Genomic DNA, 110,190 nt, shown 5'->3' on the forward strand with positions numbered 1-110,190 from the left:
GAATTGCGCTGGGTCTGGTACTTGCAGTCAGCGGCATCGTCGCGCAGGGCGCGGCGTCAGCCCAAGAATATCGCGAATATCGCGGCACAATGGAACAGCAGATGGCGTGCACGCCGGATGTCTGGCGCCTTTGCAGCGACCAGATTCCGGATACGAACCGCATCGTGGCCTGCCTGCAGCAGAACACGCCGCAGCTTTCGAGCGCATGCCGGGCGGTGTTCCAGTCGAACAACCAGGCTCAGCCGCAGCAGCCGGTCCCGCGCGGCCGGGCTGTTCCGGCGCCGCGCTACAACAATGCGCCGCCTGTCGCCGCGCCACCACGTCCCTATGATGATGACAACGACTAGAGCATGATCCGGAAAAGTGTGATGCGATTTTCCGAAACGATCATGCTCAAGTCATAACCTGAAGCGACCGTCTCACTCCCGACTCGTTTGGCGCTCCCGCTTGCTGTTCGGCTCGGGTCGTTGCCGGAGCGCTGTCCGCAAGAGGGCACCGAAGAGTATTGCTGCGACCGGCCAATGGAACCAGATCTTGTGCATGCCGGTGAAAACGTTGATCAGAATCAGAAAGCCCGAAACCGTGAGGGCCGCTGCAACCGGGCGGGGCAGCTTCGCCAGCCAATCCGAGACGAAGCCCATCCAATTGGATGGCTCGTGCCTGCTGTCAATCCATCGAGCGCCAGTTTCCGATTCTGCAACTGCTCGCCCCTGGGGATTGACGCTGTCGTCAACCGGGAAGCTCCGTCGCCCAGCGCTTTGGCCGCTCATGGCCACGCGATAGCTGGTCATGGGAGCAACGTTCTTCATTGGTCGCTGGCCGAGACAGTCGAAGCCAACGGACAATTTGTTGTGGACCTGATCGTAGACGGAACTTGAGATCACGACGCCGCCGGGTTCGGCGAGCTCTTGCAGCCGCGACGCGATATTGACCCCGTCGCCATAGATGTCGGACCCGTCCACCATCACGTCGCCGAGGTTGATGCCGATGCGAAACCGCATCGGGTGGGCGTGCGGTGCGTCCGAATCCTGGTTGGAAATTTCCTGCTGAATTTCGACCGCGCATTGCACGGCCTCGACGACGCTGGCGAACTCGGCGATCACGGCATCGCCCCAGGTATTCACGATCCGGCCGTCATGGCGCTCCACCAGTCCCGCAAAGGCAGCGCGGTGGCGGCGCAGCGTCTCCAACGTTCCGGTCTCGTCTGCTCCCATGAGGCGAGAATAGCCCTGCACGTCAGCGCACAGGACGGTGGTCAATCGTCGTTTCACCTTGTCGTCGGCCATGGTCCATATGCTAGCCTTCCTGACCGGCAATTGCATCAGGCATCGCATCTGGCCCCATCGCCGCTCAACGACCGGTTGTCCAGTCCCGAAACCGTCATAACCGTGCAACGAATTGCAGCCAGCCACGTGCCAAAACCGACCTGGCGTGAGGTCGCCCTCCGTGCCGCGGTTTATGAGTGCAGGCCGGAGCCGCCTTAGGGCCTGTGCTCGCAGACGTCGACCCATTCGGCCGCGGTCAGTTCGGCCATCCGCTCGGGCGTGATGCGCACGGCGCTGTGGGTCGAGCCTGCGGCCGGCACCACGACGTCGAACGCCTTCAGCGATACGTCGCAATAGATCGGCAGCGGCGATTTCAGCCCGAACGGGCAGACGCCGCCGACCTCGTGGCCGGTGATCTCGGCGACCTCCTCCAGCCCCAGCATCTTCGGCTTGCCGCCGAACGCAGCCTTGACCTTCTTGTTGTCCATGCGCGAGGTGCCGGCGGCGACGATCAGGATCACGCGCTCCCCGATGCGCAACGACAGGGTCTTGGCGATCCGGCCGGGCTCGACGCCATAGGCTTCGGCGGCCAGCGGCACCGTGGCCGAACTGATCGGGGATTCGATGACGGAGATGTCGGGGGCTTTCTCGGCAAAGAAGGCACGAACGGATTGCAGGCTCATTCCAGTCAGCTCATTCCAGACTCATGGGCGGGCGGCAATGCTTAGGCGATCGTTGGCAGTTCCGAGAGCGCGCGGACACGATGATCCGGCGCGAACCCAAGCTCGTCCATCTGGGTCCGGATCGCCTTGAACATCGTCAGCGGTGCCACGAGTTCGTTCTCGACGCAAGCCAGCGCCATCGCCTCGGGCGTCACGCGTTCGATCCAGGCGACGTTCAGCCCGAACGACTTTGCGCCCGCGACGTCCCAGGGGTTGGACGAGACGAACAGAACCTCATCCGGCCTGGTGCCGAACGCCTCGCCGATCAGCATGTAGGCCTCTGGAGATGGCTTGAAGACCTTCTTCGCATCCACGCTGATGGTGGCATCGAGCAGACGGTCGAGCCCGGAATTGCGCACGAGCGCATTCAGCATGTCCGGACTGCCATTCGAGAGGATGGCGAGTTTTCGCGGCTTCAGCGCCGCAAGCGCGGCGGCTGCATCGGGATAGAGATCGAGATGCAGATATTTCTCGATCACCCGCTCGAACGCTTCGCCTTCATAGGCGAGGCCGAGCAGGCGCAGCGTATAGGCGAGCGAGTCGCGCGTGACGCCTGCAAAATCCTGGTAGCGCCGCATCAGCGAGCGCAGCCAGGAATATTCGAGCTGCTTGATCCGCCAGACCTGCGTGATGATCTCGCCGTAGCCTGGAAAGGCATCCTCGGTGATATCAGCGACCGACTGGACGTCGTAGAGCGTTCCGTATGCGTCGAAGACAACGGCTTTGAGGCTCAATTGACCGGTCCTCCGGGATCGTTGTGGAAGCTAAGGATTATACAAGGCGGCGCGATATCGATCCAAGCAGGAAACTCGAATTGACGCTATTCCGCTGGCCCGCGTCGCGACAAGGTCGGAACCTGCTTCAACAAATCGTCATCCCGTCGACCCTCGCGCAGCGGATTGACACTGCCGCCGGCAAGGCGTTCTATTTGGCGTACGGGGATGTGCGATCTCCCCGCGAGGCGACATGCCCAAGTATCGCGTCCTGGTCACCAAGGACGCTGCATGTCTTCCTACAGCTCGATCCCATCAGAGAAATTATCCCGTCTTATCGGTGTCGCCCACGCGCCGGCCCGCGTCGATGTTCGTATCGACGTGGACCGCGGGGCCGATCCGCGCGCTCAGCAAGACGGCGAGCACCAGGAGCGAGTGAGCACACGGGGCACATTGGGGACGACGATCAAGCGGAGGACTCCATGACTGCGAATACCGACCGCCGAGACTTCATCAGGGGCGTGGGGGCCGCCGCGGCATCGACCGCAATGCTCGCAGGGACGCAAGCCCTTGCGCAAGCCAATCAGCCAACAGGAGCCAAGCCAATGACATACCAGTCCAAGCCGATGCCGTTCGATCCGAAATCCATTGCCGGCATCTCGGAGAAGGTGCTCGTCAGCCATTACGAGAACAACTATGTCGGCGCGGTGAAACGGCTCAACGCGATCGGAACGCAGCTCGCCGAGCTCGACTTCGCCAAAGCTCCGAACTTCGTCATCAACGGTCTGAAGCGCGAGGAGCTCATCGCGTCAAATTCGATGATCCTCCATGAGATCTATTTCGACGGGCTCGGCGGCGCCGGCAAGCCGAGCGCAGCGCTCGCCGACGCGATCGCGCGCGATTTCGGCAGCATGGAGCGGTGGCGTGCGGAGTTCTCCGCCATGGGCAAGGCCGAAGGCGGCGGCTCCGGCTGGGTGATTCTTTCCTACTCGCCGCGCGACAAGCGGCTCGTCAACCAGTGGGCCGCCGACCACACGACGACTCTGGCCGGCGGACGCCCCGTGCTGGTGCTCGACATGTATGAGCACGCCTATCACATGGATTATGGCGCTGCGGCTGCGAAGTATGTCGACATCTACATGGAAGCGATCAAATGGGACAACGCCGCAACACTGTACGATCAATACAGGCGGGAAGCTTAGACGTTGTGCAAAAAATGAGCGTAGCGCTCCTGCGGGCGGCGTTGCTCCTATTGTCGGTGGAGGGAAACGCGATGGCAGAAACCGTAAATTTTGACAACGCAGCAACTGGCGCAGCGCCCGAAGGCTGGACGCTGACGATGACGGGTCGTGGCCAGCCCAAATGGACGGTCGAGGCGGAGCCCACGGCGCCAAGCAAGCCGAACGTCCTGAAACAATCCGGCCAGGCGACGTTTCCGGTGGCGCTCAGGAACGGCACCAGCATCCAGGATGGGTTCATCGAGGTGAAGTTCAAGGCGATCGCGGGCTCCGAGGATCGTGCGGCCGGTCTTGTCTGGCGCGCAAAGGATGCCGACAACTACTATGTCGTGCGGGCCAACGCGCTTGAAGACAATGTCGTGCTCTACAAGACGATCAAGGGTGTTCGCCGCGTGCTCGATATCATCGGCCGGAAAGGCGGCTACGGCGTCAAGGTCGCGGTGCCATCAGGTCAATGGCATACGCTGCGTTGCGAATTCGCGGGAGCGCGATTCAAGGTGACGTATGACGGAAAGCCGATGTTCGAGGTCGAGGACGCATCGATCAGGGACGCCGGCATGATCGGCTTGTGGACCAAGGCCGACAGTGTCACCGTGTTCGACGACCTGACATATGGCGCATTGAACTAGGTTGCCGTCGGCGTCGACCTGCTCGCGTCGGAGAAAATCATGCTCGCTCGAAACCTGCTCGGTGCGGCCGCCATCCTGGTTGCTCTCGCGCATCCCGTAATCGCGGAAGAGCCGCTCACGACCTACAAATCCCTGAGTCCCGAGCTGGCGCTCGATCTGGCCCGGGCATCGCTTGGCGATTGCCGATCCCGCGGGTATCAGGTCGCCGTCGCGGTCGTCGATCGATTCGGGGTGATACAGGTGGTCCTTCGTGACCGGTTCGCCGGCGCTCACACCGTTTCAACGGCCTCGGGCAAGGCATGGACCGCAGCAACATTCCGGACCAGCACCACTGAACTCAACGCCGTCAGCCAACCTGGCATGATGCAGGCCGGTATCCGCAATCTCCCCGGCACGGTCATCATAGGCGGCGGATTGATTGTCGAAGCGGGCGGCTCGCTGGTCGGAGCCGTCGGTGTATCCGGGGCGCCTGGCGGGGACGCTGACGAAGCCTGCGCCAGGGCCGGTATCGACGCCATACGCGACAAGCTGGAGTTTTAATGCATGATCCGGAAAAGTGCGCAGCGGTTTTCCGAAAAGATCATGCTCAAACAACAACCTAAAGCGCGATGACGATTCATCCTAATCTCAATCGCGGCTTAGGGGCGCGTTGCCCGCTTCATTGACTCCAGCCGCACGCAACCAGTGCGTCCAGTCCGCCCGGCTGTCGAGGTAGACGAGCGCAAACTCGAGGATATCGCTGGTCTGCCTAGATCCCCAAAAGCTTCCTTGCGTTCGCCTTCAGCACCTTCGGCCGGATCTCGTCGCGGATCTCGATCTTGGCGAAGTCCGACAGCCAGCGGTCCGGCGTGATCACCGGCCAGTCCGAGCCGAACAGCATCTTGTCCTGAAGGATCGAGTTGATGTAGCGCACCAGGATCGGCGGGAAATACTTTGGCGACCAGCCCGAGAGGTCGATGTAGACGTTCGGCTTGTGGGTCGCGACCGACAGCGCTTCCTCCTGCCAGGGGAAGGAGGGATGGGCGAGGATGATCTTGAGGTCGGGGAAATCCGCGGCCACGTCGTCCATGTACATCGGGTTGGAATATTTCAGCCGCATGCCCATGCCGCCGGGCATGCCCGAGCCGACGCCGGTCTGGCCGGTGTGGAACAGCGCGATCGCGCCGCCATTGTTGATCTCTTCGTAGAGCGGATAGGCCATACGGTCGTTGGCGTAGAAGCCCTGCATGGTCGGATGGAATTTGAAGCCGCGCACGCCGTATTCCTCGATCAGCTTGCGCGCCTCGCGCGCGCCGAGCTTGCCCTTGTGCGGGTCGATCGAGACGAAGGGGATGAGGACGTCGAGATGGTCGGAGGCGGCCTCGATCATCTCGTAATTGTTGTAGCGGCGGAAGCCGGTCTCGCGCTCGGCGTCGACCGGGAAGATCACCGCGGCGATGTTCTTGGAGCGGTAGTAGGCCGCGGTCTCCGGCACGGTCGGCGGATGCTTGTTCGGCGACTTGAAATATTCGGCCATCTGAGCCTGGAAGTCGTCATAGCCGTCGTCGGCATGGCAGCCGCAGGGCTCCTCGGCATGGGTGTGGATGTCGATCGCGACGACATCGTCGATGTTGGGCAGCTTCAGCTTCGGCATTGGTTTCCTCCCGACGGGTTGCCGAATTGATTATATGATATAACGAATTTGGCAAGGCGCGTTGTCGGAAGCGAAGTCCCAAGTCGACAAACGCGTAGATCGGGCCGATCCGGCCGTTTCTACCTTGCTTTCTACTTTGCATGGGGTTGTTTTCCAGAATTTGCTGGTCCGGAACCGGGCAGTTAACATTGACATCCGGTCCTCCCATGCCTTAAGAACCGCCCCGTCCCGGGCGGCCGGTCCGCCAGCGGGAAAGATCTCATTTTGCCACATTCGCGCGTGCCGAAACGGTAGTGCCGAACACGGCCTTTCGAACGTTCAGGATTCTGCCATGAAGGTCCGTAACTCGCTGAAATCGCTGCGCGGTCGCCATCGCGCCAACCGCCTGGTCCGCCGCAAGGGCCGGGTCTATGTGATCAACAAGGTGCAGCGCCGCTTCAAGGCTCGCCAGGGCTGATATTGCCCTCGCGGTCGCCTCACGCGCGCCTCACACGACCTCGCCTCACACGAGTTTGACGCCGCCTTTGCTTTGCAAGGGCGGCTTTGCGCGTCTAGACTTTGGCCATGGCAGTGAGATTCCCTTTCGCACGCACCCTGTGTCTGGCTCTCGTTCTGGGAGCCGCAGGTCTCGCTTTGGTCACTCCTGCCTTGGCGCAGGCTGATCCGCCGGCTCCACCCGGCAAGCAGAAGAAGCTTCCCGAGGCGCCGGCCAAGCTGCCGAAGGTCGACCGCAGCAAGAATCTCGATTTCCTGTTCGGCGCGCTGAAGGCCGCGCCCGACGAGGCCAGCGCCAAGCATGTCGAGGCGCGGATCTGGGCGATCTGGATCCAGACCCCGAGCGACACCGCATCGCTGTTGATGGCGCGGGCCAAGACCGCGGTCGACGCGCAGAAGATCGACATCGCGATCAAGCTGCTGGATTCGGTGATCAAGCTCAGGCCCGACTACATCGAGGCCTGGAACCGGCGCGCCACGCTCTACTACATGCAGAATGACTACGGCCGCTCGCTTGCCGACATCCGCGAGGTGCTGATCCGGGAGCCGCGCCATTTCGGCGCGCTCGCAGGCCTCGGCATGATCATGCAGGAGGTCGGTGACGAGAAACGTGCGCTCGAGGCCTACCGCAAGGCGCTGGCCGTCAATCCGCACCTCGAGAAGATCCCCGAACAGGTCAAGGCGCTGACCGAGAAGGTCGAAGGCCGCGACATCTAGCAGACAAGTTGATCATTTCCCGAGTGATTGCGGCGTGCGCGGATTAACCACGATCACACGTGCGGCGTTCTCGGGGGTATTGTTGAAGCGCGCGCAGGCCTACCTGCATGGCAGGAGCACGGCCATGAAGCGTTTGATCTTTGCAGGTGTATTGCTGCTCGCGTCGGGCTCGGTGAGCCTCGCCGACGGCTTGTTCTGGGTGGTCGGCAATCGCGCCACGGGCAGATGCAACATCGTAACCAGCAATCCCGTGATCATCGGCGACATCTGGTTCGGCGACGGTCCCTACAAGTCCAGGGCCGATGCCAAGCTTGCCCGTTCGACGATTCGCGCCTGCCCCGCGGTCACGCCGGACGAGGAAAAGGACGAGGACGGAACGAACTAGCCTGCACCTAGTGCAGGATGCTACCGGCGCGCTCGACAAGGCCGTGATCGGCGGCTGCGGCGTAGGCCTTTGCAAGCTCCGTCTCGAGATGCTCATTGATCAGAAGCAGTGCCCGCACGGCACCGCGCAGGTCACCGTTGCAGCTCGCCACGATCTCGTCGATCGCAGTGTCGTTGGATCTGAAGCTCATCGACATTCTCCGGTTCAAATCAGGACAAATCCTGCCGGTCTTTCCCGCATCTCCTGGAGTTGCGAGGAGGATCGGCGCCCACCCGCGCCTAGATGGCGGAACCGACCGTGGCGATTATATGGAGGCCGCGATGACGACTGCATGAAGCTGGCCTGAGGCTTGCGCGCTGCGGAGAATACGATTGATTTTGCTACGTTTTTTCTGCTCGAATTATGCACATATCCACAGCCCCGGCATTTCAAGTGGAGCGCGGGGCCCCACGGAGCGAAACTGCCGTCCGCTAGTCTCGTAACTGCCAGGTGCCCTGGATCGCCCGGATTCTCCCCATGATCGTGATGTCAGTCGTGACCGCGCTGGTTCTGCTGGCGCTGGCGACGCAGGCCGGCGTCCTTGCGGTGCAGCGCGCCTTTCCGCCTCAGGGCCGGATGGTCGCGGTCGACGGCGCTGTGCTTCACGTCGTCGATATCGGTCCGCGCGGTTCAGGCGTGCCGATCGTGATGCTGCACGGCGCGAGCTCCAATCTCGAAGCGATGCGGCGTCCGCTCGGCGACCTCCTCGCCAAAGACCATCGCGTCATTTTGATCGACCGTCCCGGTCACGGCTGGAGCACGCGGATGCGGCGGCAGGATTCGACGCCGCAGATCCAGGCCCGGATGATCGACGAGGCGCTTCGTAAGCTCGGGATCGATCGCGCGGTCTTCGTCGTGCATTCCTGGAGCGGTGCGCTCGGCGCGCGGATCGCGCTCGATCATCCCGGCCGCGTCGCCGGTCTCGTCATGCTGGCGCCGGTGACCCATCCCTGGCGCGGCGGCGTCGGCCGCTACAACGAGATGATCGCAACGCCGGTGATCGGCCCGCTGCTCGCCTACACCATCACGCTGCCGATGGGGTATTTCGTCGCCGAGGCCGGTGCGCGCAACGTCTTCCTGCCGCAAATCATGCCGGACGGCTTCGTGCAGGACTCCGCGACGCCGCTATTGCTGCGTCCGCGCGAGTTCATCGCCAATGCCTATGACCTGGTGACGCTGAAGGAAGCGGTGACGGCGCAGGCTGCGCGTTATGGCGAGATCAAGGTGCCGGTCACGATCATCGCCGGCGAGCCCGACAAGACGGTGAAGACCGACATCCACGCGCGTCCCTTCGCCGCGATGCTGCCGGGTGCGAAGCTGATCGTGCTGCCCGATCTCGGCCACATCGTGCAGAACGCTGTGCCGGATCTGGTGAAGACGGAGATCGAGACGATGATCGGGAAAATCGTCCCGGCGCAGGCGGCCGCCGATTAAAGCGTTTTCGAGCGACGTGGATACCGCTTCGCGTGAAGAAAACGCGTCAAAACAACAAGCCTGAGCTTCGGTTCTAACTCAATCAGAACCGAAGCCCGGGCGGCCGCCGCTCACGCTTACTGCTTGATTTTCCCGTCCTTGTCGAACTGCGCGACGAAGGCCCAGAGATTGTTGATCTCGTTCTCGTTCTTGATGCCGGCGAACGCCATCTTGGTGCCGGGGATCTTGGCCTTGGGGTCCTTGATGTATTCCTTGAACGTGGCTTCGTCCCAGGTGATGCCGGAATTCTTGTTCGCATCCGAGTAATTGTAGTCCGGCGCGGTGCCGGACTTGCGGCCGTTGAGGCCGTTGAGCTCGGGGCCGACCTTGTTCTTGGCGCCTTCGCCGATCGCGTGGCAGGCCAGGCATTTGTTGAACGACGATTTGCCGGCCGCAACATCCTGCGCCATCGCGGCGGGTGCGGTGGCAGTCACGGTGAGGATCATCAGTGCGCCAAAAGTCAGTTTTGTCATCGGGTGCTCTTCGTCTCTTCCCTGGTGGGTCTAGGCTGGTCGGTCTTGCCTGGTCGGCAAACGACGGCCCCGCCGGTTTTGGCAGGCCCGCCCGGCTTGGACAAGCCGCGAAACCATGACAGGTTTCATGCTGCCCTACTTGTCCCAGAGCGAACTCGCCGAAGATCGCCGTTCCGACTTTCGGATGGCCTACCCAAACAGGCGCGGACGTGGTTGATTTGGCGCGACAATTTGATCGTGGGCTGCGACTCGGAAGGATATGTTATGGCCATCATGATGCCCGCGAGCGACCAGACCGTGCTGGCGCGCCGCGCTGAGATCGTGGCTGCATTGCGCGCAATCGTGCCCGGCGAGGGCGTGATCGACAGCGCCTCCGAGATGCGGGCCTACGAATCCGACGGGCTGACGGCCTATCGGCAACCGCCGATGGTCGTGGTGCTGCCCGACACCACCGAGCAGGTCTCGCTCGTCCTGAAATATTGTGCCGCGCAGGGGATCAAGGTGGTTCCGCGCGGCTCCGGCACCTCGCTGTCCGGGGGCGCGCTGCCGCTCGAAGATGGCGTGCTGCTCGGGCTCGGCAAGTTCAAGCGGATCCGCGAGATCGATTTCGACAACCGCGTCGTCGTCACCGAGCCGGGCGTCACCAATCTCGCCATCAGCCAGGCGGTCGCGCATGCCGGCTTCTACTACGCCCCCGATCCGTCCTCGCAGATCGCCTGCTCGATCGGCGGCAATGTCGCGGAGAATTCCGGCGGCGTGCACTGCCTGAAATACGGCATGACCACCAACAACGTGCTCGGTTGCGAGATTGTCCTGATGAGCGGCGAGATCCTGCGCATCGGCGGCAAGTCGGCGGAGAACGCCGGCTACGACCTCATGGGCGTCATCACCGGCTCGGAAGGGCTGCTCGGGGTCATCACCGAGATCACGGTGCGCATCCTGCAAAAGCCGGAGACGGCGCGGGCTCTGATGGTCGGCTTCGCGCAGGTCGAGGCGGCCGGCGAATGCGTGGCGCGCATCATCGGCGCCGGCATCATTCCAGGCGGCATGGAGATGATGGACAAGCCGGCGATCCACGCCGCCGAGGCCTTCGTTCATGCCGGCTATCCGCTCGACGTCGAAGCGCTGCTCATCATCGAGCTCGACGGTCCCAAGATCGAGGTCGACGAGCTGATCACCCGCGTCGAGACCATTGCGAATGCTTGCGGCTCGACCACCTGCCAGATCTCGACCTCGGAGGCCGAGCGCAATTTGTTCTGGGCCGGCCGCAAAGCGGCGTTTCCGGCCGTTGGCCGCATCTCGCCCGACTATCTCTGCATGGACGGCACGATTCCCCGCGGCGCGCTGCCGAAGGCGCTGGCGCGCATCCGCGAGCTGTCGGAAAAATACCAGCTCGGCTGCGCCAACGTGTTCCACGCCGGCGACGGCAATCTGCACCCGCTGATCCTCTACGATGCCAACAAGCCCGGCGAGATCGAGCGCGCCGAGGCCTTCGGCGCCGACATCCTGCGCGCCTGCGTCGAGTTCGGCGGCGTGCTCACCGGCGAGCACGGCGTCGGCATCGAGAAGCGCGACCTGATGCCCGACATGTTCACCGAGATCGACCTCAACCAGCAGCAGCGGCTGAAATGCGCCTTCGACGCGCAGGGCCTGCTCAACCCCGGAAAAGTGTTTCCGACCCTGCACCGCTGCGCCGAGCTTGGCCGCATGCATGTGCATGCCGGGAAGGTGGCGTTTCCGGACATTCCGCGGTTCTGACGGTCGGATACCCGGCATGGCGGCGACATGGCGGACGTTCGGATCAGTGTGAGGAAAGAAGCGCCGGGCAGGCCGCTGGCGAAGTCGCGCCTGCTGTTCATCGACAACATCCGCTGGTCGATGATCATCCTCGTGCTGAGCATGCACGCAGCCGACACCTACAGTCCGTTCGGCAATTGGTACTATGTCGACCGGCGGGAGACCGGCTTCGGCACGGCCCTCTTCTTCGGCATCTATCAGAGCTTCCTCCAGGCCTTCTTCATGGCCGCGCTATTCTTCATCGCCGGCTATTTCGCCGTCGGCGCCTTCGATCGGAAAGGACTTTCGAAATTTGCGCGTGATCGGCTGATCAGGCTCGGCTTGCCGACTTTGCTCTACATGTTGGTGATCGGCCCGCTCACGCAGTATTTTCTGTCATGGACTTGGGGCAAGGGCGGTTTCGGCCATCAATGGCTGACCCATCTGATGGACGGCGAATGGCTTTCCGAGACGGGACCGATGTGGTTTTGCGCAGTGCTGCTGCTGGTCTCGCTCCTCTATGGCTTGATCCGCCAGACCGGATGGCGGGAGCCCGAGGTTGCGCCGTGCGGCACGGGGATTGTTCTGTTCGTTGCGGCCATGGCGGCACTCACCTTCGCCGTTCGCATCGCCGTCCACGCCGATACATCCGTGCTCAACGTTCACCCCGGCGATCTGCCGCAATACGCTCTCATGTTCGCAGCCGGCGCCGTCGGCTATCGTGGCAATTGGATGCTTGGGCTTGCCGAGCGCTCCTGTATCCGCTGGGGACTGCTCGCGCTGTCGCTCTCTGCGCCGCTGTTTGCAGCGCTCGTGCTGTTCGGGGAGGCCTGCAGGGCGACACCGCGCTCTATGCAGGCGGCTTCAACGTCGTCAGTGCCGGGAAGTGCCTGTGGGAGGCGCTGGTCTGCGTCGGCATGGGTCTCTTGATGCTGGCCGTCTACCGCCGCCATTTCGACGCGCAAGGGCCGGTCGCCAAATGGCTGTCGGACAACGCCTTCGGCGTCTACCTGATCCATCCGCCGATCCTGGTCGGCTTTGCCCTGCTTCTGCACGCACTGCCGCTCTTCGCACTCACGAAGGCGCTCCTGCTGACCATGTTGGCTACGATCGGCAGCTTGGCCGTCTCGGCACTGATCCTGCGCAGATCGCCGCTGCGCGAGATCATATAGTCGTATGCCGCGGTCCGGATCGAACCGCGGCATACGAGCCGGTGTTTACAAGAGTGCGTATTGAGCCCGTTCGCGCTTCGCCAGCAGCGGCAGGGCTTCGCCGGCGATCCAGGTCTTGAAATGTGCGCTCTCCTGATGCGCCTTGAAAGCCGCCTCGTCGCGGAACAGCTCGTAGAACAGGAACTGGGCCGGATTGTCCTTGGCGCGCGAGATCAGGAACAGCTTGACGCCGTCCTCGCGCTGCGCCTCCGGCAGGAAGCGGTCGAGGATCGCGGCGACCTTGTCGGCCTCGCCGGGCTTGGCCTCCCATTGCGCGACGACGAGCAGGCCGCCGCCGTCGACGGCGTCGCTGAGGGATTTCTGCGTGGCATAGTGGTTCATGGTCCTTGCTCCTTGCTGCTGAGCTTGAGATGACGCCGCCGCCCATGGCGAGAGATAGATCGCCAGGACGGCTCCGAAGGCCCGGATCACCGACCTGCGGCTGAACGCTTCGTGGACGCGCGGCACCAGCCGCTGATGTGTCGATCGCATGCTTGTCTCCATCGGTTGGCCTCGATCGCGATCGGCGCAAGCTTGTAGCGAGGGGCTGCCGGCTTTGGTTCGCCGCTGATCGAAGTGTCGATGTCGTGAACGCTTCGATCATGATCGAAGCGTTGTGGTCGCCCGTGCAGGATCCCGACTGCACCGGCGATGATCGCCGGCATCACGCCGCATTTGATTTTGGCGGCGAATTTCGCTACCGCCTTTTCCCGTGGATACGCTCAGGGTCAGAGACGCCAAAGACGTCGAAGAGGTGGTGCGCGCGGCGATTGCCAACGAGCAGCCGCTCGAGATCATCGGTCATGGCAGCAAGCGCAGCATTGGCCACACGATGGCGACCAACGCCGTGCTCGACCTCTCCGCGCTGAATGCCGTCACCTCCTACGAACCCAACGAGCTGATCGTCACGCTCCAGGCCGGCGCGCCGCTGGCCGACGTGCTGTCGCTGATCGATGCCAAGAACCAGCAATTCGCCTTCGAGCCGATGAATACGGCGCCGCTGCTCGGCACGCCCGCGTTGGGGACCATCGGCGGCATGATCGCGGCCGGCCTCGCCGGTCCGCGGCGGATCAAGGCGGGCGGAGCGCGCGACCACCTCTTGGGGGCGCACGCCGTCTCCGGCTTCGGCGACAGCTTCAAGACCGGCGGCAAGGTGGTGAAGAACGTCACCGGCTACGACCTCTGCAAGCTGCTGGCGGGGTCCTGGGGCACGCTGGCGGTGATGACCGAAGTCACGCTCAAGGTGATGCCGAAGCCTGAAGCGGAGCGGACACTGCTGCTGCGCGGGCTCGACGATGCCGCCGCCAACAAGGCGATGACCGCGGCGCTCGGCTCGCCCTACGACGTCTCCGCCGCCGCGCATCTGCCGAAATCGGCGTTCCGGGCGAAGACCGACGGGCTTGGCGACATCGCCAGCCAGGGCGAAGCGCTGACCGTGCTGCGGCTCGAGGGCATCACGGCGTCCGCCGCGCACCGCGCCGGCTCGCTGCGCGAATTGCTGGCGCCGTTCGGGACCGCGACGCTGGTCGAGGATGCGGCGTCCGCCGCATTGTGGGCCACGATCCGCGACGTCCTGCCGTTCGCGGCCGGCGGTGCAGTTGGGGCCTGGCCGGTGTGGCGGATCGTTTGTCCGCCGGCTTCCGGCGCGGCGCTCGGGACCCAGCTGGCGCGCGAGACCGGCGGCGACATCATCTACGATTGGGGCGGCGGCCTGATCTGGGCCGCGCTGCCGCCGAAGGCCGACGCGGATGCCCCGGCTGTGCGCCAGCGAGCAGATGCAGTCGGCGGGCACGCCACGCTGATCCGGGCGGCCGAGGACGTCAGGCGCGGTGTCGACGTGTTCCATCCGCAGGCATCAGGCATTGCCGCGCTGAGCGATCGGGTCCGCGCCAGTTTCGATCCGAAAACCATTCTCAACCGGGGGCGGCTGACGCGGGGCGCTGCGGCATGAAGACCGAATTCTCACTGGCGCAGCTCGCCGACCCCGACATCGCGGAAGCCGACAAGATTCTGCGCGCCTGCGTCCATTGCGGCTTCTGCACTGCAACCTGTCCGACCTATGTGCTGCTCGGCGACGAGCTCGATAGCCCGCGCGGCCGCATCTACCTGATCAAGGAGATGCTGGAGAAGGACCAGACCCCGACGGCCGAGGTGGTCAAGCATGTCGACCGCTGCCTGTCGTGTCTGTCCTGCATGACGACCTGCCCCTCAGGGGTGAACTACATGCATCTCGTCGACCAGGCCCGGGTCAGGATCGAGCAGCGCTATCAGCGGCCGCTGACCGAGCGGCTGTTGCGTCAGGTGCTGGCCTTTGTCCTGCCGAATCCGCAGCTCTTCCGCACCAGCATGCGGCTGGCGCGCCTCGCCCGTCCGCTTGCCGTATTCCTGCCGACGCCGCGGCCGTCGGCGACGCCCGGCCTGATCCAGCGCCTCAAGGCGATGCTGGCGCTGGCGCCGAACCGTCTGCCGTCGCCCGGCCCGCTCCCGGGCAGCGTGTTCGCGGCACTCGGCAAGAAGCGCGGCCGGGTCGCGCTGTTGCAAGGCTGTGCCCAGCAGGTGCTGGCGCCGCGCATCAACCAGGCCGCCATCAGCCTCCTCACCCGCCACGGCATCGAGGTTGTCCTGGTCCGGGACGAGCAGTGCTGCGGCGCGCTGACCCATCATCTGGGTAACGACCAGGATGCGTTGGCGCGGGCCCGCGCCAACGTCGCGGCGTGGCGAAAGGAAGCGGCCGGCGAGGGGCTCGACGCCATCCTGGTGACGGCCTCCGGTTGCGGCACGGTGATCAAGGACTACGGCTATCTGCTGCGCGAGGACACGGCGTTCGCCGCCGATGCAGCGCAGGTGTCCGCGCTGGCCAAGGACATCACCGAATATGTTGCCGGCCTCGGGCTCGCGACCACTACGCGACAGGACAACATCGTCGTCGCCTATCACTCCGCGTGTTCGTTGCAGCACGGCCAGAAAATCACGGGCCTTCCGAAAGAATTGCTTTCCAAGAATGGATTCGTGGTGAAAGATGTGCCGGAGAGCCATTTGTGTTGCGGCTCGGCGGGGACCTACAACATTCTCCAGCCCGAGCTTGCGGGCCGGTTGCGCGACCGCAAGGTGGCCAACATCGCAAGCGTCAAGCCGGACATGATTGCCGCGGGCAATATCGGCTGCATGGTGCAGATTGCCAGTGGCACGTCAGTTCCGGTCGTACACACGATTGAGCTTCTCGATTGGGCTACGGGCGGGTCGCGGCCGGCACTGAACGCGTCGAGCTGAACTTTCCTCCCGAGGTGACGGCTGAAGGCGCCCGATCGACCATTGTTCGGCGGCAACAGGAGGACCACGATGGCGAAAGCGAAGAAGAAGAAAAGCAAGAAGGCCAAAAAGGCCAAGAAGGCTGTAGCGGCGAAGAAGACCGCGAAGAGGGCAGCCAAGAAGTCCGCGAAAAAGTCTGCCAAGAAGGCTGTGAAGAAATCTGCCAAGAAGGCCGCCCCGAAGAAGGCCGCCAAGAAGGCTGCGAAGAAGGCTGCCAAGCCGGCTGCACCGAAGAAGGCCGCAAAGAGAGCGGCACCGAAGAAGGCGAAGGCAGCTCCTGCGCCGATGCCGTCAGCGCCGGTGGCAGCTCCGGCTCCGGAGCCCGCCGCCGAGACAAGCTGGGCGATGCCTTCGTCTTCTGCGGAGCCGACGCCGGCCGAGGAGCAAGGTTAGGCCCCGAGGGGCCTCCACGGTTAGGGTCCAAGTCAGGTCCAAGGTGTGGGCAAAGGCTGGATCCGTCCCGACGACAACGACCGACAACAGGAAGGCCGCGGCGGTGACGCTGCGGCCTTTTTGCATCGTCACGATGGTCGTGGTCGGGTTGTCGTTTCTCGCGTCAGCCTGATTCGTGGCGCAGGCACCACTGCACCGGCGGCTCCCGTACTAATCGGACGGCTCTGTGCACTTTGGAATGCAAATAATGTGATCGAGAAGCAACACAGGCGGACAACCTTCTTTGGAATCGTCATAACGCCTAAAAAGTCGGCAGATGCTCGTGATTTTTGCTTCACGGTTCGCATCCTCCCAGCCAGATTGTCGCGGTAACGAAATTTTGCAGTCAGGTCGTACGGCCCGGGGGCTTCCGGGAAACCGACTGTGTGGAACTGGTGATGGGGATCGAAATGAAAAAAGTGGCTTTGTTGGCAACGGCGCTGGCAATGGTGACGGGTTCGGCTTTCGCGGCAGACATGCCGGTCAAGGCTCTGAAGGCCCCGCCGCCGCCCGCCTTTGACCCCTGGGATGTCGCCTTCGGCGCCGGCATCATGAGCGATTACATCTTCCGCGGTGTTACTCAGTCGAACCACAATCCGTCGGTCACCGCCTATTTCGAGCCGCGCTACAACGTCAACAAGGACCTCCAGCTTTACGTCGGTACGTCCGCGGAGAGCATCTCGTTCCCGAACCGCGCCGCGGCTGAAGTCGACATCTACGGCGGTATCCGCCCGACCTTCGGCATGTTCGCCTTCGACTTCGGTATCTGGGGCTACCTCTATCCGGGCGGAAGCTGCTTCGGTTCGCAGGGCACCCTCGCCCAGGGCAATTGCGGCACCAGCCTCGACAATTCGCAGGGTGCGATCGGCCTTCCGATCAACGGCAACTTCGCCAAGAAGGACGCAAGCTTCTACGAAGTCTATGCCAAGCTGAACCTCAACATCAACGATCAGTGGGTCGTTGGTTTCAACGAATACTATTCGCCGAACTTCCTGAACCTCGGTGCCTGGGGCAACTACGCCTCGATCACCGCCAAGTGGACCGCCCCGAGCACCACGTTCGGTGCCAGCGGCGTCGGCATGTATGTGTCGGGTGAATTCGGCCGTCAGTGGCTCGGCACCTCGGACATCTTCTACGGTATTGCCGGCGACCCGCTGTATTCCAACGGCATCAAGGAGCCGAGCTACAACACCTGGAACGTCGGCGTCGGCTTCACCTACAAGGTGTTCACGCTCGATCTGCGCTACTACGACACCGACCTCTCGAAGGGTAACTGCAACGCCTTCACCAGCGACTTCTCGGCCACCAACTCCAGCCCTGGTTTCGTGACGCCGATCAATGGCGGCGCAAACGCGGCCACGGCGTTCGGCTCCAACTGGTGCAGCGCGGCCGGCGTCGCCAAGCTCTCGGTCGACCTGACGGCGATGACCAACCTGAAGTAAGTTTCTTCCCGAGACGACCTAACGAGGGCGGCAGAGCAATCTGCCGCCCTTTTGCTTTGGACTTGGGCTCGTCAGTGAGAGCGCTAGGGCTGCATGGTCCGAGACGCGCCGCAAGGCGGCGCGCCTCACCGTGAGGGTCGGATCTTGCCGCGAGGACAGACCTCATCCTGAGAAGCTCACCGGAGGCCGGCGTCTCGAAGGGGCCGCGACGAAGGTCCTGTCGAGGCTCGCCTCAGGCTTGGTTGTGCCGCCTCAGCTCGCCGCGGTCGACTCCGCCTGGGCCGGCTCGCCGTCCTTGCCGAGAACATGGATCTCGCCGTCCTTCACCAACGCCACCTTGCGGGTGTGGAAGGCGTCGAGCGTCGAGCGGTGGCCGATCGAGACGATGGTGGCCTGCGGCAGCTTCTCCGCCAGCAGCCGGTACAGCCGGGCCTCGGATGGCTCGTCGAGCGACGCCGTGGCCTCGTCGAGGAACAGGTAATCCGGCACGTGCAGCAGCGCGCGCGCGAGCCCCAGGCGCTGCTGCTCGCCGAGCGACAGCATCCGGTTCCAGTGGCCGTCCTCGTCGAGCCGCTCGGCGAGGACGGGCAGCCCGACCGCGATCAGCGCGTCCCTGATCCGCGCGGTCTCGAACGCGCCGGGCGCGGCGGGGTAGATGACGGCATCGCGCAGCACGCCGACCGGGAAGTAGGGGCGCTGCGGCAGCATCATCAGCTTCGCCCTCTCGGGGATGAAGATGGTGCCGGCGCCGAATGGCCAGATGCCGGCGATGGCCCTGAACAGCGTCGACTTGCCGGAGCCGGACGGTCCGGTCACCAGCACCCGCTCCGGCGTCTGGATGGCGAAGGCGTCGGCGGCGACCAGCGGCGTGCCGTTGGGCAGGTTCACGCAGAGCTGTTCGAGGGCGATGTTGCGGCCGCCGCTGGCGGCCTTCAGCGCGATCACGGGCTCATGGGCCGGCGGGTTTGTGGCTGAAGCGACCGACATCTCGAAGCCGTCGAGACGTGCGACGATCGAGCGCCATTCCGCAAGCGACCGGTAGGCCACCACGAAGAACGACAGCGCCCCCTGGACGCTCGAGAACGCCGACGCCGTCTGCATCATGTCGCCGAGCTGGATCTTCTTGGCAAAGAAGGCCGGCGCCACCAGCACGTAGGGGAAGATCACGGCGGCCTGCTGATAGCTCGCGGTGAACGCGGTGAGGCGCTTGGTACGGCTCATGATGGCGTACCAGTTGCCGATCACGTAGCCGAACCGGCCCAGCAGGCGGCCGCGTTCGGCGCCTTCGCCCTTGAGCAGTGCGATCTGCTCGGAATTCTCGCGGACGCGGACGAGGTTGAAGCGGAAGTCGGCTTCATAGCGCTGCTGCTCGAAATTGAGATTGACCAGCGGGGCGCCGATCCAGTGCGTCAACGCGGTGCCGAAGATCGCGTAGATCAGCGCGCCCCAGCACAGATAGCCGGGGATCATGAGATCGGTGCCGAACAGGTGCAGCGGCGCGGCATTGGACAGGCCCCAGAGGATGATCACGAACGAGAACAGCGTCACGATCGCCGACAGCAGGCCGAGCCCGATCGTCAGCGTCTGCTCGACGAAGTTCTTGACGTCCTCGGTGATGCGCTGGTCCGGGTTGTCGGCCGCGTCGCCCTTGAGCTGCATGCGGTAATGCTTGGAGCCGTCGAGCCATTCGCCGAGATAATGCGTCGTCAGCCATTGCCGCCAGCGGATCTGGAGCCACTGATTGAGGTAGAGCTTGTAGACGGCCAGCGCGATCGCGGTGAAGGCGAGGGCGATGAAGATCCAGATCTGCGTGACGAAGGCGTCCCAGTCGCTGTTCTGGAGTGCGCTGTAGAACCGGTTCTGCCACTGGTTCACCAGCACGTCGATTGCGACCAGCGCCAGCTCGATCGCGATCACGGCGGCGAGCAGGCCGCGGCCGGCCCACTTGTCCTCCGAGCGGAAATAGGGGACGGCGATTCGCCAGACGATCGCGAGCGTGGCGCTGATGTTCTTCACAGAGCTCTGTCTCCTGAGGGGATGTGCACAACGGCCATAGGCCAAATGGTTGTGGCAATGGCAGAAACGGGCGCGCTTAGACTAAAGTCGCAAGTTCAGCAATTTGCGTTGGATTGTCGCAGCCTGCAATCCTAGCATGAGCACGACGGCGCGGGGTGGGGGCCTCCAGGACTTCGCGGGCTTGTGAGCGGACGGGAACCGCCGCACTCGCGAGGAATTCGCGTCCAGTCCGGGGGTATCGCTTCCAGCGTCAAGCAGGTCCGGCTGTCCACGCGGGCCGCCTGCCGCAACAGGCGTGGGGGAGGAAGCCATGTGGAATCAAATCTATAATCCGCTGAACAACGCGGGGCTGTCGACCATCGCGGCCGCCATACCGGTTGTCTCGCTCTTGGTCATGATCGCGAGCGGGCGCGTGAAAGCGCACATTGCGGCCGTGATCGCCGTGATCATCACCAACCTGATCACGATCTTCGTCTTCACGATGCCGGCAGGCATGTCGATCCGCGCCTCGATCCTCGGCGTCGTGACGGGCTTCTTTCCGATCGGCTGGATCGTCCTCAACGTCATCTTCCTCTATCAGGTGACGGTGTCCACCGGGCGCTTCGAATTGCTCAAGCGCGCCATCGGCGGTGTCACCGAGGACCGGCGCTTGCAGCTCCTGCTGGTCGCGTTCTCGTTCGGCGCGTTCTTCGAGGGTGCTTCGGGCTTCGGCACGCCGGTCGCTATCACCGGTGCCGTGCTGATCGGCCTCGGCTTCTCGCCGCTCGCGGCATCAGGCTTGTCACTCATCGCCAACACCGCGCCGGTCGCTTATGGCGCGCTCGGCACGCCGATCCAGGGCCTTGCGTCCGTCACCGGGCTCGATCCCTACATCCTCGGCGCGATGGTCGGACGGCAGTTGCCGTTCTTCTCGATGATCGTGCCGTTCTGGGTGGTGTGGGCGTTCGCGGGTTGGCGCGGCATGAAGGACGTCTGGCCGGCGATCCTCGTGACCGCCGTTTCCTTTGCCATCCCGCAATTCGTGATCTCGAACTTCATCAACCCCTGGATCGTCGACATCGGGGCGTCGCTGATCTCGATGGGGGCGCTGATCCTGTTCCTGAAGGTGTGGCAGCCGAGGCAGCTCTGGACATCGCCGGAACTGCGCGGTCACGACGAGTCGGCCGCGCAGATGGAAAAAGCAACGCCGCTCGACAAGACGCCGCTCACCCAGTCCGAACTGTGGAGCGCGCTGCTGCCGTGGATCATCGTCTGTATCGTGATGCTGATCTGGGGCAACGGTGCCTTCAAGACCTGGGCGAACGGGATTTTCACCTGGAACTATGCCGTTCCCGATCTGCACCAGATGATCAACAAGGTGCCGCCGGTGGCGGCCAAGCCGACGCCGGAAGGCGCGGTGTTCGCGTTCACCTATCTGTCCTTCACCGGCACCGGTATGCTGATCGCCGCGATCGTCTCGGGCTTCCTGATGGGCGTCGGCCCGGGACGGCTGCTGGTCGAGTATGGCCGTACCATCCGGCTGTGCGCGATCTCGCTGATCACGATCTCGGCGATGCTCGCGATCGGTACGTTGACGCGGCTGTCCGGCGTCGATGCGACGCTCGGCCTCGCCTTCGCCGCAACCGGCGTGCTCTATCCCTTCTTCGGCACGCTGCTCGGCTGGCTGGGTGTGGCGCTGACGGGATCGGATACGGCGTCGAACATCCTGTTCGGTAATTTGCAGAAGATCACCTCCGAGCAGCTCGGCCTGTCGCCGGTTCTGATGGCGGCCGCGAACTCGTCCGGCGGCGTGATGGGCAAGATGATCGATGCGCAATCGATCGTCGTCGCCTCCACGGCCACGCGGTGGTACGGGCACGAGGGCACGATCCTGCGCTTCGTGTTCTGGCATTCGATCGTGCTCGCCTGCCTCGTCGGCGTGCTCGTGACGTTGCAGGCCTATGTCTGGCCGTTCACGGCGATGGTCCTGAAGTAGCAGGCCACGCCTCGCTTCAACGCAAATCCCCGCAGGGCTTCGCCGCCTTGCGGGGATTTTTGCATCTGAAGCATGATCCGGAAAAGTGCGAAGCGGTTTTCCGAAAGGATCATGCTCAAACAACAACCTGAAGCGCGATGACGATTCGTCCCAATCTCATCGTGCTTTAGCCTCCGCGAACCTTCTCAACGGCGCCGCCGTCTTATAGAAGGTGCCGCAAATCAGGTCGGTCGAGAGGTCTCATGGTTTCGCTCAAGCAGATGGCGTGTTTGGCGGTTGCAATGCTCGCGATGTCCACGCTCGCGCGTGCAGAGGACGGTTTTCCGTTCGGTACCGAGATGACGCTGGAGGCCCTGCCGCAGCCGGGCTCGAAGCGGATTCCGAACATCGAGATCGGCGACAATGGCGAAGTCGTGCTGGAGCTCTGGTGCAAGGGCGGCAAGGGCCAGTTCTCGGTCGCCGGCAACACGGTGATCTTCGTCCCCGGCCAGATCCAGGACCGTTCCTGTCCGCCGGCCAGGGCGCAGGCCGACGACGAACTTATCGCGGCGCTGGGCAGCGTCGAGACCTGGAAGCGCCAGGGCGACGTGCTGACGCTGATCGGCCCCAAGCCGCTGCGCTTCAGGACGACGGGGAATTGAGGCGCGCTCGCTGTCGTGCCCCGGCTTGCCGCCTTCGCTGAAGCTTCGGCGGCAAGCCGGGCGATGACGGCGAGAGTGGGTGTCTGCGCCTACTTCCACACCGACTTGTCGGCGTCCCAGCGCTGGCCCTTCAGCTCCTTGGCGAGCGCTTCGATCGAGCCGTTGTCGTCGGGCTGATCGCCTTCCTCGTCGGCCGAAGCGTCATCCGAGAGATTGAGCTTGGCGCCGCTGCCCTCATCGGCGGTCGTGGTCGAGGGGCTGCCGATCCAGAGCATCAGTTTGTCGGTCGTGCCGGGCTTGTCGGGCGAGATCAGGCCAGCAACCTCGATCGTGTCGGTGAGCTCGAGTGCCGGATAATCCTGGTTCGGCCGCTTGAAGACGAGCTTGAGCTTGCCGGTGGCCGGGTTGAAGCTGTGCGAGACCTGCTTCGCCGCAAGCGTCTTGCTGAGCACGCCCGCGACGGCAGCCGCGAGCTTGTCGCGGTCGAGCTTGTCGCCGGCACGCCAGTCGGCTGCGGGAAAGCGGATGGTGCGGTCCATCTCGGTCATGCCCGCGGTCCAGCCCGCCGCGGTGACGCCGGGCATCGCCTTCAACTTCGCCAGCAGCGCGCCGGCACGTTCCGGATCGACCGACATGTTGATGGTCTGCTCGCCGGCACGCAGCGCGTCGCAGCCGACGGTCAGGCTCGCCAGCGTCACCTCGACATCCTGGCCCTTCAGGCTCTTCAGGAACTCGGTCGCCGCATCCAGCTTGACCTTGACCGCGATCGCTTCCGGCGAGACGTCGGTGAAATCCTTCGGCTGCGGCGTGATGCCGTCGTCGGAGGTCTGGTTGTCCTGAAATTCCTTCTCGCTGAGATCGGAATTGTCGGGCGATGTGACCTCGGTCACGGTCTGGCCGATCGCGATCTGGCCGCGGAACTCGAACGTGTCGCCGGCCTGTTTGCGCAGCAGCTTCACGGTGACGGGCGCCTTCTCGCCGAGGCTCTGCGTCGTGCCCGTCAGGTTCTGGCCCGCGACCTGGAGATTGACGACGAAGCGGTCCTTGCGGTCGGAATTTTTTGCGACTGGATAGCAGACGTCGAGCACGGCTGCCGTCACCGTCTTGCCCTGCCGCGTCTCCTTCAGGATCACGTCGGCATTGCCGTCCATCAGGCCGTCGATCGAGGTGAAATAGCGGGTCTCCGTCCCTCCCGGCGCCGTGGCCTTCGGCGACAGCTTCATCTGGGCCGATGCAACATCGGGCGAGACGGCAAGCAGGGCCGCCAAAAGGGCTGTCGAACAAACCAGAAGCGCACGCATCGATGAATCCTCGCGCAGTGGAGCATGATCCGGAAAAGTGTGAAGCGGTTTTCCGAAAAGATCATGCTCAAACAAAAGAATCGGCGCCACCGTAGTGGGTTTTGGCCGCCGGTTGAATTGGAAAGCAGAAGGGGCAGGGTCGGCAAAAAAGAAGGCCGCCCGGAGGCGGCCTTCGCAACATTGTAGCGGAACGCAGGCTTAGAAGCCGCCCATGCCGCCGCCGCCCGGCATGGCGGGGGGAGCTTCCTTCTTCGGCGTTTCGGCGACCATGGCCTCGGTGGTCACCAGCAGGCCGGCCACGGACGAGGCGTCCTGCAGCGCGGTGCGGACCACCTTGGCGGGATCGATGATGCCCTTCTCGACCATGTCGACATAGTCCTCGTTCTGGGCGTCGAAGCCGAAGGTCTCGGACTTGTTCTCCAGGATCTTGCCGACCACGATCGAGCCTTCCACGCCCGCGTTCTCGGAGATCTGGCGGATCGGGGCTTCCAGCGCCTTCAGCACGATGTTGATGCCGGCCTGGACGTCGGCATTGGCGTTGGTGAGACGGCCCACGGCCTTCTTGGCCCGCAGCAGCGCGACGCCGCCGCCGGGGACGATGCCTTCCTGCACCGCGGCGCGGGTGGCGTTGAGCGCGTCCTCGACGCGGTCCTTCTTCTCCTTGACCTCGATCTCGGTTGCGCCGCCGACGCGGATCACCGCGACGCCGCCGGCGAGCTTGGCGAGGCGCTCCTGGAGCTTCTCACGGTCGTAGTCCGAGGTGGTCTCCTCGATCTGGGCCTTGATCTGGCCGACGCGGGCCTCGATCTCCGGCTTCTTGCCGGCGCCCTTGACGATCGTGGTGTTCTCCTTGTCGATCACGACCTTGCCGGCACGACCGAGCATCTTCACCGTGACGTTCTCGAGCTTGATGCCGAGGTCTTCGGAGATGAGCTGGCCGCCGGTGAGGATCGCGAGGTCCTCGAGCATGGCCTTGCGGCGGTCGCCGAAGCCCGGCGCCTTGACGGCGGCGACCTTCAGGCCGCCACGCAGCCGGTTGACGACCAGGGTGGCCAGCGCCTCGCCCTCGACGTCCTCGGCGACGATGACCAGCGGCTTGCCGGACTGCACCACGGCTTCCAGCACCGGCAGCATGGCCTGCAGGCCGGACAGCTTCTTCTCGTGCAGGAGGATGTAGGCGTCCTCGAGCTCGGCGGTCATCTTCTCGGCGTTGGTGACGAAGTAGGGCGACAGATAGCCGCGGTCGAACTTCATGCCCTCGACGATGTCGACCTCGGTGTCGAGCGACTTGTTCTCCTCGACGGTAATGACGCCCTCGTTGCCGACTTTCTGCATCGCCTGGGCGATCATCTTGCCGATGGCGGCATCGCCGTTGGCCGAGATGGTGCCGACCTGGGCGACCTCGGAGGAGGCGGCGACCGGCTTGGCGCGTTTCTCGATGTCCTTGATCACCGCCGTAACCGCGGTGTCGATGCCGCGCTTGAGGTCCATCGGGTTCATGCCGGCGGCAACCGCCTTGGCGCCTTCGCGCACGATGGCCTGGGCCAGCACGGTCGCCGTGGTGGTGCCGTCGCCAGCGGTGTCGTTGGTCTTGGAGGCGACTTCGCGCAGCATCTGCGCGCCCATGTTCTCGAACTTGTCCTCGAGCTCGATCTCCTTGGCGACGGTGACGCCGTCCTTGGTGATGCGGGGTGCGCCGAAGCTCTTCTCGATGACGACGTTGCGGCCCTTCGGACCGAGCGTCACCTTGACGGCGTTGGCGAGAATGTCGACGCCGCGCAGCATGCGTTCGCGCGCGTCTCCGGAAAACTTGACGTCTTTGGCAGCCATTTCTTCAATCCCTCGTGTTTCGTGACGTGTCTGCCGCTTGCGGAATGACCGAATGCCCGGATCGCGCGATCCGGGCATGACATTCAGCGGCTGTTCAGGCTGACGGCCTTAGGCCATGACACCCATGATGTCCGACTCCTTCATGATCAGGAGCTCTTCGTTGTCGATCTTGACCTCGGTGCCCGACCACTTGCCGAACAGCACGCGGTCGCCGACCTTGAGGTCGATCGGGATCAGCTTGCCGGCCTCGTCGCGGCCGCCGGGGCCGACGGCGACGACCTCGCCCTGGGACGGCTTTTCCTTGGCGGTGTCCGGAATGATGATGCCGCCCTTGGTCTTTTCCTCGGCGTCGATACGTTTGACCACGACACGGTCATGCAGCGGACGAAATTTGGATTTAGCCATGACGTTTCCCTTTGGAGGCTCGCTTCGGAAGGAATGGAAGTGGGTAGGGGCGGCGTCCGTCCACCCTCTTGCCGAGGATCGAACGGCGCGCTTAGCAATCGGGCTTTCCGAGTGCTAATAGTGCGCCCGGAAATATGGCTTGGCCGCGATCCTGTCAAGCAAGGGTGGTTAAGCGATTGGTGAGGCGGATATAGGATCGTGTCTAGAGAAACTTATTGGTCGCGCTGGCGTATAAAGGACGTCATTGCTCCGACAGCGGTTTTGCGCTTGGCTGCGGCAGGGATGCGGTCGGGGTCTTGTTTGGGGGACGGTTTGCTCGGGGGAATGTCATGATCAGTTCAGCTCACGCACGCACGGTTGCCAATCTGGTGGCCGCCTCCTGCCTGGCGCTGCTGCTTGGCGCCTGCGGCGGCGGTATGAGCCTGCCGTCCTTCTCGTCGTCGCCGCCGCCCGAGGCCGAGCCCGGCGCGGGTCCGGAAATGCCGGCGAGCATCCGCGCCGACGAGATCGTCGGCCGCTGGGGTCTCGCCTCGTTCCAGAACCCGGCCGACCGCGCCCGCACCGAGGCCGCGGCCCGGGCGCAGTGCAAGAACCCCTACGTGATCACCGCCGGTTCCTCCGGCGGCGTGATCATGCATCTCGCCGACCAGGCGACGCCGCAGGAGCTGCGGCTGAAGGGCTCGCCCAGCGGCAAGAATTACATCGGCCCGGCGGGTCCCACCCCCGGCGAGCAGGACCGCGAGATCGTCTCCTTCGACGGCCGCGTCCTGATCACCCGCTTCATCGACAAGGACGCCGCCACCCGCTACGGCAACATGGTCTACGTCCGCTGCGCGCCGAGGGCGTGATGATCTGACTTCCCCTCTCCCCTTGCGGGAGAGGGTGGCTCGCCGCGAAGCGGCGAGACGGGTGAGGGGTCTCTCTCCCCGAGTCCAACTCTCATTTGAATTCGCGGAAGCAACCCCTCATCCGGCGCTTCGCGCCACCTTCTCCCGCACGGGGAGAAGGAAGAAAGATCGCAGCAGCAACTCCAAAAACAAAAACGCCGGCTCCAGGGCCGGCGTTTTGTTTTTCTCTCTGCCGCGCCCGATCAGTCGAACAGCGCGTCGATGTCGTCCTGCGAGGCGTGGCCGACGTCGCCGGCGAGCTTGGGGCCGTTGAGGAGCTTTTCGTCCTCGCTGCGGGTGTCGGCCGGCGCGGGCACATGGGCCTTGATCGCGTCGACGCCGCCCCAGATCTCCATCATCGCATTGATGTGCTGCTCGATGAACTTCATCGTGGTCATGACCTTGCTGATGCGCTGGCCGGTCAGGTCCTGGAAGTTGCAGGCTTCGAAGATAGAGATGACGCGTTCCTGGATGTCGTCGGCGAGCCGCTTCTGCTGGTCGGCCGATTGCACCTTGGACATCGCGCTGGCCGCCTGGTCGATCGACTCGGCGGCTTCGAGGATCTGCTGGGTCGCCTGCTCGGTGCCGCCGACGACCGCGCCGAGCTCGCCATTGACCTTGGCCATCTCGCCGCCGTCAAAGCTCTTGCCGTGCAGCGTCGCGATCTCGCGCTTGGTGCGATCGATGGCGTCGTGGATGAGGTCCAGCTCGACCTTCAGCTTCTCGCACTGCTCGATCTGCGCCCGGTAGGTATCGAGCATGGTACGAGCCTCGGAGAGCTCGTGGGCAGTGGAGGCATCGATCGCCGCCATGGCCGCGCTGCCGGACAAGGGCACAGTGCCCTTCGCCATCTGTGCGCGGATCGCACGCAGCTCCGCCATGATCTCGTTGTGCATCGGCGCAGCCTCCTCAATCATTTCGGGGCTGGGCATCTCGCCGACAATAGCCTCTTCGACACGAAAACGTTTGCGGTGAATAGCCATCAGGAACTCCCCCCACCTCACTCACGCGTCTTTGTAGGCAGAAGCGATTTAACACGAGGTTCACAGCGGGAACTGTTGAGCGGCCGCACGCGACGCCACGAAAAGAAGCGATTAACCATGGAGCTGCGGCGTTCATCGAAAATAAACGCTGATCGCCAAATTGCACCCTCGCTCGCGACGTGGTGAATCGAAACGGCTGATACGTTTACCAAACAAAACGGCTTTTGCTCTTTATTGACCACGTCGCGGTCGCCGATCAGCCATCGGCTCTGCACGACGCGTGTGATCTAGACGAAACAGTACAGAGTACGTCGATGTTCAAGAAAATGTCTGTCGCGCTGCTCGGCAGCGCTTGCACCTTCATTGCCGGCGCGAGCAGCGCCAGCGCCTTCGACAACAGTGTGCCGAATGATCCGCCTGCGGTGCTCTACCAGCCGCGGGTGCCGCCGGCGCCGGTGCGCGTCGCCTCCAATGCGAACATGGGCGGCGGCTTCATCGAGTTCCTGTTCGGTGACGGTCCCGGCCGCGGCCCGGCCTACGCGCCGCAGCAGCCGGTCTATCAGCAGCAGCCCGGCTATTACGACCAGCGCCGCTTGCCGCCAATGGGCGAGCCGCAGATGCAGGGTGGATATCAGCAAGGCGCAGGGCTCCAGCAGGAGGCGGTCGATCCGCGCCAGCGTCCGTTCGATCCGAGATTCGAGAAGCAATCCGTCGACTATAGCGGCAAGGAAGCTGCCGGCACCATCGTGGTCGATACGCCGAACAAGTTCCTCTATCTGGTCGAGGGCAACGGCCGGGCGGTGCGCTACGGCATCGGCGTCGGCCGTCCCGGCTTCACCTGGTCCGGCGTGAAGTCGATCACGGCCAAGCGCGAATGGCCGGACTGGACGCCGCCGGCGGAAATGATCGCGCGCCGGCCCGACCTGCCGCGGCACATGGAAGGCGGCCCGGAAAACCCGCTCGGCGCGCGCGCAATGTATCTGGGCTCGACGCTCTACCGCATCCACGGCTCCAACGAGCCCTGGACCATCGGCACCAACGTCTCCTCAGGCTGCATCCGCATGCGCAACGAGGACGTCATCGACCTCTACGGCCGCGTCAATGTCGGCACCAAGGTCGTGGTGATGTGATCGCCTGACGCTCGACATGAAAACGGCCGCCTTCCGGGCGGCCGTTTTTGTTTGTCGCGCTGATCGGGCAGCCTCACGCGTAGTCGCTGCCGCCATCGTCTCCGCCGCCGAAATCGCTGTCGTCGTCGGCCATGTCCATATTGCCGTTGTCGTCGTCGTTGTCGTCGTAGTTCTGATCGTTGTTGTTGTCCCGGTCGTTCGACGCCTGGTCGGTGAAGCCCTGGCGGGAGTCCCGGTTCGAGCCGATGTCGTTGACGCCGGCGTCGCGGGCGAGCGAACCGCCGGACTGGTCGCTGCCGCCCCACGGACTGCTGCCACCGCGCTCCTCGATGATCGTGGTGTCGCCAAAAGCCTGCTGGTGCGATCCGCCCATCATGCCGCGGATGCTGGAGAGCAGCAGCGAGCCGCCGACGACACCGGCCGCGGCGGCCGCCGCGGTGCCGAGGAACGAGCCGCCGCCACCGCCCATCGGCGGGGCGCCATAGCCCTGACCCGGAGCTTGACCCGGACCTTGGCCGTAGGCCTGTCCATAAGGAGGCGGCGCGCCGTAGCCCGGCTGCGTCTGCGGCATCGCCTGACCGGTGTTCCAGACCGGCCGCTGCTCACGCGGCGGCACGTTCGGAACCGAGCCGCGCGAGGGGCCTCCGCCGAACAAGCTATCGCGCATGGTATCGAGGAAGCCGCCGGACTGCGCCTGCTCGGGCGCATGGGCCGCTTCCAGCTCCTGGATACGGTTATGAGCACGCTTCAGCGCTTCGTCCTGCAATAGCGTGGTCTGCACCAGTGCGTAGACCGCGCCGGGCGCCTTGCGCAGCCCGTCGGAAATCGCGGCGATCGCGTCGGGATCGCGCGGTGCATTTTCCAGTTTCGAAAGCCGGTCGAAAAGCTCGTCAACGAGCTGGCGTTCCTGCGGCGTCATGATCCGTCTCCCTCGCGCGAAACAATCGCAATCGGGATGTAGGGTTCCATTGTGGCCCCAACAGTGCCGGCCGGATTAAATTTCGGTATGCGACAAGCTGCCCAGCGGCTTGCTTTCCGCCGGGTTCACCCCAGCGTGACGCCGCTGTCGGCCAGCAGGCGCGCAAACCCATCGCCCGAGAGATAAGCGTGCTCGCGTTCGCGGACGTCGGTCATCGGATCGAGCCCGGCGAGGATGTCGTCGACGAAGCCGGGGTGGCACATCACGAGGCCGCCATCGGGGAGGCCTTCCAGAAACTGCCGCATCAACGCGCCGAAATCGGCCTCGCGGGTGAAATCATAGGCGCCGGCGAAGCCGGGATTGAAGCTGAGGCCGGCGCTGGCGGCGCGGCGGCGGAATTGTGCGCTCAGGATATCGAGCACCATGGCTTTTGGTGAGGCCAGCCGCTGCGCGAGCGGCAGGTCGCGCCCGCCCTGGCGGACCCAGGCTTTCGGCGCGGCTTCGCTGACCGCATCGACAAAGCCGTCGCGCACCTGCGGATAGAGCTGCACATGCTGGTGGCCGTCGACGAAGTCAGGCGCGCGTCCGAACGCCTCCGCGAACGCTGCCAGCTGCGCCTTGACCTCATTGCGAAAGAATTCGCGGTCGAGCCGGCGTGCAAGGCCGGCGCGCAGCAGCTTCGGGAACGGCATGAACATGTCGCCGTCCAGCGGTCGGAAATGCATGGTGAGCGGCCGGAACGGCGCCGACAATGTCACGTGCAAGCCGATCGCGCAGCGCGGGCTCGCTTTCGCGGCCGTCTGGAGCGCCTCGATCTCGCCGCGCTCGATCGCCGGTCCCACCATCATCACCGAGGTGGCATTGAGACGGCCGCGTTCGATCAGGTCGCGGATGGCGCGATTGACGCCCGGGCTGATGCCGTAATCGTCGGCGCAGAGCCAGATCCGCCGCAGGCCCGCGGCCGCGCTCATTCGGCGGCCGTCCTCTTCGAGGCGTCGTCGGCCTTCCCGGTCTCGAAATGCTTTTCGCTGTGCTCGGCGACGAAGTAGATCGGGCGCGCCTTCAGCTCGGACAGGATCTTGCCGATATATTCGCCGACGATGCCGATCATGATGAGCTGCACGCCGCCGATGGTCATCAGGCCGATCACGAGCGAGGGATAGCCGGGCACCTGCTTGCCCGTGGTCCAGACCTCCCAGAGGATCGAGAGGCCGAACAGGAAGGCGCCGCCGGCGAGGATCACGCCGAGCAGGCTGGCGAAGCGCAGCGGTGCCACCGAGAACGAGGTCACCCCTTCGATCGAAAGACCGAGCAGGCGCGCGGCGCTGAAGGTGGTCACGCCATGGGTGCGCGGCGCGGGCTCGTAATCGACCCGGATCTGGCGGAAGCCGATCCAGCTCGCAAGGCCCTTGAAGAAGCGGTTGCGCTCCGGCAGCTGCCTGAGTGCTGCGACCGCGCGCGGCGACAGCAGGCGGAAGTCGCCGGCGTCTTCAGGGATCTTCTGGCGCGCGCCCCAATTGATCAGCGAATAGAACCCGCGCACGGCGACGCGGCGCAGGAAGGGCTCGTTGTCGCGATGGGCCTTGGCGGTATAGACGACGTCATAGCCGTCCTCGATCCAGTGCCGCACCAGCTGTTCGACCAGGGCCGGCGGATGCTGGCCGTCGCCGTCCATGAACATGACGGCGCCGAGCCGGGCATGGTCGAGGCCGGCCATCAGCGCGGCTTCCTTGCCGAAATTGCGCGACAGCGACACCACCTGAACGTCGACCGCGTCGGCCGGTAGCGACCGGGCGATCGAGAGCGTCGCGTCCGCGCTGCCGTCGTCGACATAGACGACCTCGCAGCCGAGGCGATAGCGCTGCCGCAGCGTCTTGGCGAGATCGCAGATGCGCTGGTGCAGGACGGCGAGGCCCGCCGCCTCGTTGTAGACGGGGACGACAATCGACAACCCCTTCGCGGCGGCACTGGCCGCGGTGGTCGTCATGCCGGAAACGTCAGAGCCCAGCGTCATTGATCAAGGTTCCAGAGGCGTCCATGGTTCTCAACAGCATATGGTAGCTGCCGTTTGCTGTCGCTACGCTGAACGAACCTGAGGCTCACCGCCGCAGGAATGCCTCGAGCTTGGCGAACAGCGGGTTCTCCCGGTCGAACACATAGTCGAGCGAAACCACCGAGACGGTCTCGGCGCCATGCTCGCGCAGGAAGCTCGCCAGCGCATAGAGTTGACCCGGCGGACAGTGCAGCGTCAGCATGCCCGACGAGGTCGGTCCGCCGAACGGGGCCTCGACGCCGAAGCGCTCATGGGCTTCGCCGAGCAGGGCGGCGTCGCATTGCTGGAAGCGGGTGCGCACCTCGCGGTATTTGTTGGCCCGCGCCCGTGCTGCGATGTGATCGAGGATGACGCGCGCGGTCTCCCGCGCCTGCGGCGACCAGTCGGCATCCTTCGAGGCGACCAGATTGGCCTGGCTGCGCAGGATCACGCCGTCGTCGAGCACCCGCAAGCCGTTGGCGGCGAGCGTCGCGCCGGTCGTGGTGATGTCGACGATCAGCTCGGCGCTGCCGGCCGCCGGCGCGCCTTCGGTCGCGCCCGCGCTTTCGACGATGCGGTAATCGGTGATGCCGTGGCTCTGGAAGAAGGTGCGGGTGAGGTTGATGAACTTGGTCGCGACCCGCATCCGCATGTGATGCTGCTCGCGGAAGCCGGTGGTGACGTCGTCGAGGTCGGCCATGGTGCGGACGTCGATCCACGCCTGCGGCACCGCGACGACGACATCGGCATTGCCGAAGCCGAGCCCGTCGATCAGGGACACGCGCTTGTCGGCATCCGCGATGTTCTCGCGCACCAGGTCTTCGCCGGTGACGCCGAGATGCGCGAAGCCGCGCGACAGTTGAGAGGCGATCTCGCTCGCCGAGAGATAGGCGACCTCGACATTGTCGAGGCCATCGAGCGTGCCGCGATAGTCGCGCGCGCCGCCGGCCTTCGACAGCTTGAGCCCGGCGCGGGCGAAGAACGCCTCGGTGTTTTCCTGCAGGCGGCCCTTGGAGGGAACGGCCAGGACGAATGGCGCGCTCATGACTTAAGCTCCCACCTTGCGACCGATCCGGGTCAGCGCGTCGACCCAGACCGAGAAGCCGACCGCGGGGATCGGCTCGGCCGATCCGAGCTGGGTCATCAGCCCGTCATAGCGGCCGCCGGCAACCAGCGGCTCGGCGCCGTTGCCCCTGTGATGCAGCTCGAATTCGAAGCCGGTGTAATAGTCGAGGCCGCGTCCGAACGCGGTCGAAAAGCGCGTCTGCTTCACGTCGATGCCGCGCGCGGCCATGAAGCCGACCCGGCTTTCGAACTGGTCGACGGCAGCGCTGAGGTCGAGCTTCGCGTCCGTGGTGAGCGCGCGGAGCTCGGCGACGGCATCGTCGGGATTGCCTGCGATCGACAGGAAACGCTTGAGCACGGCGATCGCCTCGCGCGGCAGCGCGCCGCCCTTCAGCGTCGACTGCTCGAGGAAACGGTCGGCGATCTCGGCCGTGGTGCGGCCCCCGACATTGGTGGTGCCGGCGATCGACATCAGATCGGTGACGAAGGCGAGCGCCGCCTTGCGGTCGGAGCCGGCGAGCGCGGCGAGCACACCCTCATATTCGCTGCGGGTCGCGGTCGTCGCGGCCGCCAGCTTCTCCAGATCTTTTTCCAGGCTGATCTTGCGGTTGAAATCCTTGACCAGGCGGCGGCGCCACACCGGATAGAGGTCGAGCGCATCGAGCAGGGCGTTGAACAGCGCCACGTCGCCGGTGCGGATCTCGACATCGCGGACACCGAAGGCGGCGGTCGCTTCCAGCGCCAGCGCCAGCATCTCGGCGTCGGCCGCGGCGCGGTCCTGGCGGCCGAACGATTCGATGCCGGCCTGAAGAAACTCGCTGGCCTGGCCGCTGCGGTAGCGGAACACCGGGCCGAGATAGCTGAACCCGGCCGGCTGGCCGGCGCGGCTGGAGGCGAGGTAGTCGCGGGCGACGGGAATGGTCAGGTCCGGGCGCAGGCAGAGCTCCTCGCCGGACAGGTCCGTCGTCAGATACAGGCTCTTGCGGATGTCCTCGCCGGAGAGGTCCAGGAACGGCTCGGCCGGTTGCAGGATCGCGGGCTCGGCCCTGACATAGCCGGCCTGCGCGAACGACAAGAGCAGCGTATCCGCCCAAGCGGCGGAGCCGGCAGCATTTGAGGTGGCAGTCGCGGTCATAACAGGGGTCCATCGTCCCGGCGGAACCGGGCAGGGCTAAGGGGAGGCGAATTGGCGCAGGCCTTAGCATGGCGCGAAAGCGGTTTCGACCTCCAAAGGATCAATCGCTTAACGGCTTTGGAGGTCGGACGCAGCCATCTGTCAGAAAGTATTCTAGGTATTTTAATACCTGGAGCGGGAGGGGCTTGGCTTTCATTCAGTCCGGCCAGGGCGATCCCTGGGCGCATCGCCAAGCGATGCATCGGTCGAGGCGAAGGCAAGCCCTGCGGTTTCGGAGGCGGCGTGATCTGCGAGCTCCTCGGCAAGCTCGAGAATTCTCTGCCTCCTGCTCGGGTCCCTTATGCCGAGAAATGCCTTGATGAGCCCGAACTCCTCGCGTCGCCACCTGTCCGATGCAATATCGTCGTCCATGGCCATGTCGTCCCGCGCGACAGCCTCATTGCCCGTCGCTGATTTTGTCCGCGCATGCGACTCAATGCAGCAACCGCAAGCTCGACGTCACATTGAGAAATTGAGGAGGACAGGCAAGTCGTCGCATACTCATATTGGGTATGGCGGATGATCCGTTTGCTGCTGCCTTCGTTTACAATGTGAATATTGGTTTCGATTCATGCGCAATGCATCAGATGTTATCCGGACGGTCTCGCGGCACACTCTGGCCTATATGCTGTTTTCGATCAGCGAGCTGTTCCGGCACTACGACGAATTCGATCCGCTGGACCTGCTGATCGTTCATGCGATTCTCAACGCGAACGTCATCAATGTGATGAACGATCCATCTCTGGACGAGAGATTCTCCAGCATTCACGCGGTCGAGCCGGATGCGATCAAGCAAGGGGTGTCCCGCGCGGCGCTCTCTCGCTTCCTCAGCCTGCCGCTCGAGACGGTTCGCCGTCGCGTGACGGGACTTAAAAGACGAAAGATTCTCGCCGAAACCAAGGCCGGGCTCATCGTGACCGAGCAGAACGCATTCAGGTTTGGAAACAATCACGAACTGCAGAAGACTAACATGCTGCTGCTCACAAAACTGCTTCGCGATCTCAAGCGCGCCGGCATCAATGGTCCGGATGATCTGCGTGCCCCCAATGGCACTGCATCGACAAGGAAGGCGAAGTAAGCGGCAGGATATGGATCAAGGCCTTTTCGATACTGCTGGCGATGGAGCGCAAAGAACAGCATTAGACGGCTTGCTGTCGTTCCAGGGTCTCAAGCCATCCGCGGCTCTCGAGCTCCAATCGTACGACATCGATCATTTCGGAGAGAGTGAGAGATATGCCGGCGCATCCAGCATGCCGCTGTCGGCCGGGGCGACTGCAATCAAGCGCGCCCGGCTCAGCCTGCCGGTCCTGACGCTGTCTTTGGTGAAGACCTTCCCGCGGATCATCCGCGGTTATGATCTGGCGCACGCCATCGCGGTGGCGGTGCCGATGGACCATGTAACCTCCACCCGCATCAACGGGCAATCAATTGGCAGCTCGATACTCGTTCTCAAGGGGAGATCCGATTGCCTGGTCTATGAGCCGGCAGGGCGTTTGTGGGCTGTCGCCTATTTCAGCCTGCCCGAGCGCGAGCCCTGGTCTCAGCTGGATGACGGCTATCATTTGCTGAGCCCGGCATCGGACGTACTTGCCTCCCTGCATCGCTCGATTTCCACGACGCTTGAAACCGCTGCACATGATCCAGACTTCCTGAACGAGCCGACGTCGCGAACGGCGGTCGAACAATCCCTGTTCGTCACAATGGATGCTGCGATTCGGTCCAACGCGAATCGCGGGCCCATGCACTCCACGACGGACAGCTATCAGCGGATCGTCGCAGAGATGGAACGATTGATCCGCCACGACCTCGCGATCTGGCACAAGACGACCGAACTGGCGGAGCGGGTGGGCGTGTCCGTTCGGACCCTCCAGAGTGCGACGCAGGCCATCTGCGGCATGAGCCCTCATCGCTACAGCCGGGTCTTGCGCCTCTGGTCGGTGCGAAAGCAGCTGCGCACCGGCCCGGCTCGCCGCAGTGTGAAGGCCTGCGCAATCGGCCATGGCTTCTGGCATCTGAGCGAGTTCGCAGCGAGCTACAGGGCGGCTTTCGGAGAGCTCCCGTCCGAGACCCTGCATCGGTCGAAGCGAGAGGTTATCTAGAGCGCGAACCTGTAGAGCCGCCGCGCGCGAATCGACGTTAGGTTTGCTTGGCTAGGTTTGGTTAGGCGCGGTCCCAATCGCCCAGCACTGCCTGCACCAGCGCCAGGGCCGCCACCGCGGCCGTGTCGGCCCGCATGATCCGGGGTCCCAGCGCCAGCCGCAGGATTTTCGGCTGCCGCAGCAGCAGGGCGCGCTCCTCCTCGGCAAAGCCGCCTTCGGGGCCGATCAGCACGTCGATGCCAATTCTGCCTTGGTCAAGTCCGGCCGCGCGGGCCTTCTCCAGGCTCCGAATGGGGCTTTGGACCTCCGCCGCCTCATCGCAGAAGATGAGCAGCCGGTCGGGAGGGCGCTGACTGAGATACCGGTCCAGCGGCACCGGCTCGGCCACCGTCGCGATGCTCAGGATGCCGCATTGCTCGGCAGCCTCGACGACATTGGCACGCATCCGCTCGGTGTTGACCCGGGAGGCCTGGGTGAAGCGGGTCAGGACCGGCTGAAGCGTGGCGGCGCCCATTTCGATGGCCTTCTGGACCATGTAATCGAGCCGGGCATGCTTGAGCGGCGCGAAGACGTAAGCGAGCTCGGCCAGCCGGTCCTGGGGCCGGGTCTGCTGGAGGATGACGAGGCCGTCCGGCCGCTTGCGGCCTTCGATCGCGGCCTGCCACTCGCCGTCGCGGCCGTTGAACGCCAAAACCTCGGCCCCGGCGGCAAGCCGCAGCACATTGCCGAGATAATTGCTCTGGTCGCGGTCGAGCGGAACCCTGGCGTCCTGGGCAAGGGGGACGTCGACAAACAGGCGGGGGGCACGAAAATCGTGGGAGGGCATCGTTCAAAGGTCCAATTTGTCGCCGTTATTAACCGAAAGCCGCCATTTCGGGGGTAAATATTGCCGAATCGGTGCGTCGGCGCGCCGCGCTCTTGCCCTATTCGGCGGGTTGTTAAGGGCCGGCGGGAATCGTAAAATCGCGAGCACGCTGGTTGCGCTTCAATTGAGAAGACGCCGAGCCCCGTAAGCTCCTGCCGGAGAGACTGCCTTGATGATCCGTCATTTGATGGTTCCGATCACTGCCGCCATGGTCACCTTGGGCGCCGCGGGCGCCCACGCGCAGGGCTTCCCTGCGCCGCTGCCTGGCCAAGCCCCAACCAGTTCCGCGTTTCCGCCCGTGAATGGCTCGGCACCGACTGCTTCGGTCGGTGCAGCGCCCCAAGGATCGTTTCCCGTCAACGGCGCCGCGCCCGTCGGTGGCGCGGGTGCCTTCAGCGCCGCCCCGCCGACGCAAGGCGGTCCCGGCGAGGACTGCATGAAGGCGTTCATGCCTCTGCGCGAGGAAGCCGAGAAGCGCGGCAAGCTGATCAAGGCGGCAAGCGACCGTCACGCCCCGCCGGACGAGGCCTGCAAGCTGATCCGCAATTTCAGCCAGGCTGAGTCCAAGATGATCAAGTACATCGAGGCCAACGCGGCGAAGTGCGGGATTCCGGCGCAGGTCAGCGCGCAGATGAAGGACGGCCACAAGAACACCGAGGCCATGTCGACGAAGGTCTGCAACGTCGCGCAGCAGATGCAGAACCAGCCGCGCGGTCCGGCCGGTCCGTCGCTGAGCGAGGTGCTGGGCTCGGGCTCTGCGCCTGAAGCCAATGCCGGCAAGAAGGGCGGCAGCACCTTCGATACGCTCAACGGCAACGTCCTCACCCGATGAGTGATACATCCGCCCGCGTTGCCGATTCCACCGGCAACTGGGTCGATACGCTCGCGCCGCAATGGGCGCGGCCCTATTTGCGCCTGTCCCGCTTCGATCGTCCGATCGGCTCCTGGCTTCTGTTGATGCCGTGCTGGTGGTCGGCGGCACTCGCCGCCGGCATGGCGCATGATGTCCGCGGCCTGCCGCTCACCATCGCGCTGTTCTTCATCGGCGCCTTCGTGATGCGCGGAGCAGGCTGCACCTGGAACGACATCACCGACCGCGATCTCGACGACAAGGTCGAGCGCACCCGCTCGCGGCCGTTGCCGTCGGGCCAGGTGACCACGAAGCAGGCGCTGGCCTTCATGGTCGCGCAGGCGCTGACCGGTCTCGTGGTGCTGCTGCAATTCAACCGCTTCGCGGTCCTGACCGGCATCGCCTCGCTTTTGATCGTCGCGATCTATCCCTTCATGAAGCGCATCACCTGGTGGCCGCAGATCGTGCTCGGCCTCGCCTTCTCCTGGGGCGCGCTGATGGGATTTGCCGTCACCTTCGGCCGCATCGAATTGACCGCGCTGGTGCTCTATGCCGGATCGATTTCGTGGGTGATCGGCTATGACACGATCTATGCGCATCAGGACGCCGAGGACGACGCGCTGATCGGCATCAAGTCCACCGCGCGGCTGTTCGGCGCGCACACGCACCAGGCGCTGATCCTGTTCTACGGGCTTGCGGTGATGTTGATCGGCGTCGCGCTGGCCTCAGGCGATGCGCGCTGGCCGGCCTGGCTCGGGCTTGCCGCGTTCGCGGTGCATCTGGCGTCGCAGATCGTGCGGCTGGATATCAGCGACCCCTTGCTCTGCAAGCGCCTGTTCTACTCGAACAAGTATGCCGGCTTCCTGCTGTTTGCGGGATTGCTGGTCGACGCTGTGATGCGGGCGGCGTAGCTGTCGTAGGGTGGGCAAAGGCGCTCTTGCGCCGTGCCCACCATCTTTCCGAGATTGAGATAAAAAAGGTGGGCACGCTTTCGCTTTGCCCACCCTGCGGCACCGTGCTTGCCGTTCAATCCCGCGCGATGATCTCGCGCTCTTCGCGATGAACCGACAGTTCGCGCGTCATGGCGGTGCGCCGGCGCATCAAAAATTTCGGACGGCGGGCGCGGATCGCGTTGGCGCGGCGACGGCGCGGCGTGGGGTTGCGGGCGCCTTCGTCGAGTTGTGGAAGCGCGAACAGTTCGCTCCAAATCGCCCATGCCTCGGCGAGCTCGTCGCCATCGCTGCTGACCAGCAGCGGAACGGACAGCGAGGGATCGCGATGCACGAGGACGAGGGTCTGCGCCTCGTCATTGCCGCGCAACGCAACGCCGGTGAAGTCGCTGACGCGGACGTTGATCGCCATCTGCATGCCGCGAACGGCACGGCGCAGCACGACACGCTCGCGATGAAGCTCGATCTGCCTGGTGTACCCGTCGGCGCGCGGATCGTGCGCATCGAAGCGGACCGGAAGGGAAAGAGGGTCGAGCCGCAAGCTGCGGCCCGACCCGGCGGGAGCGATCCCGCTTGTTGCTGTTTGACGCCTCACGGCTTTAGTTCTCCCCGCCGGGATTATGTTCCCGGTCGATGCGAGGACCTTAGCGCGCGCCGTTCCGAAACCACTTAAGAAGGCTGGTTAATCCAGCGTCACCACGGCTCATGATTGACAAGACCTTGGCACGCATGATTGACGAGACGTTGCGCTGGACTTGCGAATCTGAGCTTTTTGCGGGCTGAAAACGCTTGAAGTCCGTACCAATTGGGCACATCTGGTGTTCAGGGCCGGTATCGCCCCGAAACCTCCCGCCGCAACAGGATTTCGTTTGTGAACCCTTCACCAAGCTCGACGCTTTCGCCCCAGGATTCGTCCAAAGCCAATCGCGACCTGTTCGATCAGTCCGCGCTCTCCGATCTCGCGCAGCGGCTGGTCGAGGCGGCCAAGCGCGCCGGTGCGGATGCGGCCGATGCGGTCGCCGTGCGCGGCGTCTCGCAGGGCGTCGAGGTGCGTGACGGGCGCGTCGAGGAATCCGAACGCTCCGAGGGCGATGATGTCGGCCTGCGCGTGCTGGTCGGCCAGCGCCAGGCGGTGGTCTCGACCAACGACGTCAGCGGCGATGCCGTGACCAAGCTTGCCGAGCGCGCGGTTGCGATGGCGCGCGTCGCACCCGACGACAAATATGTCGGCCTCGCCGATCCCGCGCTGCTCGCGCGCGACTTCCCCGATCTCGATCTGCTCGATCCCGACGTGCCCGCGACCTCCGAGCTCGAGCGCCGCGCGCTCGAAGCCGAGGCTGCCGCGCTCGCCGTCAAGGGCGTGACCAAGTCCGGCGGCGCCTCCGCCTCCGCCGGCATGGGCGGCATGGTGCTCGTCACCAGCACCGGCTTCCATGGTTCTTATTTGCGTTCCAGCCAGGGCATTTCGGCGACCGCGATATCGGGCGAAGGCACCGGCATGGAGCGTGATTACGACTTCACCTCGGCGCCGCACGGCGCCGATCTCCTGTCGCCGGAAGTCGTCGGCCGTTCCGCCGGCGAGCGCACCGTGGCGCGTTCCAATCCGCGCAAGGTCGAGACCTGCAAGGTGCCGGTCGTGTTCGATCCGCGCGTCGCGGGCTCGCTGGTCGGCCACGTCGTCGGTGCCATCAACGGCGCCTCGATCGCACGCAAGACCAGCTTCCTGAAGGACAAGCTCGGTCAGCAGCTGTTCGCCAAGAACATCCGCATCATCGACGATCCCCTGCGCAAGCGCGGCCTGCGCTCGCAGACCTTCGATGCCGAAGGCGTCGCGGTGAAGAAGATCGCGCTGGTCGACGAGGGCGTGCTGACGACCTGGCTGCTCGACTGCGCGACCGCACGCGAGCTCGGCCTCACCACCACCGGCCACGCCCATCGCGGCGTCTCGTCCTCGCCGTCGCCGGGGCCGTACAATCTGCATCTCGAACCGGGCACGCCGACCCCGGCCGAGCTGATCGCCGACATCAAGCAGGGCTTCTACGTCACCGACCTGATCGGCTCCGGCGTCAACGGCGTCACCGGCGATTACAGCCGCGGCGCCTCGGGCTTCTGGATCGAGAATGGCGAGCTGACCTACCCCGTCAGCGAGGTCACGATCGCGGGCCATCTGTTCGAGATCTTCAAGTCGATGCAACCGGCGAACAATCTCGAGTTCCGCTACGGCATCAATGCGCCGACGGTGCGCATCGAGGGTTTGACGCTTGGCGGACGCTGACGCGCATGCAACGGACGAAACCATCCTGACGCGCGAGGCGGCGCTGCTGCAGGACGCGGTGCGGGAGGCAGGCAGCCTCGCGCAGTCGATGTTTCGCACCGAATTGAGGAAGTGGACCAAGGGCGCGTCTTCGCCGGTGTCGGAAGCCGACATTGCCGTCAACGACCTGCTCGAAGCGCGCCTGCGCGCGGCGACGCCCGATTATGGCTGGCTGTCCGAGGAGAGCGCCGACGACGAGGTGCGGCTGTCGCGGCGGCGGACCTGGGTGGTCGATCCCATCGACGGCACCCGCAATTATCTCGGCGGCCATGACGAATGGTGCGTCAGCGTCGCGCTGGTCGAGGATGCCTCGCCGGTGCTGGCTGCGGTGTTCGCGCCCGCAACCGGCGAGTTCTTCTTCGCGGCCCGCGGGCAGGGCACGACGCTCAATGGCAAAGCCGTGCGGGCGGCGTCCGGATCCGCGCTCGACTTCTCCCGCGTCGCCGGCCCGAAGCCGATGGTCGAGCGGCTCAATACGGCCGGCGGCGACATCAAGCTGCATCCGCGAATCGGTTCGCTCGCGCTGCGCCTGTGCCGGGTCGCCGATGGCGTGCTGGATGCGGCTTTTGCCGGGGGCAACAGCCATGATTGGGACCTTGCGGCGGCCGATTTGATCGTGCAGGAAGCGGATGGTAGGATGAGCGACCTCTCCGGAGATCCCATCCTCTATAACCGCCGGGAAGTCACGCACGGGGTGCTGGTGGCAGCGGGTCGCGATCGTCATGCGGGCATCGTCGCGCATTTTCGAAATCGGCCCTTGCCCTGAGTGCATCCGCCGTGCTTCTCGAACACTGCTTTGCCGGGCAGCCCGTTAGGAACAGAACCCATGCCAGATAGTGCCCCGCAACAATTGCTGCATCTCGTCATCGGCGGCGAACTGCTCGATCTCGAGCACAACACCTTCAAGAACCTCGATGACGTCGAGATCGTCGGCCTCTATCCGAACTATGCGTCCGCTCACGTCGCCTGGCGCGCCAAGGCGCAGAGCACGGTCGACAACGCGCAGATGCGCTACTTCATCGTCCATCTCCATCGGCTGCTCGACCCGAATCAAGAACCGGCGCGTTGAAAAAACTGCTTCGCAATACGCTGCGAAGCAGCTGGCTTCAGCGTGCCGTCGGGGTTCTGGCGGCCGAATATCTGCGTCTGGTCTGGCGGACCAACAAGTTCACGTTCGATCCGCCGGATGTCTATGAGATCGTCGAGCCCCAGATTCCCGCGATCTTCGCCTTCTGGCACGGCCAGCATTTCCTCACGCCCTTCATCAAGAAAAAGGAGTCCCACCGGGCCAAGGTCCTGATCTCGCGGCATCGCGACGGCGAGTTCAACGCGATCGCCGTCGAGCGGCTCGGCATCGGCCTGATCCGTGGTTCCGGTGACCACGGCGGCGCCTTCCACCGCAAGGGCGGGGTGGGCGCGTTCAGGGAAATGGTGCACACGCTCCAGGACGGTTGTAATGTCGCGCTGACCGCCGATGTCCCGAAGCGCTCGCGCGTGGCCGGACTCGGCATCATCATGCTGGCACGGGAATCAGGGCGGCCGATCATGCCTTTCGCGATGGCGACCAGCCGCTTCATCCGGCTCAAGAACTGGGACCGCACCACCATCAACCTGCCGTTCGGGCGGGGCGCATTGGTCGGCATCAAGGAAATCCACGTGCCGCCGGATGCCGACGCCGCCACCATGGAAGCGCTGCGGCTGGAGCTGGAAGAGACCTTGAACGAGGCGACCCGCCGCGCCTATGCGCAACTCGGCCGTCCGGGGCCCCAAGATGGCTAATTCGCTGCCGATAACGCTGCGGATGTACCGGCGCCTGGCCTCGGGCCTGGTGCCGCTTGCGCCGGCGCTGATCAAGCGGCGGCTGAAGCAGGGCAAGGAGGATCCCGCGCGCGTCGACGAGCGGCGGGGCCTGTCCCGGGACGTGCGTCCGCACGGCCCCGTGGTCTGGATTCACGGCGCCAGCGTCGGCGAGGTGCTCGCCGCAGCCGCGCTGGTCGAGCGCCTGCGCGACCTCAATCTGCGCATCCTGCTCACCTCGGGTACCGTCACCTCCGCCGCCGTGGTCGCAAAGCGCTTTCCGCCCGACGTCATCCATCAATACGTGCCGTATGATTCCCCGCGCTATGTCGCGCGCTTCCTCGATCACTGGAAGCCGTCGCTGGCGCTGTTCATCGAATCCGATTTGTGGCCGAACCTGATCCTGGCGGGCGCCGCGCGCCGCCTGCCGATGGTGTTGATCAACGGGCGGATGTCGCCGCGCTCCTTCCCGCGCTGGCGGCGGATGTACGGCACCATCTCGGCGCTGCTGTCGCGGTTCGACATCTGCCTGGCGCAATCGAAGACCGATGCGGAGCGCTTCTCGGCGCTCGGCGGCCGCGACGTCGTCACCACGGGCAATCTCAAGCTCGACGTGGCCGCGCCGCCGGCCGATCCCGCCAAGCTCGAGCGGCTGACGGCGATGACGCGCGGCCGCCCGATCACCGTCGCGGCCTCGACCCATCCGGGCGAGGACGAGATGCTGATCGCGGCGCATCGCAGCCTCGTCGGTTTCTTCCCGCAGCTTCTGACCGTGATCGTGCCGCGGCATCCGGATCGCGGCGCCTCGATCGCGGGCTTGATCACGGCGTCGGGCCTGAAGCCGGCGTTGCGCTCGCGCGGGGAATTGCCGACCGCCGCGACCGACGTCTATGTCGCCGACACCATGGGCGAGCTCGGCTTGTTCTACCGCCTCTCGCCGGTCGTGTTCATGGGCGGATCGCTGATCCGCCATGGCGGCCAGAATCCGATTGAGGCGATCAAGCTCGGCGCCGCGATCGTCCATGGTCCGCACGTCTTCAACTTCGCCGATGTCTACGAGGCGCTCGATAGCAGCGGCGGCGCGCGCCAGGCCGACACGCAGGAGACGCTGGTCAAGCAGCTCGGTCAGTTGCTGGCCGATCCCACGGTGCGCGACGGGATGCAGCGCGCAGGCTCAGGCGTGGTCGAGGATCTCGGCGGCGCGCTCAATCGCACGATGACGGCGCTCGAGCCCTATCTGCTGCAACTGACCATCGAGATGGGGGCCGCCAATGCGTGAGCCGGCCTTCTGGTACCGGCCGCGTTCCTTCAAGTCTCATGCGTTACGGCCGTTGGGCTTGCTCTATGGCGCGATCACCGAACGGCGCATGCTGCGCCAGGGCTTTGACGCCGGCATCCCCGTGATCTGCGTCGGCAACTACCATGTCGGCGGCGCCGGCAAGACGCCGACCGTGCTCGCATTGACGAAGCTGTTGCGCGAGCTCGGCGAGACGCCGGTGGTGCTCAGCCGCGGTTATGGCGGACGCCTCAAGGGTCCGGTCATGGTCGACCGCGAGCGCCACACCGCGTCCGACATCGGCGACGAGCCGCTGATGATGGTGCGCGACGTTCCTGTCGTGGTCGCGCACGACCGTCTCGAAGGCGTCGCGCTCGCGAAGTCGCGGGGCGCGACCGTGATCCTGATGGACGACGGCTTCCAGAACCCGCGCCTGCAGAAGGACGCCTCCCTGATCGTGATCGACAGCGAGCGCGGCCTCGGCAACGGCAAGGTGTTTCCGGCCGGTCCCCTGCGCGCGCCGCTGAAGGCGCAGCTCGCGCGCACCGATGCGCTGGTGCTGATCGGCAATGGCCATGCCGCCAACGATGTCGCGGCGGAGCTTGCGAAGCGCAACAAGCCGGAGCTGCGCGCGCGCCTGAAGCCGGATGCGGCCTCGGTCGCGCAACTCCTCGGTAAACGCGTGTTTGCGTTCGCCGGCATCGGCGATCCCGCGCGTTTCTTCCGCAGCTTGCGCGCCTGCGGCATCGAGGTCGCGCGCACGCGCCCCTTCGCCGATCACCACATGTTTTCGCAGAACGAGATCGCCGCGCTCGCAGCGGAGGCGCAGCGCGAGCAGCTCACGCTGGTGACGACGGAAAAGGATCTTGCGCGCCTGCGCGGCCGCGAAGGCGTGCCCGGCGGCATCGTGCCGTTCGCGGTGCAGCTCGAATTCGATGATCCGGCCGCGCTCCGGCAATTGATCAGCGATCATCTCTACAAGGCGCGCGAGCGGCGGTTCGCCAGGCGATGATTTCTTTATGATTTTTTGATGATTTCTTGGCGCGGACAAAGCGCTCCGCCGTAACCCAACACCGCGCGCCATGGGATATGCGGCAATTGATCGGGGCGACATGTCGCGGCGGATGAATTGTCTTCCGCACGTTCGGGAGTTGATGTAGCCTTGCACGAGAGCCGTCACCGGGACGTGCCGAACTCCCGGCAATCATCGGCGGCGTTTATGCCCACGGCGGGCAGCGTACCTTCATCATTTCAGACGCGAGACCGTTACGATCAGTTCGGAACGGCAGGAGAGTTATTGCCAAAAGCTCAGAGGAGAACATGCCATGCATTTTTGCCTCACTGGACAATATACGCCACGCGCTCTCAACGCCATTTTGGAAAACCCCACGACCAATCGCCAGGAGGCGGCGACAAAACTCATTGAAGCGGCCGGTGGCAAGCTGATTTCGATGTACAGCGTTGCTGCCGACGGTCCGGGCGTTCTCGTGATTTTCGATGTGCCTGATCCCAGCGCGGCACCGGCCATTTCCGGTCTGACCGTCACGGCGGGTACCTTGCAGAACGTGAAACTGACCCGGCTGTTCACGCAGGACGAGATCAAGCAGGTCCGCCAGAACGCGGCGAAGCTGCGTTCCTCGTATATTCCGCCCGGAGGCTGACATCCGGATCTCAAGCGATGCCGCCGCAATCGTATCAGGCGGCGGCAACGCTCACCTCACAGCAAGAAGCAGGTCTGCACGCTGAGGCGAGGCGGAGGCCTTCCGGCATCCATCGACGGACGATGCCAGATGGCGCCTGCTGCGTCCGGCGCCGTACGCCGGACTGAACGTGCTTGCCAGCGGACCGCTAACCGCGTGCAATCCCGGCTCAGCGGTCGGTCCCCTCACCAGGCTCCAACAGCCATCATTCCGATGATGGTCAGGCACGAGACGCAGGCCACCATGACAGTATAGCATTCGGGTGTATTCATCGCTTGCTCCCAAACTGCCGCCAATTGCTTGGTCACTGCTACGCGGGAGAGTTCGCCGGTCTCGGGGCCGCTTCAATGCGGCACGCCCCGACCGGTCTTGCGTTGTGCGTCCGTCCTCTCATCGTCACCCTGATCCGCAAGATGATGATGCGCTTCGGGAGCTTCAGAGCGTTGAGCTATGATCAGAAGCTGTTTCCGCATTTCAGCGAGGCGGGCGCGGCAATATTCACGATAGAGCATGTCTAGTATGGTGGGCATGATCACCCCCATCCTTTGACTTTCGATTTACAAAATATGCCACCGCGAATTTTCGAGGTGATGGTAGCCCGCCAGATGGCTCTTCGATATGAGCCCGTTCACAGACTGCGCCAATTCCAAAGCTCAATGGGCCGTTTGGTTGACTTGATAGTCTGTGCGGCAAAGGAGCAGGGCTAATTACCTAACATGCAGTTTAGCAGCGCTCTGTTTCACCAAGACTTCGTCAAACAACTTGAGGGCGCCGAACCGCAGCGAAAAATCCAACCACAGCGCGAAGTGACGTACCACGGAGTGCAAGCGCGGATCGATGCAACGCGGATCGATGCGACGGAGATCATTTCGGCGGCGAGGCGCGCAGTGCAAGTGCGCGCGAACAGCGTCTCCATCCTCATGCTGCACGAAAAGCCGTGCCGCCCGTGCGACGCCGGCAGGAAAGTTACGCTTTGCTCATCCTGCAGCGGCCTGTCATTCAGGCGACATTCATCGCAAGACGCCTATCGGTTCCGGAAGATCAGGAGAATCCGATGAAACTGCCATCCGCGGCCGTTGCTGCCAGTCTTGTGTGTCTGATCATTGCGCCCGTGTTTGCGCAGACGGCGCCGACGACGGCTCCCGCTGCGTCAACCGGCACGGTGCCCGTCCCCGCGACCAAGCGCGTCACGTGTCTTGCGACGACGCAAAGCCTGAAGGGACAGGACAAGCGCGACCAGATGCAGCTCTGCATGGCGCAGGCACGGGTCGACTGCCTGAAGCAGGCGATCGATCAGAAGGTTGTCGGCGAGCCCAGGAAGAGTTTCATCAAGACCTGCCTGGGCGGCGATGGCACGGAGCAGCAATAGTCGCGTGCCGGTGGCCTCACGGCTGCGGCTTCAGCGCGCCGGGGAAATGCCGCTGCAGCACGGCGGCGGGCGTGGCGTAGGCCTCTTGCAGGTCCACGCTCCAGTACTTCAATTCGTCGAGCGGAATCCGCGTGTCGGTGATCGCGCAGCGCACGAAGGTCCCCGGCGAGATCACGCGGAAATCGCCGTCGAGATATTGCACCTGCGCTTCGCCATGGCCCGAGGGGCCGAACTTGTTCAGCACGGTCGAAAGTCTCCGTGGAAGGCCTCTCCGTGGAAAACCCTGGAGGGCACGATGTGTTGGACGGGATTTAGCATAGATAGGGTGGCTTGTCCGCCCGGTAAACCCACCGGTTTGTGATGTTTTGCCGCCGTTTCCGCATGATAGTGCTTCGCGCGAGGGATGGCCGGTTCCGGCATCTTTCACGGCAGAATCCGATGCGCCTTCGACTGACCGCCCTGTTCCTGATGCTGCTGATGTCGGCCGCGCACGCCGCGCCGGCGCCGCAGCAGGTCGACATTCCGCTGTCGTCCGGAGTCCTGCATGCGCAACTCTACAAGCCCGAAGGCGAGGGGCCGTTTCCGACCGTGATCGCGCTGCACGGCTGCGGCGGCCTTGGCAATCATTCAGAAGCGGTGCTGCCGCGCTATCGCGACTGGGCGCTGCAATTGCTGAAGGCCGGCAACGCCGTGCTGCTGCCCGACAGCTACGGCTCGCGCGAGCTCGGGCCGCAATGCCGCGTCAAGGAGATGCACGTCAAGGCGCGGCGCGAGCGCGTCGCCGACATCGCGGCCTCACGCGCCTGGCTGATGAAGCAGAGTTGGGTCGCGCGCGACCGCGTCAGCCTGATCGGCTGGGCCAATGGTGCCAGCGCGCTGCTCTGGGCGGTGCGTCCACAGAGCGCCGCGCGCGAAGCCGGGCCGGATTTTCGCGCTGCGATCGCGTTCTATCCGGATTGCCGGATCTCCGCCGGCCTCGGCTGGAGCGCGCGGGTGCCGACCCTGGTGCTGATCGGCGCCAATGACGACGTCTCGTCGCCGCCGGCCTGCCGCCAGATGGTCGACGGCGCGCGCGGCCGCAGCGCGCTCACGCGCATCGTGGTCTATCCCGGCGCCTATCACGATTTCGACCGCGCCAATACGCCGCTGCACGCAGCTGCCGGCACCACCGACGCCGCCGCGCCCGAGCACGGCCATCTCGGCACCGATGCGGAGGCACGCGCGGAGTCGCAGCGGGAAGTGGCGGAGTGGCTGGCGCGGTAGCTTGGCTGAGCGGACTTGTCGCGCCGTAGCTCGACAGAAGCGAAGGCGGAAGCGGGGCCGCCCGAGGAACAAATCTGGCGGACAGCCCCGCATCGACCACCGCCCTGCACAGAGTATGGCCGACCGTGAATCTACGTATCGCGTGTCGCGGCGGTTTCAGCAGGTGACGGCGCCTTAGTTCGACCACGATGTCGATTAAACGCAGTCCTCATGCGCAATCGCTTCGTCCTGTTCTCATCCGCACTGATCGTCTTCACCGTCGCGATCTTCCTGTTCGAAGCCCACGCGGGCGCGCCGCAACGCGTACCGGAACATTGCGGCTTCTGGACCACGATCGACGCGGGATTGTCCTGCCGGTAGGCGGGCTGCAATGACGTGGTTGGGGCTGCATGCGCGCACCACACACTCGGTGTCGTCGCCCGGCTTGACCGGGCGATTCAGTACGCCGAGACGTCCGTGGGTCACCGAGAAGCCGAGGCGTACTGGATTCCCGGCCTGCGCGGGGCATGACACCGAGGGCGGAACGCCGCCCTCGCGCCTCAGAACAAATTGCCCTGATCCACCGGCTTGGCCACGCGCTTCGGCGCGGGCTTGGCGTCCTGCGCGGCCGGCTTTGCTTGCGACGGCGCGCGCTTTGCGGCAGGCGCCGGGCGATCCGCATCCGCCGTCGCGCCGACACGGCCGTCCGCAAACTCGATCTCGACGCGTGCGCCGGGACCAATCGCGTCCGCCGCATGCAGGGGATGGCCGGCTTCATCCCGCACCAGCGCGAAACCGCGCGCGAGCACGCCGCGATACGACAATGCCGAGAGCAGCTTGCCGCTGTTCTCGACGCGGGCATCCAGCCGCTGCAACAGCGTGGCAAGCGCGCGGCCGGCGCGTTCGGCCAGACGATGCGTGCGCTCGCGCTGGCGGGCAATTGCGTTGCGCTGCGCCTGCGCATTCGAAAGTTTCGAGGCGCGCAAGCGCACCTCCAGCCCGGCGAAACGGTCGCGCCGTTGCCGCAGCAGCGAGCGCGCGGACAGGCCGAGCCGCTCGCCGCACACGGTGAGGCGGTGATCGGCCTGCGAAATCTGCCCGTGCAGCACCCGCAGCGTCAGCTTGGCGCTGGCGGCGGTAAACCGGCGGAAATGCGCATGCGTGTTGGCCTTGAGCCCGCGGGGTAGCGACGCCCCCGCCGAATCCAGCCGCTGCCGCGGGATCGCGAGCAGATCGCCGGCGGCCGGCAGTGCGCGCGCGGCGGCGCGCAGCTCGCTGCGCCGGCTCTCATGGGCACGCTGCCAATAGGCGCGGGTGCGCCGCGCAAGATCGGCGACCTCGACGAAGAGATCGCTGCGCACCGGCACCGCCATCTCGGCCGCCGCCGTCGGCGTCGGCGCGCGCTTGTCGGCGACGAAGTCGATCAGTGTGATGTCGGTCTCGTGCCCGACCGCCGAGATCAGCGGGATCATGCTCTCGGCTGCCGCCCGCACCACGATCTCCTCGTTGAACGACCAGAGGTCCTCCAGTGAGCCGCCGCCGCGCGCGACGATCAGCACGTCGGGCCGCGGAATCCTGCCGCCCTCCGGCAGCGCGTTGAAGCCGCGGATCGCAGCTGCGACCTGCTCGGCCGAGCCTTCACCCTGCACCTTGACCGGCCACACCAGCACGTGGCGCGGAAAGCGGTCCTCCAGCCGATGCAGGATGTCGCGGATGACGGCGCCGGTCGGCGAGGTCACCACGCCGATCACCTCCGGCAGCCAGGGCAGCAACTGCTTGCGCGCCTCGTCGAACAGGCCCTCGGCGGCGAGCTTCTTCTTGCGCTCCTCCATCAGCGCCATCAGCGCGCCGATGCCGGCGGGCTCCAGCGCCTCGATCACGATCTGGTACTTGGATGAGCCCGGATAGGTCGTGAGCTTTCCGGTGGCGATGACCTCGAGCCCTTCCTGGGGCTTGAAGCGCATCCGCCCGTGCACGCCCTTCCAGATCACCGCCTCGATCTTGGCGCTCTCGTCCTTGAGCGCGAAATAGCAGTGGCCGGATGAGTGGGCGCCGCGGAACCCGGAGATCTCACCGCGGACCCGGACATGGCCAAAGGCGTCCTCCACCGTCCGCTTCAGGGACTGCGAGAGCTCGGAGACGGTGAATTCGGGGGCGTTGAGCAGTTGTTCCGCGGGCGGCATCGGCAAACGATTCGGCATTTTGGGGTCGGACCCAACGTTAAGGATTTTCACCGCGCGGCGCCAATCCGGGGATTGATGTGAAGAGTACTCTGTATTATAGAGTTCTCTATTGATTGATAGATTCAATAGATTCAAGGGAGTTGAGCCATGGCGATCCGGCTGCTGCGCGGCGTCTTGCATGGACTGAAATGGGCCCTGTGCGCGGTCGGCGCTGTGGCGCTGATCCTGGCCGCGATGATCGCAACGCCGCTGGAGCGGCCGCCTGAGATGCGATCGGTTTCGGAGTCCGTGAAGCTCGTCGACTTCTCGACCATGCCACCGCTCGAGCGCTTTCAGGCCCGCGACGGCACCTGGATCGGCTTCCGCCACTACGCTTCGAGCGGACCCGCGACCGGCCGTGGCGCGATCTTCATCCATGGCTCCTCCGGCTCCAGTGGCACCGTCAATCACGCGCTGACCCATGCCATCGCCGCGCGCGGGGTGGAGACTTGGGCGCTCGACATCCGCGGCCACGGCGGCTCCGGGACGCGGGGCGATATCGGTTATGTCGGCCAGCTCGAGGACGACCTCGTCGATTTCGTCGCTCATGTTCGCAAGGGCGCGCCCGACCTGCCGCTCACCCTGATCGGCCATTCCGCTGGCGCGGGCTTCTCGCTGCGGCTCGCCGCGACCCCGATCATGCAGGACATGTTCGTGCGCACCGTGCTGCTCGCGCCCTATCTTGGCTATGACGCGCCGACCAACCGGCCGAGCAACGGTGGTTGGGTCAGTGCCGACGTTCCGCGTTTCCTCGGGCTCACGGCGCTGCGTAAGCTCGGCGTCGACTGCTGTGCACAGCTTCCGGTGCTCGCCTTCGCCGTGCCGGCGAATTCGGCCAAGTACCTCACCTCTACCTATTCCGACCGCCTGATGCGCAACTTTGCGACACGCGGCTACCGGCTCGATCTACCGGCAACGACACGACCGATCACGATTATCGCCGGCGCCGAGGACGAGATGATGATCTCGGACAAATATGCCGAGACCGTCCAGGCGATCAAACCATCGGTCGACGTCAAGATCATCGACGGCATCAACCATATGGGCCTCGTCACCAATCCGAAGGCAGTCTCCGTGATCGCCGAGGACGTCGCAACGCGAGGGGCCGGGCAGTCATGATCGACAGCAAGGAGGCGTCTGCAGCGCTGGCCGACATCGACGATATCGTCCAGCGCGTAAAGCAATCGCAGCTCTATGAGCTTGCAAGCCTCGCAGCGGTCTGGTGGGGCGCCCTGGTGTTCGCCGGCAATCTCGTGACCTGGCTCTGGCCGGTCTACGCGGTCTACGCCTGGGGTGCCGTGGATGTTCTGGGCGTCGGCGGTATGGTCGGAATCCGGCTGCTCAATCCACCGCTCCGTCCGCATGGTGCCGCCTTCGATGTCAGGCTCGTTCTGGTCTTCGTGCTGTTCTTCGCCTTCGGCTATATCTGCACCAACGTCGTCGGCCATTTCGGTCCACGCCAGCTCGGCGCGTTCTGGCCGCTCTACTTCATGCTGTTCTACACGCTGGCGGGTCTCTGGTTCGGCTACGCCTTCGTCGCGATAGGCCTCGGCATCGCGGCACTGGCATTGTTCGGTTTCTTCTACATCGGGGAGGCGTTCCCGCTCTGGATGGCGTTCGTCAATGGCGGCGGTCTGATCCTCGGCGGACTCTGGATGCGGCGGATCTAGCGCATGGCCGAGCTCGACGACATCATCCACCAGCCGCTGCGGCTGAAGATCATGGCGGCGCTGAACGCGCTGCCGGTCTCCGTTGGCCTGGAGTTCTCGCGATTGAAGAAGCTCACCGGCGCCACCGACGGCAATCTCGGCGCACATATCGAGACGCTGGCGAAGGCGGGCTACGTCTCGGTGGACAAGGCCTTTGTCGGCAAGAAGCCGCAGACCACGGTGACCGCCACCGCCGCCGGCCGCGGCGCCTTCGCGCGCCATGTCGCGACGTTGCAGGAGATCATCGCGGGGAAGCAGGTTTAGCGGCGATACCGATTATTGCGCCCTCTCCCCTTGCGGGAGAGGGCAGCGAGGACGGTAGACGCAGACTCACTAGGGTGAGGGGTTCGCTCCTCATCAAAAGGTCTTTCCGCGGATAGATACCCCTCATCCGGCGCTTCGCGTCACCTTCTCCCGCAAGGGGAGAAGGGAGACAGCGAACCGCAACGCCCCGGAATGACTGGGAGTTCGGGCCGTTTCCCCTTGAGACCCGCCGCGATTCGTGCGACCTCCGCCCCCAGCAAACCCCTCATTTCGAGCCCTCGATGCACATTCTCCTGCTCGGTTCCGGCGGTCGCGAACATGCCCTGGCGTGGAAAATCGCAGCCTCCCCCCTGGTGACCAAATTCTGGTGCGCGCCCGGCAATGCCGGCATCGCGCGGGAGGCGGAATGCGTGGCGCTCGATGTCGCCGACCATGCCGCCGTGATCGACTTCTGCAAGACCAATGCGGTCGAGCTCGTGGTGGTCGGCCCGGAGACGCCGCTGGCCGCCGGCATCATCGACGACCTCACCGCCGCCGGCATCAAGGCGTTCGGGCCGAGCGGGGTAGCGGCGCAGCTCGAAAGCTCCAAGGGCTTTACCAAGGCGCTCTGCACCGAATTCGGCATTCCGACCGGCGCTTACAAACGCTTCACCAACGCCAAGGACGCCAGCGATTACGTCCAGAGCCAGGGCGCGCCGATCGTGGTCAAGGCCGACGGCCTTGCCGCCGGCAAGGGCGTCGTGGTCGCCAAGACCGTGCGCGAGGCCGAGGACGCCATCGCCATGATGTTCGAGGGCGCCTTTGGCGATGCCGGCGCCGAGGTCGTGATCGAGGAATTTCTGCCGGGCCGCGAGATCAGCTTCTTCGCGCTGTGCGACGGCGAGACCGCCATTCCTCTCGCTTCCGCGCAGGACCACAAGCGGGTGTTCGATCACGACGTCGGCCCGAACACCGGCGGCATGGGCGCCTATTCGCCGACGCCTTTGGTCACGCCCGCGATCCACGACGCGATCATGGCCAAGATCATCCTGCCGACGGTTGCCGGCATGAAGCAGCGCGGCACGCCGTTCCGCGGCATCCTTTACGCCGGGATCATGCTGACGACGCAGGGCCCAAAACTGTTCGAGTTCAACGTGCGCTTCGGCGATCCCGAGTGCCAGGTGCTGATGCTGCGCATGATGTCCGACATCGTGCCGGCGTTCATCGCCGCCTGCGACGGGGAGTTGAAGCATTTCGATCTGCGCTGGTATCCGGAATCCGCGCTCACGGTGGTGATGGCGGCGAAGGGCTATCCCGGCGACTATCAGAAGGGCACGCGCATCGAGGGGCTCGATGACGCCGCAGAGGTCGAGACCGTCGAGATCTTCCATGCGGGCACGGTTGAGAAGGACGGCGCGATCCTCGCCAATGGCGGCCGCGTGCTCAATGTCTGCGCGCTCGGCAAGACCGTGACGGAGGCGCAGAGCCGCGCCTATCAGGCCGTCGACCGCATCAACTGGCCGGAAGGCTTCTGCCGCCGCGACATCGGCTGGCAGGCGGTGGAAGCCGAGAAGGCCAAGGGCTGACAGCGTTTTTTCCGGTCGCCGCGCAAAGCCAGCGGCGTCACGGCTCCGCCACATCGACATTCCAAAAATGCGCAATCGGTTGTTGGGCTTAGCGTCCCTCGCCGATGCCGCCGTGCTACTGTGCATGGGGTTGTTTTCGACATTTTTGTTCTGAGGTGATGGAACCCATGTCCGATCTCACCGACCTCTATCCCGGCTTCGCCTCCGAATGGATCAACACCTCCTTGGGCCGCATCTTCGCGCGCGTCGGCGGCAAGGGGCCGCCGCTGCTGTTGCTGCACGGTTTCTCCGAGACCAACGTGATGTGGCACCGCGTGGCGCCGCAGCTCGCCGACAGGTTCACGCTGATCATCGCCGATCTGCCGGGCTATGGCTGGTCCGACATGCCCGAGAGCGATGCGCTGCACGTCCCCTACAGCAAGCGCGCGATGGCCAAGGCCATGGTCGAAGCGATGGAGCAGCTCGGCCACGTCCACTTCGCGCTCGCCGGCCACGACCGCGGCGGCCGGGTGTCGTATCGGCTGGCGCTCGACCATCCCGGCCGGCTGTCGAAGCTCGCCGTGCTCGATATCCTGCCGACCTATAATTACTGGGAGCGGATGAACCGCGCCTATGCGCTGAAGATCTATCACTGGACCTTCCTCGCCCAGCCCGCGCCGCTGCCGGAGACGCTGATCTCGGGCAACGGCGAGTTCTTCCTGCGCTTCAAGATGGCGAGCCAGACCAAGTCGAAGACGCTGGACGCCATCGACCCGCGCGCACTCGAACATTACATCGCCCCGTTCCGCGATCCCGCCCGCGTGCATGCAATGTGCGAGGACTACCGCGCCGGCGCCTATTTCGATTACGACCTCGACAAGGCCGATTTCGAGGCCGGCAAGAAGATCACCGTGCCCATGCTGGCGCTGTGGGGTGGTGCAGGCATCGCCCAGGCCGCCGCCACGCCGCTCGATACGTGGAAGCAATGGGCGACCAACGTCGACGGCATGCCGGTGGACTCCGGCCATTTCCTCACCGAGGAGAACCCGGACGTCACCGCAACGGCGCTGCGCGACTTCTTCTCGGCGCCCTAGCGCCGCTCCCGGAAGAACTCCCGCAGCAGCCGCGCCGCCTCGCTTTCGCCGACCCCGGAATAAACATCCGGCGCATGATGGCAGGTGGGGGAAGCGAAGAACCGTACGCCGGACTCGACTGCGCCGCCCTTGGGATCGGCGGCGCCGTAATAGAGCCGCCTGACCCTTGCAAAGGAGATCGCGCCCGCACACATGGTGCATGGCTCCAGCGTCACGTAGAGGTCGCAGTCGATCAGACGCTCGCTGCCGATCTTTTTGGCGGCCTCGCGCAGCGCAACGATCTCGGCATGGGCGGTCGGGTCGTAATCGGTCAGCGTTCGGTTCGCCGCGGTGGCGATGACCTCGTAATTGCGGACCACGACGCATCCGATCGGAACTTCGCCCGCCTTTCCGGCATTTTCGGCCGTTTTGAGCGCCAAATCCATGAAAGAGGGGGCTTTCAAGCCTCGTATCATCGCCAGAAACCTGCTAGTAGCTCCGCCTTCAGCAAGAGTGAATACCGGATTTGCCTGAGCATGCGGCTCGAAACGAGCGCGCACAATGCTTTCTGGCCACCCCCTAAGTGAGATTATTCATGCCTCGCGACAGCGACAAAGACAACGATTCCCGCGGCCGGCGTGATCGAGGCCCGGGCAGGGGTGGCCCGCCCAAGGGCCGGTCCGGCAAGCCGCGCGGCCCCGAGAAGAAATTCGCCAAGCGCGGCCATGAGGGGGGCGACAGCCGCCCGCCCCGCGGCGACCGCGACAGCCGTCCGTTCCGCCGCCGCGAGGAGGGCGATGCCCCGCGCCGCGATTTCAGCGACCGTCCGAAATTCAAGCGCGACGACCGTGGTGGTGGGGAGCGCAGCTTCAAGCCGCGCGGCGACCGCCCGTTCTCCGATCGCGGCGCGCGCGATGGCGAGAAGCGGCCGTTCAAGCCGCGCGGTGATCGCCCGTCCTATGGCCGTGACGACCGTCCGCCGCGCAGCCGGGATCGCGACGATTCCCGTCCCGCCGGCCGGTTCGGCGACAAGAAGTTCGGCGACAAGCGGCCCTATGCGCCGCGTGGCGACCGCCCGGAACGCAAGTTCGACGGCGAGCGGAAGTTTTCGCGGGGCGCACCGGATCGCGAACGCGACCGTGGGGATCGCAGCGATCGTGCGCGCGATCGTGGCGAGCGCAGCGATTCAAAGCCGTGGCAGAAGCGCGATGCGGGTCCCCGTGGGGATCGTCCGCCGCGCAAAGACTTTGGCAAGGGTCCGCGCAAGGATTTCGGCGGCCGCGACCGCGGCGAAGACAAGCCCTGGCAGAAGCGCGACGATCGGCAGCGTGGCGGCGAGGACCGTCCGCGTTTCTCGCGTTCGCGCGACGATCGCGCGTCCGGCGATCGTCCGTTCCGCGAGCGGCCGAAGTTCGATCGACCCAAGTTCGATCGCCCGCGCGACGATCGTCCCAAATTCGATCGGCCTCGTCGTGATGGCGATGGCGAACGCGGCGACCGGCCCAAATTCAATCGTCCGCGCGAGCGCTCCGAGGGCCGCTCCGACTGGCACGAGCATCCGCGCAGCGAAGGCCGCTTCGGCGACCGTCCGCGCCGTGAAAACGAGGATGAGAGCAGGATCTTCGAGAAGCGTCCCGCCTTCGGTGGCCGCGGCGCTTATCGGGACCGTGATCGGGATTTCGAGGGCCGTCCGCGCCGTGACGAAGCACCGAAGCCGAAGAAGGCCGGCGAGCGCATCGCAAAAGTGCTGTCGCGTGCGGGCCTCGCCTCGCGCCGCGACGCCGAGGAGATGGTCACGCAGGGCCGCGTCGCCGTCAACGGCCGCGTCATCAATTCGCCGGCGCTCGACATCACGCGGAACGATGTCGTCACTGTCGATGGCAAGCCGCTGCCGGAGCGCGAGCGCACGCGGCTGTTCCTCTACCACAAGCCGCGCGGGCTGATGACGACGCATGACGACCCCGAGGGCCGTCCGACCGTGTTCGACAATCTGCCCGAAGGCCTGCCGCGGCTGATCTCGATCGGCCGGCTCGACTTCAACACCGAAGGCCTGCTGCTGCTCACCAACGACGGCGGACTCGCGCGTACGCTCGAGCTGCCGGACACCGGCTGGCTGCGCCGCTACCGCGTCCGCGCCCATGGCGACGTCACGCAGGCGCAGCTCGACGAATTGAAGAACGGCATCGAGGTCGAGGGCGTCAAATACGGTCCGATCGAGGCGACGCTGGAGCGCGACCAGGGTGCCAATGTCTGGCTGGTGTTCGCGATCCGCGAAGGCAAGAACCGCGAGGTGCGCAACGTCTGCGCCCATCTCGGGCTCGAGGTGAACCGGCTGATCCGCGTGTCCTACGGACCGTTCCAGCTCGGCGAGGTTCCCGAAGGCCAGGTCGAGGAGATCAAGTCGCGCGTGCTGCGTGATCAGCTCGGCGACAAGGTGATCGAGAAGTCGGGCGCGCAGTTCGACGTGCCGAAGAAATCTTCTTCACCCGACGGCGAAGCGCCACGCGAGAAGAAGCCTGCCAGCAAGCGTGACGTGATCAACGATCGCAAGGGCCGCCGCGTGCTGGTACAGCGCACCGGCAGCGAGGAAGCGCGCGAGCGCAACGAGGCCGAGGCCAACGGCTACGGCCCGCCGCGCCGCCCCAAGCGCGGTTATCACGGCAAGCGCGACCTGACGCCGCGGGAGGACTAATTGCGCGTCGTCGGCGGTCGATTGAAGGGGCGCAATCTGGCCTCACCGTCCTCGCGCGACATCCGCCCCACGGCGGACCGGCTGCGCGAGTCCGTGTTCAACATTCTCGTGCACGCCTATGACGATCCGATCCAGGATGCGCGCGTGCTCGATCTCTTCGCCGGTACCGGCGCGCTCGGCATCGAGGCGTCCTCGCGTGGGGCGAAGTTCACGCTGTTTGTCGACAACGGCGCCGAGGCCCGCGCGCTGCTGCGTAACAACGTCGAGACGCTCGGCCTTGGCGGCACGACCAAGGTCTATCGCCGCGATGCGACTGATCTCGGGCCTGCGCACCCTGTTGAGCCGTTCTCACTGGTGTTTCTCGATCCGCCCTACGGCAAGGGATTTGCGGAGAAGTCCCTTGCCAGCTTGCGCGACGGTGGCTGGCTGACACCGGGTGCGCTGCTCGTGGTCGAAGAGGCGAAGGCCGCACAGTTCGTGACGCCTGAGGGCTACGAGGAACTGGAGCGGCGGGCGTATGACGACACGGAGTTCGTGTTTTTGAGGAGACCGTAGTCCGCACTCGGTGGGTAGGGTGGGCAAAGGTGTAACGCGCCGTGCCCACCAACTTTCTGCTATCGCGATAGAGGCGGGCACGCTTCGCTTTGCCCACCCTACGGCACCGTCACCTCCGCCCGAACAGCTTCTCCACATCGTTCAGCTTCAGCTCGACATAGGTCGGCCGGCCGTGATTGCACTGGCCGGAGTTCGGGGTGTCCTCCATCTCGCGGAGCAGGGCGTTCATCTCCTCGGGCCGCAGCCGGCGGCCGGCGCGCACCGAGCCGTGGCAGGCCATGGTGGCGGCGACGTGCATCAGGCGGCGCTCCAGCGGCAGCGCCTCGTCCCACTCGGCCATGTGCTCGGAGAGATCTCGCAGCAACCCGCCGGCATTGGTCTTGCCGAGCAGCGACGGCGTCTCGCGCACCGCGACCGCGCCGGGGCCGAAGGATTCGATGGCGAGCCCAAATGAGGCAAGCTCCTCGCTGCGCTCGAGCAGGCGCTCGACCGTCGCCTCGTCCATTTCGACGATCTCGGGAATCAGGAGGATCTGCCGTTGTACGCCGTTGGCGGCGAGCGAGGCCTTCAGACGCTCATAGACGATGCGCTCATGAGCGGCGTGCTGGTCGACGATGATCAGGCCGTCGCGGGTCTGCGAGACGATGTAGGTCTCGTGGATCTGGGTGCGTGCCGCGCCGAGCGGGCGGTCGACGAGGTCGCTGACGGGCTGTGCCTCGATCCGCACGTCCGCACTGGGCGCGCCGACATCGAAGGCGGCCTGCGCGCGCTCGGTGAAGGCGGGCGCGGCGGAGCCTTCGAACGACGGCATCGGCGCGACCGGGGCGGATGGCGAGGCGCGCCAGTCCCAGCTCGCAGGCCGCGGCGTGAACGCCGGCCGGAACGAGGACAACGCGCTCTCGCCACTGTTGGCGGCCGTGCGCCGGCCCTCGCGCGCGAGTGCGTCCTTCAATCCGTGCACGATCAGCGCGCGCACGAGGCCGGCATTGCGGAACCGCACCTCGGTCTTGGCCGGATGCACGTTGGCGTCGACCTCGCGCGGATCGAGCGTGACGAACAACGCCAGCACCGGATGGCGGTCGCGCGGCAGATGGTCGGCATAGGCCCCGCGCACGGCGCCGAGGATCAGCTTGTCGCGCACCGGGCGGCCGTTGACGAAGAGATATTGCCCGAGCGCATTCGCCTTGGTCAGCGCCGGCGCCGCGGCATAGCCGGCAACCACGACGCCCTCGCGCTCGGCATGGACCTCGATGGCGTGGCTGCGGAATTCTGCACCGAGGATATCGCCGAGCCGCGTCAGCCGTCCGGCGGCGCCGGGCAGCGCGGCGGTCCAGGTCACGGGCGCGCGCTCCTCACCTGCGAGCGTGAAGGCGACGTCGGGCCGCGCCATGGCGAGGCGCCTGACCACCTCGCGGATCGCCTCCGCCTCGGTGCGATCGGTCTTCAGGAATTTCAGCCGCGCCGGCGTTGCATAGAAGAGGTCGTTGACCTCGACGCGCGTGCCGTGGGCCAGCGCCGCCGGCATGATCTCGGATTTGTCGCCGCCCTCGACTGACAGCGCCCAGGCATGTGGTTCGCTCGCGTGCCGCGTGGTGATGGAGAGACGCGCGACCGAGCCGATCGAAGGCAGCGCCTCGCCGCGGAACCCGAGCGTGCGGATCTGGAGCAGATCCTCGTCGTCGAGCTTGGAGGTGGCGTGGCGCTCGACCGCGAGCGCGAGGTCTTTCGCGGTCATGCCGCCGCCGTCGTCGGTGATACCGATTCGCCGACGGCCGCCGCCATCGGTGAAGACGTCGATCCGGCTCGCGCCGGCATCGATGGCGTTCTCGACCAGTTCCTTGACCACGCTTGCCGGACGTTCGACCACCTCGCCGGCGGCGATGCGGTTGACGACTTGCTCTGGAAGCTGGCGGACGGGCATGGGGCTTTCGATCTGGATTCGCTGACGGCGCTATTCTAGGCCGTGTTGCGTCAAAAGCATGTGTTGGGCAACAGCCGTGTGGCGGCCTGGGGAAGAGGGATGCCTATCACATTGAAGGGATTGGACGTTCGAGAAAATTGCGCAACCGGGACGGAGCGGTTGCCCTGCTACGGTCCTGATTGTGGGGGCCGGACAGCGGTGTAGCATCGTGAAAAAATGGCAACAGGACGGGAGGACGCCATGTGCCATCTCTTCGCGCACCAGCCCCAACGCGACTACGAATCCCAGACCCGCTCGTTGCGGATCGGCGGGCACTGCACCTCGATCCGGCTGGAAATGGCGTTCTGGGACACGCTGGAGGAGATCGCGGCCAAGGAGAACATGAGCGTCGGCAAATTCCTGACCACGCTCTACAACGAGGTGCTCGACCATCACGGCGAGGTCAATAATTTCGCCTCACTGCTGCGCTGCTCCTGCCTGATCTACCGCTCCAAGAGCATGGTGACGGTGCCGGAGTTCAAGGCCACCGTGACGCCGATTCTCGATGCGGCCGAGTAGCTATCCCAACAAAAGTGCGTAGCCCGGATGAAGCGCAGCAATCCGGGATTCAGCTCACTCGCGATCCCCCGGATTACGCATCGCTCCATCCGGGCTACGATACTCTCTCCGCCGTCATTGAGGAGCTTTTGCGACGAAGCAATCCAGACCGTCACCGCGGTGGGATTCTGGATTGCTTCGCTTCGCTCGCAATGACGGCGAGAGAACACAGTTTTCTTTGGACGGTCAAATCTCCTTTTTCTGCATCGCCCCCGCAATGTAATCCGCTTGCCGGATCGCGAGCGCGACGATGGTCAGTGTCGGATTGCATGCTGCGCCGCTGGTGAACTGGCTGCCGTCCGAGACGAACAGGTTCTTGACGTCGTGGCTCTGTCCGAACTTGTTGACCACGCCATCCCGGGGCTTCTCGCTCATCCTGTTGGTGCCGAGATTGTGCGTGCTCGGATAGGGCGGCGTCGGATAGGTCACGGTGGCGCCGACGGCGTCGTAGACCGCCGCACCCTGCTTGTAGGCATGTGCGCGCATCGCGAGGTCGTTGGGATGGTCGTCAAAATGCACGCTCGCGACCGCTTGGCCGAACTTGTCCTTGACGACGGGATCGAGCGTGATGCGGTTGGTCTCCTGCGGCATGTCCTCGCCGACCAGCCACATGCCGGCCATCCTGGGATAGCCGTCGAGCGCCGCGGTGAACGGACGGCCCCAGGCGCCGGGGTTGAGGAAGGCAGCCATGAACGGCAGGCCGATCGACAGCGTCTCCATCTCGTAGCCGCCGACGAAGCCGCGCTTCGGATTGTTGGCGGCTTCGTCACGGATGATGCCGGCCATGGTGGTGCCGCGATACATGTGCACCGACTTCTCGAACACGGCGTAGACGCTGCCGGTCATGTGCCGCATGTAGTTGCGACCGACCTGGCCCGATGAATTGCCGAGGCCATCGGGGAACATGGTCGATGCGCTGTTCAAGAGCAGCCGCGGGCTCTCGATCGAATTGCCGGCGACCGCGACGATGCGCGCCTTCTGGCGCTGCATCGCGCCACTCTCGTCGGCGTACACCACGCCGGTCACCTTGCCGCCGGCGTCGTGCTCGATCTTGACCGCCATGCTGCTCGGCCGCACCTCGAGATTGCCGGTCGCCTCGCCCTTGGGGATTTCGGTGTAGAGCGTCGACCATTTCGCGCCGGATTTGCAGCCCTGGAAGCAGAAGCCGATCTGCTGGCAGGCACCGCGTCCATCGCGCGGCTGGCTGTTGATCGCCATGTTGCCGGTGTGCACGGTCTTGTATCCGAGCTTCTTCGCGCCGGCTTCGAGCACCTTGAAGTTGTTGTTGCCGGGAAGTCCGGGAATGCCGTTGGTGCGCGTCACGCCCATCTTGTTCTCGGCCTTGGCGTACCATGGCTCCATTTCGGCAAGCGTGACCGGCCAGTCCAGCAGGTTCGCGCCGGGAATGTTGCCGTAGGTGCTCTTCACCTTGAATTCATGCTCGTCGAAGCGCAGTGACGCGCCGGCCCAATGGGTCGTCGAGCCGCCGACCGCCTTGACGATCCAGGCGGGAAGGCCCGAAAAATCCTTGGCGACGCGCCATGTCCCCGACGTGGTGCGGGCGTCGGTCCAGGCGAGCTGGGAAAAGCTCTCCCACTCGTCGTTGACGAAGTCCTGGTTCTCGATGCGGGGACCTGCTTCGAGGATGACCACCTTGACGCCCTTCTGCGCGAGCTCGTTGCCCAGCGTGCCGCCGCCGGCACCGGAGCCGACGATCACCACAACGCTGGAGTCGTTCAGATCGAATTTTGCCATATGCGTTCTCCTGAACCGTTGGGTGAGCCTTAAGCCTTCGGCAGCCAGTCGATGTCGGCAAAGCCGCGGTTGATGTAGCCGCCGTGCTCGGCGGAGGAGCCTTCGTAGCCGAACCGCGGCCAGACCTCTTTTTGGTTGTAGAGCGACACGACGAGGTCGCCGCGCACCTTCTGGAAGAAGTGGCTCTGCTCGATCTCCTTCAGCAGCACCACGCGGTCGGCTTCCCATGGCACTTCGGCGTAAGCCACCTTGTGGCGATCCCGCGCATTCTGATCGAGCCGCGTGATGCCGTCGCTGATCAGCGATTTGACGGCGGGATCTTTCGCTGCCTTGCCGTCCCACGGCTTGATCGCGATGATGTAGTAGCTGTCGCCGAGGGCATCGTGCGGATAGATGTCGCGCGCGATCTTCAGCAGCGTCTTCATCGTCGCTGGTGACAGCGCGCTCGCATCATCCGCCCAGGCATCCTCGATGCTGACGGCGACGCTGGTCGCCACAGCGACGACCGGTACGGCTGTGGCCGCGCCCTTGAGAAAGACGCGGCGGCTGTGCTTGCTTCGACGATCTATTTCTCTCATGGCATTCCTCCGTAGATTTTTTGATTTGGATTTTTGTGATTTTGATCAGCCGAAACGACCCCCTCGCTGGATCACCTCGATCTTGTAGCCATCGGGATCGCTGACGAAGAAGAAGCGCGCCAGCGTCTTGCCGTCGTGCTTGAAGTCGCGCAGCGGTCCCGGTGCGAGCTTCTCGCGCTCGAAGCGGGCATGTTCGGCATCGAGATCCTCGACCACCACGGCGATATGTCCATAGCCGTCGCCGAGCTGGTACGGCTCCTTGCGATCGAAATTCACCGTCAGCTCCACCTCGAAAGGTGAGGAGGGATGACGCAGATAGATCAGGGCAAAGTCCGAAAACTTCAGATGGTCGGCGACCTCCAAGCCGAAGGCGCGCTTGTAGAAGTCGAGTGAGCGGGCCTCGTCGAGCACGCGGATCATGGAATGAACGGGCTTTGCCATTCAATTCAGCTCCTTCAGGTAGGTAATGATGGCGGTGCGCGTCTCCGGCTTCGCCTGCCGGTAGACCATGGTCACGCCGGGAATGACGGCTTGCGGATTGCTCAGCCAGGCGTCGAGCCTGGGCTCGTCCCAGGCGAAGTCCGCTTTCGACAGCGCCTCCGAATATTTAAAACCTTCGGTCTTGCCGGCGGGACGGCCGACGACCTTCACCAGCGGTGGGCCTTGCCGCGCCGGCTCTGACAGGCTTGTCGTGTGGCACACCGCGCATTGCTGTTTGAACAGCGTCGCGCCATCCGGCGGCTTGGCGGCCGGCAAGGGCATTTGCGCATCGGCAACCCGCGTCACCAGCACCATCGCGGTGCACAATCCCAGCACGACTGCGCGCATCGCCAAGAATCCGCCCATCCACATCAACGTGCGCAAACTCTAGGCGGCGTCAAAGATGCGGTGGTAGTAGCGGGCTGTTTCGATTGCGCGCGGAGACACTGGCGGCCGCGTGTGTTCCGCAATGCCTTATATGCGGAGCACAATTCCGCGAAACCGCCGTCAAATCCCTAAACGATCACCACACCATGCGCATTGCATGACGATTGCGCCGCTCGAACTCTCTACGCGATGCAATGACCCGGTGCAGGTGAGCGGCGCAGGATGCAGCCGAGCCATTCGTCGCGGTAAAATCCAGGAGAAATGGATGAAGTTGGTGAAGACCTCGATGATCGCATGCGCTCTGTCGGCTCTGATTGCGACGCCGGTTCTCGCGCAAGGCGCGCCACCCGCCAAGACAGGCGGCACCGTGCAAGGCAAGCCGATGCAAGGCAGCACCATGGGCAGCGGGGATGAGGAGATGAATGCTCAGCCGGGCACGGCGGGCGAGAAGACGGGCATGAAGTCGACCAAAGGCACCAGGGGTACGGTCGGCACCACCGGTAGCGCTGCGCATAAGGGAACCGCCGACGATTCCGCGACGGGCGGTGCAGCCCCGAGCAAGCGCTACTAGTCCCGCCGGGTGAAGCAAGAAAACTCCGGTCGCCCCGCGGCCGGAGTTTTTTGACCGGGTCTGCTTTGCTAGTCGTCGAAGCGGCCGCCGCCCCGCCCTGCCTTGATGTCGCTGCGGCGCTTCTTGCCGTCGAGCCGGCGCTGCTTGGAGCCAAGGGTCGGCCGTGTCGCGCGGCGCGGCTTCGGCCGTATCATCGCCTCGGTCAGGATCTCGGTGAGCCGGTCGATGGCGTCCTGGCGGTTGCGTTCCTGGGTGCGGAAGCGCTGGGCGTGGATCACGATCACGCCGTCCTTGGTCATGCGCTGGCCGGCGATGCGAGCGAGCCGGATCACCGCATCCTCCGGCAAGGTCAGCTTGCGCGTGTCGAAGCGCAGCTGCGCCGAGGTCGAGACCTTGTTGACGTTCTGCCCGCCCGGGCCGGAGGCGCGGACGAAGCCGATCTCGATGTCGTCCTCGTCGATGACGAGATCGCGGGATATCCGCAGCATGATGGCACCATTCGTGATGTCCGGACATATCGCGGACGTCCACGTTCGGCAATGGCGCATCCTGGAAACGCAAATGGCCGGGCGAGCCCGGCCATTTCAGGAAACGTCAGGGGACGTCAGTTCGACTTCGTCGCCGGTGCCGCGGCCGGTTGCGCGGCGGCCTGCGGGGCGCGGCCGACGACGACCGTCAGCAGGCCCTGGCCCCAGAGCCGCTCGGCGGCGACCTTGGCATCATCCAGCGTCACCGCATCGACGAGGGCATTGCGCTTCTCGATATAGTCGATCGGCAGCTTGTCCTGCTGGTACTGCAGCAGCGCCTGGGCGAGCTTGGAGGAGGTGTCGAGCGCCAGCATCTGCGAGCCCTTGAGGTAGGACTTGGCCTCGTCGAGCTCCTTCTGCGTCGGGCCCTCCTCGGCGATGCGGCGTACCTCCTTCTCGATGGCGTCGATGGTGTCGCCGGCACGGTCGGCGCGGGTGCCGGTATTGCCGATAACGACCGCCGAATGCTCCATCCAGAGCAGCGATTCGAACACCGAATAGGCGAGGCCACGCTTCTCGCGCACCTCGCGATAGAGCCGCGACGACAGTCCGCCGCCGCCGAGGATGTGGTTGACGACATCGGCCGCCATGAAGTTGGGATCGCTGCGCTTCACGCCGGGGCCACCGAAGGTGATGACGGTCTGCGGCACGTCCAGTGGAACGAAGGCGCGCTGTGGCGGCTTGGCCGCCTCGATGTCGGGAACCGGCGTGAGTTTGGCTTTTGCGGGCAGGCTGCCAAAAGTGTGGTCGAGCAGCTTGCCGAGGGTCTCGGGATCGACGTCGCCGACCACCGCGATCTTCAGCCCATCCTTGGCGAGCACGCGGCCGACATAATCCTTCAGATCGGCGACCGTGAGGGTCGGCACGCTGTCCAGCGTGCCATTGGTCTGCCGGCCATAGGGATGGTCGCCGAACGCGACCTCCAGGAATTTGCGGCTCGCCAGCGACGACGGATTGGTGGTCTCGCGGCGCAGGCCCGAGATCACCTGTGAGCGGATGCGCTCGACGTCGGCGGTGTCGAAATGCGGCGAGGTCAGCGCGGTCCTGAGCAGGTCGAAGGCTTCGTCCTTGTTGTCGCGCAGCATCCGCAGGCTGCCGCGGAACGTATCGCGGGTGGCGCTGAAGGAGAGCTCGATGGCGCGGCGGTCGAGCCGCTCATGGAAGGTCTTGGAGTCGAGATCGCCGGAGCCTTCGTCGAGGAGGTCGCCGACCAGGTTGGCGACGCCGGACTTGTCCTTGGGATCCTGCGCCGAGCCGCCGGCAAAGGAATATTCCATCGCGATCAGCGGCACGGTCGCATCCTGTACGAACCAGGCTTCGATGCCGCCCGGCGAGGTCAGGTGCTGGATCTTTGCGGCTGCCTGTGACGGCGACACCGTAGCGAGCGCGAGTGCCGCGCCGGTGGCAAGCGAGAATGCAACGCGTCGAAGGAAGGGATAGGTCACGAACGCTTCTCCTCGCGCTTGGCGGCACCGGTGTCCTTGATCAGATAGCCCGTCACCGAGCGCTTCTTCTCGAGCCATTTCTGCGCGACAGTGCGAACCTGCTCAGCGGTGACCGCGCGAATGCGGTCGGGCCAGCTCCTGATGTCCTCGATCGAGAGGCCCGTGGTCAGCGCGCCGCCATACCACCGCGCCAGCACCGCCTGGTTGTCCTGGGCGTAGATCGCTTCCGCAATGAGCTGGGTCTTGACCCGCTCGAGGTCCTCGGCGCGGATCGGGTTCTGGGCGATGTCGGCGATGACGCCGTCGACCACCTGCTCGACATCGGCAAAGCTGACGCCCGGTTTCGGCGAGGCCGAGATCGAGAACTGGGTCGGGTCGAGCGAGATGCTCGAATAGCTGGCGCTGGCGGAGACCGCGAGCGGCTTGTCGACCACGAGGGCGCGGTAGAGATAGGAATTGCTGCCGCTGCCCATCAGCTGCGCCAGCACGTCGAGGGCTGCGCTCTCGCCGGCTGCGGCCGTCGTTGCGGAAGGTGCCAGATAGTAGCGGCGCAGGCTCGGCTGCTCCACGAGCGGGTCGGCCAGCGTGACGGTGCGCGGGGCGGCGGGCTCGGGCTCCTGCGGGCGCACGCGGCGCGCCGGTATCGCGGGCTGGGCCGGAATGGCGCCGAAATTGCGCTCGACCAGCGGACGGATGTCGGCCGCTTCGACGTCGCCGGCGATCACCAGGATCGCGTTGTTCGGCGCGTAGAAGCGGCGGTAGAAGGCGAGCGCATCCTCGCGATCGAGCTTCTCGATCTCCTGGTGCCAGCCGATCACCGGCCGGCCGTAGGGATGATTGAGATAGAGCGCGGCCATGATCTGCTCGTTGAGCCGCGCATCCGGATTGTTGGCGACGCGCATGTTGTACTCTTCGAGCACGACGTCGCGCTCGGGCAGCACGTTCTCGTCCTTGAGGATCAGGCCGGTCATGCGGTCGGCCTCGAACTCCATCATGGTCGGCAGCTGCTCTTTCGGCACGCGCTGGTAGTAGTTGGTGTAGTCGACCGAGGTCGAGGCGTTCTCGTTGCCGCCGACGCGGAGCACGGTCTGGGAGAATTCGCCGACCGGATGCTTCGACGTGCCCTTGAACATCAGATGTTCGAGGAAGTGCGCGAGTCCGGATTTGCCCGGCGTCTCGTCGGCCGAGCCGACCTTGTACCAGATCATCTCCGTGACCACGGGCGTGCGGTGGTCCGGGATCACCACGACCTGCATGCCGTTGGCGAGCGTGAAGCTGGCGGGCGGGGCCGATGTCACCGTGGTCTGGGCAAGGGCGGCGCCGGTTGAGAGGACACTCGTCGAAAGCAGCGCGGCGAGGAGGCAGGCGGCCGATCGGTAAGAGGACATCATAATCCTTATGAAAAGGCCGAGCCCGGATGTCCGGCTCGGAGGCACGGCATGCTACACCGTGCGGCTGAGGCTTCGCGTCACGAAGCAGAGAACTCAACACGTAGGCAAGTTACTGATTGGCAATTTGCAGACCGCGTCCGGCGTGCATAAGCCGCCGGTGCCAGGTTGGCGCCTGTCAGGATGTCGCGGTGGGGCAGGAAGGCTATTATTCCTTGTCCTTGCCCGACATGATGTCGAAATAGGTCCGGCGCGACTTGTCCTCTCCGGCGCCATAGGCATAGCTCGGGGAAGGCGTCTGATAGCCCGGCGGCGGCTCGACCAGCGACTGGCGCGGCGGCTCGCTGGTGAATTGCTTGGTCTCGCCTTTGCCGCCCTTCATCATGTTCCACAGGCTGCCGGTGAAACCGAGTTCGGAGGGACTGAGCGACGGGTTACCATTGGTGCCCGGCTGGATCGGATCATTGCTTGTACGGGGGGCTGCGGCGACCTCGCCGGCCTTCATCTCGGCGGGCGTCAGAGGCCGGGCGGCCTGCCAGTTTTCGGTTGCCTTGGTAGCCTTCTTGCGCGCGGCAATCGCCTCCTTGCGGCGCTTCTCCTCGGGGTCCTTGGGCCAGTTCGGCGCATTCTTGGCCTGGGTCGCGGGAGGCGGCAGGTCCAGCTTGGGCGGCACGACCAGCGGGGAGCGCTCGCGGTATTCGATGCCGGGCTTTTCCATGCTCTTGGCGCCGATGCCGGACATCAGATTGTCGATGATCTTCTCTTCGAAGGTCATCCCGTCATCATCATCGTCGTCGTCACCGGCACGGACCGGGCCTGCCGTCATGACGAGGCCGATGCCGAGCGCGACAGCGGACAATTTCAACGCCCGCCAGAACCCCGCCTTGGGGTCTCGAACCATCGAACCGCTGGTCTCGGAGCTGCGCATCACTGTACCTGTTCCATATTGTGGCAGATTGCTGCACTTTGCCGCTCTCACGCGGCCAATCCTCGCAAAAAGCAGGGTTCCACCTGCCGGTCCGTATCGGCCGGGATCAGGGCGCTTTTGCGGCGGGTACCCCCAGGAATGAATCATACAATAGCGCCGCCACCCCGACAACGATGGCCACGTCCGCGAGGTTAAACACGTACCAATTATAGGTATTTCCGCCGATCTCGATGTGGAACAGGGCGAAATCGACCACCGCGCCGTAGGCGAAGCGGTCGATGCCGTTGCCGATCGCGCCGCCGATGATCAGCCCGAGTGCGACGGTCGCCAATAGGGTGTGTGAGCGGGCCATCCAGATCGCCAGGGCGACCACGGCGACGACCTTGACCGCCATCAGCGCGATCTGCGCCGACTGGCTGTCGTTCTGGAGCCAGCCGAAGCTGATGCCGATGTTCAAGGCCAGCACCAGGTCGAAGAACGGCGTCACCTTCACCACGCCCTTACGGGCGAGGTCGAACCCGTTCAGCAGCCACAGCTTCGAAGCCTGGTCGGCCACGAGCGTGACGATGGCCGCAAGGATGCCGGCGCGGAGCGGGGTCATGGCCGTCCGATCAGACGCTCACGCCCAACGCCTTCCATTCGCGCAGCGCCTGGGCGTCGCGCGGGGTGACGTCGGGGTATTCAGGGTCTTCACCGACCATGGGCGAGATCTTCCAGGAGCGGGCGCATTTGGTGCCCACGGCCTTCTCGACGACGACCGCGACGCCGGGCACCACATCGAGACGGAACGCGCCCGCAGGCGCCTCGCCCTCGCGCACCTCGTAGTTCGAGGTGATGCAGATTTCGGCGAGGTCGGTGTCGAACAGCGTCATCAGCACGTTCCGGTCGGCGACATAGATCACCGGCGAGGCCTCGAGCGAGGAGCCGATGTTCTTGGCGGCGCGTTCGAGCTCGAGCGCGCCGGTGACGACGCGGCGGACGTCGCGGATCGTCTCCCATTTCGCGGCGAGCTTTTCGTCGAGGAATGCGTCCATTGCACCGGGGAACACCGTGAGATGGACTGACGGTTCGGCCTGCGGCCTGTACATCCGCCAGGCCTCCTCGGCGGTAAAGCTCAGAATCGGAGCGAGCCACTTCAGGACGGACTCGCACAACAGGTCGATCGTCGTCAGCGCCGCCCTGCGCGCCGGCGAGGACGGCGGATCGCAATACAGCGTGTCCTTGCGGATGTCGAAGTAGAACGCCGACAGCTCGCTGTTCAGGAACGCGGAGAGTGTGGCGACGACGGTCTTGTAGTCGAAGACGGTGTAAGCGGTGCGAATGACGGCGGCCCGCTTTGCAAGCTCGTGCAGCATCAGCCGTTCGAGTTCGGGCATCTCGGCATGAGCGACCTTCTCGCTCGCCTTGAAGTGATGCAGTGTTCCGAGCATCCAGCGGACCGTGTTGCGCAGCTTGCGATAGGTCTCGATGGTGTTCTTCAGGATCTCCGGTCCGATGCGCTGGTCGTCGGCATAGTCGGTGGCGCAGACCCAGAGGCGGAGGATGTCCGCGCCCGAATCCTTGATGACCTTCTGCGGCTCGACGGTGTTGCCGATCGACTTCGACATCTTGCGGCCGTTCTCGTCGAGCGTGAAGCCGTGGGTGAGCACGATGTCGTAGGGCGCCCGGCCGCGCGTGCCGGCGCTTTCCAGCAGCGAGGAATGAAACCAGCCGCGATGCTGGTCGCTGCCTTCCAGATACATCACGGTGTCGTTGCCGCCGTCGATCTTGCGGACGATGTTGCCGAGCTGCGGGAAGTTCTGGCGATCCTCGAGCACGAAGGCGTGTGTGGAGCCCGAATCGAACCAGACGTCGCAGATATCGTCGACCTTCCTCCAGTCCTCGCTCGCGCGGGACCCGAGGAAGCGTTCGCGGGCGCCGTCCATGTACCAGGCGTCGGCGCCTTCTTCCATGAAGGCTTCGGCGATGCGCTGGTTGACGATCTCGTCCTGCAGGATCTCGGCCGAGCCGTCACTCTTCTCGCGCACGAACACGGCGATCGGCACGCCCCAGGCGCGCTGGCGCGAGATCACCCAGTCCGGACGATTGGCGATCATGCCGTTGATGCGGTTCTCGCCCGACGGCGGCACCCATTGCGTGACCGAGATCGCGTGCAGCGCGCGGGCGCGCAGCGTGTCGCCCTTCTTCGCATGGCCGTCATCGCTGATGTCCTTGTCCATCGCGATGAACCATTGCGGCGTGTTGCGGAAGATCACCGGCTTCTTCGAGCGCCACGAATGCGGATATTGGTGCTTGAGGCGGCCGCGCGCGAGCAGCTTGCCGCCTTCGATCAGCGCCTTGATCACGGCCTCGTTGGCATCGCCCTTCTCGCCCTTGTCGTTGAGCACGCGCTTGCCGGTGAAGCCGGGGGCTTGCGTGGTAAAAGCGCCGTTCTCGTCGACGGTGTAGGGGATCGAGGTCGATATGCCTTCTTTTTCTAGCCTTCGCGCGTTTAGCATCCAAACGTCGAAGTCCTCCCGACCGTGGCTTGGTGCGGTGTGAACAAAGCCTGTACCTGCGTCATCGGTGACGTGATCACCCATAAGCAAAGGCACGGCGAAATCATATCCACCTTGCGACCTTAGCGGATGATCGCAAGTGACAATCACGCTGGCAGGGCCTGCATCAAACTCGACATCCCGAATTTTTGCGAAGTTTGTGACACGGGCTTGCTGAAAGACCTGAGCTGCTAATCTATTGGCAAGGACATAACGCTCGCCGGCCTTAGCCCAATTATCTGCAGGTGCTTCTACGACCTCGTAAAGACCATATTCGACGTGCTCTCCAAAGCTGACCGCTCGATTCCCCGGGATCGTCCAAGGTGTTGTCGTCCAGATCACTACAAAGCTGGATTTGAGATCATCCGCGATTTCGCGAAGTGGCTTTAAGTCCTTTTCTGTCGCCTGTTCGTCGATGCCCTCAACCTCTGCCTTTCGGATCGGGAATTTCACCCAAATTGCATCTGAGGTGTAGTCCTCGTACTCGACCTCGGCTTCCGCTAGCGCGGTCTTCTCGACCACGCTCCACATCACCGGCTTGGAGCCGCGATAGAGTGTACCGTTGGCCGCGAACTTCATCAGCTCGCGGGCGATCTGCGCTTCGGCCGGATAGCTCATCGTCTGATAGGGATGATCCCAGTCGCCGATGATGCCGAGCCGCTTGAACTCCTCGCGCTGCACATTGATCCAGTGCGTCGCATAAGCGCGGCATTCCTTGCGGAACGCCACCATCGCGGCGGAGTCGCGGAAATCGGGCTTCTGCTTGCCCTTCTTGCGGTAGTTCTCCTCCTCGATCTTCCATTCGATCGGCAGGCCGTGGCAGTCCCAGCCGGGCACGTAATTGGAGTCGAAGCCGAGCATCTGCTGGCTCTTGGTCACGACGTCCTTGAGGATCTTGTTCAGCGCGTGCCCGATATGGATGTTGCCGTTGGCGTAGGGCGGGCCGTCATGCAGCACGAATTTGGCGCGGCCCTGGGCTTCCCGGCGCAGCTTGTCGTAGAGGCCGATGTCGTTCCAATACTTCAGCAGTTCCGGCTCGCGCTGCGGCAGGCCGGCGCGCATCGGGAAATCCGTCTGCGGCAAATAAAGGGTCTTGGAATAGTCTTTGACTTCAGACTTTTGGGACTTTTGCGGCTTTTCGGACATGGGGCTGACTGGCTCGGAAGGGCGCGGAAACGGATAGCGACTGGAATCGCGGGGTGAAACGACAAAATCCCGGTCTTGCGCCGAGCCTTCAGGCTCAGGCGGAAGCCGGGCCGCTAATCCCTATGATGCACCGCGCAAACATGGGCTCTCCATAGCAGGGGGGCAAGGGAAGCGCAAAAGGTAGAAGCGCAAAAGGTTCGGCGGGCCGGATTTGGGCCTCAATCGATCACGCCGAGCCGCGGAAACGCGTCCGGGGCGGCGGCCAGCATGGCGCGGGCGCGGGCGGAATCGTCGTCCATCTGGCGGATCAGGGCCTCCAGGCTGTCGAATTTCAGCTCCTCGCGGATGAAGCCGACGAAGGCGCAGTCGAGCGCTTGTCCGTAGAGGTCGCCCTTGAAGTCGAACAGGAAGATTTCCAGCAGCGGCGCGCCATTATCAAAGGTCGGACGGCGGCCGAAACTCGCCACACCGTCCAGCCGCTCGGCGCCGCGGCCGACCCGCACCGCATAGATGCCGTGCTTGAGGCCGCAATTGGCATCGAGGCGGATGTTGGCGGTGGGATAGCCGAGGTCGCGGCCACGCTTCTCGCCGTGGATCACCTCGCCGGTGATGAACCAGGGCGCGCCCAGCATGGTGGTGGCCTCGTCGATGAGGCCCTCGGCGAGCGCGATCCGGATGGCGCTGGAGGAGACCGGCCGCTCGTCGATGTCGACATGGGCCTGCACGTCGACCTCGATGCCGAGCCGGGGCGCCTCGTTGATCAGGAGGCTCGGCGAGCCGACGCGACCCTTGCCAAAATGGAAGTCATAGCCGACCGCGATGCCGCTGACGCCGAGGCGCCCGATCAGGTCATGGTGAATGAAGTCTTGCGCGCTGGTCCCGGCCCTGGCCTTGTCGAAGGTCATGACCACGGCGCCGGCGAGTCCGGTGCCGGCCAAAAGCCGCAGCTTGGCCCGCTCGTCCGTCAGGCGGAATTGCGGGGTGTTCGGGCTGAAAAACCGGCGCGGATGCGGCTCGAAGGTCAATGCCAGCGCAGGGCGGCCATGCGCCCGGCCCATTTCCAGGGCGGCTGCGATCACCGCGCGATGGCCGAGGTGAACGCCATCGAAATTGCCCATGGCGACCACGGCGCCCCTCAAAATCGCGGAATCCGGCGTTGTGTCGCGGATAACGGTAAAATGCGGGACCATCAGGGGAATTCTCGAAGCGGCAGGACCTGCGGACCGTGGCTTGACCGGCCGGACGAAGTCAAGCGGCAGGGGGAGCGGCCGCATTGAACGTGATTTCAGTCCTTCGGAGGCGTCCCCAGTTAACGCGCTGTTTAAAGCCTTGGTGCTAGTCCTTGAAATGTGGAACAGCGGGGCTCCGGCCCCGGTGGGTCCGATCGTAATATTTCCTGGGTTTGCGTTGGGGGAGTCGAGATGGCGGTTGATTTGTCGATGTCGGTTCTGGTGGTTGATGACTACAGCACCATGATCCGTATCATCAGGAATCTCCTGAAGCAGCTTGGCTTCGAGAACATCGATGATGCAAGCGACGGTTCGGCGGCGCTGAACAAGATGCGTGGCAAGAAGTACGGGCTCGTGATTTCCGATTGGAACATGGAGCCGATGACGGGTTACGACCTGCTGCGCGAGGTGCGCGCCGATCCGAACCTCGCCACCACGCCTTTCATCATGATCACGGCGGAATCGAAGACCGAGAACGTGATCGCGGCCAAGAAGGCCGGCGTGAACAACTACATCGTCAAGCCGTTCAACGCGGCGACGCTGAAGACCAAGATCGAAGCGGTCTTCCCGGACATGGCGAGCGCGTAAGCGCCGCCTGACCGCACAGCAGCTCTCTATGGAGATCGTCATGCCCGGGCTTGTCCCGGGCATCCACGTTCTTGGATCCTGCAAATGAAGACGTGGATGGCCGGGGGCATAGGCGAGCGGAAGCGACGCCGTCCTTCGGACGGCTATGGCGAGCGGAAGCGACGCCGTCCTTCGGACGGCTAAGCCAGGCCATGACGGCATTCGGGTCTAAGCAATTGGTCTAAGCCCGCAGCACCTGCGCGGGCTCCACCATCACCACTTCAATTCGCGCATCAGCGCCTTCGGCGGGTGGCCGAACAACTCCATCACCGACTTCGGGTCGAGCTGGTCGAGGCCCTCGAACTCCTCGGCATGGATGCCGCGGGTGACGAACAGGCAATCGATGCCGAATTCGCGCGCGCCCGTGAGGTCGGTCCGGACGGAATCGCCGATCGCCAGCACCTTTTTCCGGTCGATCATGTGGCCCTGGCGCTCGCCGGCGAGCATCATCGCGCGCTCGTAGATCGGGCGATGCGGCTTGCCGTAGAAGATCACCTCGCCGCCGAGCTCGCGATAGAGTTCCGCGATCGCGCCGGCGCAATAGATCAGCCGGTCGCCGCGTTCCACCACGATATCGGGATTGGCGCAGACCAGCGTCAGCTTGCGCTCGCGCGCCTTCAGCATCATGCCGCGATAGTCTTCCGCGGTCTCGGTCTCGTCGTCATAGAGGCCGGTGCAGACGATGTAGTCGGCTTCTTCCAGCGGCGCGGTCGTCGCATCGAGGCCGCGATAGATCGAGTTGTCGCGCTCGGGTCCGAGCCAGAACATCTTGCGGCCGGGATGCTCGGCGACATAGAGCCGCGTCAGGTCGCCCGACGAGACGATCGCGTCATAGGTCTCGTCCGCGACGCCGAGCTTGCGCAATTGCCGTTGGACCGAGTCGGCCGGGCGCGGGGCATTGGTGATCAGGATCACCGTACCGCCGCGGCTGCGATAGGTATGCAACGCCTCGCAGGCCTCGGGGAAGGATTCCAGGCCGTTGTGAACCACGCCCCAGATGTCGCTGAGCACAACGTCAACGCCGCCCACGAGTTCGCGCAGGCTTTCGGCGAAATGCAGCGTGGTCATGATGCGTGCGGCCGATCAGATCCGGCGCGCGAGCGCCGCGTTGCCGGTGATGCGTGGGGCTGGTGGCGCTGAAGCGCCAGATGTCGCGCCTTGGCTGGGAGAAGCGGAGCCATTGGATCCCTGAATTTCCTGCGCCGGGTTCGGCGAGGCCCCGCCGGTAGCAGATGCCCCCTCAGGCCGCAATGGCCGGGGCGGCGCGAACAGGAACCCCTGACCGAACCGCACGTCAAAGTCGAGCAAATCGACCACTGCACGCTCGCCCTCGATCCGTTCGGCGATCAGGTCGATGCCGAAGCGGCCGAGCAGGTCGGAGAGGTCGGAAGGATGGATGTCCGAGGTCGAGGCCTGCCTGGGGTCGAGCAGCAGGGACGCCGGCACCTTGATGAAGCGCACGCCGCGATCGGCGAGCTCTCGCGGCTCGATCCTGAGGTCTGTGACATGGTCGATCGAGAAGCGGAAGCCGCGCTGGGCGAGCGCCGCGAGGTTCTCAGTCTCGGCCGGGCCGAGGTTGCGGAAGGTTGACTGCTTGAACTCCAGCACCAGCGATGGCGCCAGCGCCCGGTTGGCCTCGAGGAAGTCGAGGCACTGCGCGAAGCTGGTGGAATTGCCGAGCGTGGAGGCCGCGACGTTGCAGAACACGCCGACATCCTTGTTGCGCACCATCAGGCGCCGCAGCACCTGCACACAGCGCAGCATCACCATGTTGTCGATGCGTCCGATCAGACCCGAGGCTTCGGCGATGCTGATGAATTCCTCGGCGGCGATCAGCTGGTCGCGCTCGTCGCGCAGGCGCGTCACGGCTTCGTAGAACCGCACCTTGCGCTGCGGCAGCGTCACCATGGGCTGGAGGAAGATGTCGATGCGGTTCTCGTCGATGGCGTTGCGCAGTGTCGTCAGTAACTGGGTCTGGTTGCGGCCATTGGCCGCCTGAACCGGAACAGCGGCCTGGGTCTGGATCGCTGGTGTTGGCTGCGGCGGAGGTGCGCGCAATGGCGGAGGGGCAGCTGGCCGCTCCTCGAAGGCCGCAATCAGGTCGAGCGGTGCCTCCGGCTCCGGCCGGGCGACCGGAGCGGGGGCGGGGGTCGGCGCGGCCCCGGCCAAGAGGTCTTCATGGGCTGACACCGTGGTGGCGAGCTGCCTGACCAGCCCGCCGAGCTCGTTGATCTCGCCGACCACTGACTGGATGCGGTCGGAGTTGGTCGAGTTGGCCGAGGCGATGCGCCCCTCCATCGCCGCGAGCCGGCGGCCGAACTCGGCGACCTGGCGGGCGAGGTCGGCGGTGCCGCGCGAGAGGTCGGCGATCTGGCCGCCGACGTCACTGCGATCGCGCAGCCGCATCGAAACCGCGTTGTAGAGGATCAGGAAGGTCAGCGCGGTCAGCGCCACGATGGCGGATTCGGTTCCGCTGATGCCGGCGACCGAGTAGAGGACAAGCCCGAGCGAGGCCGCGACCAGAACCATGCAGATGGCGATGAAGATCGTCGAAATGCGAATCATGCCGCGCGTTACGCCTCAAAGAGCTGACTGCCTCATCCGGGAAAACACGGGCCAGTGTGCGAACCCGTCACGCCTCATGCTCCCCCAAGCAAGGCGACCTTAACATCATTGTTGATTCGAGGGGATAGCGGCCTGTTCGCGGCGCCGGAGCATGATCCGGAAAAGTGCGCGGCGGTTTTCCCTCGCGACAAACGCGGAACGCGTTTGCGCGGAGATCATGCCCGGACAGTCTAGGTCAGGCCGGCCCGGCGAAAGGCTTCGAGGTAGTGCTCGCGGTCGGCGGCGAGCTTGATCGGCATGAACTCGGCGATCCAGGCGAGCGAGACGTTGGGCTGGGCTCGGTGGAGTTCCTTCAGTGCCGCGCGGGCGGTCTCGGTTTGCCCGGCCATCGCCGCGGCCGCGGTCAGCACCCGGTGCCCGCCGACGAAGTCGCCGCGTTGGCGCAGGGCCTCCTGTGCGAGCCGGATCGCTTCCGCATAGTCCCTGCCGAGGAAGCGGGCAAAGGCGGCGATGCCGAAATAGACGGGTGCATAGGGGTCGCGCGGGCTGAGGCGGATCGCGCGCCGCGCGGCCTCGTCGGCATCCCGCCAGCGGCCGCAATAGCTGAGCGTCAGGCCATAATAGCCCTGTGCCAGCGCAAAGTTCGGATTGAGCCGCAGCGCGGTCTCGAATTCGGCAAGCGAATCCTCGAACCGGCGTGCGAACAGATCGACATGGCCGAGCGCATTATGCGCCCAGGCATCCTGGTCGTCGGCGCGGATCGCGGCCCGCGCCGCGCGCTCGGCCACCGGCAGCGCCGCGGCCATCTCCATCCAGCCCATATGCGCCGTGAACATGTAGCTGGTGCCGAGCAGCCCGAGCGCCTTGCCGTAGTTCGGGTCGAGCGCGATGGCCTTTTCGAGCAGGGCTCGCGCCGCGACGTGATCCTGCCGCGTCACGCGCCAGTAATGCGAGAGGGCGCGCATCAGAAGGTCCCAGGCGTCCAGGCTGTCGGGCGGCTTGCGCTCGGCGCGAAAATTCTCCGCGGCATAGAGCTGCGGCTCGATCGCGGCGACGATGCGTTCGGTGATCTCGTCCTGTACGGCGAAGACGTCGGCGAGATCGCGGTCGTAGCGTTCGGCCCAGAGATGACTGCCGGTGGCGACATCGTTGAGCTGCGCGGTGATGCGGACGCGATCGCCCTCCTTGCGGACGCTGCCCTCGACGACATAGCGCACGCCGAGCTCCTCGGCGACCTGCCGCAGGTGAACCGTGCGGCCCTTGTAGATGAAGGACGAGTTGCGCGCGATCACGAAGAACCAGCGCAGCTTCGACAGCGCGGTGATGATGTCCTCGCTGATGCCGTCGGAAAAATAATCCTGCTCGGCCTCGCCGCTCATGTTGGTGAAGGGCAGGACGGCGATTGCGGGACGATCGGGCAGTGGCAATTCCGTCGGTGTTGCGATGGGCGGCTTGCCCGGCGCCGGCGATGAGGGTGCGGCGGTGCCTTCGGTCACTTCGCCGACGAACCGCACGCCTTTGCGCGCGACGGTGCGGATCAGCCGCTGCTCTTCGCCATTGTCGTTGACCGCGCGCCGCGCCGCGTTGATCCGGCTGGTCAGCGTTGATTCCGAGACGACGCGGCCGTTCCAGATCGCGTCGAGCAGATTGTCCCGCGTTACCACGCGCTCGCGGTTGCGGATCAGATAAAGCAGGAGATCGAACACCTGGGGCTCGAGCGCGACGAGCGTCTCCGCGCGCCGCAATTCGCGGCGCGCGGGGTCGAGCACGAAATCCTCGAAATGAAATGTCACGCCGCCCTCGGCTCGCGCGGGGAAATCAAGATGTTCTCAGCGTAAAATAACGCCGCTCTCAAGGCCAGCGAGCCGCATGCGCCCTATCGTCCCGGCGTTTTCAACCGCAGGAGAATTGCCATGTCGACATCCGCCGCGCTCAAGCCGGCCATCGCCCAACCCGATCTCGCCGCCGTCAAGCAGCGCCAGCACGGCGCCTGGTCATCCGGCGACTATGCCATTGTCGGCACCACCTTGCAGATCGTCGGCGAGCAGCTCTGCGAGGCGCTCGACTTGCGCGCCGGCAGCAAGGTGCTTGATGTCGCCGCCGGCAACGGCAATGCGACGCTGGCCGCCGCGCGACGCTGGTGCGACGTCACATCGACCGATTATGTTGCCGCGTTGCTCAAGCGGGGACGCGAACGGGCCGCGGCGGAGCATTTGATGATCGAATTCCGTGAAGCGGATGCCGAAGCGCTGCCGTTTGCGGATGCCAGTTACGACGTCGTGCTCTCGACCTTCGGCGTCATGTTCACGCCGGATCAGGACAAGGCGGCGTCCGAGCTCGCGCGGGTCTGCAAGTCCGGCGGCAAGATCGGCCTCGCCAACTGGACGCCCCAGGGCTTCATCGGGCAGGTCTTCAAGACCATCGGCAAGCATCTGCCGCCGCCGGCGGGCGTGAAGTCGCCGGCCTTGTGGGGCACCCCGGGGCGGCTCGAAGAGATGTTCGGCAGTCAGGCTTCCGAGATCGCCGCCGAGCCGCGCATGTTCGTCTTCCGTTATCGCTCGCCGGAGCATTGGCTCGAGGTTTTCAAGTCCTATTACGGGCCGATGCTGAAAGCGTTCGCGGCGCTGGAAGAGACCGGCCAGGCCGCGCTGCGGCGCGATCTCATGGCGCTGCTCGGCGAGTTCAACCGTGCCGACGACGGTACGGTGGTGGTGCATAGCGAGTATCTGGAGGCGGTGATCAGCAAGCGCTGAATTGCTGTCGTGATCCGGTCAGGCCGAGCCCCGGCCTGACCGCCGGCAATCAGGATGGTGCGGCGGCGCCGACCGTGTCGGCCGAGACGGCCTGCCGGGTGCCGAGCGGCTTGGGCGGCCCGGTGGTCGTATCCCGAAGGGTCTGCCGTTCGATCTCCGAGTTCAGCTCGGCCCCGAACATGATGACGATCGCCGACATCCACATCCACATCATCAAGCCGATCGCCGCGCCGAGCGAGCCGTAGGTCGCGTTGTAATTGGCGAATTCCGAGAGATACCAGGACAGGAGCGCCGAGCCGGCGATCCAGAGGATGGCGGCCGTCACCGCACCGAGGCTCAGCCATTGCCAGCGCGGCGCGTCGCGGCTGGGTGCGAAGCGGTAGAGGACGGCAAGCGCCGCCAGCAGGATGACGAACAGCACCGGCCATCGCCCGAGAGCGACGATCAGCTTGCTCTCGGGCGCGATGCCGAGATGGTCGAGCGCGAGCGGGAAGGCGACCACGGTGCCCACCATCAGCAGCAGCGCCGCGATGCCGCCGACGGTGAAAGCCAACGACACTGTGTTCAGCCGGATGAAGCCGCGCTTTTCGCGCTCCTCATAGGCGACATTGAGGGCATCGAAGATGGCTTTGACGCCCGCATTGGCGCTCCAGATCGCGAGCAGGAGACCAAACAGGAAGGTGACACCCAGCGCGGTATTGCCGTGGGACACCACGCGCGCGACCTGGTCCTCGACGATCTGGAACGCGCCCTCGGGCAGCATCATCGCGAGCGAATGCAGGTTGGAACTGATCGTCGAGGGATCGGCGAACAGGCCGTAGGATGAGACCAGCGCGGTCACGGCGGGAAAGATCGCGAGCAGCCCGAAGAAGACGACGCCGCCCGCGGTCGCGAGCAGGCGATCGTCGTCGATGCGCTGATAGGTGCGCCAGAAGATGTCCTTCCAGCCCGGCCACGGGATCGCGAAAGGGCTTTTCGCGCGCCGGCCGTGGCCGCGCTGCATCGCTGCGCCGGCCGGGCTCGTTTCCGGCGAATTTGCTTCATTGTTGCGATGGTCTTGCGGAGGCCCTGACCGGATCGGGCCGGACTCCTGAAAGTAGCGTTCCGCGGACAGCACGAAGACGGCGGTGGCGGCGACGAGCAACCAACTGTCGAGGTGCTCGGTGTGCCGCGCGCGCATTTCAAGCGTCCAATCTGTGGCCGTGCCGGCGCCGGCGTGCGGCCGTGAAGCCCAACAGCCCGACGGCTGCGAGCATCAGACCCAGCTGCACGGGCCGGTTGGTCCGAGCCGACACTGCGTTGCCGCCACGGCCACGTTCGCCCGGTGCGAGCGGCACCAGGGGAATCGTCGTTGCGACCTCTTTCACCGCCTGCTTGACCGTTCCGCGCGGGATCCGCGGGGTGGCGATCGCAACGCGCATACGGCTGGCAAGCGGCACGATCGGCTTGTCCCGACGCTTCATTTGGGCCAGAGCCACGCCGGCGCAGGATACGGCCAGCACCAGGAGCACGGCCGCGACGGCACCAAAGCCCCAGAATTGTCCGTGGGTGATCGCGACCCAACGATAAAGGGCCATCAGGCCGACAAAGAGGGTGGCGATCAGGAACAGCCCGGCCAGTGCGAACAGTCCTGCCGCGACCGCATAGGATGTCGCGCGGCCGGTGGCCTGATTGGTGCGGTCGCGCAGGTACGATCGCGCGGCGCGCTTGAGGTGATTGATCTTGAGCGCCATGCCGGCGCGCAGCAATTCGCCCGATGGCGCGAGCATGCGGACATCCTCCGAGCACGAAAAATTCGTCGGGGGATGAACGTGGCGGAACTTGACTTGTTCCGCGCGGAGCGCGGGGCCGGGACGGATCAGCCGAGATCGGCGGCCGCGATCCAGAACACCTCGCCCTCGGATTCCTCGGTGTCGAGCCAGAGCAGCGGCAGTTCCGGAAAGGCCTCGTCGACCAGTTCGCGGCCGCGGCCGATCTCGCAGATCAAGCCGCCATCCGGCGTCAGGTGATCGGGCGCATCGCGCAGGATCCGGCGCACCACGTCGAGACCGTCGGGACCGCCGTCAAAGGCGAGCTTCGGTTCGGCGCGGCATTCCGGCGGCAGCGCGGCCATGCCTTCCGCATCGACGTAAGGCGGATTGGTGATGATCAGGTCGTATCTGTTGTCGCCGAGCGGGGCGAACAGGTCGCCGCGATGCAGGCTGATCCGGTCATCGAGCCCGAATTCGCCGACATTTCGTGTGGCGACTTCGAGCGCGCCCTTGGAGATGTCGACGGCATCAACGGTGGCATTCGTGAAATGATGCGCGGCGAGGATCGCGAGACACCCCGAGCCCGTGCAGAGATCGAGCACGCGTTCGACGGCCGTGGGGTCGTCGATCAGCGAGCCCGCCTCGCCGTCGCCGCCGAAATGCGACTCCAGCAGTTCGCCGATGAAGGAGCGCGGCACGATGACGCGCTCGTCGACATAGAAGGGCAGGCCGCGCATGTAGATCTTGTTGACGAGATAGGCGGTCGGTTTGCGCGTGGTGACGCGCTGATGGATGAGGTCGACGATGGTCTTGCCTTCCGCCGGCGTGACGCAGGCATGGGCAAAGATCTCGAACTGGTCGGGATGCAGATGCAGGGCTTCGCAGACCAGGAAGGCTGCTTCCGCGACCGGGTCGGTCGTGCCATGGGCGAAGGCGAGTTTTGCTTCAACGAAGCGGCTCACGGCATAGCGGACGAAATCGAGCAGCGTGAGCAACTCGCCGCGACCGACCTTCGCGAGCTTTGGCGCGGCGCGGCCGCGCGTGGTCTTCTTGGATGCTCTTGCCATCAGGATCGGGTCCAGCGTGCGGCGGCCTCGTCGTCACGGGCGTGGGCTTCGACCCAGCCGGTGCCGGTGGCGCTCTCTTCCTTCTTCCAGAACGGCGCGCTGGTCTTGAGATAGTCCATCAGGAACTCGGCTGCCTGGAACGCTGCCTGGCGGTGCTGCGACGCCGCGAGCACCAGCACGATGTTCTGGCCGGGCATGAACCGCCCGACGCGATGAATGATGGTGACGCCGTTCAGCGGCCAGCGCGATGTGGCTTCGTCGGCATGGCGCTTGATCTCTTCTTCCGCCATGCCGGGATAATGTTCGAGCGTGAGGGCGGCGATCTTCGCGCTGTCCTCGTCGCCGCGGCAGATGCCGGAAAAGCTCACGACCGCGCCGATGTCGGTGCGGCTCCCGGTCAGGATCGCGATCTCGCGCGCGATGTCGAAATCGTCCTGCTGGATGCGGATGGTGACGGGGCAGGGGCTGACGGGGGCGCTCATGGCCTAGCCGCCGGTCATCGGCGGGAAAAACGCGATCTCGCGGGCGCCCGCGATCACGGCGTCCGATTTGACGTGGGCATGATCGATCGCGGTGCGAATCACCTTCGGCTTCTCGAAGGCGTAGGCATAGGCCTCGCTCTGGCCGGATAGCCAGGCGATCAGCTCCTCGACGGTGCGCACGGTCGCCGGCGGCTCGATGGTCTCCTCGGCCTTGCCGACGCGCTCGCGCACCCAGGCGAAGTACTTCACCTTCATGCCTCATCCTCCTTGATGAGGTGATGGATGCCGGCGCGGAAATAGTCGTAGCCGGTGTATATGGTGAGGATCGCCGAGGCCCAGAGCAGCGCCAGCCCGATCATCGAGACCACGGGCACCACCTCATCACCGGCCGGGCCCGCGAGCAGGAAGCCGATGGCGATGAGCTGAACGGTCGTCTTCCACTTCGCAAGCTTGGTCACGGGAACGCTCACCCGCAACGCCGCGAGATATTCGCGCAGGCCCGAGACCAGGATCTCGCGGCACAGGATCACGATGGCGGCCCACAGCGACCAGCCATGGATGATGCCGTCGGCGGCAAGCATCAGCAGGCAGGAGGCGACCAGCAGCTTGTCGGCGATCGGATCGAGCATCCGGCCGAATGCCGATTGCTGATTCCAGATTCGCGCGTAATAGCCGTCGAGGTAGTCGGTCACTGCTGCCGCGATGAAGATGGCGACCGCGACCCAGCGCAGCCACAGCGGCTGATCCAGAATCGACTGCGCATAGATGCACCCGACCACGACCGGGATCGCGGCGATCCGGCCATAGGTCAGGATGTTCGGGAGGGACATCGCGCGGCTGGTCGTCCCTCGTGTCGTGGCGATGTTCATCCGTCCTACCAATACCGCTCGTGCCTGAAGGTCAACCGTCCCGCTCCCCAAATGAGGTGCAGCATGCGACGACCATATGACCGCGGCCCCCTTAGTTCACCCCGGCTGGGGATGGAAATAGTCGAAAATCCTGCGGGCGCTCTCGGCACTCACCCCCGGAACCTTGCCGAGATCGGCGATCGAGGCCCGCTCGATCTCCTTCAGGGTTCCGAAATGGTGCAGCAAGGCACGTTTGCGTGACGGGCCGATGCCCGGGATCTCCTGCAAACCGGCCTCGCGGATGTCCTTCTTGCGCAGCTTGCGGTGCGAACCGATGACGAAGCGGTGGGCCTCGTCGCGCAGGCGCTGGATGAAATAAAGCACGGGGTCGCGCGGCTCCAGCTTGATCGCCTCGCGCTCCGGCATGAACAGGGTTTCGCGGCCGGCATCCCGGTCCGGTCCCTTGGCGACCGACATCAGCGACACCTGGGTCAGGCCGAGATTCGTAAAGATCTCCCGGACGGCGTTGAGCTGGCCGCGACCGCCGTCGATGATCACGAGGTCGGGCCATTGCGGGAAGTCGTCGTCCTTGGCCTTGCCGGCGGCGTCCTCGGGCGGATTGATCAGGCGCTTGAAGCGGCGTTCCAGCACCTCGCGCATCATGCCGTAATCGTCGCCCGGCGTGAGCCCTTCCGACTTGATGTTGAACTTGCGGTACTGGTTCTTCACGAAACCATCGGGGCCGGCGACGATCATGGCGCCGACCGCATTGGTGCCCTGGATGTGGCTGTTGTCGTAGACCTCAATGCGCTTGGGCGAATGCGGCAGGCTCAGCGTCGTGGCCATGGCGTCGAGCAGCCGGCTCTGCGTCGCGGTGTCCGCGAGCTTGCGGCCGAGCGCCTCGCGCGCATTGGTCAGCGCGTGGGCGACCAGCTCCTTCTTCTCGCCGCGCTTGGGCGCCGTGACCTCGATCTTGTGGCCGGCCTTGATCGACAGCGCGTTGGCGAGCAGCTCGCTCTCCTCGATCTCGTGCGAGAGCAGGATGTTCTTCGGCGGCGGCTTGTCGTCGTAGAACTGGGCGAGGAAGGATCCCAGCACTTCCTCCGGCGTATAGGTCTTCTCCGCGCGCGGGAAATAGGCGCGGTTGCCCCAGTTCTGCCCGGTGCGGAAGAAGAACACTTCGACGCAAAAGAAACCGCCCTCCTGGTGGACCGCGAACACGTCGGCTTCTTCCACGGTGCGCGGATTGATGCCCTGCTGCGACTGGATCGCCGACAGCGCGGCGAGGCGGTCGCGGTAGAGTGCCGCGGTCTCGAATTCGAGCTCGCCGGAGGCCTTCTCCATCTCGCCGGCAAGCTCCTGCTTCACCGCGTGGCTCTTGCCGGAGAGGAAGTCGGTCGCCTCGCGCACCAGCGTCGTGTAGCCGGGGAAGTCGATCTCGCGGGTGCAGGGGCCGGCGCAGCGGCGGATCTGGTAGAGCAGGCAGGGCCGCGAGCGGCTCTCGAAGAAGGAATCGGTGCAGGAACGAATCAGGAACGCGCGCTGCAAGGCGGTGATGGTGCGGTTGACCGCGCCGGCGGAAGCGAACGGGCCGAAATAGCGCCCGGGCCGGGTCTGCGCGCCGCGGTGCTTGAGGATCTGCGGCGCCCAATGGTCGCCGGTGATCAGGATGTAGGGAAACGACTTGTCGTCGCGCAGCTGCACGTTGAAGCGCGGCCGGAGCTGCTTGATGAGATTGGCTTCCAGCAGCAGCGCTTCGGTCTCGGTGTTGGTCGAGACGATTTCCACGGTCACCGTGGCTGCGATCATGCGCAGGATGCGCGCCGGTTGCGGCGCGCTCTGGCGCGCATAGTTCGACAGGCGCTTTTTGACGTTCTTGGCCTTGCCGACATAGAGCACGTCGGCATTGGCGCTGAGCATGCGATAGACGCCCGGCGAGGTGGGCGCGAGGCGGACCGCGCGCTCGATCGCTTCATGGCCGGTCGCCAGCGGCTCTTCGCCGACCGCGCCGCTCTCCTCCAGGATGTCAGGCAGCAGCGCATCGTCCTCGTCCTCGCCAGCAGTGGTGGCGGGATCGAGGTCCGGCGGCGCCAGGCTCTCCGGCGGGGCGTCGGCCGTCGTGCCGCGCGGAGATTTGCGCGCGCGCGCGTCGTCCGGATTGTCGGTGGAATCGTGAGCCATGATGCGAATTTAGGCGCTGGGGGTGCCGATTTGAAGTTCCAGCCTTGCGGCACACACACGATGGCGGCGCGGTTCCGGGTAACGCTTGCTTAAGCCTGTTAAGAGCGCGGTAACCCGGCTTAACAGGCCTTTAACCTAAAACTCTCGATAAATCTCACGCGAAAAAGAGGAGGTTCCGTAACCATGCGATTTTGCCTCGCGCGGCGGCGCAGGCATCGCGGGGGACGGCAGTTGCGTTGGAGAGTACCGATGAGGGGGTTCGTTGTAGGCGCAGCCGTGTTGGTTGCAGCCGGCTGGACAGCTTCGGCAGAGGCCGCCGATCTCAACTACGGGCAGGGTGCGCCCTACACCGTCAATCAGCCGCTCAATGCCTATAGCTGGGCCGGTCCGTATCTCGGTGCCAATCTCGGCTATGAGTGGGGCTCGGTGAGTAACTCGCCCGTCAAGCCCTCCGGTTTCGTCGGCGGCGTGCAGGCCGGCTACAATTTCCAGAACGGTCCATGGGTGTTCGGCGTCGAGGGCGATATCCAGGCCGCGGGCGCAGATGACACCTTCGCGCCGTGGAAGTTCTCCAACCCCTGGTTCGGCACGCTGCGCGGCCGCGCCGGCTATGCCTTCAGCAACGTGCTGTTCTACGGCACCGCCGGCCTCGCCTTCGGCGAACTGCGCGCGCAGACATTCGGCTGGACGGAGTCGCACACCACCGCGGGCTGGACCATCGGTGCCGGCGCGGAAGTCGGCTTCGCGCCGAACTGGAGCGCCAAGCTCGAATATCTCTACATCGATCTGTCGACGAGCCAGTTCGCAATTACCGGCGTGTCAAACGGCTATAGCGCCAGCGTTGTGCGCGCAGGCGTGAACTATCACTTCTGATAGTTGAAGAAGAAAATACCGGACAGCCTCCCGGCCGCTCGCGGCCGGTTTTTTTCGCCAGGTGTTCGCTCGAAAACGCTCTAGGAGAGGATGACCAAATTGACCGCCTTTGGTCCCTTCCCCTTCTTGTCCGGCTCGACTTCAAAAGTAATGCGCTGTCCTTCGGCGAGGTCTTTCAGTCCCGCACGCTCCACAGCAGTAATGTGCACGAAGACGTCGCGGCCGCCATCGTCGGGCTTGATGAAACCGTAGCCGCGCTCGCCGTTAAAAACTTGACCGTTCCCGTCATGGCCATCGGGAAACTCCCCCTCATTGCTCCTCCGTCGCGACGCAGACTCACGTCACGACATGACCGGGCCTTACGAAGCCCGGGAGCTGGCCATCCTTGGGCGGACCTTTCGGTCCGATCGGATCTTTCTTAGGCCTTCACTCCGCCGCAACCATTCGCGGAAGCGGAACGTAAAGCCAGTCACGCAAACAGCATAATACGGTTCTCTGCAGATTGACTACCGCTCCTGCATCTTTTTCCCAAGAATGCCGGGGTGTTACGGCCTCGGCACCTCTAATCGGAATCTGGCAGCTCCGCCCTGTCCGAGCGGTATCTCCAGCTCGGGCAGGATCGTCTTGAGCTCGCCATGCAGCGTGTACGGCGGATTGACGATCAACAATCCGGCGGAGGTGAGGGCGGCGCCATCAAGCTGCGGCGCGACACTGAATTCGAGACGCAGACATTTTCCTGGTGGTTTTGCTGCGGCTGCGAGCCGCGCCACTGATTGCACCAGCGTGTCGGTGGCGCGCCGGCTCTTGGCCGGATACCAGATTACATAGATACCGGTCGGCCACTTCGCGAAAGCCGCCGAGAAGGCGTCGCCGAGCTTTTCGAACTCGTCTTTCGCCTCGAACGGCGGGTCGATCAGCACGAGCCCGCGCCGTTCCTTCGGTGGCACGAAGGCCGGCAGCGCGACCCAGCCGTCGAGATCGACTACGCGTGCCTGTTCGTCGCGGCGCAGCACACCGATCAGCGCCTTGCGCGCCTTCGGCTCGAGCTCGCAGGCAACGAGGCGGTCCTGCGGCCGCAGCAGGCCGCGCGTGATCAGCGGCGAACCCGGATAAGCCCTAAGCTCGCCCTTCGGATTGTAGGCGCGAACGATGTCGAGATAGGGCTTGGCCAGCGCCACGGCGTCGTTCGACAGGCGCGCCTGCATCAGCCGCGCGATGCCGGTCAGCCATTCACCACTGCGGCGCGCCTCGTCGCTTTCGAGATCATAGAGGCCGGCGCCGGCATGGGTGTCGATGACACGGAATGCGCCCGGCTTGTCCTGAAGGTAGGTAATGATGCGCGCCAGCACGATGTGCTTGATGACATCGGCGAAGTTTCCGGCGTGGAAGGCGTGACGGTAGTTCATGAGACAGGACTACGCTACGTCACGGCTTGAGCAAAGCGGCATGCGCACCTGTCGCGGACGTGCCGCAATGCTCTTAGTGTTGTGGGCCAGGCCAGGGCCCGGGGTCTGGATTCCCATGCAGCATTGACCCCGATTCTGCAGCGCACCGCCGAAGCGGCGCTGCGTCCGGAGCGCTTGGACTAGCCACCTCTGATCGGCGGCATCGTCACCTGGTCACGGCGGCAGGCGCGGCGCTCGATCTCCTCGCAGGCCCGGAATTGCAGGTCCTTGCTGAGGCAGATGCGGACCTCCGAGAGCCGGGTCCGGTTGCAGGTGACCGAGATGGCCGCGTTGCTCAGGCCCGCATTGGCTCTGATAAAGGCTTCCTCCACCTCGCCCGGCGCCACGGTCTTGGCCTGCGACAGTTCGAGATATTCCGCCGGGATCTTGATCGCGGCGCGCGCCTTACGGATCGTCTCGAAATAATTGCGGCTGTCGAGCCCGGAGCAGGTGCCGTGCTTGTCCCACTCGTTGAAGATCAGCCCCGGCGCCGGCATCAAATCGAGCATCGAAGAGACGATGTTGCGGTTCAGGCGTGGCGACGGCCGCTGGCAATATTCGGGGAAGCCGTTCTCGTATTGCGGCCACAGCCCGTGCACCACGAACGCGTAGGGCCGCCCGCTGCACTGCATCTGCGAGCGACCACCGCCGCCGCGGTTGCGCTCGGACGCCTCCTCGCAGAACGAGGGCGACCATGACAGCGACAGCACATAGAAGTCGAATTCGCCGGGCGCGTTCTGCCGTCTGTCCTGGGCCTTCGCGGCATCCGGCAGCGCGACTAGCCCGGCGGCAAGAACCAGGGGGAGGGTCAGTGAGATCACGAGACGGGTGAAGGAATGCAATCTAAAATGAAACATGGCGACGCCCCTCAACTAGACTGTGCAATCAGCCTAGCAGGCAACAAGAACATTTCAAGAACAAAATGCGAGATAGCCGTCAGCCGCCTGATCAGTCCGATTCAGGCCTTTCCCGGTGAAGGCTCGTCTATCAAGGCCTGGCGGCGCGGCAGGACGGATTGTAGGCCCAGTTGCGGTCGAGCCCGACCACGCACCATTCCACACCATTGCCGTAGCCGGCGAAGCCGCCATCCTCGATGATCGAGAAATGCACCTTGCGCACCTTGCCGTCATTGAGCATGGCGTCGCCGGTGCAATAGCGGCGCGGAATGTTGTCGGACTGCCAGGGCCGGAACGCGATCTCGTGAACGGCGGCGAAGCCGGTGATCTTCAACGAGGAATTCCAGAACGAGCTTTCCTTCTCCCAGAACTGGGTGGCGATGGTCGGCAGCGCCCTCTCGCAATCGACGACGGCGCCGTCATAGCGCGGCCCGTTCAGCCAGAAGTTCAGCTCCAGCGGATTGGCAGCCCTGGCCTCACCGAGCGACAGCGCCCCGAACATGAGGCCGAGCAAGGCGGCAAAGCGGAGCGATTTCAGGGTGAGGGCGCGCATGGGCAATCCGGACAGCTGGGTCTTGCGAAGCATGGACGGTGCCGCGAAGGCCGGGGCAGGTCAAGTGCAGCGCGGCAACACTTGGCCAAGAGTTGACCCTAGCGTCGCAGCCGGCAGGGCATCAGTTCTTTTCATGGACATCCCGGCACCGTAAACTGGCGCCAACCAATTGGAGTGACGGGAATGCGAATCATTGCGGCCGCGGGCCTTCTTGCCGGCCTGGTTGTCTCGGGAATGATGGCCAGCCAGTCGGCACGCGCCGATATGCTTCCGGTGCCCCCGTTCAAGGGCAACGACACCGGCGGCATCATCGCTTATTCGATGGCGACCCAGACCGATGCGCGGCAGGTCGCGGTCGATCACTGCGCGCGCTACGGCAAGGTCGTGAAATTCCTCGCGGTGCAGGCCTTTGAGGGCGGCTACATCTCGTTCTCCTGCCGTTGGGTGCCCTATGGCGCTGCCCAACAGCCGATCCGCACGCTGTACTGAGGCGCTTTCGGAACGTCGGGAGCTTCCCACATGACGCGCAAGCTCGCTTTGCTCGGCTCGGTCCTTTGTCTTGTGTTGCAGGCAGGCAGCGCCAGCGCTGACGATCTGCCGGTGCGCAAGGCCGGTCTCTGGGAGATGAAGATGGTCAGGACCGGCACGCCGATGCCGGAGATGACCATGCAGCACTGCACCGACGAGACCGTCGACAAGGAGATGAACAACAACGTCTCCCCGATGGCCAAGCAGATCTGCGCCAAGCAGGACATCAAGAAGACCGCGACCGGTTATGTCAGCGATTCCGAGTGTAGCGTCGCCGGCATCAGCACGACCTCGCATGCCGAGATCACCGGCGATTTCAACTCGGCCTATACGGTGAAGACCTCGTCGCATGCACAAGGCGGCGCCGCCGGCGCAGCAGGCCGCGACACCACGATGCAGCTCGAAGCCAAGTGGCTCGGGGCCTGCAAGCCCGACCAGAAGCCCGGCGACATCGTGATGCCCGGCGGCTTCAAGATGAACGTGCGCGACATGGACAAGCTGAAGGCGCTGCTGCCGAAGTAGGGTGTCGTCCCCGCACAACCGGTGCGCTCCCTCGCCCCGTTTTTACGGGGAGAGGGTTGGGGTGAGGGGCAGTCTCTCCGCGTATGAGATTGTCGTGAGACCTGTACCCCCTCACCCGAATTCGATCTGCGATCGAATTCGACCTCTCCCCGCAAGCGGGGCGAGGTAAGGAAAGCTACACCGGAATCCTCACACTCGCCCTTAATCCCCCCATCGGGCTGTCGCCGAGGGTGATGTCGCCGCCATGCGAGCGCGCGATGTCGCGGGCGATGGCGAGCCCCAAGCCGGTGCCGCCTTCGTCCTGGTTGCGGGCGTTGTCGAGCCGCAGGAACGGCTTGAACACCTCTTCGCGCAAGTGCGCGGGAATGCCGGGGCCGTCGTCCTCGACCGTGACGGTCAAATAACGGTGATCGCGCTGGCCGTTGATGGCGATGCTCTTGCCGTAGCGCGCCGCATTGGTGACGAGGTTGGCGAGGCAGCGCTTGAACGAGGCCGGCTTCACGGTCACCACGGGCAGGCCGTGGAACGCGACGGTCGCGGTGTGGCCGTGGCGCTCGGCGTCGCTGCGCAGCTCCTCGAGCGCCTGCGCCATGTCGGTCGGCTGCGACTGCTCGCCGGAATCGCCGCGGGCAAACGCAAGGTAGTCCTCCAGCATCATCGACATCTCGTCGACGTCCTTGCGCATGCCCTCGAGCTCCGGGTTGTCGCCAATCAGCGCGAGCTCGAGCTTGAAGCGGGTCAGGATGGTGCGCAGATCGTGGCTGACGCCGGCAAGCATCGCGGTGCGCTGCTCCATCGTGCGCTCGATGCGTGACTTCATCTCGAGGAAAGCGACCGCCGCGCGCCGTACCTCGCGCGCGCCGCGCGGCCGGAAGTTCGGCGCCTCGCGGCCCTTGCCGAAGCTTTCTGCGGCGTCCGCCAGCCGCAGGATCGGCTTGATCTGGTTGCGCAGGAACAGCACCGCGACGATCAGGAGGATCGAGGACGTGCCGACCATCCAGAACAGGAAGATCTCCGAGTTCGAGGCATAGGCGGCGCTGCGCTGCGCGAACACGCGCATCACAGCATCATCGAGCTGGATCCGGATCTCGACGAGGTTGGAGCGGCCGACGGTGTCGATCCAGAACGAGCGTCCGATCTGGCGACCGAGCTGCACCGACAGCGTCTGGTCGAGCAGCGAGAAGAACGGCTTAGGTCCCGGCGGCGGCATGTCGCCGGCCGGCAGGAAGTCCACCACGAGGCCGAGGCGCTGCTGGGCGATGCGGCGGATCTGGTCGCGGTCCTTGTCCTGCGGATAGCCCTTGTAGATGTCGATCAGCGCGGCGATGTCCTGCACGACAGCGGCCGACAGGCGGCGCGTCACCGTGTTCCAGTGCCGCTCCATGAACACGAAGGCGACGACCGATTGCAGGATCACCATCGGCACGATCATGATCAGCAGCGCACGCGCATAGAGGCCGGTCGGCATCCAGCCCTTGAACGCGTTGCCCATCCAGCCATTGGCGGCGGAGACCCGGCCGGCGGCGCTCTTCAACAGCGTCAGGCCGGTATCGATCGTGCTCATCGGTCGCGCTTCACTGCTTTATGGCGAGGCCACCAGGCGGTAGCCGATGCCGCGCACCGCCTGGAGGAACAGCGGATTGGCGGGGTCGGTCTCGATCTTCCGCCTGAGGCGGTTGATCTGCACGTCGACGGCGCGCTCGTTGACGCTGCCATTGCCGGTGAGCGCGCTGCGCGGCACGGTCTCGCCCGGTGTCTCCGAGAGAATCCGCAGCATCTCGCGTTCGCGGTCGGTGAGGTGAATGACCTCCTCGCCCTGGCGCAGCTCGCCGCGATCGAGATGGTAGACGTAAGGGCCGAACGCGATCTTCTCCACCGCGGCGGTTTGCGGCGGCGGTGCGGCGCGCTTGAGGATGTTGTTGATGCGCAGCGCAAGCTCGCGCGGCTCGAACGGTTTTGCCACGTAATCGTCGGCGCCGATCTGCAGGCCTTCGATGCGGGCTTCGGCCTCGTGCCGCGCTGTCAGCATCACGATCGGCACCGAGGAGGAGGTCCGGATGAAGCGGGCGAGATCGAAGCCGGTCTCGCCGGGCATCATGACGTCGAGGATCAGGAGATCGAAATGCAGGCCCATGAGCTTCGAGCGTGCATCGCCGGCGCTTGCCGCAGTGGTCACCCGATAACCTTCGCTGGCGAGGAAGCGCGACAACAGATCGCGGATGCGGCGGTCGTCGTCGACCAGCAGCAGATGCGGCGCATCGTCGGCCGGTTCGACCGGCGGGCGGGCGAGCGTGGCAGCGAACGGCACGTTCACTCCTTTCCGTCTTGATTGACGTTGGCGAAGATCGTCTCCAGCACCTTGTCCGGATCGTCGCGGTCGATCATCGCGCGCAGGAAGCGCTTGACGGTCTCGGCATCCTGCGGCGCCAGCTCGGCGAGCGCCTTGGTGATCCGCGTGGTCTGGAGCCCGGCGAGCTTCTGCACCAGCGCCTCGCCCTTCGGCGTCGCGTAGAGCAGGCGCTGGCGGCGGTCATTGTCGCCGGTCTTTTGCACGATATAGCCCTCGTCCAGGAGCTGCTTGAGCACGCGGCCAAGCGACTGCTTGGTGATGCGCAGGACATCGAGCAGGTCGGCGACCTTGAGGCCGGGATAGCGATAGACGAAATGCATGACCCGGTGGTGGGCCCGGCCGAAGCCGAAAGCCTCCAGCTCCTGGTCGGGATCACCGACGAAATCACGATAGGCGAAGAACAGCAGTTCAATGATATCCCAGCGCAAATTGCCTCCATCGCCTGCGGCCGGCCGCGGCTCGGCTGCGTCTTGAGAGGGAGTTGCGAAATTTATGTCAGGCATATTGACGTATCTTGGGTTCAATGTTACAAAACGATCAGCCCGCACGAAATTTTAGATCGCTTCGCGTCGGGTGGCAGTTCTAGGAGCGGCCGGAGAGAGCCGGACAGGCGGCGACGGCCGACGCAGATCTACCGTGCGATTGTCGAGCGGCATTTCGGCAAAACATACTGGACTTCCGCCTTCCGCAAAAGCATGTCCTCGGCGACATGCTGGCCACGGAAACCGGCCGTAACAAGGCTGGCGGCGGTCCGGCCACAACCTAATCAAGCCAGCCGGGCCCAAACAGGGCAGGCGGGCGCCAGAACAGCGCCGCTACCGGCAGCGGGAGGCAAGGACATGAGTATGAAATTCGACATCCAGCCCGCATCCAATCCGACATCCGAGAAGGACCGCATCGCCAAGCTGGTGGATCCCGGCTTCGGTCGGGTCTTCACCGATCACATGGCGATCGTCCGCTACAACCAGGCCAAGGGCGGCTGGTATGAAGCACGCGTCGAGGCGCGCGCCAACTTCCAGCTCGATCCGGCCGGCGCGGTTCTGCACTACGCCCAGGAAATCTTCGAAGGGCTCAAGGCCTACAAGCGTGACGACGGCGGCGTGAACCTGTTCCGCCCCGACGCCAATGCGCGCCGCTTCAAGGATTCCGCCGACCGCATGGCGATGGCGCAGCTGCCCGAGGACGTCTTCATCGAGGCGGTCGAGCAGGTCGTGCGCATCGATCGCGCCTGGATGCCGGGCGGCGAGGGCAGCCTCTATCTGCGCCCCTTCATGATCGCGAGCGAGACCTTCCTCGGCGTCAAGCCGTCGTCCGAATACATCTTCGCGGTGATCGCTTCGCCGGTTGGCTCCTATTTCAAGGGCGGACCTGCGCCGGTCTCGATCTGGGTCTCGGAGAACTACACCCGCGCCGCGATCGGCGGCACCGGTGCCGTCAAGTGCGGCGGCAATTACGCGGCGAGCCTGCGTGCGCAGGCCGAAGCGATCCAGCACGGTTGCGATCAGGTCGTCTTCCTCGACGCGGTCGAGCGCCGCTACATCGAGGAGCTCGGCGGCATGAACGTCTTTTTCGTGTTCGAGGACGGCTCGCTCTCGACGCCGCCGCTCGGCACGATCCTGCCCGGCATCACCCGCGACTCCATCATCGCGCTCGCGAAGGATGCCGGTAAGACGGTGCGCGAGGAGCCGTACTCGCTCGACCAGTGGCGCAAGGATGCGGCGAGCGGCAAGCTGAAGGAAGCGTTCGCCTGCGGCACCGCTGCCGTGATCTCGCCGATCGGCAAGGTGCGCTCGGTGAGCGGTGATTTCGACATCAGCGGCGGCGCCGCCGGCCCCGTCGCCATGGGCCTGCGCAAGCAGCTCATCGACATCCAGTACGGCCGCACCAACGATCCGCACAACTGGATCAAAAAGGTGTTTTGATCGACGGCGATTACGTTTCCCCTCTCGCACTAGGGAGAGGGGAAACGCGCAACGTTTGTGGCTTATTGCGCACTGAACGTGCTGCGGCCGACACGCGACAAAGCCAGGAGACATCGAAGCATCCTGGACATCGCGATCATGGCAACACAACTCTCCCAGCCCCTGAAATGGGTCGTTCTCGCCGCAATCACCGGCGTCAGCGTTTTTGGCATCCTGACCATCGGCCCCACGCCCGAGGTCGCCGCACAAGACCGCTCGCCGATCGTCGACGTGCGCACCACCGATCCCGAGATGAACACCGCGATCGCGCGCGCCCGCGGTACGCTCCCGACCTTCTGGGCGTCCTATGACGCGCCAAGGCCGTCGGAGACCGGGCACGCCTTGAAGGTGCGCTTTTCGACCCGCAGGGGCGGGGAGCATATCTGGATCGGCGACGTGAAGAAGCTGCCGAACGGCACCTATTCGGGCCTCTTCGCCAACGAGCCCCGCGATCTGCCGGGCAAACGGGCCGGCGACACGGTCAAGTTCAGTGAAGCGGACATCTCAGACTGGATGTTCATGCGCAACGGCAAGATCGTCGGCGGCGAAACCATCAAGCCGACGCTGAAGTCGCTGCCAAAGGCGGATGCGGATGCCCTGAGGGCCCGGATGGAGCAGCCGTAGGGATGCAGTCGTCATTCCGGGATGGTCCGAAGGACCAGACCCGGAATCTCGAGATTCCGGGTTCGATGCTGCGCATCGCCCCGGAATGACGGCGAATGGGCTGGTCCTATGGGCTCCCGGAAGGCGGCAGCGGTTGCTGCTTTGCGCGTCGGCTGGTAAACGCCGCGCATGGCCGAGAAACCCAAAAAACCCCAGAAACTGAAGGCGCGCCTGCCGCGCGGGCTCGAGGATCGCGATCCCGCCGCGATCCGGGCGACGCGCGAGATGGTCGAAAAGATCCGCGCCGTCTACGAGCTCTACGGGTTCGAGCCCGTGGAAACGCCGGCGATGGAATACACTGATGCGCTCGGCAAGTTCCTGCCCGACCAGGACCGCCCGAACGAGGGCGTGTTCTCGTTCCAGGACGACGACGAGCAGTGGATCAGCTTGCGCTACGATTTGACCGCACCGCTCGCGCGTTACGTCGGCGAGCGATACGGGACCGACGGTCTGGTCCTGCCCTACCGCAGCTACCGCGTCGGCTATGTGTTCCGCAACGAGAAGCCCGGCCCCGGCCGCTTCCGCCAGTTCATGCAGTTCGATGCCGACACGGTCGGCTCGGCGACGCCGGCGGCGGATGCCGAGATCTGCATGATGGCCGCGGACACGATGGAGGCGCTCGGTATTGCGCGCGGCTCCTATGTCGTGAAGGTCAACAACCGAAAAGTGCTCGACGGCGTTCTGGAAGCCATCGGGCTTGGCGGTGACGAGAACGCCGCGCGCAGGCTGACCGTGCTGCGCGCGATCGACAAGCTGGACAAGTTCTCCGCCGACGAAGTGCGCAAGCTGCTCGGTCCCGGACGATGGGATGGCGGCGAAGAAGGCAAGGGCGACTTCACGAAAGGCGCCAACCTGAGCCCGGCGGAGGCTGATGTTGTTCTCGCCATCACCAAACCGCGCGACGATTGGAAAGACGCGATCGCCGCGGCGGAAACCTACCTCGCCAAGAGCGAGATTGGTCAGGCCGGCGTGAGCGAGCTGGAAGAGATTGCCAAGCTGGTCACGGCGTCGGGGTACGGCGCGGACCGCATCAAGATCGATCCCTCCGTCGTGCGCGGCCTCGAATATTATACCGGCCCCGTCTACGAGGTCGAACTCCTGCTCGAGACCAAGGACGAGAAGGGCCGCCCGGTGCGCTTCGGCTCGGTCGGTGGCGGCGGACGTTACGACGGCCTCGTCTCGCGCTTCCGCGGCGAGCCGGTGCCGGCGACCGGGTTCTCGATCGGCGTGTCCAGGCTCCAGGCCGCGCTGACGCTGCTCGGCAAGCTCGACACGCGGCCCGAATTCGGCCCCGTCGTCGTCACCGTGTTCGATCGCGATCGTGTCGCCGACTACCAGAAGATGGTGGCATCCTTGCGCGCTGCCGGCATTCGTGCCGAACTCTATCTCGGCAATCCCAAGAACATGGGCAACCAGCTCAAATATGCCGACCGCCGCAACTCACCTTGCGTGATCATCCAGGGCTCGGATGAAAAGGCGCGCGGCGAGCTGCAGATCAAGGATCTGATCGAAGGCGCCAAGGCCGCCGCCGCGATCGCCTCTAACCAGGAGTGGCGCGAGAGCCGCCCGGCGCAGTTCTCGTGCAGCGAAGCCGACCTCGTCGCAAAGGTGCGCGAAGTCCTGGGCCGCCATGACGTAAAGTGGGGATAGCCATTCCGGAAGGCCGTCACGCCCGGGCTTGTCCCAGGCATCCACGTCTTGTTTGATGGCGACCGTCAATGGCCGGTGTTCGGCCGCAAGGGAGAGAACGATGCCTGAGATTACCGTCAGCATGGCCGAAGGCCGCACCGACGAGCAGAAGGCCGGCATGATGCGCGACATCACCCAGGCCCTGGTGAAGAATCTCGGCGTCGATGCCGATGCCGTCGTCATCCAGATCAACGAAGCGCCGCTCCGCCACAAGATGAAGGGCGGCAAGACCTTTGTGGAGCGCGCGGCGGCTGCGAAGAAATAGCCAGCGCATATCGGCAGTCTCCACTGTCGTCCCCGCGAAAGCGGGGACCCCATAACCAAAGGGAGTGGTTATTTGGCGAGCTGGTAACTCCGAGTCTTCGCCAAACTACTCCCTGTGGTTATGGGTCCCGGATCAGCGCTCCGCTTCGCTGCGCTTATCCGGGATGACAGCGGAGTTTGAGGCCCCCATGGACGCACGCGACTTCATCAAGGTCGGCATGAGTGCCGAGCGCACGCTGGTGGTGCCGGCGGAGCGCACGGTCGGGCATTTCGTGCCCGGCATGCCTTTTGTCTACGCGACGCCGATGATGATCCTGGAGATGGAGATGACGTCGGGCGATGCGATCCGCGCCTCGCTTCAGCCGGGCTGGGTGACGGTCGGCACCGAGGTCGATATCCGCCACCTCGCAGCTGCTCTCGTCGGCGCGACGGTGCGGACCACCGCAAAGGTGGTCGCAGTCGAGCGCCGCGTCATCCGCTTCGAGGTCGAGGCGTTCGAGGGCATGCGCAGGCTCGGCGAGGGCCGCCATGCGCGCGGGCTCGTGAATGTCGAGACGTTCAACAAGCGGCTCGGGGCGTAGCGGCGAGCGCGAATGCCGTAGGGTGGGCAAAGGCGCGAAGCGCCGTGCCCACCATCTTTTCGGGATTGCGAACGAAGTTGGTGGGCACGCTCCGCTTTGCCCACCCTACGAGACCTACTTCGCCAGCTCCTTCGACCGCTTCGTCGCGGCCGCGATCGCGCGGATCATCAGATCGCGCAGGCCCGGCTCGCCCATCAGCACGCCGAGTGCCGCGGCCGTGGTGCCGCCGGGCGAGGTGACGTTCTGGCGCAGCGTGCTGGAGGGAAGATCCGACTGGTGCAGCAGCTCGCCGGAGCCGGCGACGGTTTCGCGGGCAAGCTTGGTCGCGAGCGCCTCGGGCAGTCCGGCTTCGACACCGGCACGCGCGAGCTCTTCGGCGAGCAGGAACACATAGGCCGGGCCTGAGCCGGAGACGGCGGTTACCGCGTCGATCAAGCCTTCATCCTCGACCCACTCGACCGAGCCAGTGGCGCGCAGCAGCGCATCGGCCACCGCACGCTGCGCGGCACTGACCTTCTTCGCGGCAACCGCGACGGTGATGCCGCGGCCGATCGCGGCCGGCGTGTTCGGCATCGCGCGCACCACGGCGCCACCGCAGACCTCTTCGAGCGATGCGATCGTGGTTCCCGCCATGATCGAGACCACCGAGGTCTTGTCGGACACAAACGATTTCAGCTTCGCGCCGGCCTCGCGGAACATCTGCGGCTTCACCGCGACGATCATCGTCTCGACAAAGCCTGCCGCCTTGGCATCGGGATTGAGCGCGATGCCTTTGGCGGCAAGCGCGGTGATCTCGGGCGAGATGAACGGATCGACCACCGCGACGCGGCGCGGATCGAGCCCGCCCGCCAGCCATCCGGTCAGCATCGCGCCGCCCATCTTGCCGGCGCCGGCGAGGAGGATGGTGCCGGTGATGTTCTTGAGAGTGCTGCTGTCTGCCACTGTGGTCACCACAAACAAAGGTGTCGTCCCGGCGAAGGCCGGGACCCATAACCACAGGCGGTTCTAGTGGATGGAGGGCGGAGCAACAAGCATCGCGCGATACGGAGAAATCACGCGGTAGGGGTCCCGGATCGGCGCTGCGCTCGTCCGGGATGACAGCGGAGGGCGAGGCGAGCCTTACGCCTCTCCGACCGTGTCGAACATCGCCGCGTCCATCGCCTGCGCGGTGGTCTTGCCGGCCCACACCACGAACTGGAACGCGGGAAAGTAGCGCTCGCAGGCATGGATGGCGCCGGCGAGCATGGCTTCGCATTGCGCGGTCGAGGCGGTGAGCCCGCCCGGCAGCACCAGCGCCTGGCGGTGCATGATCATGCCGGTGTTGGTCCACAGATCGAAATGGCCGACCCACAACTGCTCATTGACCGCGGCGACCAGCCGTTGCACTTCGCTCCGCCGCGCAACCGGAATCTTCATGTCGAAGGCGCAGGCCAGATGCAGCGCCTCGATCTCGCCCATCCAGGTGAAGGAGATCTGATAATCGGTCCATTGTCCCTTGGAGACAATCGTGAGCTCGTCTTCGCCGGAGCGTTCGAACGGCCAGTTGTTGCTGGCAGCGATGTCCTCGACCACCGCGAGCGGGTGATTTCTGGAATCGATAGTGCCTTCGAGCAGGGACATTCCGTCTCGACCTCTTGCCTTCTTGTTGTCTTTGATACGCACGCGGTCGCCCCGGCGCGCTCCCTCAACGTCGCTGTCGCGATCCCCTCGGATCAGCGCGAGCCTGTCGCGGATCAAGTGATGTGATTTGCGGAATCTGCGCAACTGGCTGCCGAGTCCGTCCACAAGCCAGGACTCGTTCGTCCACAGCTCATCTCCGCCACAATTCTTAACGAATGAGAACAAATCGGAATCGGATTCGCCGATGGCGTGCCAATCGTGAATTCCGCCGGGCGAGGCCACACCCGTCATGCTGGCATGGGACCATGCGGTTTTTCATGCGGAACGCGCTTGCTGCGGCCGCCGGGCGGCGTCATATTTCCGGTCAGGCCGTTCATCCCGGGCGGCCGATGTTCTCAGGGCGGGGTGAAAGTCCCCACCGGCGGTAAGGGTCGCAAGGCCCAAGCCCGCGAGCGCCTTCCCCCAGGAATCTTCCTGAAAAGGAATTTTGCCGAAGGGAAGGGTCAGCAGATTCGGTGCAACTCCGAAGCCGACGGTTAAAGTCCGGATGAAAGAGAACGGTCGGTGGCAGACGCATCGCGAGGTGCGGCTGCTTGTCGTTCCGTATGCCCTGATTCTGGTCCTTTGAAGGAAAGCCATGAATCAGATGTTGCAAGACCCCCAAACCGAAACTTCCGAAGTCACCCAACCGCCGGTTCCGCAGGATCCGGCACCCGAGCATCCGCGCTTCGCGAAACCGCAGCGGGTGGCCTTCGTGCAGGCCTGCTGGCACCGCGACGTGGTCGAGGAGGCCCGCATCGCCTTCGTGAAGGAGGCGGCTGCACGTCACCTCAATCATGTCGACGTGTTCGAGGTGCCGGGCTCGTTCGAGATCCCGCTGCATGCGCAGATCCTCGCCAAGACGCGGCGCTACACCGCGATCGTCGCGGCGGGCCTCGTCGTCGACGGCGGCATCTACCGCCACGAGTTCGTCGCCGACACCGTGATCAAGGCGCTGATGGACGTGCAGCTGCGCACCGAGGTGCCGGTGTTCTCCGCGGTGCTGACGCCGCAGCAATTCCACGAGACCGAGGTGCACTACGATTTCTTCCGCAGGCATTTTGCGATCAAGGGCGTCGAGGTCGCGGAAGCCTGCGCCAACACGCTGCTCGGGCTTGAGCGTCTGCGCGGCCAGGTCGCGGCGGGCATCGTGTAGCCGTCCGCTCACACGCCGCTGATTGTCAATCCCGTCGCCGTCCCTATAAAGTCGGCGGCGGGAGGAGGCCGTGCCGTGGAGACGGGGCGGCCGACAAGATCATGTTCGAAGGACACGATCCCTATCTCGTCGCGCTCTCTGTGGCGATCGCGAGTCTGGGTGGCTATACCGGCTTTGCGCTTGCTGCTCGCATCCGCAACACGCCCGGCGTCAGCAACCGCGTTCTGCTCGCGGGTGCGGCGGCGTTCCTGGCCGTCGGCATCTGGACCATGCATTTCGTCGGCATGCTGGCCGCGCCGCTCCCGCCCGACACCGTCTATCTCGTCCTGCCCACCATCATCTCGTTCCTGATCTGCGCGCTGGTGGTCGGCATCTCCTTGTTCTTTGTCTCGATCGGCGAGCCATCCCTGAAGCGGGTGGCGTCGTCGGCCGTTTTGCTCGGCGTCGGCATCGCCAGCATGCATTATGTCGGCATCCACGGCCTCGCCGGTCATTTCGGTATCGTCCACGACCGGACCATGGTGCTGCTCTCGGTCGTGGTCGCGATCGTCACCGCCTATGGTGGCCTGCGCGCCTTCCTGGCGCAGCAGGAAGGCATCCGGCTGATCGTCAGTTCGGTTGCGTTCGGCATCGCTGTCTCCGGCATGCATTACACGGCCATGCTGGGCATGCATTTCGAGCCGCTGACCGGCGCGGCGCATCACCATGCCGCCGGCGGTCTTGCCGCGTCGCAGCAAATCCTGTCGATCGTCGTTGCGGTGCTGTGCTTCGTCATCGCAGCCGGCTTCCTGCTGTCGCTGGTTCCCGATCAACGGCGTCAGACGTCGAACTCGGTTGCTGCCGAACCGGCTGCTTCGCCGGTCGCAGCCGCCGCCATCGAACTGATCGCTGCGCCGGCCACAGCTCCGCGCCCGGTGGCCCCGCTCGGCGGTCTCGGCCAGCCGCCCCGCGCGCCGGTTCCGCGGTTGCCGGTCGAGAGCGCCGACGGCACGCACTTCATCGAGACAGCCAATGTCCGCAGCGTGCGGGCGGATGCGCATTACACCCGTGTCCATGACGGCACCCGCGAGCGAATGTGCCCCTGGTCGATCTCGGAGGCCGAGGCCCAGCTCGATCCCTCGCTGTTCCTGCGGGTGCACCGCAGCCATATCGTCGCGATCCCCCATGTCGCGCTGGTCCGGAGAGAGGGGGATGGCGCCGTGCTCGAACTCGACGGCCCGTCGCCGCACCGGGTCCCGGTCAGCCGGGCCAAGATAGCCGAGGTGAAGGCGCGGCTGGGGCTGGCGAACCGGCGGCAGGCGTAGGACTCAAACCACACGGGAAGTGCTCGCCCTTACCCTCCCCTGGAGGGGGAAGAGCCGCGCCATACGTCCCCACCCCTGACGCAATTCGTGCGTCCAGGGCCGCAACTCGTGCGAAATCCGCTGTTCCGTGCCCCAACGATTGCGGGCCGCCCCGCCGGGAGTGACCGTCCCCCAACGTCCGCGCCGTCACGCGCAAAGGACGACGAGGAGGAGATGATGATCCCAGGCTCATTCAGCTATCACCGGCCGGCGAGTGTCGCCGATGCCGTCAAGCTATTGTCGGACCTCGGCGAGGATGCCCGGCCGCTGGCCGGCGGGCATAGCCTGGTGCCGATGATGAAGCTTCGGCTCGCCACCCCGCCCATCTGATCGACCTGCACGGCATCGCCGCCCTCAAGGGCATCAGCCGCGACGGCAACAATCTGGTCATCGGTGCGATGACCACCCAGCACGAGTTGCTGGCCTCGGACGACGTCGCCAAGTCGATGCCGATCCTGCATGAAGCGGCGCTGCTGATCGCCGACCCGCAGGTGCGCTACCGCGGCACGATCGGCGGCAATGTTGCCAATGGCGATCCCGGCAATGACATGCCGGCGCTGATGATGACCTTGGGGGCAACCTATCGCCTCGAAGGCCCAGGTGGCTCCCGCGACGTCGCGGCGGTCGATTTCTACCAGGGTGCCTATTTCACCGCGCTCGAGCCCGGCGAAATTCTCACCTCGGTGTCGGTTCCGGTACCGGCGGCTGGCCACGGCTTCGCCTACGAAAAGCTCAAGCGAAAGGTCGGGGATTACGCGACCGCCGCTGCCGCCGTCGTCCTCACCATGTCCAGCGGCAAGGTTGCGACCTGTACGATCGGGCTGACCAACGTCCACGAGACGCCGCTGCTCGCCGCTGATGCCGCCAAGGCCGTGATCGGCACCAGCCTTGATGCAGCCGCGCTCAAGAAGGCGGCTGCCGCCGCCGAAGCGATCATGGCGCCAGCCGCGGATGCCCGCGGCCCGGTCGAATACCGAAAACATGTCGGCGGCATCATGGTGACGCGCGCGCTGCAGCGCGCCGCCGCTGTCGCGAAGTAAGGGAGGGGATCGATGGCTAAAACACACGTCACCATGAAGGTGAACGGCGCCGAGGTCGAAGGCCTCGTCGAGCCGCGCACGCTGCTCGTGCATTTCATCCGCGAGAATCTGCAGATGACCGGCACCCATATCGGTTGCGAGACCACGCATTGCGGCGCCTGCACCGTCGACATCGACGGCATGTCGGTGAAATCCTGCACCATGTTCGCGGTGCAAGCCCAGGGCAGCGACATCACCACGGTCGAAGGCATGGCCAACGCCGACGGCACGCTGTCGGCCTTGCAGGAAGGTTTCCGCATGATGCACGGCCTGCAATGTGGCTTCTGCACGCCCGGCATGATTGTCCGCGCGCATCGGCTGCTGAAGGAAAATCCCTCGCCGAGCGAGCAGGAAATCCGCATGGGCATCTCCGGCAACATCTGCCGCTGCACCGGCTACCAGAACATCGTCAAAGCCATTCAATACGCCGCCGCAAAAATCAACGGCGTGGAATTCCAGGAGGCCGCAGAATGAACGACCTCACTCCCACGCGGGAACAACGTACCGCCGCACTCGAAGGCATGGGCTGCAAGCGCAAGCGCGTCGAGGACATCCGCTTCACCCAGGGCAAGGGCAATTACGTCGACGACGTCAAGCTGCCCGGCATGCTGCATGGCGACTTCGTCCGCTCGCCGCATCCGCATGCGCGCGTCAAGAAGATCGACGACAGCGAGGCGCTGAAGGTGCCGGGCGTGCTCGCGGTCATCACTGCGGAGACGCTGAAGACGGTGAATCTCGCCTGGATGCCGACGCTCGCCGGCGACGTGCAGATGGTGCTGGCCGACGGAAAAGTGCTGTTCCAGAACCAGGAGGTCGCCTTCGTCGTCGCCACCGACCGCTATGCCGCCGATGACGGCATCAACAAGGTGATCGTCGAATACGAGCCGTTGCCGCCGCTGGTCGATCCCTTCAAGTCGATGGACAAGGATGCGCCGGTGTTGCGCGAGGACCTCGTTGGCAAGATGTCCGGCGCGCATGGCCCGCGCAAGCACGACAACCACATCTTCGAGTGGACCGTCGGCGACAAGGAGCTGACCGACGCCGCCTTCAACAAGGCCGAGGTCAAGATCAAGGAGATGATCTCCTATCACCGCACCCATCCGTCGCCGCTGGAAACCTGCCAGTGCGTCTGCTCCTTCGACAAGATCAAGGGCGAGCTGACGATCTACGGCACCTTCCAGGCCCCGCACGTGATCCGCACGGTGGTGGCACTGATCGCCAAGCTGCCGGAGCACAAGATCCACGTCATCGCCCCCGATATCGGCGGCGGCTTCGGCAACAAGGTCGGCGCCTATCCCGGTTATATCTGTGCGGCGGTGGCCTCCATCGTCACCGGCAAGCCGGTGAAATGGGTCGAGGACCGCATCGAGAACCTCACCGCGACCTCGTTCGCGCGCGACTATCACATGACCACCGAGATCGCCGCGACCAAGGACGGCAAGGTCACGGGCCTGCGCGTGCACGTGCTCGCTGATCACGGCGCGTTCGACGCCTGCGCCGATCCGTCGAAATGGCCGGCCGGCTTCTTCAACATCGTCACGGGATCCTATGACTTCCCGACCGCGCATCTGGCGGTCGATGGCGTCTACACCAACAAGGCGCCCGGCGGCGTCGCCTACCGCTGCTCTTTCCGCGTCACGGAGGCCGCCTACTGCATCGAGCGCGCCATGGATATTCTGGCGCAGAAGCTCAACATGGACCCCGCTGAACTCCGGCTGAAGAACTTCATCAAGCCGGAGCAGTTCCCCTATCATTCGGCGCTCGGCTGGGAATACGACTCCGGCGACTACCACACCGCCATGCGCAAGATGATGGAGACGACCGGCTATGCCGCGCTCCGGAAAGAGCAGGCGGAGAAGCGTGCCGCGTTCGCGCGGGGCGAGACCCGCGAGATCATGGGGCTCGGTATCTCCTTCTTCACCGAGATCGTCGGTGCTGGCCCGTCGAAGAACTGCGACATCCTCGGCATCGCGATGTTCGACTCCTGCGAGATCCGCATGCACCCGACCGGTGCGGGCATCGCGCGCATGGGTACCAAGAGCCAGGGCCAGGGTCACGAGACCACCTGGGCCCAGATCATCGCCACCGAGATCGGCATTCCCGCCGACAACATCATGGTGGAGGAGGGCAACACCGACACCGCGCCTTACGGGCTCGGCACCTACGGTTCGCGCTCCACACCGGTGGCGGGCGCCGCGATTGCAATGGCCGCGCGAAAGATCAAGGCCAAGGCGCAGATGATCGCGGCCTACAAGCTCGAGGTCCATGAGGACGATCTCGAATTCGACATCGACGGCTTCCGGGTGAAGGGCCTGCCGGAGAAGTTCATGTCGATGAAGGACATCTGCTGGGCGGCGTACAATTCCGTGCCGCCAGGCATGGAGCCGGGGCTGGAGGCGGTCAGCTATTACGATCCGCCCAACATGACCTATCCGTTCGGCGCCTATCTCTGCGTGATGGACATCGACGTCGATACCGGCGTGTACAAGGTCCGGCGCTTCTATGCGCTCGACGATTGCGGCACCCGCATCAACCCGATGATCATCGAGGGCCAGGTGCATGGCGGCCTCACCGAAGCCTTCGCCATCGCGATGGGCCAGGAGATTCGCTACGACGAGGTCGGCAATGTCGTCACCGGCTCGTTCATGGACTTCTTCATGCCGACCGCGGTGGAGACTCCGCATTGGGAAACCGACTTCACCGTCACCCCGTCGCCGCATCACCCGATCGGCGCCAAGGGCGTCGGCGAAAGCCCGAATGTCGGCGGCGTGCCGGCCTTCTCCAACGCCGTCAACGACGCGTTCTCGTTCCTGGGCTCCACACACATCCAGATGCCGCACGATTTCTGGCGCAACTGGAAGGCGGCGAAGGATCTGGGCGCGGTGGCGTAGTGTTGTCGTCATTGCGAGGAGTGAAGCGACGAAGCAATCCAGACTGTTTCCGCGGGGCCATTTCTGGATTGCTTCGCTTCGTTCGCAATGACGGGAGAGCATAAGCATGAAAGGCCGTGACGAAATCGCTCAAGCGCTGGCCGTATCGGGTTATATCGCCGATGCGGACCTCGCGACTGCGATCTCGCTGATGCAATTGTTGCGGCGTCCGCTGCTGCTCGAAGGCGAAGCGGGCGTCGGCAAGACGGAAGTGGCGAAAGCGCTCGAAAAAGTGCACGCGACGGAGCTGATCCGTCTGCAATGCTACGAAGGCCTCGACCAGTCCTCCGCGCTCTACGAATGGAACTACCAGCGCCAGTTGCTGGCGATCCAGGCCCATCGTGGCAGCGACAGCATCGAGGATCAGGTCTTCTCGGAAAAATACCTGCTGGAGCGTCCGCTGCTTGCAGCGATCCGCCGCGCACAGGCGCCGGTGCTGCTGATCGATGAGATCGACCGCGCCGACGACGAGTTCGAGGCCTTCCTGCTGGAGCTGCTGTCGGACTTCCAGGTCTCGATCCCCGAGCTCGGCACGATCTCGGCCGTTACGATCCCGCATGTCGTGCTGACCTCGAATGGCACGCGCGAGCTGTCCGACGCGTTGCGCCGGCGCTGCCTCTATCACTATGTCGACTATCCCGACGTCGACCGCGAGAGCCGCATCATCCTGGCGCGCGTCACGGGCGCCAGCCCGTCGCTGTCGCTCCAGATCGCGCGCATGGTCGAGGGTGTGCGCAAGGAGGAGCTGCGAAAAGTCCCGGGCGTGGCGGAGACGCTGGATTGGGCGGCAGCCCTCGTCGGCCTCGACGTAACCAATCTTCACGACGCGCCCGAGACTGTGCATGAGACGCTCGTCTGCCTGTTGAAGACTCACGAAGACCGCGCCCGCGTCACGCCAGAGGTGACGCAGCGCCTGCTGGGGAAGGTCGCATGAGTTGCTGTGGTTCCAGCCCCGGATATGACGACCTCCATGAGGTCTCCCGCCTCGTCTCCGCAAGGCTGGCCGCCTTCTTGCGCACGCTGCGCGAGGCCGGCTTCCGCGTCGGGCTCGCCGAGGGGCAGGATGCTGCGACGCTGATGTCATCGGGCTATGCGGCGCGACCGGGCCTGCTGCGCGCGGCGTTCAAGCACCTGTTCTCGGCACGCAAATCCGACTGGGACAAGTTCGACGGTCTGTTCGACACGTTCTGGCTGGGCAAGCGCGTGCGCTCGCGTACCCGCACGATTGGATCAACAGCGGGCGCCAGCAATCCCTCGCTGAAGAGCTTGCAGGATGCCGCGGCGGAGCAGGGCAGTCACCAGTCCGCCGTCGACCAGCTTCCGTCCTCCGACGACGCGCCGGAAGGCCGCTCCGGCGAGGGCCGCATGGAAGGCGCTTCGCGCGCGGACAATCTTGCCGAGGTCGATTTCAGGAAACTGAGCGATCCCGATCAGGTCGCGCAGGCCCATGAGGCCGCAGCAGCGCTCGCGAAAGCGATGCGCACACGCCTGACCCGGCGCGATCTGGCGCGCCGGCGCGGCTACCGGCTTGATCTCCGCCGCACCATTCATCGTAACATCAGCCATGGCGGCGTTCCTATCAGCCTGGTGAAACGCCAGCGCAAGGACAAGCCGTTGCGGCTGGTCGTGCTGCTCGATGCCTCTGGCTCGATGAGCATGTACACCGCCGTGTTCCTGCGCTTCATCCACGGTGTGCTCGACCAGTTCCGCGAGGCCGAGGCGTTCCTGTTCCACACGCGCCTCGCCTACGTCTCCGACGCGATGAAGGAGAAGGACGCCGGCCGCGCGCTCGACCGGCTCTCGATCATGGCGCAAGGCGCGGGTGGCGGCACCAGGATCGGCGAGAGCCTGCAGACCTTCAACCGCTGGCACGCCGCACGGGTGATCCATTCCCGCAGCTGCGTGATGATCGTGTCCGACGGCTACGAGACCGGGGATGCCGCATTGCTCGGCCGCGAGATGGCGGCGTTGCACCGGCGCTGTCGCCGCATCGTCTGGCTCAACCCGATGATGGCGTGGGAAGGCTACACGCCCGAAGCGCGGGGCATAAGAGCTGCGTTGCCGCATGTCGATCTCTACGCGCCCGCCAATTCGCTGCAAAGCCTGCGCGCGCTCGAACCCTATCTGGCGAAGCTTTGAGGAGGCTTCCGATGACCGCTCATGTCGAAGTACTCGATCTCGTTGCGCAGATGAAGGCGGCCGAGCGCGCCTTCGTGCTCGCGACGGTGGTGCGCACGGTGTCGGTGACCGCGGCGAAGGCTGGCGCCAAGGCGATCATCGCCGCCGACGGCACCATCGTCGCGGGCTGGATCGGCGGGGGCTGCGCCAAGGGCGCGGTGCTGAAGGCGGCGCGCGAGGCGCTCGCCGATGGCGAGCCGCGCATGGTTTCGGTGCAGCCGGAGAACCTGCTGGCCGAGCTCGGCGTCAGCGCGGGCGAGAGCCGCGACGGCATTCGCTTCGCCAGCAACATGTGCCCGAGCAAGGGCACGATGGACATCTTCGTCGAGCCGGTGCTGCCGCATCCCTCGCTCGTCATTCTCGGTGCGAGCCCGGTGGCGCTGTCACTTGCGGCGCAAGCGCGCGTGCTCGGCTATCACGTTACCCTCGCTGCGCCCGCTGCCGATCGCACGGCGCAGCCGGATGCAGACGCGATTATCGACGGTTACCAGCTCGGTGAGCTCAACGACGCCAAGCGCTTCGTCGTGGTCTCGACGCAGGGCAAGGGCGACGAAGTGGCGTTGCGCGCGGCAGTCGCAACCAAAGCCGACTACCACGCCTTCGTCGGCAGCCGCCGCAAGATGGCTTCGCTCCGGGCAAAACTGATCGCGGAAGGCGCCAGTAGCGCCGCGATCGACGATTTCAAGGCGCCGGCCGGGCTCGATCTCGGCGCCATCACGCCGGAGGAGATCGCAATGTCGATCCTCGCCGAGATCACCAGGGAACGCCGGCGTGGCCAGCGCGCGGCCAATCAAGCAGCAAGCAGAGAGTGAGACACCGATCATGCAGATGAACGACAGCCAGCGCATCCCCGCCTCGCGCGAACAGGTGTGGGCGGCGCTGAACGATCCCGCTGTGCTGAAGCAGTGCATCCCCGGCTGCCAGTC

Annotated in this window: 111 protein-coding genes, 3 pseudogenes and 1 riboswitch (2 of these 115 cut by a window edge); of the genes and pseudogenes, 60 read left to right on the forward strand and 54 right to left on the reverse strand. The window is 64.9% G+C overall.

Going from position 1 to position 110,190, the window contains the following annotated elements; translation table 11 throughout:
• Positions 1-347 carry the 3' portion of a hypothetical protein gene (locus BJ6T_RS08440; protein WP_014491888.1) on the forward strand. It extends 13 nt beyond the left edge of the window, so 347 of the gene's 360 nt are visible here — the last part of the coding sequence; its start codon lies beyond the left edge, outside the window; the stop codon is at positions 345-347.
• Between the two features lie 72 nt (positions 348-419).
• On the opposite strand, the gene BJ6T_RS08445 is transcribed toward BJ6T_RS08440, so the two are convergent.
• The 3 genes from BJ6T_RS08445 to BJ6T_RS08455 all read right to left on the reverse strand — a co-directional run bounded on the left by BJ6T_RS08445 (position 420) and on the right by BJ6T_RS08455 (position 2,721).
• Complete coding sequence (locus BJ6T_RS08445; RefSeq protein ID WP_014491889.1) at positions 420-1,286, reverse strand: adenylate/guanylate cyclase domain-containing protein; 867 nt, start codon at positions 1,284-1,286, stop codon at positions 420-422.
• A 194-nt stretch (positions 1,287-1,480) separates the two neighbouring features.
• Positions 1,481-1,948, reverse strand: a complete 468-nt coding sequence (locus BJ6T_RS08450) for a YbaK/EbsC family protein (protein ID WP_014491890.1) — start codon at positions 1,946-1,948, stop codon at positions 1,481-1,483.
• Between the two features lie 41 nt (positions 1,949-1,989).
• Positions 1,990-2,721: a haloacid dehalogenase type II gene (locus BJ6T_RS08455; RefSeq protein WP_014491891.1), complete on the reverse strand. Its 732-nt coding sequence runs from the start codon at positions 2,719-2,721 to the stop codon at positions 1,990-1,992.
• Positions 2,722-3,305: 584 nt separating this feature from the next.
• On the opposite strand from BJ6T_RS08455, the gene BJ6T_RS08460 reads away from it, so the two are divergent.
• The 3 genes from BJ6T_RS08460 to BJ6T_RS08470 all read left to right on the forward strand — a co-directional run bounded on the left by BJ6T_RS08460 (position 3,306) and on the right by BJ6T_RS08470 (position 5,107).
• Positions 3,306-3,902 (forward strand): superoxide dismutase, encoded by a 597-nt coding sequence (locus BJ6T_RS08460; protein WP_014491892.1) that lies wholly within the window; start codon positions 3,306-3,308, stop codon positions 3,900-3,902.
• A gap of 71 nt (positions 3,903-3,973) precedes the next feature.
• The gene (locus tag BJ6T_RS08465) at positions 3,974-4,567 is read left to right on the forward strand and encodes a 3-keto-alpha-glucoside-1,2-lyase-like domain-containing protein (protein ID WP_014491893.1); all 594 of its coding nucleotides are present in this window, start codon (positions 3,974-3,976) and stop codon (positions 4,565-4,567) included.
• A gap of 39 nt (positions 4,568-4,606) precedes the next feature.
• On the forward strand, positions 4,607-5,107 hold the full coding sequence (locus tag BJ6T_RS08470) for a GlcG/HbpS family heme-binding protein (protein WP_014491894.1): 501 nt from the start codon (positions 4,607-4,609) through the stop codon (positions 5,105-5,107).
• Between the two features lie 208 nt (positions 5,108-5,315).
• Here BJ6T_RS08470 and BJ6T_RS08475 read toward each other — a convergent pair whose 3' ends face one another.
• Positions 5,316-6,200, reverse strand: a complete 885-nt coding sequence (locus BJ6T_RS08475; protein WP_014491895.1) for a 4-hydroxyphenyl-beta-ketoacyl-CoA hydrolase — start codon at positions 6,198-6,200, stop codon at positions 5,316-5,318.
• Positions 6,201-6,531: 331 nt separating this feature from the next.
• Between BJ6T_RS08475 and ykgO the strand changes: the two genes are divergently transcribed.
• From ykgO to BJ6T_RS08490, 3 genes are all read left to right on the forward strand, one after another.
• Positions 6,532-6,657 (forward strand): type B 50S ribosomal protein L36, encoded by a 126-nt coding sequence (gene ykgO, locus BJ6T_RS08480; RefSeq protein ID WP_006611362.1) that lies wholly within the window; start codon positions 6,532-6,534, stop codon positions 6,655-6,657.
• 107 nt (positions 6,658-6,764) lie between these two features.
• Positions 6,765-7,412: a tetratricopeptide repeat protein gene (locus BJ6T_RS08485; RefSeq protein WP_028169928.1), complete on the forward strand. Its 648-nt coding sequence runs from the start codon at positions 6,765-6,767 to the stop codon at positions 7,410-7,412.
• A gap of 124 nt (positions 7,413-7,536) precedes the next feature.
• On the forward strand, positions 7,537-7,797 hold the full coding sequence (locus BJ6T_RS08490) for a hypothetical protein (RefSeq protein ID WP_014491897.1): 261 nt from the start codon (positions 7,537-7,539) through the stop codon (positions 7,795-7,797).
• Positions 7,798-7,804: 7 nt separating this feature from the next.
• On the opposite strand, the gene BJ6T_RS08495 is transcribed toward BJ6T_RS08490, so the two are convergent.
• A complete protein-coding gene (locus BJ6T_RS08495; RefSeq protein ID WP_014491898.1) occupies positions 7,805-7,987 on the reverse strand; it encodes a hypothetical protein in 183 nt (60 codons plus the stop codon).
• 326 nt (positions 7,988-8,313) lie between these two features.
• Here BJ6T_RS08495 and BJ6T_RS08500 point away from each other — a divergent pair, with 326 nt between their 5' ends.
• Positions 8,314-9,270, forward strand: coding sequence for an alpha/beta fold hydrolase (locus BJ6T_RS08500; protein ID WP_014491899.1), 957 nt, complete (start codon positions 8,314-8,316; stop codon positions 9,268-9,270).
• Between the two features lie 116 nt (positions 9,271-9,386).
• On the opposite strand, the gene cycA is transcribed toward BJ6T_RS08500, so the two are convergent.
• Positions 9,387-9,782 carry a cytochrome c-550 CycA gene (gene cycA / locus BJ6T_RS08505; protein ID WP_014491900.1) on the reverse strand — a complete coding sequence of 132 codons (396 nt, stop codon included), beginning with the start codon at positions 9,780-9,782 and terminating at the stop codon, positions 9,387-9,389.
• A gap of 264 nt (positions 9,783-10,046) precedes the next feature.
• Here cycA and BJ6T_RS08510 point away from each other — a divergent pair, with 264 nt between their 5' ends.
• Both BJ6T_RS08510 and BJ6T_RS08515 read left to right on the forward strand, forming a co-directional pair.
• The gene (locus BJ6T_RS08510; protein ID WP_014491901.1) at positions 10,047-11,540 is read left to right on the forward strand and encodes an FAD-linked oxidase C-terminal domain-containing protein; all 1,494 of its coding nucleotides are present in this window, start codon (positions 10,047-10,049) and stop codon (positions 11,538-11,540) included.
• A gap of 141 nt (positions 11,541-11,681) precedes the next feature.
• Positions 11,682-12,730, forward strand: a pseudogene (locus BJ6T_RS08515) (acyltransferase family protein).
• A gap of 45 nt (positions 12,731-12,775) precedes the next feature.
• Here BJ6T_RS08515 and BJ6T_RS08525 read toward each other — a convergent pair.
• Entirely contained in the window at positions 12,776-13,261 is a 486-nt protein-coding gene (locus tag BJ6T_RS08525) for a putative quinol monooxygenase (protein ID WP_141379089.1), read from the reverse strand.
• A gap of 220 nt (positions 13,262-13,481) precedes the next feature.
• Here BJ6T_RS08525 and BJ6T_RS08530 point away from each other — a divergent pair, with 220 nt between their 5' ends.
• From BJ6T_RS08530 to BJ6T_RS08545, 4 genes are all read left to right on the forward strand, one after another.
• A complete protein-coding gene (locus BJ6T_RS08530; RefSeq protein WP_028169926.1) occupies positions 13,482-14,720 on the forward strand; it encodes an FAD-binding protein in 1,239 nt (412 codons plus the stop codon).
• Positions 14,717-16,039, forward strand: a complete 1,323-nt coding sequence (glcF, locus tag BJ6T_RS08535; protein WP_014491906.1) for a glycolate oxidase subunit GlcF — start codon at positions 14,717-14,719, stop codon at positions 16,037-16,039. The genes BJ6T_RS08530 and glcF overlap by 4 nt, the downstream gene beginning before the upstream one ends.
• A 69-nt stretch (positions 16,040-16,108) precedes the next feature.
• A complete protein-coding gene (locus BJ6T_RS08540) occupies positions 16,109-16,471 on the forward strand; it encodes a hypothetical protein (RefSeq protein WP_014491907.1) in 363 nt (120 codons plus the stop codon).
• Between the two features lie 449 nt (positions 16,472-16,920).
• Positions 16,921-17,952: a TorF family putative porin gene (locus BJ6T_RS08545; RefSeq protein WP_028169925.1), complete on the forward strand. Its 1,032-nt coding sequence runs from the start codon at positions 16,921-16,923 to the stop codon at positions 17,950-17,952.
• A gap of 252 nt (positions 17,953-18,204) precedes the next feature.
• Here the strand turns inward: BJ6T_RS08545 and BJ6T_RS08550 are convergent, their stop codons facing one another.
• Positions 18,205-19,968: an ABC transporter ATP-binding protein/permease gene (locus BJ6T_RS08550; RefSeq protein WP_014491909.1), complete on the reverse strand. Its 1,764-nt coding sequence runs from the start codon at positions 19,966-19,968 to the stop codon at positions 18,205-18,207.
• A 310-nt stretch (positions 19,969-20,278) separates the two neighbouring features.
• Between BJ6T_RS08550 and BJ6T_RS08555 the strand changes: the two genes are divergently transcribed.
• Positions 20,279-21,943 (forward strand): L-lactate permease, encoded by a 1,665-nt coding sequence (locus BJ6T_RS08555; RefSeq protein ID WP_014491910.1) that lies wholly within the window; start codon positions 20,279-20,281, stop codon positions 21,941-21,943.
• Positions 21,944-22,185: 242 nt separating this feature from the next.
• Positions 22,186-22,584, forward strand: a complete 399-nt coding sequence (locus BJ6T_RS08560; RefSeq protein WP_014491911.1) for an META domain-containing protein — start codon at positions 22,186-22,188, stop codon at positions 22,582-22,584.
• A gap of 89 nt (positions 22,585-22,673) precedes the next feature.
• Here BJ6T_RS08560 and BJ6T_RS08565 read toward each other — a convergent pair whose 3' ends face one another.
• From BJ6T_RS08565 to BJ6T_RS08575, 3 genes are all read right to left on the reverse strand, one after another.
• The gene (locus BJ6T_RS08565; RefSeq protein ID WP_014491912.1) at positions 22,674-23,885 is read right to left on the reverse strand and encodes a hypothetical protein; all 1,212 of its coding nucleotides are present in this window, start codon (positions 23,883-23,885) and stop codon (positions 22,674-22,676) included.
• Positions 23,886-24,083: 198 nt separating this feature from the next.
• On the reverse strand, positions 24,084-25,715 hold the full coding sequence (gene groL / locus BJ6T_RS08570; protein WP_014491913.1) for a chaperonin GroEL: 1,632 nt from the start codon (positions 25,713-25,715) through the stop codon (positions 24,084-24,086).
• A 108-nt stretch (positions 25,716-25,823) separates the two neighbouring features.
• The gene (locus BJ6T_RS08575) at positions 25,824-26,120 is read right to left on the reverse strand and encodes a co-chaperone GroES (protein WP_014491914.1); all 297 of its coding nucleotides are present in this window, start codon (positions 26,118-26,120) and stop codon (positions 25,824-25,826) included.
• 329 nt (positions 26,121-26,449) lie between these two features.
• Here BJ6T_RS08575 and BJ6T_RS08580 point away from each other — a divergent pair, with 329 nt between their 5' ends.
• Positions 26,450-26,968 carry a hypothetical protein gene (locus BJ6T_RS08580; RefSeq protein WP_014491915.1) on the forward strand — a complete coding sequence of 173 codons (519 nt, stop codon included), beginning with the start codon at positions 26,450-26,452 and terminating at the stop codon, positions 26,966-26,968.
• Between the two features lie 242 nt (positions 26,969-27,210).
• Here the strand turns inward: BJ6T_RS08580 and BJ6T_RS08585 are convergent, their stop codons facing one another.
• The gene (locus BJ6T_RS08585; protein ID WP_028157918.1) at positions 27,211-27,990 is read right to left on the reverse strand and encodes a protein phosphatase CheZ; all 780 of its coding nucleotides are present in this window, start codon (positions 27,988-27,990) and stop codon (positions 27,211-27,213) included.
• Between the two features lie 314 nt (positions 27,991-28,304).
• Between BJ6T_RS08585 and BJ6T_RS08590 the strand changes: the two genes are divergently transcribed.
• Positions 28,305-29,120 (forward strand): L,D-transpeptidase, encoded by an 816-nt coding sequence (locus tag BJ6T_RS08590; RefSeq protein ID WP_014491917.1) that lies wholly within the window; start codon positions 28,305-28,307, stop codon positions 29,118-29,120.
• Positions 29,121-29,193: 73 nt separating this feature from the next.
• Here BJ6T_RS08590 and BJ6T_RS08595 read toward each other — a convergent pair whose 3' ends face one another.
• The 6 genes from BJ6T_RS08595 to BJ6T_RS08620 all read right to left on the reverse strand — a co-directional run bounded on the left by BJ6T_RS08595 (position 29,194) and on the right by BJ6T_RS08620 (position 34,682).
• The gene (locus BJ6T_RS08595; RefSeq protein WP_014491918.1) at positions 29,194-30,039 is read right to left on the reverse strand and encodes a DUF2076 domain-containing protein; all 846 of its coding nucleotides are present in this window, start codon (positions 30,037-30,039) and stop codon (positions 29,194-29,196) included.
• Positions 30,040-30,164: 125 nt separating this feature from the next.
• Entirely contained in the window at positions 30,165-31,010 is an 846-nt protein-coding gene (locus BJ6T_RS08600) for a ChbG/HpnK family deacetylase (RefSeq protein WP_014491919.1), read from the reverse strand.
• Entirely contained in the window at positions 31,007-32,053 is a 1,047-nt protein-coding gene (locus tag BJ6T_RS08605; RefSeq protein ID WP_014491920.1) for a glycosyltransferase family 2 protein, read from the reverse strand. The genes BJ6T_RS08600 and BJ6T_RS08605 overlap by 4 nt, the downstream gene beginning before the upstream one ends.
• Positions 32,054-32,138: 85 nt before the next feature.
• Positions 32,139-33,116 carry an ATP phosphoribosyltransferase gene (gene hisG / locus BJ6T_RS08610; protein ID WP_014491921.1) on the reverse strand — a complete coding sequence of 326 codons (978 nt, stop codon included), beginning with the start codon at positions 33,114-33,116 and terminating at the stop codon, positions 32,139-32,141.
• Positions 33,117-33,119: 3 nt separating this feature from the next.
• Positions 33,120-34,271, reverse strand: a complete 1,152-nt coding sequence (locus BJ6T_RS08615; protein WP_014491922.1) for an ATP phosphoribosyltransferase regulatory subunit — start codon at positions 34,269-34,271, stop codon at positions 33,120-33,122.
• Between the two features lie 192 nt (positions 34,272-34,463).
• Positions 34,464-34,682, reverse strand: a complete 219-nt coding sequence (locus tag BJ6T_RS08620; protein WP_162131499.1) for a hypothetical protein — start codon at positions 34,680-34,682, stop codon at positions 34,464-34,466.
• Between the two features lie 199 nt (positions 34,683-34,881).
• On the opposite strand from BJ6T_RS08620, the gene BJ6T_RS08625 reads away from it, so the two are divergent.
• Positions 34,882-35,388, forward strand: coding sequence for a hypothetical protein (locus BJ6T_RS08625; RefSeq protein ID WP_014491924.1), 507 nt, complete (start codon positions 34,882-34,884; stop codon positions 35,386-35,388).
• 70 nt (positions 35,389-35,458) lie between these two features.
• A complete protein-coding gene (locus BJ6T_RS08630; RefSeq protein WP_240537955.1) occupies positions 35,459-36,409 on the forward strand; it encodes a helix-turn-helix domain-containing protein in 951 nt (316 codons plus the stop codon).
• A 61-nt stretch (positions 36,410-36,470) separates the two neighbouring features.
• Here the strand turns inward: BJ6T_RS08630 and BJ6T_RS08635 are convergent, their stop codons facing one another.
• A complete protein-coding gene (locus tag BJ6T_RS08635) occupies positions 36,471-37,235 on the reverse strand; it encodes a 16S rRNA (uracil(1498)-N(3))-methyltransferase (protein ID WP_014491926.1) in 765 nt (254 codons plus the stop codon).
• A 211-nt stretch (positions 37,236-37,446) separates the two neighbouring features.
• Here BJ6T_RS08635 and BJ6T_RS08640 point away from each other — a divergent pair, with 211 nt between their 5' ends.
• Both BJ6T_RS08640 and ubiA read left to right on the forward strand, forming a co-directional pair.
• Positions 37,447-38,106, forward strand: coding sequence for a hypothetical protein (locus tag BJ6T_RS08640; RefSeq protein WP_014491927.1), 660 nt, complete (start codon positions 37,447-37,449; stop codon positions 38,104-38,106).
• Positions 38,103-39,035, forward strand: coding sequence for a 4-hydroxybenzoate octaprenyltransferase (ubiA, locus tag BJ6T_RS08645; RefSeq protein ID WP_014491928.1), 933 nt, complete (start codon positions 38,103-38,105; stop codon positions 39,033-39,035). Before BJ6T_RS08640 ends, ubiA begins: the two co-directional genes overlap by 4 nt.
• 115 nt (positions 39,036-39,150) lie before the next feature.
• Here ubiA and BJ6T_RS08650 read toward each other — a convergent pair whose 3' ends face one another.
• Positions 39,151-39,669 carry a DUF6101 family protein gene (locus BJ6T_RS08650; protein ID WP_028169923.1) on the reverse strand — a complete coding sequence of 173 codons (519 nt, stop codon included), beginning with the start codon at positions 39,667-39,669 and terminating at the stop codon, positions 39,151-39,153.
• Positions 39,670-39,945: 276 nt separating this feature from the next.
• Here BJ6T_RS08650 and BJ6T_RS08655 point away from each other — a divergent pair, with 276 nt between their 5' ends.
• The 8 genes from BJ6T_RS08655 to BJ6T_RS08700 all read left to right on the forward strand — a co-directional run bounded on the left by BJ6T_RS08655 (position 39,946) and on the right by BJ6T_RS08700 (position 47,530).
• Complete coding sequence (locus BJ6T_RS08655) at positions 39,946-41,349, forward strand: TldD/PmbA family protein (protein ID WP_014491930.1); 1,404 nt, start codon at positions 39,946-39,948, stop codon at positions 41,347-41,349.
• A complete protein-coding gene (locus BJ6T_RS08660; protein WP_014491931.1) occupies positions 41,336-42,154 on the forward strand; it encodes a 3'(2'),5'-bisphosphate nucleotidase CysQ in 819 nt (272 codons plus the stop codon). The genes BJ6T_RS08655 and BJ6T_RS08660 overlap by 14 nt, the downstream gene beginning before the upstream one ends.
• 60 nt (positions 42,155-42,214) lie before the next feature.
• Positions 42,215-42,457: a DUF4170 domain-containing protein gene (locus BJ6T_RS08665; protein ID WP_014491932.1), complete on the forward strand. Its 243-nt coding sequence runs from the start codon at positions 42,215-42,217 to the stop codon at positions 42,455-42,457.
• Positions 42,454-43,167: a lysophospholipid acyltransferase family protein gene (locus BJ6T_RS08670; RefSeq protein WP_014491933.1), complete on the forward strand. Its 714-nt coding sequence runs from the start codon at positions 42,454-42,456 to the stop codon at positions 43,165-43,167. Before BJ6T_RS08665 ends, BJ6T_RS08670 begins: the two co-directional genes overlap by 4 nt.
• A complete protein-coding gene (locus BJ6T_RS08675; RefSeq protein ID WP_014491934.1) occupies positions 43,130-44,464 on the forward strand; it encodes a 3-deoxy-D-manno-octulosonic acid transferase in 1,335 nt (444 codons plus the stop codon). Before BJ6T_RS08670 ends, BJ6T_RS08675 begins: the two co-directional genes overlap by 38 nt.
• On the forward strand, positions 44,457-45,473 hold the full coding sequence (gene lpxK, locus BJ6T_RS08680; protein ID WP_014491935.1) for a tetraacyldisaccharide 4'-kinase: 1,017 nt from the start codon (positions 44,457-44,459) through the stop codon (positions 45,471-45,473). The genes BJ6T_RS08675 and lpxK overlap by 8 nt, the downstream gene beginning before the upstream one ends.
• 313 nt (positions 45,474-45,786) lie before the next feature.
• Positions 45,787-46,122 (forward strand): GYD domain-containing protein, encoded by a 336-nt coding sequence (locus tag BJ6T_RS08685; RefSeq protein WP_014491936.1) that lies wholly within the window; start codon positions 45,787-45,789, stop codon positions 46,120-46,122.
• A 1,093-nt stretch (positions 46,123-47,215) separates the two neighbouring features.
• Complete coding sequence (locus BJ6T_RS08700) at positions 47,216-47,530, forward strand: hypothetical protein (RefSeq protein WP_014491938.1); 315 nt, start codon at positions 47,216-47,218, stop codon at positions 47,528-47,530.
• Between the two features lie 16 nt (positions 47,531-47,546).
• Here BJ6T_RS08700 and BJ6T_RS08705 read toward each other — a convergent pair whose 3' ends face one another.
• Positions 47,547-47,774 carry a DUF2093 domain-containing protein gene (locus BJ6T_RS08705; RefSeq protein ID WP_014491939.1) on the reverse strand — a complete coding sequence of 76 codons (228 nt, stop codon included), beginning with the start codon at positions 47,772-47,774 and terminating at the stop codon, positions 47,547-47,549.
• 194 nt (positions 47,775-47,968) lie between these two features.
• Here BJ6T_RS08705 and BJ6T_RS08710 point away from each other — a divergent pair, with 194 nt between their 5' ends.
• Together BJ6T_RS08710 and BJ6T_RS47015 are read left to right on the forward strand one after the other, a co-directional pair.
• Positions 47,969-48,793: a dienelactone hydrolase family protein gene (locus BJ6T_RS08710; RefSeq protein ID WP_014491940.1), complete on the forward strand. Its 825-nt coding sequence runs from the start codon at positions 47,969-47,971 to the stop codon at positions 48,791-48,793.
• Between the two features lie 210 nt (positions 48,794-49,003).
• A complete protein-coding gene (locus BJ6T_RS47015; RefSeq protein WP_014491941.1) occupies positions 49,004-49,153 on the forward strand; it encodes a hypothetical protein in 150 nt (49 codons plus the stop codon).
• 179 nt (positions 49,154-49,332) lie between these two features.
• On the opposite strand, the gene xseA is transcribed toward BJ6T_RS47015, so the two are convergent.
• On the reverse strand, positions 49,333-50,955 hold the full coding sequence (gene xseA / locus BJ6T_RS08715) for an exodeoxyribonuclease VII large subunit (RefSeq protein WP_014491942.1): 1,623 nt from the start codon (positions 50,953-50,955) through the stop codon (positions 49,333-49,335).
• Positions 50,956-51,102: 147 nt separating this feature from the next.
• On the opposite strand from xseA, the gene BJ6T_RS08720 reads away from it, so the two are divergent.
• From BJ6T_RS08720 to BJ6T_RS08740, 5 genes are all read left to right on the forward strand, one after another.
• Positions 51,103-52,113 (forward strand): alpha/beta hydrolase, encoded by a 1,011-nt coding sequence (locus BJ6T_RS08720; RefSeq protein ID WP_014491943.1) that lies wholly within the window; start codon positions 51,103-51,105, stop codon positions 52,111-52,113.
• Positions 52,110-52,664, forward strand: coding sequence for a hypothetical protein (locus BJ6T_RS08725; RefSeq protein WP_014491944.1), 555 nt, complete (start codon positions 52,110-52,112; stop codon positions 52,662-52,664). Before BJ6T_RS08720 ends, BJ6T_RS08725 begins: the two co-directional genes overlap by 4 nt.
• 3 nt (positions 52,665-52,667) lie before the next feature.
• Positions 52,668-52,967, forward strand: a complete 300-nt coding sequence (locus BJ6T_RS08730) for a winged helix-turn-helix domain-containing protein (protein ID WP_014491945.1) — start codon at positions 52,668-52,670, stop codon at positions 52,965-52,967.
• A gap of 281 nt (positions 52,968-53,248) precedes the next feature.
• On the forward strand, positions 53,249-54,532 hold the full coding sequence (gene purD / locus BJ6T_RS08735; protein ID WP_014491946.1) for a phosphoribosylamine--glycine ligase: 1,284 nt from the start codon (positions 53,249-53,251) through the stop codon (positions 54,530-54,532).
• Between the two features lie 167 nt (positions 54,533-54,699).
• Positions 54,700-55,605: an alpha/beta fold hydrolase gene (locus tag BJ6T_RS08740; protein WP_014491947.1), complete on the forward strand. Its 906-nt coding sequence runs from the start codon at positions 54,700-54,702 to the stop codon at positions 55,603-55,605.
• Here BJ6T_RS08740 and BJ6T_RS08745 read toward each other — a convergent pair.
• A complete protein-coding gene (locus BJ6T_RS08745; protein ID WP_038937053.1) occupies positions 55,602-56,060 on the reverse strand; it encodes a nucleoside deaminase in 459 nt (152 codons plus the stop codon). The two genes, BJ6T_RS08740 and BJ6T_RS08745, sit on opposite strands and share 4 nt — an antisense overlap.
• 119 nt (positions 56,061-56,179) lie before the next feature.
• Between BJ6T_RS08745 and BJ6T_RS08750 the strand changes: the two genes are divergently transcribed.
• Both BJ6T_RS08750 and rsmD read left to right on the forward strand, forming a co-directional pair.
• Entirely contained in the window at positions 56,180-58,276 is a 2,097-nt protein-coding gene (locus BJ6T_RS08750) for a pseudouridine synthase (protein ID WP_014491949.1), read from the forward strand.
• On the forward strand, positions 58,277-58,831 hold the full coding sequence (gene rsmD / locus BJ6T_RS08755) for a 16S rRNA (guanine(966)-N(2))-methyltransferase RsmD (protein ID WP_014491950.1): 555 nt from the start codon (positions 58,277-58,279) through the stop codon (positions 58,829-58,831).
• Between the two features lie 109 nt (positions 58,832-58,940).
• On the opposite strand, the gene mutL is transcribed toward rsmD, so the two are convergent.
• The gene (mutL, locus tag BJ6T_RS08760) at positions 58,941-60,752 is read right to left on the reverse strand and encodes a DNA mismatch repair endonuclease MutL (RefSeq protein WP_014491951.1); all 1,812 of its coding nucleotides are present in this window, start codon (positions 60,750-60,752) and stop codon (positions 58,941-58,943) included.
• Between the two features lie 240 nt (positions 60,753-60,992).
• On the opposite strand from mutL, the gene BJ6T_RS08765 reads away from it, so the two are divergent.
• Positions 60,993-61,310, forward strand: coding sequence for a ribbon-helix-helix domain-containing protein (locus BJ6T_RS08765; protein ID WP_014491952.1), 318 nt, complete (start codon positions 60,993-60,995; stop codon positions 61,308-61,310).
• Between the two features lie 225 nt (positions 61,311-61,535).
• Here BJ6T_RS08765 and BJ6T_RS08770 read toward each other — a convergent pair whose 3' ends face one another.
• From BJ6T_RS08770 to BJ6T_RS08785, 4 genes are read right to left on the reverse strand one after another with little or no spacing between them, the layout of a single operon-like run.
• Positions 61,536-63,104, reverse strand: a complete 1,569-nt coding sequence (locus BJ6T_RS08770; protein WP_014491953.1) for a GMC family oxidoreductase — start codon at positions 63,102-63,104, stop codon at positions 61,536-61,538.
• 29 nt (positions 63,105-63,133) lie between these two features.
• Positions 63,134-63,682, reverse strand: coding sequence for a hypothetical protein (locus tag BJ6T_RS08775; RefSeq protein ID WP_014491954.1), 549 nt, complete (start codon positions 63,680-63,682; stop codon positions 63,134-63,136).
• Positions 63,683-63,727: 45 nt separating this feature from the next.
• On the reverse strand, positions 63,728-64,123 hold the full coding sequence (locus BJ6T_RS08780; protein WP_014491955.1) for a VOC family protein: 396 nt from the start codon (positions 64,121-64,123) through the stop codon (positions 63,728-63,730).
• Positions 64,124-64,510: a c-type cytochrome gene (locus BJ6T_RS08785; RefSeq protein WP_014491956.1), complete on the reverse strand. Its 387-nt coding sequence runs from the start codon at positions 64,508-64,510 to the stop codon at positions 64,124-64,126. It lies immediately after the preceding gene.
• A 304-nt stretch (positions 64,511-64,814) separates the two neighbouring features.
• On the opposite strand from BJ6T_RS08785, the gene BJ6T_RS08790 reads away from it, so the two are divergent.
• Positions 64,815-65,120 carry a hypothetical protein gene (locus BJ6T_RS08790; protein WP_014491957.1) on the forward strand — a complete coding sequence of 102 codons (306 nt, stop codon included), beginning with the start codon at positions 64,815-64,817 and terminating at the stop codon, positions 65,118-65,120.
• A gap of 68 nt (positions 65,121-65,188) precedes the next feature.
• Here the strand turns inward: BJ6T_RS08790 and arfB are convergent, their stop codons facing one another.
• The 7 genes from arfB to BJ6T_RS08825 form a co-directional block, all read right to left on the reverse strand.
• Positions 65,189-65,608: an alternative ribosome rescue aminoacyl-tRNA hydrolase ArfB gene (arfB, locus tag BJ6T_RS08795; protein WP_014491958.1), complete on the reverse strand. Its 420-nt coding sequence runs from the start codon at positions 65,606-65,608 to the stop codon at positions 65,189-65,191.
• A gap of 116 nt (positions 65,609-65,724) precedes the next feature.
• Positions 65,725-67,092 carry a M16 family metallopeptidase gene (locus BJ6T_RS08800; protein ID WP_014491959.1) on the reverse strand — a complete coding sequence of 456 codons (1,368 nt, stop codon included), beginning with the start codon at positions 67,090-67,092 and terminating at the stop codon, positions 65,725-65,727.
• The gene (locus BJ6T_RS08805) at positions 67,089-68,483 is read right to left on the reverse strand and encodes a M16 family metallopeptidase (protein ID WP_430644620.1); all 1,395 of its coding nucleotides are present in this window, start codon (positions 68,481-68,483) and stop codon (positions 67,089-67,091) included. The genes BJ6T_RS08800 and BJ6T_RS08805 overlap by 4 nt, the downstream gene beginning before the upstream one ends.
• A gap of 205 nt (positions 68,484-68,688) precedes the next feature.
• Positions 68,689-69,408 carry a hypothetical protein gene (locus BJ6T_RS08810; protein WP_014491961.1) on the reverse strand — a complete coding sequence of 240 codons (720 nt, stop codon included), beginning with the start codon at positions 69,406-69,408 and terminating at the stop codon, positions 68,689-68,691.
• Positions 69,409-69,514: 106 nt separating this feature from the next.
• Positions 69,515-70,009, reverse strand: a complete 495-nt coding sequence (lspA, locus tag BJ6T_RS08815; protein ID WP_014491962.1) for a signal peptidase II — start codon at positions 70,007-70,009, stop codon at positions 69,515-69,517.
• Between the two features lie 10 nt (positions 70,010-70,019).
• Positions 70,020-73,091, reverse strand: a complete 3,072-nt coding sequence (gene ileS, locus BJ6T_RS08820; RefSeq protein WP_014491963.1) for an isoleucine--tRNA ligase — start codon at positions 73,089-73,091, stop codon at positions 70,020-70,022.
• A gap of 218 nt (positions 73,092-73,309) precedes the next feature.
• The gene (locus BJ6T_RS08825; RefSeq protein WP_014491964.1) at positions 73,310-74,281 is read right to left on the reverse strand and encodes a bifunctional riboflavin kinase/FAD synthetase; all 972 of its coding nucleotides are present in this window, start codon (positions 74,279-74,281) and stop codon (positions 73,310-73,312) included.
• Positions 74,282-74,512: 231 nt separating this feature from the next.
• Here BJ6T_RS08825 and BJ6T_RS08830 point away from each other — a divergent pair, with 231 nt between their 5' ends.
• Positions 74,513-74,908: a response regulator gene (locus tag BJ6T_RS08830; protein WP_007596883.1), complete on the forward strand. Its 396-nt coding sequence runs from the start codon at positions 74,513-74,515 to the stop codon at positions 74,906-74,908.
• 252 nt (positions 74,909-75,160) lie between these two features.
• On the opposite strand, the gene BJ6T_RS08835 is transcribed toward BJ6T_RS08830, so the two are convergent.
• From BJ6T_RS08835 to BJ6T_RS08845, 3 genes are all read right to left on the reverse strand, one after another.
• Positions 75,161-76,015 (reverse strand): TIGR01459 family HAD-type hydrolase, encoded by an 855-nt coding sequence (locus tag BJ6T_RS08835; RefSeq protein WP_014491965.1) that lies wholly within the window; start codon positions 76,013-76,015, stop codon positions 75,161-75,163.
• Positions 76,016-76,030: 15 nt separating this feature from the next.
• Positions 76,031-77,512, reverse strand: a complete 1,482-nt coding sequence (locus BJ6T_RS08840) for an EAL domain-containing protein (protein ID WP_014491966.1) — start codon at positions 77,510-77,512, stop codon at positions 76,031-76,033.
• A gap of 230 nt (positions 77,513-77,742) precedes the next feature.
• Positions 77,743-79,305: a winged helix-turn-helix domain-containing tetratricopeptide repeat protein gene (locus BJ6T_RS08845; RefSeq protein ID WP_028169829.1), complete on the reverse strand. Its 1,563-nt coding sequence runs from the start codon at positions 79,303-79,305 to the stop codon at positions 77,743-77,745.
• A gap of 120 nt (positions 79,306-79,425) precedes the next feature.
• Between BJ6T_RS08845 and BJ6T_RS08850 the strand changes: the two genes are divergently transcribed.
• Positions 79,426-80,265, forward strand: a complete 840-nt coding sequence (locus BJ6T_RS08850) for a class I SAM-dependent methyltransferase (protein ID WP_014491968.1) — start codon at positions 79,426-79,428, stop codon at positions 80,263-80,265.
• A 49-nt stretch (positions 80,266-80,314) separates the two neighbouring features.
• Here BJ6T_RS08850 and BJ6T_RS08855 read toward each other — a convergent pair whose 3' ends face one another.
• The 7 genes from BJ6T_RS08855 to uvrC form a co-directional block, all read right to left on the reverse strand.
• Positions 80,315-81,445 (reverse strand): YihY/virulence factor BrkB family protein, encoded by a 1,131-nt coding sequence (locus tag BJ6T_RS08855; RefSeq protein ID WP_014491969.1) that lies wholly within the window; start codon positions 81,443-81,445, stop codon positions 80,315-80,317.
• Position 81,446: 1 nt separating this feature from the next.
• A complete protein-coding gene (locus tag BJ6T_RS08860) occupies positions 81,447-82,034 on the reverse strand; it encodes a phage holin family protein (protein WP_014491970.1) in 588 nt (195 codons plus the stop codon).
• 89 nt (positions 82,035-82,123) lie between these two features.
• On the reverse strand, positions 82,124-83,083 hold the full coding sequence (prmB, locus tag BJ6T_RS08865; RefSeq protein WP_014491971.1) for a 50S ribosomal protein L3 N(5)-glutamine methyltransferase: 960 nt from the start codon (positions 83,081-83,083) through the stop codon (positions 82,124-82,126).
• Positions 83,083-83,565: a molybdenum cofactor biosynthesis protein MoaE gene (locus BJ6T_RS08870; RefSeq protein WP_014491972.1), complete on the reverse strand. Its 483-nt coding sequence runs from the start codon at positions 83,563-83,565 to the stop codon at positions 83,083-83,085. The genes prmB and BJ6T_RS08870 overlap by 1 nt, the downstream gene beginning before the upstream one ends.
• A gap of 3 nt (positions 83,566-83,568) precedes the next feature.
• Complete coding sequence (gene moaD, locus BJ6T_RS08875) at positions 83,569-83,820, reverse strand: molybdopterin converting factor subunit 1 (protein ID WP_014491973.1); 252 nt, start codon at positions 83,818-83,820, stop codon at positions 83,569-83,571.
• A complete protein-coding gene (gene pgsA, locus BJ6T_RS08880) occupies positions 83,817-84,434 on the reverse strand; it encodes a CDP-diacylglycerol--glycerol-3-phosphate 3-phosphatidyltransferase (protein ID WP_014491974.1) in 618 nt (205 codons plus the stop codon). Before pgsA ends, moaD begins: the two co-directional genes overlap by 4 nt.
• Before the next feature lie 96 nt (positions 84,435-84,530).
• Entirely contained in the window at positions 84,531-86,594 is a 2,064-nt protein-coding gene (uvrC, locus tag BJ6T_RS08885) for an excinuclease ABC subunit UvrC (RefSeq protein ID WP_014491975.1), read from the reverse strand.
• A 249-nt stretch (positions 86,595-86,843) separates the two neighbouring features.
• Between uvrC and BJ6T_RS08890 the strand changes: the two genes are divergently transcribed.
• On the forward strand, positions 86,844-87,467 hold the full coding sequence (locus tag BJ6T_RS08890; RefSeq protein WP_014491976.1) for an outer membrane protein: 624 nt from the start codon (positions 86,844-86,846) through the stop codon (positions 87,465-87,467).
• An 80-nt stretch (positions 87,468-87,547) separates the two neighbouring features.
• Here the strand turns inward: BJ6T_RS08890 and BJ6T_RS43130 are convergent.
• The 4 genes and pseudogenes from BJ6T_RS43130 to BJ6T_RS08905 all read right to left on the reverse strand — a co-directional run bounded on the left by BJ6T_RS43130 (position 87,548) and on the right by BJ6T_RS08905 (position 90,361).
• Positions 87,548-87,762 (reverse strand): annotated as a pseudogene (locus BJ6T_RS43130) (cold-shock protein).
• Between the two features lie 250 nt (positions 87,763-88,012).
• Positions 88,013-88,873 carry a 23S rRNA (adenine(2030)-N(6))-methyltransferase RlmJ gene (locus BJ6T_RS08895; protein ID WP_014491977.1) on the reverse strand — a complete coding sequence of 287 codons (861 nt, stop codon included), beginning with the start codon at positions 88,871-88,873 and terminating at the stop codon, positions 88,013-88,015.
• Positions 88,874-89,052: 179 nt separating this feature from the next.
• Entirely contained in the window at positions 89,053-89,769 is a 717-nt protein-coding gene (locus tag BJ6T_RS08900) for a ribonuclease T2 family protein (protein WP_014491978.1), read from the reverse strand.
• Positions 89,770-89,899: 130 nt separating this feature from the next.
• Complete coding sequence (locus BJ6T_RS08905; RefSeq protein ID WP_028157971.1) at positions 89,900-90,361, reverse strand: hypothetical protein; 462 nt, start codon at positions 90,359-90,361, stop codon at positions 89,900-89,902.
• Between the two features lie 183 nt (positions 90,362-90,544).
• Here BJ6T_RS08905 and BJ6T_RS08910 point away from each other — a divergent pair, with 183 nt between their 5' ends.
• Positions 90,545-90,850 carry a hypothetical protein gene (locus tag BJ6T_RS08910; protein ID WP_014491980.1) on the forward strand — a complete coding sequence of 102 codons (306 nt, stop codon included), beginning with the start codon at positions 90,545-90,547 and terminating at the stop codon, positions 90,848-90,850.
• 30 nt (positions 90,851-90,880) lie between these two features.
• On the forward strand, positions 90,881-91,411 hold the full coding sequence (locus BJ6T_RS08915) for a DUF3617 domain-containing protein (protein ID WP_014491981.1): 531 nt from the start codon (positions 90,881-90,883) through the stop codon (positions 91,409-91,411).
• A 175-nt stretch (positions 91,412-91,586) separates the two neighbouring features.
• Here BJ6T_RS08915 and BJ6T_RS08920 read toward each other — a convergent pair whose 3' ends face one another.
• The 3 genes from BJ6T_RS08920 to BJ6T_RS08930 are packed head-to-tail and all read right to left on the reverse strand — an operon-like array spanning position 91,587 to position 94,264.
• On the reverse strand, positions 91,587-92,975 hold the full coding sequence (locus BJ6T_RS08920) for an ATP-binding protein (protein ID WP_014491982.1): 1,389 nt from the start codon (positions 92,973-92,975) through the stop codon (positions 91,587-91,589).
• Positions 92,976-92,993: 18 nt separating this feature from the next.
• A complete protein-coding gene (locus BJ6T_RS08925; RefSeq protein ID WP_028169830.1) occupies positions 92,994-93,725 on the reverse strand; it encodes a response regulator in 732 nt (243 codons plus the stop codon).
• Positions 93,722-94,264, reverse strand: coding sequence for a MarR family winged helix-turn-helix transcriptional regulator (locus BJ6T_RS08930; RefSeq protein ID WP_028151547.1), 543 nt, complete (start codon positions 94,262-94,264; stop codon positions 93,722-93,724). The genes BJ6T_RS08925 and BJ6T_RS08930 overlap by 4 nt, the downstream gene beginning before the upstream one ends.
• Before the next feature lie 336 nt (positions 94,265-94,600).
• Between BJ6T_RS08930 and BJ6T_RS08935 the strand changes: the two genes are divergently transcribed.
• The 5 genes from BJ6T_RS08935 (at position 94,601) to BJ6T_RS08955 (ending at position 98,919) form a co-directional block, all read left to right on the forward strand.
• The gene (locus BJ6T_RS08935) at positions 94,601-95,683 is read left to right on the forward strand and encodes a branched-chain amino acid aminotransferase (protein ID WP_028169831.1); all 1,083 of its coding nucleotides are present in this window, start codon (positions 94,601-94,603) and stop codon (positions 95,681-95,683) included.
• Positions 95,684-95,821: 138 nt separating this feature from the next.
• A complete protein-coding gene (locus BJ6T_RS08940) occupies positions 95,822-96,346 on the forward strand; it encodes a YegJ family protein (RefSeq protein WP_028169832.1) in 525 nt (174 codons plus the stop codon).
• 168 nt (positions 96,347-96,514) lie between these two features.
• Complete coding sequence (gene hisS, locus BJ6T_RS08945) at positions 96,515-98,035, forward strand: histidine--tRNA ligase (protein WP_014491987.1); 1,521 nt, start codon at positions 96,515-96,517, stop codon at positions 98,033-98,035.
• 55 nt (positions 98,036-98,090) lie between these two features.
• A complete protein-coding gene (locus BJ6T_RS08950) occupies positions 98,091-98,339 on the forward strand; it encodes a tautomerase family protein (RefSeq protein ID WP_071909549.1) in 249 nt (82 codons plus the stop codon).
• A gap of 187 nt (positions 98,340-98,526) precedes the next feature.
• A complete protein-coding gene (locus tag BJ6T_RS08955) occupies positions 98,527-98,919 on the forward strand; it encodes a thioesterase family protein (RefSeq protein WP_014491988.1) in 393 nt (130 codons plus the stop codon).
• Positions 98,920-99,033: 114 nt separating this feature from the next.
• Here BJ6T_RS08955 and proC read toward each other — a convergent pair whose 3' ends face one another.
• Together proC and BJ6T_RS08965 are read right to left on the reverse strand one after the other, a co-directional pair.
• Positions 99,034-99,870 carry a pyrroline-5-carboxylate reductase gene (proC, locus tag BJ6T_RS08960; protein ID WP_028169833.1) on the reverse strand — a complete coding sequence of 279 codons (837 nt, stop codon included), beginning with the start codon at positions 99,868-99,870 and terminating at the stop codon, positions 99,034-99,036.
• Between the two features lie 168 nt (positions 99,871-100,038).
• On the reverse strand, positions 100,039-100,539 hold the full coding sequence (locus BJ6T_RS08965; RefSeq protein WP_028169834.1) for a type III secretion system chaperone family protein: 501 nt from the start codon (positions 100,537-100,539) through the stop codon (positions 100,039-100,041).
• Positions 100,540-100,926: 387 nt separating this feature from the next.
• A riboswitch (FMN riboswitch) is annotated at positions 100,927-101,102 on the forward strand.
• 74 nt (positions 101,103-101,176) lie between these two features.
• Here BJ6T_RS08965 and BJ6T_RS08970 point away from each other — a divergent pair.
• From BJ6T_RS08970 to BJ6T_RS09010, 9 genes and pseudogenes are all read left to right on the forward strand, one after another.
• A complete protein-coding gene (locus tag BJ6T_RS08970; RefSeq protein ID WP_014491991.1) occupies positions 101,177-101,734 on the forward strand; it encodes a 6,7-dimethyl-8-ribityllumazine synthase in 558 nt (185 codons plus the stop codon).
• Positions 101,735-101,835: 101 nt separating this feature from the next.
• Complete coding sequence (locus BJ6T_RS08975; RefSeq protein ID WP_014491992.1) at positions 101,836-103,038, forward strand: MHYT domain-containing protein; 1,203 nt, start codon at positions 101,836-101,838, stop codon at positions 103,036-103,038.
• A 216-nt stretch (positions 103,039-103,254) separates the two neighbouring features.
• Positions 103,255-104,117 (forward strand): annotated as a pseudogene (locus BJ6T_RS08980) (FAD binding domain-containing protein).
• A gap of 12 nt (positions 104,118-104,129) precedes the next feature.
• A complete protein-coding gene (locus BJ6T_RS08985) occupies positions 104,130-104,630 on the forward strand; it encodes a (2Fe-2S)-binding protein (protein ID WP_014491995.1) in 501 nt (166 codons plus the stop codon).
• Complete coding sequence (locus BJ6T_RS08990; protein WP_014491996.1) at positions 104,627-107,047, forward strand: aerobic carbon-monoxide dehydrogenase large subunit; 2,421 nt, start codon at positions 104,627-104,629, stop codon at positions 107,045-107,047. Before BJ6T_RS08985 ends, BJ6T_RS08990 begins: the two co-directional genes overlap by 4 nt.
• Before the next feature lie 106 nt (positions 107,048-107,153).
• A complete protein-coding gene (locus BJ6T_RS08995) occupies positions 107,154-108,020 on the forward strand; it encodes an AAA family ATPase (protein ID WP_014491997.1) in 867 nt (288 codons plus the stop codon).
• The gene (locus BJ6T_RS09000; protein ID WP_014491998.1) at positions 108,017-109,225 is read left to right on the forward strand and encodes a vWA domain-containing protein; all 1,209 of its coding nucleotides are present in this window, start codon (positions 108,017-108,019) and stop codon (positions 109,223-109,225) included. The genes BJ6T_RS08995 and BJ6T_RS09000 overlap by 4 nt, the downstream gene beginning before the upstream one ends.
• Before the next feature lie 11 nt (positions 109,226-109,236).
• Entirely contained in the window at positions 109,237-110,076 is an 840-nt protein-coding gene (locus tag BJ6T_RS09005; protein WP_014491999.1) for an XdhC family protein, read from the forward strand.
• 10 nt (positions 110,077-110,086) lie between these two features.
• On the forward strand, positions 110,087-110,190 hold the start of the coding sequence (locus tag BJ6T_RS09010) for an SRPBCC family protein (RefSeq protein WP_014492000.1). 355 nt of this gene lie beyond the right edge of the window; only the first 104 of its 459 coding nucleotides appear in the window; the start codon lies at positions 110,087-110,089; its stop codon lies beyond the right edge, outside the window.

The organism is Bradyrhizobium japonicum USDA 6, from assembly GCF_000284375.1.
Lineage (GTDB): Bacteria > Pseudomonadota > Alphaproteobacteria > Rhizobiales > Xanthobacteraceae > Bradyrhizobium > Bradyrhizobium japonicum.

Excerpts from the sequence above, each read along its gene's own strand:
- BJ6T_RS08445 (WP_014491889.1), bottom strand. The coding sequence starts at position 1,286 with ATGGCCGACGACAAGGTGAAACGACGATTGACCACCGTCCTGTGCGCT.
- BJ6T_RS08450 (WP_014491890.1), bottom strand. The coding sequence starts at position 1,948 with ATGAGCCTGCAATCCGTTCGTGCCTTCTTTGCCGAGAAAGCCCCCGAC.
- BJ6T_RS08460 (WP_014491892.1), top strand. The coding sequence starts at position 3,306 with ATGACATACCAGTCCAAGCCGATGCCGTTCGATCCGAAATCCATTGCC.
- BJ6T_RS08465 (WP_014491893.1), top strand. The coding sequence starts at position 3,974 with ATGGCAGAAACCGTAAATTTTGACAACGCAGCAACTGGCGCAGCGCCC.
- BJ6T_RS08470 (WP_014491894.1), top strand. The coding sequence starts at position 4,607 with ATGCTCGCTCGAAACCTGCTCGGTGCGGCCGCCATCCTGGTTGCTCTC.
- BJ6T_RS08475 (WP_014491895.1), bottom strand. The coding sequence starts at position 6,200 with ATGCCGAAGCTGAAGCTGCCCAACATCGACGATGTCGTCGCGATCGAC.
- ykgO (WP_006611362.1), top strand. The coding sequence starts at position 6,532 with ATGAAGGTCCGTAACTCGCTGAAATCGCTGCGCGGTCGCCATCGCGCC.
- BJ6T_RS08485 (WP_028169928.1), top strand. The coding sequence starts at position 6,765 with ATGGCAGTGAGATTCCCTTTCGCACGCACCCTGTGTCTGGCTCTCGTT.
- BJ6T_RS08490 (WP_014491897.1), top strand. The coding sequence starts at position 7,537 with ATGAAGCGTTTGATCTTTGCAGGTGTATTGCTGCTCGCGTCGGGCTCG.
- BJ6T_RS08495 (WP_014491898.1), bottom strand. The coding sequence starts at position 7,987 with ATGAGCTTCAGATCCAACGACACTGCGATCGACGAGATCGTGGCGAGC.
- BJ6T_RS08500 (WP_014491899.1), top strand. The coding sequence starts at position 8,314 with ATGATCGTGATGTCAGTCGTGACCGCGCTGGTTCTGCTGGCGCTGGCG.
- cycA (WP_014491900.1), bottom strand. The coding sequence starts at position 9,782 with ATGACAAAACTGACTTTTGGCGCACTGATGATCCTCACCGTGACTGCC.
- BJ6T_RS08510 (WP_014491901.1), top strand. The coding sequence starts at position 10,047 with ATGGCCATCATGATGCCCGCGAGCGACCAGACCGTGCTGGCGCGCCGC.
- BJ6T_RS08525 (WP_141379089.1), bottom strand. The coding sequence starts at position 13,261 with ATGCGATCGACACATCAGCGGCTGGTGCCGCGCGTCCACGAAGCGTTC.
- glcF (WP_014491906.1), top strand. The coding sequence starts at position 14,717 with ATGAAGACCGAATTCTCACTGGCGCAGCTCGCCGACCCCGACATCGCG.
- BJ6T_RS08540 (WP_014491907.1), top strand. The coding sequence starts at position 16,109 with ATGGCGAAAGCGAAGAAGAAGAAAAGCAAGAAGGCCAAAAAGGCCAAG.
- BJ6T_RS08545 (WP_028169925.1), top strand. The coding sequence starts at position 16,921 with ATGAAAAAAGTGGCTTTGTTGGCAACGGCGCTGGCAATGGTGACGGGT.
- BJ6T_RS08555 (WP_014491910.1), top strand. The coding sequence starts at position 20,279 with ATGTGGAATCAAATCTATAATCCGCTGAACAACGCGGGGCTGTCGACC.
- BJ6T_RS08560 (WP_014491911.1), top strand. The coding sequence starts at position 22,186 with ATGGTTTCGCTCAAGCAGATGGCGTGTTTGGCGGTTGCAATGCTCGCG.
- BJ6T_RS08565 (WP_014491912.1), bottom strand. The coding sequence starts at position 23,885 with ATGCGTGCGCTTCTGGTTTGTTCGACAGCCCTTTTGGCGGCCCTGCTT.
- groL (WP_014491913.1), bottom strand. The coding sequence starts at position 25,715 with ATGGCTGCCAAAGACGTCAAGTTTTCCGGAGACGCGCGCGAACGCATG.
- BJ6T_RS08575 (WP_014491914.1), bottom strand. The coding sequence starts at position 26,120 with ATGGCTAAATCCAAATTTCGTCCGCTGCATGACCGTGTCGTGGTCAAA.
- BJ6T_RS08580 (WP_014491915.1), top strand. The coding sequence starts at position 26,450 with ATGATCAGTTCAGCTCACGCACGCACGGTTGCCAATCTGGTGGCCGCC.
- BJ6T_RS08585 (WP_028157918.1), bottom strand. The coding sequence starts at position 27,990 with ATGGCTATTCACCGCAAACGTTTTCGTGTCGAAGAGGCTATTGTCGGC.
- BJ6T_RS08590 (WP_014491917.1), top strand. The coding sequence starts at position 28,305 with ATGTTCAAGAAAATGTCTGTCGCGCTGCTCGGCAGCGCTTGCACCTTC.
- BJ6T_RS08595 (WP_014491918.1), bottom strand. The coding sequence starts at position 30,039 with ATGACGCCGCAGGAACGCCAGCTCGTTGACGAGCTTTTCGACCGGCTT.
- BJ6T_RS08600 (WP_014491919.1), bottom strand. The coding sequence starts at position 31,010 with ATGAGCGCGGCCGCGGGCCTGCGGCGGATCTGGCTCTGCGCCGACGAT.
- BJ6T_RS08605 (WP_014491920.1), bottom strand. The coding sequence starts at position 32,053 with ATGACGCTGGGCTCTGACGTTTCCGGCATGACGACCACCGCGGCCAGT.
- hisG (WP_014491921.1), bottom strand. The coding sequence starts at position 33,116 with ATGAGCGCGCCATTCGTCCTGGCCGTTCCCTCCAAGGGCCGCCTGCAG.
- BJ6T_RS08615 (WP_014491922.1), bottom strand. The coding sequence starts at position 34,271 with ATGACCGCGACTGCCACCTCAAATGCTGCCGGCTCCGCCGCTTGGGCG.
- BJ6T_RS08620 (WP_162131499.1), bottom strand. The coding sequence starts at position 34,682 with ATGGACGACGATATTGCATCGGACAGGTGGCGACGCGAGGAGTTCGGG.
- BJ6T_RS08625 (WP_014491924.1), top strand. The coding sequence starts at position 34,882 with ATGCGCAATGCATCAGATGTTATCCGGACGGTCTCGCGGCACACTCTG.
- BJ6T_RS08635 (WP_014491926.1), bottom strand. The coding sequence starts at position 37,235 with ATGCCCTCCCACGATTTTCGTGCCCCCCGCCTGTTTGTCGACGTCCCC.
- BJ6T_RS08640 (WP_014491927.1), top strand. The coding sequence starts at position 37,447 with ATGATCCGTCATTTGATGGTTCCGATCACTGCCGCCATGGTCACCTTG.
- ubiA (WP_014491928.1), top strand. The coding sequence starts at position 38,103 with ATGAGTGATACATCCGCCCGCGTTGCCGATTCCACCGGCAACTGGGTC.
- BJ6T_RS08665 (WP_014491932.1), top strand. The coding sequence starts at position 42,215 with ATGCCAGATAGTGCCCCGCAACAATTGCTGCATCTCGTCATCGGCGGC.
- BJ6T_RS08675 (WP_014491934.1), top strand. The coding sequence starts at position 43,130 with ATGCGCAACTCGGCCGTCCGGGGCCCCAAGATGGCTAATTCGCTGCCG.
- lpxK (WP_014491935.1), top strand. The coding sequence starts at position 44,457 with ATGCGTGAGCCGGCCTTCTGGTACCGGCCGCGTTCCTTCAAGTCTCAT.
- BJ6T_RS08685 (WP_014491936.1), top strand. The coding sequence starts at position 45,787 with ATGCATTTTTGCCTCACTGGACAATATACGCCACGCGCTCTCAACGCC.
- BJ6T_RS08700 (WP_014491938.1), top strand. The coding sequence starts at position 47,216 with ATGAAACTGCCATCCGCGGCCGTTGCTGCCAGTCTTGTGTGTCTGATC.
- BJ6T_RS08710 (WP_014491940.1), top strand. The coding sequence starts at position 47,969 with ATGCGCCTTCGACTGACCGCCCTGTTCCTGATGCTGCTGATGTCGGCC.
- BJ6T_RS47015 (WP_014491941.1), top strand. The coding sequence starts at position 49,004 with ATGCGCAATCGCTTCGTCCTGTTCTCATCCGCACTGATCGTCTTCACC.
- xseA (WP_014491942.1), bottom strand. The coding sequence starts at position 50,955 with ATGCCGCCCGCGGAACAACTGCTCAACGCCCCCGAATTCACCGTCTCC.
- BJ6T_RS08720 (WP_014491943.1), top strand. The coding sequence starts at position 51,103 with ATGGCGATCCGGCTGCTGCGCGGCGTCTTGCATGGACTGAAATGGGCC.
- BJ6T_RS08725 (WP_014491944.1), top strand. The coding sequence starts at position 52,110 with ATGATCGACAGCAAGGAGGCGTCTGCAGCGCTGGCCGACATCGACGAT.
- BJ6T_RS08730 (WP_014491945.1), top strand. The coding sequence starts at position 52,668 with ATGGCCGAGCTCGACGACATCATCCACCAGCCGCTGCGGCTGAAGATC.
- purD (WP_014491946.1), top strand. The coding sequence starts at position 53,249 with ATGCACATTCTCCTGCTCGGTTCCGGCGGTCGCGAACATGCCCTGGCG.
- BJ6T_RS08740 (WP_014491947.1), top strand. The coding sequence starts at position 54,700 with ATGTCCGATCTCACCGACCTCTATCCCGGCTTCGCCTCCGAATGGATC.
- BJ6T_RS08745 (WP_038937053.1), bottom strand. The coding sequence starts at position 56,060 with ATGATACGAGGCTTGAAAGCCCCCTCTTTCATGGATTTGGCGCTCAAA.
- BJ6T_RS08750 (WP_014491949.1), top strand. The coding sequence starts at position 56,180 with ATGCCTCGCGACAGCGACAAAGACAACGATTCCCGCGGCCGGCGTGAT.
- mutL (WP_014491951.1), bottom strand. The coding sequence starts at position 60,752 with ATGCCCGTCCGCCAGCTTCCAGAGCAAGTCGTCAACCGCATCGCCGCC.
- BJ6T_RS08765 (WP_014491952.1), top strand. The coding sequence starts at position 60,993 with ATGTGCCATCTCTTCGCGCACCAGCCCCAACGCGACTACGAATCCCAG.
- BJ6T_RS08770 (WP_014491953.1), bottom strand. The coding sequence starts at position 63,104 with ATGGCAAAATTCGATCTGAACGACTCCAGCGTTGTGGTGATCGTCGGC.
- BJ6T_RS08775 (WP_014491954.1), bottom strand. The coding sequence starts at position 63,682 with ATGAGAGAAATAGATCGTCGAAGCAAGCACAGCCGCCGCGTCTTTCTC.
- BJ6T_RS08780 (WP_014491955.1), bottom strand. The coding sequence starts at position 64,123 with ATGGCAAAGCCCGTTCATTCCATGATCCGCGTGCTCGACGAGGCCCGC.
- BJ6T_RS08785 (WP_014491956.1), bottom strand. The coding sequence starts at position 64,510 with ATGCGCGCAGTCGTGCTGGGATTGTGCACCGCGATGGTGCTGGTGACG.
- BJ6T_RS08790 (WP_014491957.1), top strand. The coding sequence starts at position 64,815 with ATGAAGTTGGTGAAGACCTCGATGATCGCATGCGCTCTGTCGGCTCTG.
- arfB (WP_014491958.1), bottom strand. The coding sequence starts at position 65,608 with ATGCTGCGGATATCCCGCGATCTCGTCATCGACGAGGACGACATCGAG.
- BJ6T_RS08805 (WP_430644620.1), bottom strand. The coding sequence starts at position 68,483 with ATGATGTCCTCTTACCGATCGGCCGCCTGCCTCCTCGCCGCGCTGCTT.
- BJ6T_RS08810 (WP_014491961.1), bottom strand. The coding sequence starts at position 69,408 with ATGCGCAGCTCCGAGACCAGCGGTTCGATGGTTCGAGACCCCAAGGCG.
- lspA (WP_014491962.1), bottom strand. The coding sequence starts at position 70,009 with ATGACCCCGCTCCGCGCCGGCATCCTTGCGGCCATCGTCACGCTCGTG.
- ileS (WP_014491963.1), bottom strand. The coding sequence starts at position 73,091 with ATGTCCGAAAAGCCGCAAAAGTCCCAAAAGTCTGAAGTCAAAGACTAT.
- BJ6T_RS08825 (WP_014491964.1), bottom strand. The coding sequence starts at position 74,281 with ATGGTCCCGCATTTTACCGTTATCCGCGACACAACGCCGGATTCCGCG.
- BJ6T_RS08830 (WP_007596883.1), top strand. The coding sequence starts at position 74,513 with ATGGCGGTTGATTTGTCGATGTCGGTTCTGGTGGTTGATGACTACAGC.
- BJ6T_RS08835 (WP_014491965.1), bottom strand. The coding sequence starts at position 76,015 with ATGACCACGCTGCATTTCGCCGAAAGCCTGCGCGAACTCGTGGGCGGC.
- BJ6T_RS08840 (WP_014491966.1), bottom strand. The coding sequence starts at position 77,512 with ATGATTCGCATTTCGACGATCTTCATCGCCATCTGCATGGTTCTGGTC.
- BJ6T_RS08850 (WP_014491968.1), top strand. The coding sequence starts at position 79,426 with ATGTCGACATCCGCCGCGCTCAAGCCGGCCATCGCCCAACCCGATCTC.
- BJ6T_RS08855 (WP_014491969.1), bottom strand. The coding sequence starts at position 81,445 with ATGCGCGCGCGGCACACCGAGCACCTCGACAGTTGGTTGCTCGTCGCC.
- BJ6T_RS08860 (WP_014491970.1), bottom strand. The coding sequence starts at position 82,034 with ATGCTCGCGCCATCGGGCGAATTGCTGCGCGCCGGCATGGCGCTCAAG.
- prmB (WP_014491971.1), bottom strand. The coding sequence starts at position 83,083 with ATGGCAAGAGCATCCAAGAAGACCACGCGCGGCCGCGCCGCGCCAAAG.
- BJ6T_RS08870 (WP_014491972.1), bottom strand. The coding sequence starts at position 83,565 with ATGAGCGCCCCCGTCAGCCCCTGCCCCGTCACCATCCGCATCCAGCAG.
- moaD (WP_014491973.1), bottom strand. The coding sequence starts at position 83,820 with ATGAAGGTGAAGTACTTCGCCTGGGTGCGCGAGCGCGTCGGCAAGGCC.
- pgsA (WP_014491974.1), bottom strand. The coding sequence starts at position 84,434 with ATGAACATCGCCACGACACGAGGGACGACCAGCCGCGCGATGTCCCTC.
- uvrC (WP_014491975.1), bottom strand. The coding sequence starts at position 86,594 with ATGGCTCACGATTCCACCGACAATCCGGACGACGCGCGCGCGCGCAAA.
- BJ6T_RS08890 (WP_014491976.1), top strand. The coding sequence starts at position 86,844 with ATGAGGGGGTTCGTTGTAGGCGCAGCCGTGTTGGTTGCAGCCGGCTGG.
- BJ6T_RS08895 (WP_014491977.1), bottom strand. The coding sequence starts at position 88,873 with ATGAACTACCGTCACGCCTTCCACGCCGGAAACTTCGCCGATGTCATC.
- BJ6T_RS08900 (WP_014491978.1), bottom strand. The coding sequence starts at position 89,769 with ATGTTTCATTTTAGATTGCATTCCTTCACCCGTCTCGTGATCTCACTG.
- BJ6T_RS08905 (WP_028157971.1), bottom strand. The coding sequence starts at position 90,361 with ATGCGCGCCCTCACCCTGAAATCGCTCCGCTTTGCCGCCTTGCTCGGC.
- BJ6T_RS08910 (WP_014491980.1), top strand. The coding sequence starts at position 90,545 with ATGCGAATCATTGCGGCCGCGGGCCTTCTTGCCGGCCTGGTTGTCTCG.
- BJ6T_RS08915 (WP_014491981.1), top strand. The coding sequence starts at position 90,881 with ATGACGCGCAAGCTCGCTTTGCTCGGCTCGGTCCTTTGTCTTGTGTTG.
- BJ6T_RS08920 (WP_014491982.1), bottom strand. The coding sequence starts at position 92,975 with ATGAGCACGATCGATACCGGCCTGACGCTGTTGAAGAGCGCCGCCGGC.
- BJ6T_RS08930 (WP_028151547.1), bottom strand. The coding sequence starts at position 94,264 with ATGCCTGACATAAATTTCGCAACTCCCTCTCAAGACGCAGCCGAGCCG.
- BJ6T_RS08935 (WP_028169831.1), top strand. The coding sequence starts at position 94,601 with ATGAGTATGAAATTCGACATCCAGCCCGCATCCAATCCGACATCCGAG.
- BJ6T_RS08940 (WP_028169832.1), top strand. The coding sequence starts at position 95,822 with ATGGCAACACAACTCTCCCAGCCCCTGAAATGGGTCGTTCTCGCCGCA.
- hisS (WP_014491987.1), top strand. The coding sequence starts at position 96,515 with ATGGCCGAGAAACCCAAAAAACCCCAGAAACTGAAGGCGCGCCTGCCG.
- BJ6T_RS08950 (WP_071909549.1), top strand. The coding sequence starts at position 98,091 with ATGGCGACCGTCAATGGCCGGTGTTCGGCCGCAAGGGAGAGAACGATG.
- BJ6T_RS08955 (WP_014491988.1), top strand. The coding sequence starts at position 98,527 with ATGGACGCACGCGACTTCATCAAGGTCGGCATGAGTGCCGAGCGCACG.
- BJ6T_RS08965 (WP_028169834.1), bottom strand. The coding sequence starts at position 100,539 with ATGTCCCTGCTCGAAGGCACTATCGATTCCAGAAATCACCCGCTCGCG.
- BJ6T_RS08970 (WP_014491991.1), top strand. The coding sequence starts at position 101,177 with ATGAATCAGATGTTGCAAGACCCCCAAACCGAAACTTCCGAAGTCACC.
- BJ6T_RS08975 (WP_014491992.1), top strand. The coding sequence starts at position 101,836 with ATGTTCGAAGGACACGATCCCTATCTCGTCGCGCTCTCTGTGGCGATC.
- BJ6T_RS08985 (WP_014491995.1), top strand. The coding sequence starts at position 104,130 with ATGGCTAAAACACACGTCACCATGAAGGTGAACGGCGCCGAGGTCGAA.
- BJ6T_RS08990 (WP_014491996.1), top strand. The coding sequence starts at position 104,627 with ATGAACGACCTCACTCCCACGCGGGAACAACGTACCGCCGCACTCGAA.
- BJ6T_RS08995 (WP_014491997.1), top strand. The coding sequence starts at position 107,154 with ATGAAAGGCCGTGACGAAATCGCTCAAGCGCTGGCCGTATCGGGTTAT.
- BJ6T_RS09000 (WP_014491998.1), top strand. The coding sequence starts at position 108,017 with ATGAGTTGCTGTGGTTCCAGCCCCGGATATGACGACCTCCATGAGGTC.
- BJ6T_RS09005 (WP_014491999.1), top strand. The coding sequence starts at position 109,237 with ATGACCGCTCATGTCGAAGTACTCGATCTCGTTGCGCAGATGAAGGCG.